Raw genomic sequence first — 115,343 nt, 5'->3', positions numbered from 1 at the left:
TAGAGCATCAGACTCTAAAAAACGATCTTTGTATGGTGTAATAGTCATAAAAGCGCCGTGTTGAACTTCTTTATAGTCATCGGAACTCGTAACTCCAACAAAAAATTGATCGGCCCATTTTACGTTTGTAAAACCAATTTGTGCCATGCCACCTGTAGATCTGTAGGCATCATTAAATCGTCTTGCAGTAATTGGAGTTTGTGCACCACCTAAACCAGTAACAACAACGCTTCGTCCTGAAACTTTATAATCATTATCAGAATAATTATGAAACACTGACGCCTTAACCGTAAAGCCAGATTTTTCGAATCTATATAATCCGTTTACATTGGTTTGAAAAGTATTAAACGATCCATAAGAAGCTGAAGCGTTTAAGTAATTTTTAGTTGAATTATGAAGTACTATATTAATGGCTCCACCCAAAGCATCGTCTGCTAAATGCCCAGGAACAACACCTTTGTAAACCTCTATGTTTTTTATCATTGAAGCCGGAATGCTGTTTAAACTATAAGAAGAACCATACATAGTGATTGGAACACCATCAATAAAAATTCTAACCGAACTACCCGATAAGCCGTTTAAGCTATATTCTACGTTAGAACCTAAACCACCATTTTGACGAATTTTTACACCAGCCGTAGTGTTTAGTAAATCGTTTGTTTGAATATTTCTAATACTGGCTTCTTTTGTTTTAATAACATTTACAGCAAAGCCTTTATCTTCAATCTGTCTTTTTAAGGTTTTACCCGCAATTTGTATTTCTTTTAAATCTTGATACGAGGAAAAAGTTAATGTAACATCAAGGTTTTTTTCTGAAGTATTTATAGTAATATCAATAGTTTTAACTTCGGCATTTAAAGAATGCAACTGGAGTGTATAATTTCCGTAAGGAATATTTTCAAAGTAAAAATCACCATTAATATCAGAGTTTGCTTCCTTTTGAAAACTAGAACTTTTTAAAATAATATAGGCTCCTAAAACAGGCTCTTTGGTATCAAATTTAACGTTACCATATAAATCTCCGTTTTGACTAAAAGCCAAAATGCTTAAGAAAAACAATGAGAAAGTTGAAAATATTTTTACTGATGGCATGAGTAATTTTTTTACAAAATTACTCTTATTTGTATTCAGTCCAAATAAAGATAACGGATTTGATGATAATTTAAGGTAAAGGCAGATTTGCTTTTTATTTGCAAAAAAAATCGATACTCTCATTAAGAATATTTAAGTTTTTTGTGTTTATTTTTAATTATTCTAAATAGTGAGGTGTCCTGAATTTATACAATTAGATGAGTGGATAAGCAAAAAAATGGATAGAAGTTGTTGAATAAAGTTAAGTTTTAGTGATTTTTAATAAATATCTTAAACTTTTAAAATCCAAATTTTAGCTGTGCGCTAACACTTTTTGGTTCTGGTGCTTTTTTAGTATCCGTATTTAAATTGGAAAGAGAAATGCCTAGTAATCTCACCGAGTTACTCATTTTTTCTTGATAAAGTAAATCTTTTGCTGTTTCTAGAATAATGTCTTTATCACTTATGTAGTAGGGTAGTGTTTTGCTGCGCGTTTGTAAACTAAAGTCGCTGTACTTTATTTTTAAAGTCACTGTTTTTCCTGCAACTTTGCTTTTTAATAAGCGTTTGGTAACTTCTTCAGAAATCTGTTCTAGTTTCTCCATCATAAAAACTTCCGAAGATAAATTTTCACTAAAAGTACGTTCTGCAGCTAAACTTTTTCTAATCCGGTTTGGTTTCACTTCACTAGTATGTATACCACGAACTACGTTGTAATAATAGCTACCCGATTTCCCAAAGTGTTCATCTAGAAACTCTATCGATTTCTGTTTTAAATCCATGCCTGTAAAAATGCCTTTTTGATACATTTTCTCCGCAGTAACCTTACCTACACCATAAAACTTCCTAATATCTAGCGTTTCTAAAAACGGAATAACCTCTTCTGGATTTACTGTTTTTTGTCCGTTAGGTTTATTGTAATCGCTGGCAATTTTTGCTATAAATTTATTAATGGAAATTCCTGCGGAAGCTGTTAAACCTACTTCATTAAAAATGCGTGCTCTTATTTCTTCGGCAATCATAGAGGCACTTGGGTTTCCTTTTTTGTTTTGCGTAACATCGAGGTAAGCTTCATCTAAAGAAAGTGGTTCTACCAAATCGGTATAATCTAGAAATATTTTTCTAATCTTTTTAGATATAGAGGTATAGCGTTCAAAATCGGTTTTTACAAAAATTAATTCCGGACAAAGTTTAACGGCCAGATTTCCAGACATGGCACTTTTTACACCAAACTTTCTAGCTTCGTAACTGGCGGCACTAATTACGCCACGCCTTCCGCTTCCGCCAACAGCAATGGCTTTACCAATTAAATCAGGATTATCCAATTGCGCAACAGACGCATAAAAGGCGTCCATATCCACATGAATAATTTTTCTTATTGGTAAATCGGTTAACATAGCGTAAATTTATCAATTCATATTTAAGGGCAATTCCTAAACTTAATATTTTTAAAATATTTTCGCTTTCGCGGAATTTTATATGATAGAAATAGAACGTAAATTTTTAGTAAAATCTGAAGCTTTTAAAAAAGAAGCTTTTAAGCAAACTCGAATTAGCCAAGGGTTTTTAAATACCGATAAAGCACGTACGGTTAGAGTGAGGTTAAAAGGGAAGCAAGGCTTTATAACGATTAAAGGCGCAAGTTCTAAAAGCGGCCTATCTCGTTTTGAATGGGAAAAGGAGATTCCAAAGCAAGAAGCCGAAGCTTTATTGGAGCTATGCGAGCCTTCCATTATTGATAAAACTCGTTATGAAATAAAACAAGGACAGCATATTTATGAAGTCGATGAGTTTTATGGATATAATTCTGGATTAATTGTTGCCGAAATAGAACTAAATACCGAAACCGAAACGTATATAAAACCGGACTGGTTAGGTAACGAAGTTACTGGAGATGTGAAATATTACAATTCGCAGTTAAGTAAACACCCTTTTAAATCTTGGATTAAATAACTTAATATTTATTTGTTATGAAAAAATTAATACTACCGTTTTTATGTGTTTTATTGTTAGTATCGTGTAAAAATGAGACAAAGCAAGGAGATTCTAACAGTGAAGATCCAGGGAAAACTGTTACAGATACTATTATAGTTGAAGTACCAGCAGAGCCTGTTAAAAAAACATTGAAAGAAATAAAAGAAGAATTAACGGCTAAGGGGTTTAAAACCTATGTACATGTTAATGAAACAACACAGGATACTGTATTAATGCAGCAATATTTTATGGCCTTTTTAAAAAAGAGCGCTATTAAAATGCAAAACGAAGAAGAGAGTGAGCGTTTACAAAAATTACATTTAGAGCATTTATCAAAAATGTACGAGTTAGGTTATGCAGATATTTCGGGACCGTTTGGTGACGATGGAGATATTAGTGGTATAACCATATATAATGTGCCAACTTTAAAAATGGCCGATAGTTTAGCTAAAGCCGACCCTATGGTTGAGGCGGAACGTTTAGAAATAGAAATACATCCATGGTGGGCAGCAAAAGGCGTTGGTTTAAGATAATACTTAAGGTATTAAGTACGGGCATATTTATAGTAAACCTAATATGTGTTCTTGCTTTATTAGTACTCCATTTTTTAGTAAAAGATGCATCGTTTAAATTCGCCTACTGGTTTTATTTATTTCCTTTACCCATTATAATTACTATAGTTTTGGTGTTTTCTGTTTTTCTTGGAAAGCGTAGAAAATACAATCTTATTCTTGCTGGTGTTTTATTATTTGTATGGTTTTTTAGAAGTTTTAGTATCAGTTTTACAGAAGAAGTAAAAGATACCGATGTTGAAGTTGTATTTTGGAATGCCTCTAGAGACGATGGGTTTGAGTCGGCTTTTAAAGAGAACGAATCTATTCCGGATATTATGGTTTTAAGTGAGCCTAAAAAACGCAGTTTCGATAGGATTAAAGCAAAATATCCTCAATATTACTTTTATAAATCGAATGGCGAAATTGAAATTTTTTCAAAAACACCGCTTCATATTGAAGAGGAGCAGCGTTCTAAATATAGCTCTACAATAGTGAAGTTTAGCTCTGCTGGTATTCAATTTTATGCTGTAGATATGCAAGGTAGTTTTGATGTACCTAAAGCTTGGGAATTTAAATTTGCGAACGATATTATTAAAAACACCAACAATACCGTTGTATTAGGTGATTTTAATGCGCCTTACGAGTCTGTGTTTTTAGATCGTTTAGAGCAAAATTACAATCACTTCTTTTCAAAAAAAGGTAATGGTTTTAGAGAAACTTGGCCATGGAATTTTCCGTTGTTGTCTATAGACCATATTTGGGTGTCTAAAGATTTAACTATGGTAAATTCGGAAAAAATAGCCACAAGAGATTCCGATCATAGTATGATTAAAACTGTGATTAGAAAATAAGGTGTTTCAAATTAAAACTTAAAGATTTCCTTTAGCAGATTCTACTGTTTTCTTAGAGTTTCCAATAAAAATAGCATCGCCATTTATTATTACAGGTCTGCTTAAAAATGTATAATGCTCTAAAATGTACTGCTTGTAATCACGCTCTGTTAAGTCTTGGTTTTTTAAATCCATTTCTTTGTAAAGTTTGGCGCGTTTGCTAAAAAGGGCTTCGTAACTGCCCGAAAGAGCTTGCATTTCTTCTATTTGAGCTACAGTTATAGGTTCTGTTTTAATATCTTGAAGTATATAATCGGCAGGAATATTAAGCTCTTTTAAAATTCTAATACAAGTGCTACACGTTTTTAAATAATATACTTTTTTCATGACTTTTTGTTTGAAGCAAAATAACGTTAATTTTCAGTTTTAAACCAATTCATTTTAGAATTTATTAAAGAATATGCTTTAATTTTTTAGACTATTTTTGGTTTTAGAAGTATATTTATGCAAAAATTAAAAACATGCAATTTACATTCGACGTTTTAGCCAATATTCGTGCTATGGCACAAAAACATATTGAAAATAATACTTTAGAGGATTTAAATAAAATTCCAGAAGGATTCAATAATAATATTATTTGGAATATAGCTCATATGGTGGTTACTACACAGGTTTTGGCTTATAAGCTTTCTGGCTTACCAATGGTTGTTAGTGACGAGATGATTGGTAAATACAAAAAAGATAGCAAACCAGAAGGTGATGTTACTCAAGCTGAAGTTGATGAAATTAATGATTTATTAATTTCTACTATGAAGCAATTGGAGGCAGATTATAAAGCAGGTGTTTTTAAAAATTATACCGAATATACGGTGTCTACCACAGGAAATACATTAAGAAGTATTGATGATGTTTTACCATTTGATTTAGTTCACGAAGGGATGCACTATGGTTATATTCTTGCCTTATCGCGCGCTGTTAAAGGCTAAGTAATTCGCAATTTTATTAAAAGGAATTTCAAATTCTATAATACCTGTTGAATATGGGGCAATTTCGTATGCGTTATAAAGTAGAACAATGCCTTCGTCGTTATAACCTATATTTTCGGGTAATTTAAAGGCGTCTAATTCTGGTTCAAAAATGTCTTTATCTTTTGTGGCTTCTTTAAAATAAGGTAAGGCTATTTGTTTAAAAACTTCAGTATCATTTATTAAGTTTTTATTCGGAATTGTTTTTCCGGTAGTTGCATCAAAGTTTAAGAAAGAAACTTTAAGCATGCCATGTGCACCACCTGTATTCATATACGATGTTAGTGCCAAGCTTATAATTTCGGGAGAAGAGAACATAATTTCGCCATCAATTTGAGCTTCCCATGGTTGAGAAATTTCAGAAAAATCGGTTTGGAAAGTTTCAAATTCCTTATTAAAGTTATTAATACTTTCTTCTATAGATTTAGCATTAATTGCATTAGGTTCTCCAAGATGTAAATTGGCTATCACCTCTTTTTCTATTTCAGAATTAATAACACTAGAAACTGTTTTGTTACCAACCGCTTTAGGTATGTTAACTTCAACAACGCTATTGTTTTCGGTCGTGATATTTATATCTTCAAAAGTGGTGTTTACATCATCTTTACAACTAAAAAATAGAGTGAAACAACAAATTGTAAGTAGCGTGTTTATTTTAAGCATGGATTGTATTATTTAGCAACATTAAAGATAATTATTGCATTTGAATACACCATATTAAAAGCTATTAATATTTATAAAAACATAATGGTAAATGTTTTGTAATATGAGTGAAGCTTATGTTGAGGATTTAAATTGAAAAAGGCTTATATCTCTGTGAAATATAAGCCTTTTTAATATTTTATAAATTGAGTTTTATTAATCTAAGTAATAAATATAGCCAACGTTAAACCACATAAGCCAATCGTTATTTTTATTATAGTCTAATTGGTGATTAAGCCCATCAACCCAATCACTAAAGTAAAATTGGCCTCTAAAATCAATCATTAAATCTGAAACGCGATCTAATTTGTAACGCATACCAACACTCATTACAGTAGAAAAAGTACTCCCTGGTGTTGCATCTACAGATCCTGGGTCCCAAAGAGAGTAAAAATTACTAGCATCGGTTACATCTCCAACTGCTGTTGGATTTGGATTAGCGTAAGTTGTAGTCACGCTTGGTGTAAAGGCTGTGTAGTGAATTCCTAAACTAACAAAAGGTGCTACTCTTGGACTAAAAGATTGAAAATCGCGAATGCTTAGTGGGTAAAATTCAAGTTGTGTACCGATGTCAAAATTTTCGGCAACACCTTTGTGTCCTCTAAGTCTGTTTGTATCATCAGAGTTTTTATTGACATCAACCCATCTGCCAACATGTTCTAGATTACTTTTGTTGTATGATATTTCGTTTCTTAATTTAAAATGATCGTTAAAGTAAGATTCTGTGGTGTAGCAATTACAGTCGGCTCGGTATGCAAAATTTAAATAGTGCACAATACCGATTCCAAAACCTGAATTTTCAAAATTTGTACTAGAGTTATCTCTTTGGCCATAATCTGCTCGAAATTGAACAGGGCCCGCTATAACGCCAATTTCATGTGAAAATCCCAATTGGGAAAATGCTGTTTGATAGGTAGCAAACAAGCAAATAAAACAAGCTAAACGCTTTAAGTTAAGCATAATTAAGATACTGTTTTTGAGGCATTAATAAAAGCAAATATAGAAAATCTGATGGAACTAGCAAATGTTTGTAGTATGTGGACTAGCGTAATTGAATATTCTATTGCGAATTTTTAAAAAATTAAGCTATATTTTTAAAGATAACGTATATTTGTACTCTATAATTGTATATTATATAATTTTTAATACATTTTATAATAAATGAAAAATAACATTAAAGCGTTTTTAGACCTGGTAAAAGAACGAAATGGTGATGAGCCTGAGTTTTTACAAGCAGTAGAAGAAGTTGCGGAAACTGTAATTCCGTACATTGTTAAACACGATATATATTACGGAAAGAATATTTTATTAAGGATGGTTGAGCCTGAGCGTGTTATCACGTTTAGAGTGTGCTGGGTAGATGATGATGGTGAGATTCAAGTAAACCGTGGATATAGAATTCAGATGAATTCTGCTATCGGACCTTATAAAGGAGGGTTACGTTTTCATCCAACAGTAAATATGAGTATTTTAAAGTTTTTAGCTTTCGAGCAAGTCTTTAAAAATAGTTTAACCACATTACCAATGGGTGGTGGAAAAGGTGGAAGTGATTTTGATCCAAAAGGAAAAAGTGATAATGAAATTATGCGTTTCTGTCATGCTTTTATGGGTGAATTGTTTAGACATATTGGCCCAAATACCGATGTTCCTGCAGGAGATATTGGTGTTGGATCAAGAGAAATTGGCTTTTTATTCGGGATGTACAAAAAACTTAGAAATGAGTTTACTGGTGTATTAACTGGAAAAGGAATGTCTTGGGGTGGATCTTTAATTAGACCGGAAGCAACAGGATATGGCAATGTTTATTTTGCACAGAAAATGCTTGAAACTAAAAATGATAGTTTTGATGGTAAAGCCGTTGTAATATCAGGTTCTGGTAATGTAGCACAATATGCAGCAGAAAAAGTTTTACAATTAGGCGGAAAAGTACTTACGCTTTCTGATTCTTCTGGATATATTTATGATGAAGAAGGTATCGATGAAGAAAAACTAGCTTTCGTTATGAATTTGAAAAACGTTAAGCGTGGTAGAATTAGCGAGTATTTAGAAAGCTACCCGAATGCAACTTTTGTAAAAGGAAAAACACCTTGGGGTGTTAAATGTGATATAGCATTACCATGTGCAACACAGAATGAATTAAATGAAGATGATGCAAATACTCTAGTTAAAAATGGTTGTATTTGTGTTAGTGAAGGTGCTAATATGCCATCAACTAAAGAAGCTATAACTGTATTTCACAAAGCAAAAATATTATTTGCACCAGGAAAAGCATCTAATGCTGGAGGTGTAGCAACTTCAGGTTTAGAGATGACGCAAAATTCATTGCGTTTTAAATGGACTCGAGAAGAAGTGGATACCAAGTTAAAGGATATTATGTCTGATATTCATAAATCTTGTTTAGAGTTTGGCGAAGATGAAGATGGTTATGTAGATTACGTTCGTGGCGCAAACATTGCTGGCTTTGTAAAAGTGGCCGATGCTATGTTAGCACAAGGTGTAGTTTAAAATATAAAAGCATAATTATTAATATAGAGCCTTCTGTTTTGCAGAAGGCTTTTTTATTTATTAATATGAAAGAATCACGGCTATAATATATTTTTTTGAAGCTTAATTCGTTAGTTATAAATATATTTGAATCGAAATGAGTTCTAAATTGTTTTTTATAGATCAATTTTAAAGTAAATATGGGTTTTAAGTAAGTTGCTTAGCTCTTTATGATACAGGTTAATGATGTTTAAGAAAGTTATAATTTTTTTAATTTATATGTTGCCTCTTGTGCAGTTTGCACAAGATTTCTCCAATCTCTGGGAGGGTTACTTTTCATACAATCAGGTAAACGAGGTTGTCACCGGAAGAAACAAAGTCTATGCAGCTTCAGAAAATGCTATCTTTAGTTTTGACAGTCAAACCAAAACTTTAGAAGAAATTACCACAATACAAGGTTTGTCTGGTGAAACCATTTCAACTATATACTATAGTGAAGTTTACGAGCTATTGGTTGTTGGTTATGAAAATGGATTAATTGAAATTGTTTTCGATGAAGATGATGATATATTAACTGTTGTAGATATTGTGAATAAATCAACAATTCTAGATGGTGATAAAAAAATTAATCATATTAACGCCAATGAAAATAATGTATATCTATCTACGGGTTATGGTATATCTGTATTCGATTTAGAGCGTTTGGAGTTTGGTGACACTTATTTTATTGGTGATGGAGGGATTCAAATAGAAGTAAGTCAAACAACTATTTTTGGTGATTATATTTATGCGGCATGTCTTGATGGTGGTGGACTTAAAAAAGCACCTATTGCAAGTCCTAATTTAATCGATTATAAAAACTGGGAGCAAGTAAGTAATGGAGATTTTTTGTCTGTGCAAACAAACGAAAGCAAATTATATACAATAAATACAGGTAAAAGACTATACGAGATTAATAACGATGTATTAACCAGTTTATTGGTGTTTGCCGATACGCCGCTTAAAACAACTAGTTTAAATGAGAAGTTAATAGTAACCACAAAAAACGATGTTTTTGTTTACGATGTAGATTTTAATTTACTCGCAAAAGCATCGGATAATGCAGATTTTAATACAAACTTTAATGCGGCAACCATAGATGCTGATAATATCTATATTGGTACAGATAACTTTGGTGTGTTATCGACTTCAATTTTAAATCCTTTAAATTATGAAGAAATTCACCCAGACGGACCATTGTTAAATACCCCATTTTCAATTCAGGCAGATGTAAATGGTGTTTGGGTTACCTATGGTGATTATACATTAGATTACAACCCTTACCCTTTAAATGCACGTGGAGTTAGTCATTTAACTAAGGGATTTTGGATAAACACAGATTATAGTGATTTATTTGGAGCAAGATCTTTAAATGCAATATCAGTAAATCCGTCTAATATAAATCAAGCTTTTGTTAGTTCTTTTTTTAGTGGTTTATTGGAATTTAATAATAATGAACCGACAGTTTTATATAATCAAAATAATAGCGGACTAGAGTCTTTGGTTATTCCTACTAACCCAAGTTATGTAGATATAAGAGTTGGAGAGTCAATATTTGATAATACAGGTTTGTTGTGGACTATTACAAGTAGAGTCGAAAAGCCATTAAAATCTTATAATCCTACAAATAATCAATGGGTTTCTTATAGTTTTGAATCTTTAATTGAAGATGCTTTAAACGATAATTTAGGGTTTGATAAGTTGGTTATAGATAGAAATAATACAAAATGGATAGCTAGTTATTCTAAAGGTGTAATTGGTTTTAATGAGAATAATGGAAGTCCATTGTTAAAGAATATAGATGAAGTAGATGGTAACCTACCTGTTAATTCGGTAAGAGCTTTGGCGGCAGATGACAGAAATCAATTATGGATTGGTACAGATAAAGGTTTAAGGGTTTTGTATAATACATCTGGTTTTTTTACAGATGATAATTCTACTGCAGAAGAGATTATAATTCTTGAAGATGGTATAGCTCGGGAACTTCTCTCAGAACAGTATATTACAGATATAAAGGTCGATGGCGCAAATAATAAATGGATTGGTACCATTGATGCTGGTGTGTTTTACTTATCATCCGATGGTCAAGAAACTATTTATCATTTCACAACCGATAATTCACCGTTACCCTCAAATGCTATAAGTGAAATATCTATAGAAGAAACAAATAGTATTATTTATTTAGCAACCGATAGAGGTTTAGTGTCTTTTAAATCTGGAGGTTCGGGTTCGTCAGAAGATTTAGAAACCGTTTATGCTTATCCAAATCCGGTGCGACCAAATTTTGATATCGTCGAAAAAAAGGTAAAAATTAAAAACATTTCCGATAACGTAAATATCAAAATCACTGATATTGAAGGAAACTTGGTAGCCGAGGCGCAATCGCGAATTAATTTAAGATATAATAATTACAACCTTGAAATAGATGGAGGGACTGTATTTTGGAACGGAAGAAATATGGCGAATAATGTTGTGTCTTCTGGTGTGTATTTAATTATGATTTCCGATTTAGATACCTTCGAAACTAAGGTTGTAAAATTAATGGTAGTTAGGTAATGTTAGTTAAAACCAATGCCATTGTGCTCTCTAAGCTAAAATATAGAGACAACGATTTAATAGTTAAATGTTATACCGAAGAACTTGGTGTGGTTAGTTTTTTACTTCGCGGTGTTTTAAAAAGCAAAAAAGGAGGGGCTAAAATCGCATACTTTCAATTATTATCTCAGTTACATATTACAGTAAATTATAAAGATAGTCGTTCGTTACAAAGCTTAAGCGAGGTGCGTTTAAATCATTTGTATAGTAGTTTGCATACCAATGTTTTAAAAAGTGCTATCGTGATGTTTTTATCCGAGGTTTTAAGCAGTGCTTTGCGCGAAGAGGAGCAAAACGAAACGCTTTTTAGGTATTTAGAAACAGCACTATTATGGTTAGATGAGCAAAGTGACTATGCTAATTTCCATTTGTTATTTCTACTCAATCTCACAAAGTACCTTGGTTTTTATCCTGATAGTTTGGATAGAGAGTTAGATCATTTTAATTTAATTGAAGGTAAATTTCAAGTAAGACAAGATATTCGAAATACCATTGCAGGTGAAGATTTAAATCTCCTTAAAAAACTATTAGAAACAACCTTTAACGACTTGCAAAATGTGAAAATTAACGGAAGGCAAAGGCAATCGTTTTTAAATATGATTTTGCTATATTTTGAACTACATTTGGGGAGTTTTAAAACACCAAAATCCTTAAAAATTTTTAATCAAGTTTTTAGTTAAGCATGAAGTCTTTTTACATTATATTTTTCGTTCTATTTACCTGTGTAAGCTTTGCTCAAAACGTAAAAGTGCTTAACAAAACTACGCAAGAACCAATTTTTGGTGTCGCTATATATAATGTTGATAAATCGAAATCTGAGATTACAAACTTTAGAGGCGAAGCTTCCTTAAGTGAGTTTGATGAAGGTGAAGTCATTTATTTTAAACACTTATCGCATGTTTTAAAACAAACCACTAAGTTTATCATTGGTTCTAGAAACAAAATATATCTAGAATCTAACACTGAAGGCCTTCAGGAAATTGTAATATCAGCTTCAAAATTTCAGCAAAACAAAAGAGATATTCCTCAAAAAATAGTAAGTCTAAACAGTAAAAATATACAGTTTACTAATCCGCAAACAAGTGCCGATTTATTAGAAACTACAGGCCAAGTTTATGTGCAAAAAAGTCAAATGGGTGGTGGTAGTCCAATGATACGTGGATTTTCAACCAATAGGTTGCTTATCACGGTAGATGGTGTGCGCATGAATAATGCCATTTTTAGAGGAGGAAACCTTCAAAATGTAATAGCTATCGACCCATTTTCAATTCAAAATACCGAGGTAACACTTGGTGCAGGTTCGGTAATTTATGGTAGTGATGCCATAGGTGGTGTTATGAGTTTCTATACGCAAAAACCGCAATTGTCTTATACAGATTCACTTTTAGTAAAATCGAATGTTGTAGCGAGGTATGCTTCTGCAAGTAACGAAAAAACAGGGCATTTCGATTTGAATTTAGGTTACAAAAATTGGGGTTTTGTTACTAGTGCGAGTTATACTGATTTTGGAGATTTAAAAATGGGAAAAAATGGACCTGATGATTATTTAAGACCCGAATATGTTGTTACAACTTCAGAAGGAGATATTGTTCAAGGAAATAGCGATCCTTTGGTTCAAAAATATTCTGGTTACAATCAGCTTAATTTAATGCAAAAAGTGAGGTATGAGCCTTTAGAAAATTTAAGTTTCGATTTAGGTTTGTTTTACACCACATCATCAAATATTCCAAGATACGATCGTTTAATCAGATATCGTAGTGGTACGCTGCGTTCTGCAGAATGGAATTATGGTCCACAAAACTGGTTTATGTCTAATTTACAGGTTACTAAATTAAGCAGTAATTCGAATTTGTATGATAAAATTAAAGCAACCATAGCTTATCAGAATTTTGAAGAAAGCAGAATGGATCGTGATTTTCAATCGTCTATCAGGAGTATTCGAGAAGAAGCTGTAGATGCTTACTCCTTTAATTTAGATTTAGAAAAAACTTTAGATTCCAAAACACAATTTTTTTATGGTTTTGAGTACGTTTATAATAAAGTAACTTCTAGTGGAGAGGATGAGAATATTGATATTAATACATTAGAACCAACTGTTTCGCGTTATCCAAATGGAGCAACATGGCAATCTACTGCTGTGTATTCTAGTATAAAATATAAGCCGAATACTAAATTTGTATTTCAGTCAGGTTTACGTTTTAACCATGTGGTTTCTAAGGCCGATTTCACCGAAAATAATGTCTATTTAAATTTACCTTTTACGGTTTCTAATAATGAAGCAGGTGCACTTACCGGAACCGCTGGAGTGAGTTGGACTCCAAACAAGATGATGCAATGGAAATTAAATGCATCGTCTGCTTTTAGAGCTCCAAATATTGATGATATTGGTAAGGTTTTCGATTCTGAACCAGGATCTGTTGTAGTGCCTAATGATAATTTAAAGCCTGAATATGCTTATGGTGGTGAAGTGGGACTGAAGTTGAATTTTAACGAAAGCCTTATTTTAGATTTAAACACGTATTACACGTATCTGGATAACGCCTTAGTGCGTCGCGATTATAGTTTAAATGGTGAAACTGAAATTATGTACGATGGTGAGTTAAGTAACGTACAAGCTATTCAAAATGCATCTAAAGCTTGGATTTACGGGTTTGAAGTTGGGTTGAAGTATAAACTATCTAAACAACTCGAGCTTACTTCGCAATACAACATTATAGGTGGTACAGAAGAAGATGAAGGCATTGAAGTTCCAATTAGGCATGTTGCACCATATTTTGGAAACACACACATTACATGGGCTAAAAACAAGTTGAAAGTTGATGCTTTTGCAAATTATAATAACGAATTATCTTTTAATCAATTAGCGCCTTCGGAAATTGAAAAAGATTATATCTATGCTTTAGATGCAGATGGCAATCCGTACTCGCCAGCTTGGTATACGCTTAATTTAAGAACGCAATATCAATGGCGTAAATCAACATCAATTTCGGCAAGTATAGAAAACATAACTAACCAGCGTTACAAAACCTATTCGTCTGGAATTGCAGCCGCTGGAATAAATGTTATTTTAGCATTAAAGTATAGCTTGTAATTTCGGTGTAAACCTAATTATCTTTTTATAGCTTTTTTAGTGATTATTACTCCTGTAGATAATTCCGCTTTAGCGAGATAAATACCTGTTTTTATATTTGGAATATTAAATGTTTCCGAACTATTTCCGCCTTTAAATTGATATACTTTTCTACCAAACAAGTCGTAAATAGCAATCGATTTTAAAGTAGCACTCGTTCCTGTTTTAAAGGTAACACGGTCGCTGTCATGTTGAATAATTTGGAAAGCACTTTCGTTATTAATAATATCATCAACTGTTAGCGTGTTTTCTTCTTTGAACACTACTTCAAAACGATTTGTAAATGCTCCTGTTTCTGAAGTAAAGTTGTAATCGCCATCCGATAGGTTATGAGTAATGTTTAGTAAATTATCTTTTAAATAAACCGTGTTATTGTTTAGAAAATCACCTTGTAGTTTATCAATAGATAAGGTGTATGGTATTTCATTATTAATATAATTAGTAAAGCCGAGATTTATAACCTCTTCTTCATTAATACTTTCAACAGCTTTACCTTGTATGGCAAACTTTTTATTAGAGTTACCGATAGTAGAATATAAAGCTGCACCCGAATTGGTTGGGTATTTGGTAGCATCAAAAGTTAATCCATCATCTTCATTAGTTGCTCCATTTACATAGGCTATTAAAATTTGATTATATACTCCAACTTCTGATGTTAAGTTAATCCATAGCTTATCTGCAATATTTGTGTTTTTAGATGATGTTCCTTTGAAAAACACACTATTAGCTGCTACATCGGTTACGCGCATTGAGTTGTTGAATGTGATAACGCCTTCCGATATATCTCCAGTAGTAGAAATGGGTATCGCCCCATCTGAAAAAGCTACAAAGAAACCTTGCCCCGAAGAAATTGCTCTGTTTGAATTAGATAATGTAGCAGCAGTTGTGCCATCGCCACCTGTAGTTTCGCCAGATGCATTTATAATAGAGTAATCATCATTAGAAAAGTTTAATGGTTCGTTGCCATTGGTGGTAGCCGAAGGTAGTGTGTTTTGAGACCATAAAAATATAGCGCCATTTATGTATCCTGATCCGGCAACACTAGTAGAAATATTACTGTTGGCTGCTAAAAACAAATCGGCATCAATCGCTGATGGGTATGGATTTCCAATAAAGTTCCAGTTAATATCGTTGTTTTCCGAGTCGTTTCTGTAAATAGGCACAGATATTACACCATTGTTAAAGGCACCTTCAAAGCTATAACTAAATTGATATGGAGCACTACCAGGACCAGTAAAACCAACAGGATCGTGCATAGATGCATAACCAATACCTGCTTCCATAATCGTCGTGCCGCTTACATTAGCCCAATCGTCACCATTATCATCAATATTATCTTGCCCGGCAATAGTTGCATTGTTATTGTTAGTTTCTGCAGTAGAATCTAGAAAGTTTTCCGCATTAAATAAATAGCGTCTGTTTGATTTCGCGTCTGTTAGGCCGCCGTCTATATCTTCTCCTACTACAGGAGAACTCCAATACGTGTATTCGTACCAGTTGTTTGTTGGGGCCGTTACTTTTTCAACTTCAATGGTGCCATTGTAGGTAATAGTTCCTAAATCGTCATTTTGTACAAATGCGCCTTGAGATGCTACATAAATGTTTGCATTTGCTTCTACAGTTAGGTCGTTTTCTACTTCAACAAAAGTATTGTTTGTAATGGTTAGATCGAAGTTTGAGCTAACGGTTAAACTACAAGCTTGAATGTTTCCATTACTACTAGTATCGTAGTTGGCATCAAGAATCGCTTCTGTTGTTAAATTGGGTGTACCTGTACTCCATGTTGATCCGTTCCAGATTGAAGTTGATACACAAGGAGAAGCAAGAATTACAGAACCATTTATAATAATACCTTTGTCAGTAGGAACAGTAAGTTCTTCTATGTCAAACGTTCCACCCTGAGTATCAGAATTGTAAGCGTAAATTCTAAAAGTTATGGTGTTTGTAATTCCCGAAAAACTAGATAAATCTATGTTATTATTTTCACCAGATGGAGAAACCGATGCATCTGTAAATATAGTTGTAAAGCCTGAGCCTGTATTTATTTGTATTTCTGCTCGCTTTGGACCTTCTCCACTTCGATCATAACGGATATCCATTGTTGTTAAATCTATTTGATATCCGGAGTTAGCGGTTAAAGTCCATTCAAGATAATCTGTAGGATCAAGAGTAGTAGTGCTAGTCCATCTTCTTGAGTTGTATGTTACTCCTCCGTTTTGAAGTAGCCCTGGACCTCTACAAATCCCTGTTGTGGTAATATTTGAGTCTTCATAAATGGAGCCGCTGCACCCAGCACTGTTTAGTCGGCTAAAAGAAGCTATTTCTTGCCCAAATCCAAAATCAAAGGCTAAAAGCATTAATATTAAAAGGAATAATTTTTTCAAAATTCTTAGGGATTAAAAGGTTCTCTTAATTGCTTTTTAGGCAATTAGATTGAACTAAAATAAAGAATTATTAGTTAATAAGGTTTTTTATCTAGATGTAACAGCTGTTTTTTAGGTTGATTTGCAAATAGCTATCAATGAGTGATTTGTTGTTTTTGATAAAAATAAAATTTAGTTGCTTGTTTTCCTTAAGGCTAGAAAGTTTAAAGCTGGGTGGCGCGATTATTAAAACTGTTCTAAAAAGCACGTTTATTTAATCTAATTGTTATTTTTGTTACCTATGCAACGTTCCACAAAATCTTATACTTTAGAAGAAGCTACCAGAAAAATGGAGCATTATTGCGCATACCAAGAACGTAGTCATTACGAGGTTAGGCAAAAGCTAATTAGCATGAATATGATTCCTGAAGTTATCGATGTGGTTGCCGTACACCTTATAGAACACAACTTCCTTAACGAAGAACGATTTGCAATGGCTTTTGCACGCGGAAAGTTCCGTATTAAGCGTTGGGGTAGAGTGCGCATATCTATGGAACTCAAGAAAAAGCATATTAGTAAAGTAAATATAAATAGAGCACTTTTAGAAATTGAAAACGAGGATTACATTGAGACTTTCAATGAGTTAGCCGAAAAAAAAGTAGAAACTCTAAAAGAGAGCGACGTTTACAAAAAGCGTAAAAAGTTTGTCGATTATTTTCTATATCGTGGTTGGGAGTCTCATTTGGTTTACGAGAAAGCACACGAAATCATTAAATAAAAGCATAAAAAAAAGCTGATAGAAATTATTTCTATCAGCTTTTTTTATAAAAGTTATCCTTAAAAAAGTAAGGGTACACTATATATTATAAGTTGAAAACAGCACCTAAGTTAACTGTAAATTGATTGTGTAAAGTTTCAGAAGCTGTTAACGTTCCAGATTTATATTTAGCGAAAGGCGCATTAAATTCTGTATAAACACCAAAGCCATCAGAGAAAAAATAACGAGCACCTAAGTGACCACCAAAGTTTTTAAGTCCAAGACTTAAACCAGGATAAACATCAAAGTTTTCATCAACATTAATAACATTACCAAGGTTAGCATTAAAACGAGCTCTTAAGTCAAAACGTGTATCAAAAGCATCATCCAAAATAACATCGTTAACGCTTAAAAGGTATGAAGTAGAAAAACCAACTGAAATGTTTTCGCCAACACCAAAATCGTAACTTAAATTAAGTCCAGTGCCATTATCTTGTAAGTTAGCACCAACTTGGAATTTATTATCACCTTTACCTTCAAATGCTTGCGAATGTGCAAACGATACGCTAAGTACAACTAATACTAATAAAATTAAATTTTTATTCATGATTTGAGTTTTATTTAAGTCGGCAAAGATATTACAACTTTTTTAAAATCAAAGGTTTAATTTACAAATGCTTGTTTGTGCGTAGTATGGCCTGTTCATTTTTCCAATCAATCCATTTTTGCCCTTTAATTCTACGCATTAAATTATCGTAATTACGCATAATAAATACATTGTAAATCGCTTTGCCAAAGTGTTTTGGGTTTCTAGCAATAGCACGCAAACTCATAGAAAAACCAGGGGTTATGTAGCGCATATAATGCCAATAACCTTCGGGCATATAGAGTACTTCGCCATGGTTAAGTTCCGTTTTGTAACCATTTGCTTTTTTTAACGCAGGCCATTTTTCAAAATCCGGATTATTAAAGTCTATATCCTCGCGAGTAATTAAAGCGTGAGGCACTTTGTATAAAAACTTATTCTGCTTTTGGTCAAACAAAATACACTGCTTTTTACCCTCAAAATGAAAGTGAAAAATGTTAGCCAAATCAATATCATAGTGCATAAACGTATGCGAGTTCTCACCGCCAAAAAACAACATCGGTATACCTTTCATTAAACGTAAACCAAAATCAGGAAACGTAAAATCTTTCTGTAAAACAGGAATCTCCTTTAAGGCATTCCACAAGAATATCCTGAATTTAGTGGGCTCGCGCTTCAATAAATCAATGTAATCGGCAAGTTTCATTTTGGCATGTGGCTCATTAAAACCATCTTTAAAATCCACAGGCCTATCATCGTAAAGTGGCACGGTAATATTGCCACCCACTTGCTTCATGTACTCCAAACTCCATTTAGAATACGCAGGCCAGTCATCGATAAAATGCTCGATAACCACAGGCTTTTGCGGTGTAAAATAGTGTTTTATAAAATCCGATTTCGTAATATGTTTTACGCGCGGAATATCCTGTAAGTTCAACGTCAAAGCTTGTTTGTATTCGGGGTCAAAGTTAACAAAACGTTACCAATTTAAAAATACTAATTTGGGCGTTACCCGAAAAGGGTCGCGCTTTCACTACTCGCTCCTCCTAAGGTCGGGAGCTCAAACAGGCCGTTCAATCGCTAACGCAAAAGAAAACCCGTCTTGTTTTTCTAGAAAGAGACGGGTTTTAAAAATATTAAATAACAACAAACGTTGTATGGTTGAGGTTAAAATTAAAGTGTGCCTCTTTTAGCTTGTTCACGCTCAATAGATTCAAAAAGTGCTTTAAAATTACCAGCACCAAAGCCTTTAGCTCCCATACGTTGTATAATTTCAAAAAATAAGGTCGGTCTATCTTCCACGGGTTTTGTGAAAATTTGAAGCAAATACCCTTCTTCGTCAGCATCAATCATAATGCCTAGTTTTTTTAGACCTTCAATATCTTCACGAAGTTCGTGGCTGTAAGCCTCTAATCTACCTGGTACGGCTCTATAATATTCCTCTGGCGGAATCGATAAAAATTCCACACCATTAGCTTTTAGTTGGCTTACTGTTTTTATAATATCATCTGTAGCAACGGCAATGTGCTGCACGCCTGCACCTTCATAAAAATCTAGATATTCCTCAATTTGCGAGCGTTTTTTACCTTCCGCAGGTTCGTTTATCGGGAATTTTATACGGCCGTTACCGTTACTCATTACCTTACTCATTAAGGCCGAATATTCGGTATGAATTTGCTTATCATCAAACGATAAAAAGTTTACAAAGCCCATAACATCTTCGTAAAATTTAACCCAAGTATCCATTTGGTTCCAGCCTACATTGCCCACCATGTGGTCTATGTATTTAAGTCCGGCAGGTTTTGGGTTGTAGTCAGAATTCCATGCCTTAAATCCTGGTAAAAAAGTACCGTTATAGTTTTTGCGTTCTACAAACATGTGTACCGTTTCGCCGTAAGTATAAATACCGGCTCTAACAACTTCGCCATGTTCGTCGGTTTCAACGGTTGGCTCCATATACGATTTTGCTCCTCGATTGGTAGTTTCTTGGTAAGCTTTTCGGGCATCTTCTACCCAAAGAGCAACTACTTTTACGCCATCGCCATGTTTAACAATGTGTTCGTTTATTGGCGATTTACTGTTTAAAGGTGTGGTTAGAACCAGTTTGATTTTATCTTGGGTAAGCACGTAGCTTACGGAATCTGTAGATCCGGTTTCTAAACCTTTATAAGCATGCGATTGAAAACCGAATGCTGTTTTATAAAAATGAGCTGATTGTTTCGCGTTACCAACGTAGAATTCTACATAATCGGTACCAAGAAGTGGTAAGAAATCTTGTGCGCCTTCAAATATTTTTTCTAATCCGTAGTTTACTGATTCTATATCTTTACTCATGATATCTTATTTATTAGTTGTGGATTTGTGTTTTATTCACCGCTATCGGTGGGTTCTATGAGTTCTTCAACCTCTATGCTGTCTATAGTAGTTTCAGATTCGTAGTATTCGGTATCACTAAAAATAGTATCCGATTCATATTCGTAAATCTCCTCTGTCTCGAAGTTGTCAAAGTTTTTAAATTCATCAAAAACACCTGTAGACCACATGGTGCCGTAGAATATAAGTGCACCTATAAACATAAGCACTATAATACCGTTAAAAACAATGGCAATTATGTTTAGCACGCGTGCCGTTGAGACGTTACTTCTAGTTTGTGGTGTATAGACATCTGGATTGTTGCCAAATTCTTTTAAACTTCTATTGGCGCTCATTAAACCAATAATGGCTATTATTAATGGGATAATGGCAAAAATGCCATAACAACAACAGCCTGCAAAACCTAATACTAAGGCTACAATACCTAATACTAATGAACTTGGATCGGCTGGTAGTTTACTGTAATTCATAATAATTTACCCATAATTAAACTTCTTGTTTAGAAGGTGCTCAAACAGGGGATTTGAGTGTTTTTAGGTTAAGCCTTTTTATTGGCGGTTAGGTTAGCTCTGATTGCAGCGGCATCCTTTTTACAAAGCGTTATAATGTTCTAAACTTTGTGTTTTACTAAATTTTTAATGAAAGTAATAAAACTTAAATAATAGACAAGTGGCTTTGTTAAAAGATATAGCGGAAAGCAGGATTAGCTTCTTATTATTTTATTCTAACCAGGATTTATAATAGTTCTCGTCGGCAATTTTCATGGCTTCTTCGGTTAGCATGAGTGGTTTAAAGGTGTCTACCATTACAGCGAGTTCGTTGGTTTTGGTTTTGCCAATACTACGCTCGGTGGCTCCTGGGTGCGGACCGTGTGGAATACCTGCAGGATGCAGAGAAATATGACCTTGATCGATATCGTTACGACTCATAAAATCGCCGTCTACGTAATATAAAACTTCATCGGAATCGATGTTGCTATGGTTGTATGGCGCCGGAATAGATTGCGGATGGTAGTCGTAAATTCGCGGCACAAAACTGCATATTACAAAGGCATCGGTTTCAAAAGTTTGGTGCACCGGTGGCGGTTGGTGTATGCGGCCTGTTATGGGTTCGAAATCGTGTATGGAAAAGGCGTACGGATAATTGTAGCCGTCGTAGCCCACAACATCAAAAGGATGAGAGGCGTAAACCATTTCTATAATATCGTCTTGTTTTTTTACTTTTATTAAAAAATCTCCATTTTCGTTATGGGTTTCTAATTCTACCGGACGGCGAATATCACGTTCACAAAATGGAGCGTGTTCCAAAAGTTGCCCAAACCAATTGCGGTAACGTTTTGGTGTGTAAATTGGGCGACGCGATTCTACTATAAAAAGCCTGTTGTCTTCGGTGTCGAAATCTATTTTATAAATAATACCGCGCGGAATTAAAAGATAATCACCGTATTTAAAATCCAGGTTTCCTAAGTGTGTGCGCAGTTTTCCGGTGCCTTTGTGCACAAAAATAAGCTCGTCGGCATCGGTGTTTTTATAAAAATAGTTTTCTGTAGATTGTTTTGGTGCTGCTAGAATAATAGCGCAATCGCTATTTATTAAAACGGTTTTACGACTTTCTAGATAATCGTTTTCTGGTTTTACTTGAAAGCCTTTTAATCTATAAGATTTTATGTTGTTTTTTAATGCAATTTTTGGAGCAACACTGTATTGGTTTTTTATTACTTTTACTTGTGTTGGTCGTTGTTCGTGGTAGCTATTGGTTGCCATACCATCGAAACCAATGGTGCCAAAAAGTTGTTCGGCGTACAAACTGCCGTCTGGTTTTCTAAATTGTGTGTGTCGTTTAGGAGGAATGTTTCCTAGTTTATGATAAATAGGCATACTTTTTAGAATTATAAGTTAATAATTAAACGTTTTAAAGCGTGTGGCTTTAAACTTTAAAAAAAGTGATTTAAATATACAATAATGCCTGCTTATTCAGGATTTCTCTTGATAAGAAAATTAAGGTGCTGAAGTAAATTTGCCCAAAACAGTGTCATATTACCACAAATATCGTAAAATTTTAAATTATAACTCGTAAAATAGAATTTATTTTGAATAAATCGTAATCGTTGGTTTAGAACCAAAAACCTAAATTAAAGAACCAGATGCTTTGGCCTAACTCGGGCGCATAACTGTATTTTACTTGTAGCGGACCTATAAGGGTTTCCATGGCGTAACCTAAGCCGTAACCGCGATTGTCTGGAAGTGAGAACCATTCGCCAGAGTCGAAAATATCGTCGTCTATGTTGGCCCAGTTGCCTTCTAGCGTAATGTGATGTTTTTTGAAAATTTCATAATCGGCAATAAAAGATGCCTTTACGTAGCTATTCCCCGTAAGGGAAATAAAATCGTGACCAATAAATGGTATGAAGTTGTTTATTAGGTTATTACCGTATCCTCCAAGTGCGAAATCTAAGGTTTTGGTCGATTTGTTACCGGTTTTAAAACCACCACTTGTTTTTATATTGAATGCTAAATTGTGTGATGCGCTAAAGGCATAGCCTAAATCTGCTTTAGCAATAGAGAAGTTATCGAAATCTTTATTGAAGTTAGAGGCAAATAAGTAGGTGTGTAAATCGCCATTAAAATACACGCCTTTTTTAGGGAAATATTTGTTATCGTAGGTGTCTAATTTAAGGTTTCCGAAAACACTTAGATAATCTGTTTTTTCGAATACATATTCTTCGTCTGGACTATCTGTTAAAAAAGTTTCTGAGCTTAACTCTAAACGCTTGTGTTCTGCTCCTATACTGAATGCAAAATCTTTTCTGAACAATGTTTGTAGATAAAATTGATTGGTTTGATCATCCAATTCTGTTGCTATTTTGTTTAATCCGGTGGCGTCTATTTCACTGTCTTCCAATAATAAACTTGCGCTTACGTTTTTATTAAATGTATTGAAACTAGAACGGAAACCAACACTCCAGTAAAAACCTTTGTCTATTAAATAATCGAAATTATAACGCACATTATCGCCTAGAATAAAATCGAAAGAAGCGATATCATTTTTAAATAGTAATCGTTTTTTAGTGATGTTTACTAGAATGGCGCTTTTGTATAAATCATCAAAATGGATACCAAGTTTTAAAAACGTTGTGTTTTTAGTTTCGGTTAAATGCGTTTCTAAATCGTAAGTTTCAGAAGCTCCTGTATGTTTTAATTTATATTGAAAGGAATCGAAGTTATTGGTTGCTACTAAATTGTTCACTCCTTCTATAAAATCTGTGTAGCTTATTTTTCCGCTTTGCTTTAATTTTAACTTTCCTAAAACATAGGCGCGTGTGTAGCTTTTATTGCCTTTTATTGATAGGTTGTTTATGGTAATACTATCTGGTACTCTTTCTTTAAGTTTTTGTTCTTTTTTTCTTAGAGGTAAGTTTTTAAAGTCTTCTAGGTTTGCTAATGTGGCTATTTTTCCACTTTCAATAATTTCTCGACCTTCATTAAAAGATACCACGTTGTATTCTTTAATATTTGGTTTTATGTAAATATCGGTAAGCTTGGCTTTTAATTTCATGTCGTTTACCGTTCTGAAATTATTTATTTGAAGCAAAACATCGGGAGCCGAGGTGAGTTCGTCGCGTTTTAAAAGATCGTCTTGTACATCTACACCAATAATTTTATCCATGCCTTTAGCACGTAATTCTCCAATAGGGTAGTTGTTAATTACACCACCATCTACAAGTACATCGCCATTAATTATAACCGGCTGGTAAAGTGATGGAAGCGCGCTACTCGCCATAATAGATTGTGTTAAATCGCCCGATTCTAAAACCACTTGGTTACCCGTTTCTACGTTTGTGCCAATACAAAAAAACGGAATAGGTAATTTGCTGAAATCGCTAGTTTCGTTTATAGATAGCGTTAAGGTTGAAAATAAATTATAAGTGTTTTGACCACGAGAAAGTGCAGATGGTAATTTAATTTTAAAATCGTCGAAGGGTAATTTCACCGCATATCTTTCGGCATTATCACGTTCGTAAAAGGCCTTAGAAGCTCTTGGCAAATTATCGTTTATAAGTTTATCAAAATCTACTTGATGAAAAATAGAATCTAGTTGATTACCCGAATATCCCGAGGCATAAAGTCCGCCAATTACGGCGCCCATACTTGTGCCTGCAATATAATCTATCTTAATACCTAAACTGTCTATAACTTTTAAAACACCAATGTGGGCAAGCCCTTTTGCTCCACCACCACTTAATACCAAGCCTACTTTTGGAGTATTTTTTTCTGTTTTGTTTTGCGCTTTCGCGGAAAGGCCAACGAACAGAATTAGGAGTAATATGGTGGTTTTTTTTATCAATGTTTTTTATTTTAACGGGTGTATGTTTAATAATAATATTTTACTGATAATTGGTATTCTATTTAAGTCTCCTTTTCGTGATAAAAGGTGTAAATTTTTGAGGCTCTCGATACGCCAACAACATCTTCTAGTTCGTCTAGTTTAGCATTTGCTACACGTTTTGCCGATTTAAAATGTTTCAATAATTCTACAATGGTTTTATCGCCAATACCCGGAATGGTTTCAAGCTCGGTATTTAAAGCTGATTTACTACGTTTATTACGGTGATGCTCAATACCAAAACGGTGGGCTTCATTTCGTAATTGCTGAATTATCTTTAGAGTTTCACTTTTTTTATCTAAATATAAGGGAATTGGATCGTCTGGATAGAATAATTCTTCTAAACGTTTTGCGATTCCTATAATAGCAATAGTATTTCGTAAGCCTAATGCGTCTAAACTTTTTAATGCTGAAGATAGTTGTCCTTTTCCACCATCTATTATTATTAGTTGTGGTAAAGGTTGTTCTTCTTCAACTAAACGTTTGTAACGACGGTATACAACCTCTTCCATAGAAGCAAAATCGTCTGGACCAACTACGGTTTTTATATTAAAGTGGCGATAGTCTTTTTTACTGGGTTTGCCATTTTTAAATACAACGCAAGCCGCTACAGGGTTTGTGCCTTGGATATTCGAGTTATCGAAACATTCAATGTGGCGAGGTTCTTCAGAAAGACGTAAATCGGCTTTCATTTGTGCCATAACTCTGTTGGCATGCCTATCTGGATCTACTATTTTTATTTGTTTAAAACGTTCCATTCGGAAATACTTAGCATTCCGAAGTGATAGATCTAAAATATGTTTTTTATCGCCCAATTGTGGTACTGTAACTTTTAAGTTTTCGCCTATATTAACTTTAAAGGGAACGTAAATTTCTTTAGAATTAGAATCGAAACGTTGTCTGATTTCTGTAATCGCGAGTTCTAGTAATTCTTGGTCGGTTTCGTCTAGCTTCTTTTTAATTTCTAAAGTATGCGAACGAATTATGGAGCCGTAGGATAATTGTAAAAAATTGATGTAACCATAGCCTTCGTCGCTCATGATAGAGAATACATCTACATTACTAATTTTTGGATTTACAATGGTAGATTTAGCTTGGTAATTTTCTAAAACCTGAATTTTCTCCTTCATTTTATGGGCTTCTTCAAACTGCATGTTGTCTGCTAAATCGCGCATTTGCTGTTTAAATTGCTGTAAGGAGTCTTTAAAATTTCCTTTTAAAATTTCTTTTATTGCTACTATGTTTTTGTTGTATTCTGCTTCGGTTTCGCGGTTTTCACAAGGGCCTTTGCAGTTGCCTAAATGGTATTCTAAGCAGACTTTATATTTGCCTGAATTTACTTTTTCTTGAGATAAGTTAAAGTTACAGGTACGTAAACTGTACAAGCCTTTTATTAAATCTAAAAGCGTATAAACGGTTTTACCACTGGTGTATGGTCCAAAATAATCGCTACCGTCTTTAAAAACACGTCGTGTAGAAAACACGCGTGGGAAACGTTCGTTTTTTATGCAAATCCATGGGTACGATTTATCATCTTTTAATAAAACATTGTATCGCGGCTTGTACTTTTTTATCAGGTTGTTTTCCAGTAGAAGTGCATCGGTTTCGGTATCGACCACAATGTGCTTTATGTTGGCTATTTTTTTTACCAACACGCGAGTTTTACCGTTGTCGTGGGTTTTAGTGAAATAGGAGGTGACCCTTTTTTTAAGGTTTTTGGCTTTACCAACGTAAATTATGGTATCATCTTTATCAAAATATTGATAAACACCAGGTTGATTTGGCAGGGTCTTTAATTGTATGTCTAAATCAGGGGTATCCATTGTTTCAAAGGTAATTATTTTATTGATGTTTTTTAGATAGTAATCTCACGAATTTATACGAATAGATGTTATAACTTATGCTTGTTAATTTATAGGTAGAAATTATTTTTTAAAAATGTTTTTTGAATTGACTAATTGTATATTTTCGCCACTTTTAAAAACGCTTCTAGTTTGCTAGGATGTGTTTTGTTTATTGACGAAAATTGATGTTTGCAGATGGGCTTGCGTTAGGGATTGCAGCATTGTTGGAGCTCTTTTTGTGTGGTTGCACCTATGCAACACAAAAAAGCGACTGCGGAAAGCCCGACCCTTCTGGTAACGCCCAAAGAAATAATTGAAAAATGAGTAAAAAGATTTTAGGTAGAACCGATGTTTTAGATTTTCCTGTATTAGGTTTGTTTAATATTGATGTAAAAATGGATACAGGTGCTTATACATCGGCAATACATTGTACGGAAATAATTGAAGAAAATAATGTGCTAAAATGTGGTTTTAGTAGTGATGTACATCAAAATTTTGGTGATACAGAAATTGTGTTTACCGAATTTTCACGAACCAATGTGAAAAGTAGTAACGGTTTTAAGGAAAATAGATATAAAGTAAAATCTGATGTGGTAATCTTTGGTAAAACATACAAGATTAACTTAACTTTAAGCACGAGAAGCGATATGAAATATCCGGTGTTGATTGGAAGACAATTTTTAAAACAAAAATTTTTGATCGATGTGGATTTGGAACAAGTTTCTTTTAAAATGAAAAAACAATAACAATGAACATAGTAATTTTATCGCGTAATGCGGAACTGTATTCGACTGATCGCTTGGTGGAAGAAGGGAAAAAAAGAGGTCATAAAATCGAGGTTATAGACCCGTTGAAGTGTGACCTTATTATTGAAAAGGAAAACCCAACGATTTTTTATAAAGATCGATATTTAGACTATGTTGATGCTATTATACCTAGAATTGGAACTTCGGTTACCTTTTTTGGTTGTGCTGTAGTGCGCCAGTTTGAAATGATGGGGGTTTTTACCACAGTAACATCGGATGCGATTATTCGTTCTCGTGATAAACTGCGTAGTTTTCAGCGTTTGTCTAAAGCAGGAATTGGTATGCCTAAAACGGTGTTTACTAATTATTCTCGCGATGTAGAACGTGTTATTGAGCATGTTGGTGGTACACCGGTTATTATTAAACTTTTAGAAGGTACTCAAGGTTTAGGAGTGGTTTTAGCTGAAACTAAAAATGCTGCAGAATCTGTTTTAGAGGCTTTTAATGGTTTACAGGCTCGTGCATTGGTGCAAGAATATATATCGGAAGCTAAAGGTGCAGATTTACGTGCCTTGGTTGTAGATGGCCAAGTGGTTGGTGCTATGAAACGCCAAGGAAAAGAGGGGGAGTTTAGATCTAATTTACACCGTGGCGGATCGGCCGAAATTGTAAAACTTAATCATGATGAGTTAAAGGTGGCTATGAATGCCGCTACAGCTTTAAAGCTGCCTGTTTGCGGTGTAGATATGTTACAGTCGGAACGTGGCCCGTTATTGTTAGAGGTGAATTCTACACCTGGTTTAGAGGGTATTGAAGCTGCTACAGGACGAAATATTGCAAAGAATATTATTGTTTATATTGAAAAAAACACGAAATAAATGCCAGAATTACGCAACAACATTTTAACTATTTTAGGAGAAGATATAGGTCCGGGAGAGAGTAGAGAGGTTAATTTTGATGTGGCTAATTTACATACCTCAACACCAGTAAATGTACCGGTTATAATTTCGCGTGCTAAAAAGCCTGGTCCAATTGTGCTTTTTACAGCAGGAATTCATGGAGATGAAGTTAATGGTGTTGAAATTGTTAGACAACTTATTGCTAAAGGTATTAATAAACCTAAAATAGGAACCATAATTTGTATTCCGGTTATTAATGTTTTTGGGTTTATAAACTTAAAACGAGAATTTCCTGATGGTCGCGATTTAAACCGAGTATTCCCTGGTAGTCCAACAGGTTCGTTGGCGGCTCGCGTTGCTTTTAAGTTGGTAAACGAAATTTTACCACATGTAGATATTATTTTAGATTTTCATACGGGTGGGTCTGGTCGTTTTAATGCACCGCAACTGCGTTATACAAAGGAAGATGTTGAACTTAATAATTTAGCGAAAGCTTTTGGAGCACCTTTTGTTTTGTATTCTAAAAACTTATCGAAATCGTTTAGAACAACTTGCTATAAATTAGGGAAGCCTCTTTTGCTTTTTGAAGGTGGAAAATCTAACCATATTGATGATGCTGTAACCAACTCTGGAGTAAATGGATCTAAACGTGTATTGAAATATTTAGGTATGCTTGGGGTTAATTTTAAAAGTGCAACACCTAGAAAAAGCACCATTTTTATAGATGATAGTAAATGGCAACGTGCTAAATATTCGGGCATGTTTAAACCTGAGGTTGCCATAGGTTCTTATGTTGATAGGCGTGATGTATTGGGTAATATTACAGATCCTTATGGCAAGTTTGAATATGTTGTGAAAGCACCAAATTCTGGATATATTATTAATGTAAACGAATCGCCTATTGTATATCAGGGGGATGCCTTGTTTCACATCTCTACAACCTTGAAACATTAAGTTTTGATAATATGATTTTAGAATGACTAAAAACGAATTACGAAAAACATATAAAAAACTTAGAAGCGAATTATCTGTAAATCAAATAGACGATTTTAGCTTGGCTATTGCTAATCAGCTTTTAAAATTGCCAGTTTGGAATGCTTCTTTTTATCATGTTTTTCTAGCTATTGAAGAACATAAGGAGGTAAACACCGATTATATTCTGAATATTTTATCGGGAAAGGATAAAAATATTTTAATTTCTAAAAGCGATTTTAAAACTGGTGGTATGCAGCATTTTTTATTAACCGATAATATGGTTATTAAAAAAAACAACTATAATATTCCTGAACCTATTGATGGTATCGAGATTTTAGATGATAAGGTTGAAGTAGTGTTTATTCCGCTCTTAGCCTTTGATACACTTGGTAACCGTGTTGGTTATGGTAAAGGTTTTTACGATCGGTTTTTAGTCAAATGTAAACCTGAAACTATTAAAATAGGCTTGTCTTTTTTTGAAGCTTCCGCCGAAATTACCGATGTTTTTGAAAGTGATGTGCGCCTAGATTATTGCGTAACGCCAGAGCGTGTTTATGAGTTTTCGTAAAGCATTATAAACTTAATCTTTACTGAACGCTTTCTTATTAAATACAATTAACATTAGAAAACCTGTGCTTATAGCCATATCGGCTACATTGAATACAGGTTCGAAGAAGTTAAAGCGTTGTCCGCCATATAAAGGTAGCCATTGCGGTAAATTTATTTGAAATAAAGGAAAATAAAGCATGTCTACTACTTTGCCATGTAATAAGCTATCATATCCTCCTGCTTCCGGTAAAAAGCTTGCTACTTGGTTCATGCTATCTTCAAATAAAACACCATAAAATACTGAATCTATAATATTACCTAAAGCACCGGAAAATATTAAAGCAATAGCTGTAATTAATATTTTAGAACTTTGCTTTTTAGTTGCATCAACAAGCCAATAACCAATACCAAAAATAGCAAAAACTCTAAATAGGGTTAAAGCGATTTTTGCAGATCTATCGTCTATAAAGGAAACAAAATCACTAATTTTTGTACCCCAAGCCATGCCATCATTTTCTATAAAATATATTTTGAACCAACTAAATACCTCAACATTTTCATGAAGTGCGAAATTGGTTTTAATGTATATTTTACTAATCTGGTCGATTAATAATAAGATAACAATAAGTAGAATAGATTTTTTTAAAGACATATTAAAAACTAAAAACGCCTCATAAAAGTATGAGACGTTTCAAATATAAAATTTTAATTGCGATTATTGCATGTTTTTAGCCTCGATACTTAATGTAGCGTGTGGCACAAGCTCTAAACGTTTTTTGTTTATCAGTTTTCCTGTAACTCTGCAAATACCGTAAGTTTTGTTTTCAATACGGATTAAAGCATTTTTTAAATCGCGTATAAATTTTTCTTGACGGATAGCTAATTGTGAGTTAGATTCCTTACTCATTACAGCACTACCTTCATCAAAGGCTTTAAATTGAGGCGATGTATCTTCAGTTCCATTGCTATGGTCGTTCATATACGCACTTTGTATAAGTGCTAAGTCGTGTTGTGCTTTTTTTATTTTTTCGGCTATTAGCACTTTAAACTCTGCTAAATCAGCATCCGAATATCTTACAGTATTTTCTGCCATAGTTTTAGTTTTTTTGGATAGACAATTTGGTATTTACTTCATCAAAAGCAATTTCTATACCATCTTCTAATTTATCAATAATTTTTAATTCGTTAGTTAGTGTTTCAGACTTAATATACGCAAGATTTGCTTCCACAGCCTTTACGATATTTTCGTCTTTTTGAAAAGTAACATCTATACGGTCGGTTACTTCAAAACCTGAATCTTTTCGTAAATTTTGTATACGATTGATTAACTCTCTCGCAATACCTTCTTTACGTAATTCTTCAGTAATGGTTACATCTAAAGCTACCGTTAAGGCACCGTCGTTTGCAACTAGCCACCCTTCGATATCTTGAGATGTTATTTCAACATCTGTGCGTTCTAAGGTAATATTTTTTCCGTTTACTTCGACTTCCAAAATACCATTTTGCTCAATGTTTTTTATGTCGCTAGCAGTGAAGTTATTAACTATTTGTGCAATGGCTTTCATGTCTTTTCCAAAACGAGGGCCAAGTACTTTAAAGTTTGGTTTTATTTGTTTTACCAAAATATCCGAAGCATCTTCAAGAACTTCAACCTCTTTTACATTAACCTCAGATTTTATAAGGTCTGCAACGGCTAGTATTTCATTTTTTTGAGATTCACTATCAATAGGAATCATTATTTTTTGTAATGGTTGTCTTACTTTTATTTTTTCTTTTGCACGTAATGAAAGTACTAATGATGAAATAATTTGAGCGCTTTCCATCTTGTTCTCTAGAGACTTATCAACAAAATTCTCATCGAATACCGGGAAGTTTGATAGGTGTACACTCTCAAAAGATTCTTTTTTAGTAACTGAATTTAAATCTAAATACAATTTATCCATAAAGAACGGTGCAATTGGTGCTCCTAGTTTCGCGATAGTTTCCATGCAGGTGTAAAGTGTTTGGTATGCCGAAATTTTATCTTGTTGGTAATCACCTTTCCAGTAGCGTCTTCTACTTAAACGTACAAACCAGTTACTTACGTAATCTTGAGTAAAATCTGAAATTGCCCTAGCTGCTTTTGTTGGTTCGTAATCGGCATAAAAAGCATCTACTTTCTGAATTAAAGTGTGTAATTCTGAAAGAATCCACCTGTCTATTTCCGGACGTTCGTTTAAAGGAATATCGGCTTCGCTGTAGTTAAAGTTATCAAGATTAGCATAAAGTTGAAAGAATGAATAGGTGTTGTAAAGTGTTCCGAAGAATTTACGTTTTACTTCTTCTATACCTTCTAAATCGAATTTTAAATTATCCCAAGGGTTTGCATTAGCAATCATGTACCAACGTGTAGCATCGGCACCATATGTTCCTAAAGTTTCAAAAGGATCTACGGCGTTACCTAGGCGTTTAGACATTTTTTGTCCGTTTTTGTCTAGTACCAACCCGTTAGAAACTACATTTTTGTATGCCACAGAATCGAAAACCATAGTTCCGATGGCGTGAAGGGTATAAAACCATCCACGTGTTTGATCCACACCTTCTGCAATAAAATCTGCTGGAAACGATTTGTTTTCGTCAATTTTATCTTTGTTTTCAAAAGGGTAGTGCCATTGTGCATATGGCATAGAACCAGAATCGAACCAAACATCGATTAAATCGCTTTCGCGTTTCATTGGTTGGCCGTTTGCTGAAACTAAAGTAATTTCGTCAACTATATTTTTATGTAAATCTATTTTCGCGTAGTTTTCTTCGGAATTGTTTCCAACTTCAAACTCTTCAAAAATATCTTTTGCTAGTACGCCTGCCGCAACTGCTTTTTGCATTTCTGCTTTAAGCTCTTCAACAGAACCTATACAGATTTCTTCTTTACCATCTTCTGTTCTCCAGATTGGTAACGGAATTCCCCAGTAGCGAGAACGCGATAAATTCCAGTCGTTTGCATTTGCTAACCAGTTTCCAAAACGGCCTGTTCCGGTTGCTTTTGGTTTCCAATTAATGCCTGTGTTTAACTCGTGCATGCGCCCTTTAATATCGGTTACTTTGATAAACCAAGAATCTAATGGGTAATATAGAATTGGTTTATCGGTACGCCAACAATGTGGGTAACTGTGCTTATATTTTTCAACCTTAAAGGCCTTGTTTTCTTCTTTTAATTTAATAGCTAATTCAACGTCTATTGAGCGTTCTGGTGCTTCACCATCTGCATAATATTCGTTCTTAACATACTTGCCGCCAAACTCTTTCATTTCTGGCCTAAAACGACCTTGTAAATCTACAAGTGGTACTAAGTTGTCGTTTTCATCTTTTACCAACATTGGCGGGATTTCAGGTGCGGCTTGCTTTGCAACCAAGGCATCGTCTGCACCAAAAGTAGGTGCTGTATGTACTATTCCTGTACCGTCTTCTGTGGTTACAAAATCTCCAGCAATAACTCTAAAAGCATTTTCTGGGTTATCGTTTGGTAAAGCATATGGTAATAATTGTTCGTATTTAATACCAACAAGATCTTTTCCTTTAAACTCTTTTACAACGAAGTATGGTATTTTTTTGTCGCCATCTTTATATTCTAAAAGTGCTGGTTTTTCTTCAACTCTTTTAAATTTTCCGTCAAATTGTTTGTTAACTAAAGCTTTTGCCAAAATAACATTCATAGGTTTGAATGTATATTGGTTATACGTTTCAACTAAAACGTAATCTATTTTTGGACCAACTGTTAACGCTGTATTAGACGGTAAAGTCCAAGGTGTTGTAGTCCATGCTGTAAAATGGATATCACCTTCGTTTTGTAAAAAATCTGGCAATGTACTTTCTACGGCTTTAAACTGAGCGACAATAGTTGTGTCTGTTACATCTTGGTAAGCGCCCGGTTGGTTAACCTCGTGCGAGCTTAAACCTGTGCCTGCTTTAGGCGAATAAGGCTGAATAGTGTAGCCTTTGTACATTAAATTTTTGGTATATATTTCTTTTAATAGCCACCAAACTGTTTCCATGTATTTTGGTTCGTAGGTTACGTATGGATCGTCCATATCTACCCAATACCCCATTTTTTGAGTGAGGTCGTTCCAAACATCTGTATAGCGCATTACTGCTTTTCTACAGGCTGCATTATAATCTTCTACAGAAATAGTTTTACCAATATCTTCTTTGGTAATTCCTAATTCTTTTTCTACACCTAATTCAATAGGTAAACCATGTGTGTCCCAACCAGCTTTACGCTTAACTTGGTAACCTTTCATGGTTTTATATCGTGGAAAAATATCTTTAATAGCACGTGCTAAAACATGGTGTACACCAGGTAATCCGTTTGCTGAAGGTGGACCTTCAAAAAACACAAAAGGTTTTTTGCCTTCTCTTGTGGTTACACTTTTTTCAAATATGTTATTTTCTTGCCAATAGTTTAAGATCTGGTCTGCAACATTTGGTAAGTCAAGTCCTTTGTATTCAGGAAATTTAGCGCTCATGTATCATCAATTCTAGTAAGGTTGCGAATTTAAGGAATAATACTTAAAACATTAATTTTTTGAAATAAAAAAAGACCACTAGAGTTGTGGTCTTTTTAAAAATTGTGTATGTGTTTAATTTTTAGTTGATTACTATCTTTTTAGTAAGCACTTCATTTATGTCTGTTCTTAAACATACAATATAGGTTCCGGTTGCTAAATTATTAAATTGGATACCGTTGCTTAATTCTGAAGATGACAGGTTTTGTTGTTCTAAAACGGTTTGTCCTCTCATGTTTATCAATGCTAATTTATTAACGTCGCTATTTAATTTTTTTGCATAAAATGTATTTACCTTGTTTTGGAAATACATAAAGTTTTCGGTAGCTGTAACTTCTTCGTTGCTTAGGGTTTGTACTTCATTTTGAAATACAATTTCGAACCTTTTATTAAAGATACCTTGTGTAGACGTGAAGTTGTAGGCAGCATCTTGTTTTAAATCGAAATAGGTTCCTAATAAATTATCGCGTAAATAAACGTTTTGGTTTTCATCTAAATTAACTTCTTCAGTGATTTTAATTTCGAAAGCATTATCTCCAGACGATCTAAAATTTAATGATACAACCTTATCATCGGTAATTTCACCGTAGGCTTGTAAATTCATATTTTTACCATCCAAATCAAGGTTTAAATCATTGTTGTTTGTGTCGTCAGATTCAGCATCGTAACCATAATCATAAGCATCTGAAGTTTGTTCGCTAAAGCCTAATAAAAGTTCGCGTTTGGCTTGAGGACCTGTTATAGAGTTGAATTCTAATCTGATTTTTTGAATGCTATTTTCTTCGGAAGGGGTTTCGTTTGTTGTGTAATTTTTTCCTTGAACACCTTTAAAGAATACAGAGCCACTAGCCTCTGTTCCGTCTGCATCAGCTTCTTTAATAAAAATACGCTGGCTATTATTAAACTCCACTTGGCCGGTTGATGTGATTTCTGTGATAAATCCCTGTCCAACAGGTAAGTATCTTGTTGGTAAAAGTGTGCCAGCTTCTCCTCCTGTAGTTTCATCAGCAAGACCTACAAACTGGCGCGCTCTAGTTGATCCTAATTTGTTTACTTGTGCGTAACCGCCATTGTAATCTGCTAGGTTATGGGAAGATCCACTCCATTGCTGCCAAATTTGCAAAGTGCCATCTATTAATCCTACATTGTCATCAATAAATTTATGAATATCAATTGCCGATGGGTAAGGATTTCCAAGAAGATATTCTGTCTTGGATACCGTTGCTACGGACCCTTCTCCTCCTTTATCAATAACATCAATTAAAATAGTTCCATTATTGGGTTTTCCTTCAAAGGTATATTCTTGCTTATCTTCTGGTGTACCTGTTCCTTTTTGGGTATATCCTACACCGGGTTGTATAGGGGTTGATAGTGATAGTTTTCTCCAATCCCAATAAGTTAATGCGTTTGTGAAAGTGTAAAGCCAGAAGGTGCTAATGCTTCCTGATCCGCTGTAACTTGATGTAAATCTTCCTTCTAATCCAGGATTAAATTTAATCATGTCTAGATTAAAGGTTGAATTATTACTGTTATTTTCTGAGGCGTTATTATTGGTTAAAGGGGTGATGCTTGTAGCTCCTACAGGAGAAGACCAATAGTTGTACCAGTATACATTTGATGTACCTTCTTGTCTCCTTAATATTCTACCGTTTTCTGATGTTACTAAGTCACTAATTTCGGTTTGTATTAATTGGGAATCATTCATTAAATCTAATGCTCCATTTAATTCTAGGTACCAATTGTTTTTTACAAGATTATCGCCATTTATAGTTAACGTTTTGTCTGTGTCAATTATTAACCCAAGATTTTCAGTTGAAAGGTTTCCTTCAATATTGTGTTCAATTTTTATAATACTCCACGGGCTATTTCCGTTGGTGTCTGTTATATCCCAAACATCACCATGTAGCCAGTTTGTTTCGTTGGTCCAATCTCCATCACTATTTGTAACAAAAGGCATTGGAGCTGTTTGCTCGAGTATTGTTGAAATGTTATGTAATGTTAAATCGTGACCGCTTGCTGAGTAATCTGTTACAGTATTTGTAGCGTAATAGATATCCGTCATAGGGTAATATCCTTGTAAAGTAGACCAAGGTACTTTTGATAAATTAGGGTCTTCAATATTTTTTGGTATAACACTACCGCGTATAACACCGGTGTTTTCTTCTATTTCTTGGTAAACCATTTGTTGTACTTGTACATCGCTTAATGCGGTATTGAATACACGCACCTCATCTATGTCTCCGTTAAAATGTTTCGAAGGACTAGTGTTGGTCGGGTATCTACCTATTGTAAAGTTTCTTGTAGAGTAGATATGTGGAGTACCATTATAATTTTTAGTTATTAATTCTGAATTTAATTTTGAATTTGTTGTTGTGCCTACTAATTCGCCGTTTAGATACAGTTTGATGGATTCATTACTTGAGTCAAACACTCCGGCCACATGATACCATAGGTTATTTTCTAGTTTAACACCTGAAGATGGATCTGGTTGTACTTGAATATTATTTGGATAGTTTGATGATGCCGTGACCTCGCCTTGCATAGTTACCGAAAAGGCAGGTGTGCGACCGTTAGTTACAAAAATTCGCATATTTTCTTGCCCAGCAATACTGTAAGAATCAGGTAAATTACCGTCATTATCATGATCAATTTTTATCCAACCCATTATTGTAGCATTGTCCCAATCAGTTATAAATGGTGTGCCATCTAAATAATCATCAGCTCCATCAAAATCTATAGAAGCCTTGCTTACAAAATTGTAAATGTAAATATCAGCAGAAGGACTATCGGGAGTGATGTTATCATCTGTTTGGTCTTGATAATTAAATGCTGTATTTGTGAGAGCTGTAGCCATGGTATTTATGTCATCGGCCATTACTTCTAACTCAATAGTTTCTTTGTCTCCGCTATTTAAAGTACCTATTGTCCAAGTGTTACCACTCCAAGTTCCTACAGAAGTGTTAGAGCTTATTAAAGTTAACCCGTTAGGGATGTTATCTTCAACTTTTAAGTTTGTAACAGGGTTTAAACCAGAGTTTTCTACTTCAATTGTAAATATTGCTGTTTCACCTTCAATAACTTGGTCTTTATCAACCGTTTTGGTTAGCACAATATCTGGGTTGCAATAGTATGCGGAAAGTGGTTGAGAATCATAAGTACATCCGCCTTTTACAACTCTTACATAATAATCTGCAGATGTTGTTGGTGAATAGGTTGCGTGTGTTGCTCCTGCTATTAAGACTCCATCTTCAAACCATTGGTAGGAATCGAATGTTTCATCTATAACTTCTACTATAGCTCCTGGCAAACAGCCTCCACCTGCAACTTGTAAAGTTACTTCGGGAACAGTATCAAATCCAGAAAAATATCCAGCAATACCACGCGCGCCATTGTATCCTAAGTATCCAACAGCAATAGGACCAGAAGATTGAACAGAAATATCTCCTGTAAGCCCTGAAATATAAAATGTTTTCCAGTCTGAAGAACCTGCTACAGCTTTTGCTGCAGGAAGCGCGACTTCAGTGGCACCATCTTTAACTTTAATGTTTGAGTCGTCTGTAGAGGTAGAGGCTATGATGAAAACTCCGCCATTAGCAGTGACTCCTGATATATCCTTAATATTAGGAATAAAATCCATGGTGTCTGGTAATAGGCAGCTTACTGGTGCTACGAAATTAAGACTTACGGTATGTATGCCGGTATCTCCTGAAATAACTTGATAAGCATAGGTGTCTTTAGAAGTGGTGATTAACATGTTATCTCCAACTGAATTTCCTGAAAAATATGAACTAGGTATTTCTGCGTACTCTCCTTCATCTATATTTGCAAAAGGTGTTGTATTACCGTTAACATAGACGTTTGTATTTGCTTGAGTTCCTATGATGATTACAAACTCATTCGAGCTGCCTCCGCGACCTCTTACAAAAACATAATCTTTACCTAACTTATCTTCTGGAACGGGCTGGTCGGCTCCGGCATCTCTACTAGCGCTAGAAGGGTTTACTCCGAAATTTAACATACCATTACTAATAGCAATATCTTTGTCTGAATTTATTGAAGCGCCTATCCAGCCATCTACGTTTGCCGATGCAGCATCTTTGGCAGCTTCCAAAACATAAGACTGTCCTTTTTGCAAGGTGATATTAATTGTATTGGCCGTAAGTCCGTCTAAATCGTTTTGAAGTCTAAACTCGCAATTAGGATTGTAACCTGAGATAGTAATATTGGTATCGTCTTCTGAAGCCATAATACCTAAAGTTGCACTCATTGTATTATGGTTAGCCTCAATGGGTGCGCCTCCCCATTTAAATTTTTGTCCCAAAGCAGCCCTTCCTTTTGTTGTTATTGAAGCTGCTTGTGATCCTGATCTACCTCTGTAGTTTACATAAAAATTATCGCCCGAAGGAGCCTCAAACCTTAAGCCTGCGGTGCTTAAAACAACGCCAGTATTATTGTTGCTTACCAAGGTAATGTTGTTGTCTCCATTACTTAAACTATAAGTTACAGGGGTTGCTTTAGATAAAGAAAAACTGGTTAGGGGTGTTGTACTTGTGCCTTGATAAACATTTACAGTAAAAGTATTTACGGTAGGTGTTGATAGATAAATGGTTTGTTGCTGTATAGCTTGGTTGTTAGCATCTTGTTTTAATGGAGGTAGGAAATGCAAGTCGCTTAACTGGGCATTTGCCATATTGAAAAAAATAAAACAAAAAAACAGAATGAATTTAAACTTGAAATTATTGAGGCGCATTGTTTAATTAATTTGAGAGATTATATTTTAGGGAGAAAAGCGTATTAAAGCTAATTTGTATAAATGTTGTGAATTATTGGATAATGAAAAATAAGTATTTCTATTCCTGAATTTTTACATTGGTGCCGTATGGATTTCTTGTGCTTAAGTTTAGCGAGGCTAAATTAAGTGCATGTAATAACTTTAAGAATGTATAAAATGTATGTGTTAAGCAAAGTGCTATAACAGGGTATAGGTTGGCGTAATTTATACTCATAGATTAAAATTTTAATTAGTTTGGGACTATTAAATTTTTGTCTATAACTATTTTTTTTGATTAATGGATATATTAAAATGTATTTACGAGGGAAGTAAACGTGCACCAATTTAAATTTTATTTCGGTGTTTAAAACTGAAATGAGATTTAAATTGGTGGTAATATTAATGTTTTTTTATCGTTAAAACAACTAAAAAACTCGTTTAAAGACATCTTTTTTATAATTAATGCTTAAAAAACCGTTAAAATACATCGCTGTGATATGTTTTTTTTTATTTTCTAAACGAATTTTAGTAAGTCGAATTGTGCTGAGGGAACAAAATTCAATTATTTCACGTAATTTGTTATACAAAACTATACAAATCATTGTCAGATTATAAAGAGAATCGTTCGGGTAGTGAGCTAGTGTCGTTCAATTGCAGTTTTCTGTAGATTAGTGGTTTTTAGGTTAAGCTTGATACTAGATCTTCAATTTTAGAAATTAATTGAATTTTAATGTTAGTATCTCTCAAAGAGATTTTATTGTATTTAGACACAAAAATTGTTGAGAAGCCAAGTTTTTCGGCTTCAAGTATGCGTTGCTCTACACGTTGCACAGGGCGGATTTCTCCTGATAACCCAACCTCTGCAGCAAAACAATAATTTGCAGGGAGAGCTTCATCTTCATTTGAAGATAAAATAGCCGCAACAACAGCTAAATCTATAGCTGGATCATCAACATTTATGCCTCCCGTAATATTTAAAAAGACATCTTTTGCACCTAATCTAAATCCTGCGCGTTTTTCTAAAACGGCTAATAACATGTTAAGACGTTTAGCGTTAAAGCCTGTGGCGCTACGTTGTGGTGTGCCATATACAGCTGTGCTTACTAAGGCTTGAACTTCTATCATTAAAGGTCGCATGCCTTCTAGTGTTGCCGCAATGGCGTTACCCGAAAGTTCTTCGTCTTTTTTTGAAATTAAAATTTCGCTAGGGTTAGAGACTTCTCTTAATCCTGAACCTAACATTTCGTAAATACCAAGTTCGTGAGTTGAACCAAAACGGTTTTTTTGTGCGCGTAAAATTCTAAATACATGGTTACGGTCGCCTTCAAATTGGAGCACGGTATCCACCATATGCTCTAGTATTTTTGGTCCTGCAATGTTTCCGTCTTTAGTAATGTGCCCAATTAAAATAACTGGTGTGTTGGTTTCTTTTGCGAATTTGATAAGCTCGGTTGTGCATTCTTTTACTTGAGAGATGCTCCCGCTTGATGATTCTATATAATCGGAATGTAGTGTTTGTATTGAGTCTATAATAACGATGTCTGGTTCTAAGGCTTCAATTTGCTTAAAAATATTTTGCGTTTTTGTTTCTGTTAGAATGTAACAGCTCTCGTTGTTTGGGTTAATGCGTTCCGCACGCATTTTTATTTGTTTTTGACTTTCTTCACCAGAAACATATAGTGTTCTGTATGGTAGTTTTAATGATATTTGAAGTAGTAGTGTACTTTTGCCAATACCAGGTTCTCCTCCTAAAAGTGTTAAAGAGCCAGGGACAATGCCGCCTCCTAAAACGCGATTAAATTCAGCATCTGAAGTGTCTAAGCGAGCTTCTTTCGATGAGTCAATTTCTTTTAATCGTAGAGGTTTAGAAACTCGTTTGGCACTATTGCTTGGGGTTTTCCAATCGCTTTTTTCTGGTTTCTGTATCACCTCTTCAACTATAGTGTTCCAATTTTTACAAGCATTACATTGCCCTTGCCATTTGGCATATTGCGTGCCACAGTTTTGGCAAAAAAAAGTGGTTTTTACTTTGGCCATTTTTTCAAATTTGGAATTTAGTATTGTGTTTAGATTTTAGTAACCGAAATCCTCTTTAATTAAGTTGGCTTTTTCTAGCATTTCATCTTTAGTAACACCTGCAATTTCTTTTAAGGTGTAAGCCGATTGATAGGTTCGCATTGCTTTTTTAGGTTCGCCTGTTTCTTCGTAAAAACGTGCCATGTAATATGTGCCTAAAAGCGTTTCAGGATATGCTTTTCGGGCTAATTTTCCTAGGTCTTCATAATATTCGTAAAGCTCATTTTTTTCAATAGCGGCAGAGATAGCTTTAAAGTCATTAATCAGAATTTTTTTATCAATTCCGAATAGTTGATTAATACTTTCATATTTTTCTTGAAGATATAAAACAGGTGAAATTTGCAATTCGAGTATGGTTTCTTTGTATTCTTTTTTTGATATGGGCTGGAAAACATGAAACATCTTTTCAATTGCATTTGGAATAGCATGTGTTGGTACAGAATAATGAGATGGTCCTTCAAAACTATCAAAATTATATACTAGGTTTTTATTATCTAGTGCGGCAATATCGGTATTTAAAGTATTGGTCATTTTTTTTATGGAAGATCCATCGTTGTCTGTGTTGGCTAAATAGTAGAAAATTTTAGATTCTGCTTTAGATAAACCTTCTGGAATATAATCTAACATAACTGGGGCTAATTCTGGACTCACCGCTATGTAGCCCTGAAATAATGGTTGAGGTTTTAGTAAGTAGTAGTTTATTAAGTTTGCTGTTAGTCCATGGCCAACGGCTACTCTAAAGTTTACTGTTCTAAAGGTTTTTTCTATATACGGAACAAGTTCTTGACCTATAAATTCAAAAAAAGCAGCGCCAGTTTCAACGGGTAGCGAGTTTTGTTCAGAGTATAAACAATCATCATATCTTGTATCCATTTGGTTTACGCCAACTACAATAGATTCTGGCATATCTTCCCAATATGAATAATAATCTACATTTCCGGCAACGGCTTCAAATAAATAGTCGCCATCTAAAACTATAAAAATAGGATAGCTTTTATCGTTGTTAGAGTCGTAGCCACGGGGTAATTGAATTTTTATTTGCCGTGTTTCTCCTAGTTTAGAAGATTCGAAAGTTTCATATTTTACTTGAGCTTCAATGTTTACAAAAGTAAGGCTAAACAGGAAAACGAAAAGGATGAGTTTCTTCATTTTAAAAAACGATTTGAGATTTAATTATGGCAAGGTATGAAATAAGAGATTACAATTCAAAAAAGAAAAGTGTTGGGCTTTGAGAAACGAAATCTTAATTTGCTGGTTGTTTCGTTTCTTCGGTTTTCTTCCTGTTATAAATTGGTAAATAAATTAGAGAAATACCTCCGAAAATAATAACCATTAATGTTTGAGATGCCCACATAATCCAGCCAAAAGCGATACTTGGTTCTTCTGCGATACCGAAAATTGAAAAGGCCGCAAAAATAGCCAAAGGGTAGGAGCCGATACCACCGTTGGTTGCGGCAATGCTAAAACTAGCTGATATAAACCCTATTAAAATAGCTCCAGCAGAAATGCCATGTAATTCTGTTATGGAAAACGAAGTGACGTAGAACATGAGTAGGTACATGCCCCAAATGAAAAGGGTGTGAAAAATAAACGCCCATTTTTTCTTCATTTTAAAAATACTTAAGGCGCCTTCAATAAGTCCGTTGGCGAAATTTCTAATTTTTAAAGCAAGTTTGGATTTACTTCGTTTTATTAATCTTAGAAATAATAAACCAAGAAAAACACATAGAGCTAGGGCAATTCCGATTTTTACAGGATTAAACTTTTCAGCTAAAAAACTATATATAAAATCGAATTGTAGAAAAAGCGTAATCGCAATAATGCCTAGCATAACGAGCATATCTGCAATACGCTCGGCAACAATGGTTCCGAAACCTTTTTCGAACGGGACACCCTCATAGTTTGTTAATATAGAGGCTCTGGCAACTTCGCCTGCGCGAGGTATGGTGTAGTTTATTAAGTAGGTTGCAAAAACCGCCATAACGCTATTGCCGAATTTTATTTTATAGCCCATAGGTTCTAACATAAAAATCCAGCGGTAAGAGCGTGATAAATGACTTAAAAGTCCTAAAAAAACACCTAGAATAATATAGGTGTAATCGGCATTTTGGGCGTATTCAACAATTTTGCTAATCGATACTTTCGATAGTGAATACCAGACCAAAAAAACTCCCAGTAATAATGGGAGTGTAATTTTAAGTATATTTTTTGCTTGTTTATTCAAACGGCTTATTTAAGTAAGTTGGTCGCTTCATCAGGAAAAACTAACGACGGTTTAAAAACTTTAGCTTCTTCTATATCCATAAAAGCATAAGTTATTAAAATAAGTACATCGCCAGGAGCAACTAAACGTGCTGCTGCACCGTTAAGGGTGATCTCACCACTGTTTCTTGGTCCGGGAATGGCATAGGTTTCTAGCCTAGCTCCGTTATTGTTGTTTACAATTTGAACCTTTTCACCTTGAATAATATTAGCGGCTTCCATTAAATCTTCATCAATAGTGATACTACCAATATAATTTAAGTCGGCACCCGTTACTTTTACTCTGTGTATTTTAGATTTTACTACTTGAATTTGCATGCGACAAAGATAATTAATTTAGTGCGATATTATCAATAAGTCTAATATCGTCTGCATATACTGCTATAAATGCTCTATATGCTTTGTTGTTTGATTTTCGTTTTAAAGGTTTTAAGGTTTCAACCTCAGAAATTATGAAATATTCTAATTCTAATAAATCATGATTTTTAAATTGTTTCTCAACCCATTCCTTTACTTCATTAGCACTTTTTGTGCCAAATTTTATTTTGGCAGTTTTTAGTGTTTCATATATGAAGGGGGCAGCGATGCTAAATTCTGGTTTTAACCTTGTGTTTCTTGAACTCATTGCTAAGCCGTTAGCTTCGCGATGAATTTTGCAACCTACTATTTCTAAAGGCATATGATGTTTTTCAACTAATTTTTTAATAATTTGAAGTTGTTGAAAATCTTTCTCACCAAAATATGCTTTGTGTGGTTTAACTATCTCGAAAAGGCGTTTTACAATGGTGCCTACACCATCGAAATGACCATCTCTAAACTTGCCTTCCATTTCATGTTCTAAACCATCGAAATCGAAGGTTTCTGAAACGGTATTACCTTCATAAACATCATCTACAGTAGGGGCGTAGACCATAATTTTGGTTGCGCTTACTGTTTTTAATAATGCGATGTCGTTTTCTAAAGTTCTCGGGTATTTATCGAGATCGTCAGGGTTATCAAACTGAGTTGGATTAACAAAAATGCTAACCGCAACTAGATCGTTTTCTTCTAAAGCCTTTATTACTAATTGTAAATGTCCTTCGTGTAAAGCACCCATGGTAGGTACTAATCCTAAAGTTAGTTTTTTAGCTTTTGCGGCATCGATTGCAGCCGTAATTTGTTGTTTTTCCGAGTAAACTTCCACCTTTTATTTAAAATTTAACGCTTGCAAACTTAAGATTTTACGAGCAATCTGCATAAAATTTTGTACTTTTGCGTGTTTTTTAGCGAGAATTTGCAACAAACTAAGGGTTTTTGCTACTATTTTTTGTTAAAAAATAAGTTAAAAGTCATCAAAAATAAACATATGAAAGATAAGAGGGTATTATACGTATCATCTGAAGTAGTTCCTTATTTACCGGAAACAGAGATTTCGTCAATGTCGTTCGAAGCGCCAAGATTAGTAAATCAACAAGGAGGGCAAATAAGAATCTTCATGCCTCGATACGGGAATATTAATGAAAGAAGACATCAGTTACACGAAGTTATCAGGTTATCAGGTATCAATTTAGTGATTAACGATTTAGATATGCCGTTAATTATTAAAGTGGCTTCTATTCCAAAAGAACGTATTCAGGTTTATTTTATTGATAATGATGAGTATTTTAAAAGGAAGGCAACCTTAACAGATGAAGCTGGAAAGTTATTCTCTGATAATGATGAACGTGCTATTTTCTTTGCAAAAGGTGTTATAGAAACCGTTAAAAAACTTAACTGGTCTCCAGATATTATACATGTACATGGTTGGTTAGCTTCTTTACTACCAGTTTATTTAAAAGAATATTACAAAGACGAGCCTTTATTTAACCAAAGTAAAATTGTGACTTCGATATACAATCAAAGTTTTAACAATACGTTAAATAAAGATATGATTAATAAAGTTAAATTTGACAATATTAATGAAGATGCTATAAAGGTGCTCGAAGAACCAACGTACAACAACTTAATGAAAGTTGCTATTGATTACTCCGATGCGCTAATAGTAGGGTCTGAAGATATCACAGAAGAAGTAGATGCTTATATAAAAGCATCTAATAAACCTATTTTAGAGTATAAAAGCAAAGATGAATTTGGTGAAGCTTATACAAACTTCTTTAATAACGAAGTTTTAGGCTAGCCTTCTCAAAATTCATTTAAAACAACTTATGAAAAAGACATTTAAAGCCCTTAAATTATCTGCAGCATTTCTATTTGTATTAACCGGTTTTGTTGGTTGCGATAAAGAATTTACGGAATTAGAAAGTGCAGTTTTAGGAAAAGATAATGCTAACTTTAGCACAGATTCTTACGAAATTCCTATTGTAGCTTATAATAAAACAACAGAATCTGTACAGGTCAATGGTTTAGCATCTTATTTGTTAGGTGTGTTTAACGATCCAGTTTATGGACAAACTACTGCTAGTATTGTTACACAGGTAACACCGTCTAGTTATGATCCAGATTTTGGAGATAATCCGGAGATAACATCAGTTGTGCTTACAATTCCTTACTTCAGTCGTGTTATTGATTTTGATGAGGAAGGTAATGCGGAATATACTATTCAAGATTCTCTATACGGTGACTATACAGGCGCTATAAAGCCTTTTAAATTATCTATTTACAAAAACGAATATTTTTTAAGAGACTTTGATCCGTTTGCAGATGCTGATGATACAGCGCAAAAGTATTATTCATATTCAGATGGAAGCTCTGATAATATGGCTTATAATGGAACTTCTGTTATTAATTTCGATAACTTAAAGGAGCAGTTGGTTTTTGAACAAGAAAGTGTAACCCCTAGTAGTGCTGCTATTGTAACGGTTACAGATGCGGGAACTGATGATGAGGTAACAACTAGAAGCGCACCTGCTTTTACCGCAGAATTAGATGCTGCTTTTTGGAAATCGCTTATCATAGATAAAGAGGGTGGAGCTGAATTAAGTAATGCCAATAATTTTGCTAACTATTTTAGAGGTTTATTTTTTAAAGCTGAAGCAATTGGTGATGACGGAAGTATGGTTTTACTCGATATGGCATCTACAGATGCTAATATAGTTATTAACTATAGTTACGATTCTGCCACTGCCGGGGAAACAGTTGAGGGTACATACACGTTATCTTTTACAGGAAACACATTAAATACTTTTGTAAATAAAATTACAGAAGTTGCACTAGCAGACGGAGATGAAACTAATGGAGATCAATCTTTGTATTTAAAAGGTTCTGGTAATTCTATGGCTGTGGTTGATTTGTTTGAAAATGATGAAGCTAAAAAGGATTTCTTAGATAGTTTTAGAATACCTAGTGGAGATGATGATTACGAAAAAGATGAAGATGGTAATTATATTTTAAGTAGGTTAGTTAACGATGCGCAACTTGTTATCTCTGAAGATGAGGTAATGCAAGCGCTTCCAGACGATTCTAATGGTAATAATTATAGTCATTTCAATAGGGTTTATGCTTACGACATCAATAATATTATGTCTACTTACGACTATCAAATTGATCCAGTGGAATCCAGTACGGATCCATTTAATTCTAAGATAATTAGTTTAGGTCAACGTGTTGTCGATGAAAATGGTGTTTATAAATATAAAATTCGTTTAACCGAACATTTAAATAATATCTTGGTCAACGATTCAACAAATACAAAAATTGGTTTAGTTTTATCTACCAATGTGAATTATACAAATATTTCTGCAATTGCGGATAGTGATGATGAGGATGTTACGGGGTTACCAGCAGCATCGGTTATTACGCCAAGAGGAACAGTATTGTATGGTTCAAATGCAAATGTTGATGATGAGAAAAGAATGAAATTTAAAGTGTTTTACACAGAACCAAATAATTAAAAACATCAACTTATGTGCGGAATTGTAGGTTATATTGGGTATAGAGAAGCGTATCCAATAGTAATTGAAGGCTTAAAACGATTAGAATATAGAGGGTACGATAGTGCTGGAATTGCTCTTTTTGATGGTAAAGACCTAAAAGTATCTAAAACAAAAGGTAAAGTAGCTGATTTAGAAGAACGCGCCACTGCAGAAATAACTAAAACAGGTAGTGTTGGTATAGGGCATACACGTTGGGCAACACATGGTGTGCCAAACGATGTTAACTCTCACCCTCACCTTTCAAACTCTGGAGAATTAGTAATAATCCATAACGGAATTATTGAAAACTACGATTCACTTAAGCAAGAATTAATTACAAGAGGATATACATTTCAATCAGATACAGATACAGAAGTTCTTATTAATTTAATTGAAGATGTAAAAAAGAAGGAAAAAGTAAAGTTAGGAAAAGCAGTTCAAATTGCATTAAACCAAGTTATTGGAGCCTATGCTATTGCTGTTTTCGATAAAAATAAGCCAGAAGAAGTTGTTGTGGCTCGTTTAGGAAGTCCGTTAGCTATCGGTATTGGTGAAAATGAAGATGAATTCTTTATCGCTAGTGATGCTTCTCCTTTTTTAGAGTATACTAAAAACGCTGTTTATTTAGAAGATGAAGAAATGGCAGTTATTAGATTCCATAAAGGAATTAAAGTAAGAAAAATAAAAGATGATTCTATTGTTGACACATACGTTCAAGAGCTTCAATTAAATTTAGAGCAAATTGAAAAGGGTGGATACGATCATTTCATGCTTAAAGAAATTCACGAACAACCAAAAGCAATTACCGATACTTACAGAGGTAGATTGTTACGTAACGAAGCTATTATTAAAATGGCTGGTGTTGAAGATAACATGAAAAGGTTTTTAAATGCCAATCGTATTATCATTGTTGCTTGCGGAACGTCTTGGCATGCTGGATTAGTTGCAGAATATATTTTTGAAGATTTAGCTAGAATACCTGTAGAGGTTGAATACGCTTCAGAATTTAGATATAGAAATCCTATAATTACAGAAAACGATATTGTTATCGCTATTTCACAATCTGGTGAAACTGCAGATACTTTAGCTGCTATTAAATTAGCAAAATCTAAAGGAGCATTTGTTTTTGGAGTTTGTAATGTAGTTGGTTCATCTATCGCTAGAGAGTCTGATGCAGGAGCTTATACGCATGCTGGTCCAGAAATTGGAGTAGCATCTACAAAAGCTTTTACAACTCAAATTACAGTTTTAACGCTTATGGCTTTAAGACTTGCAAGAGCAAAAGGCACCATCAGTAGTTCAGATTTCCGTCAGCACTTATTAGAATTAGAAATGATTCCTAATAAAGTTGAAGAGGCGTTAAAGTCTGATGCACATATTAAAATGATTGCCGATATTTATAAAGATGTTAGAAATATTCTTTATTTAGGTAGAGGCTTTAATTTCCCTGTAGCTTTAGAAGGTGCGCTAAAATTAAAGGAGATTTCATATATTCATGCTGAAGGATATCCTGCTGCAGAAATGAAGCACGGACCTATTGCTTTAATTGATGAGAATATGCCAATTGTAGTTATTGCAACTAAAAAAGGCCACTACGAAAAAGTAGTAAGTAATATTCAAGAAATTAAATCTAGAAAAGGTAAAATTATTGGTATAGTTACCGAAGGCGATGTGCAAGTTAAAGAGTTAGCCGATCATGTTATTGAAGTTCCAGAAACTTTAGAGTCGCTTACTCCTTTGTTAACAACTATTCCACTTCAATTATTATCTTATCATATTGCTGTGTTGTTAGACAAAAATGTCGACCAACCACGTAACTTAGCAAAATCTGTTACGGTAGAGTAATATTTTATATAAAAATTAAAATTAAATCAGCCTGATTTCAAAACTTGAAATCAGGCTGATTTACATTTATAGCACTCTTTTTTTATCAAAATCACAATTTTAACCATGATTTTTTATCAATAAGTGCTATGCGCGCATAATTTTTTTGCTTTTTTATGTGTAAATAATACTTAATATACATATATTGCTATTCTAAATCTAAATTCGTTCATATAAATGAAAGCAATTCTCCTATTTTTTATGTTGTTTTTTTGCGGAATAACTTTTTCCCAAACAACTATTACTGGTACTGTTGTCGATGACAATAGCCAACCCATTCCTGGAGCCAATATTATTGTAGTTGGCACCTCTACAGGAAACGTTACAGATTTTGATGGTAACTTTTCTTTAACCTACAATCAAAATCCACCCTTCTCAGTTCAAGCCAGTAGTGTAGGCTTTGAAACGGTTACAGTAGAAATAACCAAAAGGAATCAAAAAGTAGATTTTATTTTAAAAGAAGGAACTTCTTTAGATGAAGTTGTGATTTCTGCTTCAAGAACTCCAGAAAGAATATTTGAATCTCCTGTTACAGTAGAGCGCTTTGGATTAAAAGAAATTAAAAACACTGCATCTGCCGATTTTTACGACGGTTTAGAGAACTTAAAAGGTGTAGATGTTAATACCAATAGTTTAACTTTTAAGTCGGTAAATACAAGAGGTTTTGCAACATTTGCTAATAATAGATTCATGCAATTGGTTGATGGTATGGATAATTCAACACCTGCATTAAATTTCCCTATCGGAAACTTGGTAGGTATGACAGAAACAGATGTTTTAAGTGTGGAATTACTTCCTGGAGCATCTTCTGCATTATACGGAGCAAATGCCTTTAATGGTATTTTATTTATGCGAAGTAAAAATCCTTTCGATCACCAAGGTATTAGTGCGTCTGTAAAAAGAGGTCTTACGTCACAAGAAGCTTCTGGAGATAATGAGTATACAGATGTTAGTATTCGTGCAGCTTATAAATTCAGTAATAAATTTGCAGCTAAAGTAAATTTCGGTTACTTAAAAGGAACCGATTGGGCTGCAGTTAATGAAGACGATAAAACGAATATAGGTGGAACAAGAGCAAATATAGATTACGATGGTGTTAATGTTTATGGAGATGAAGTTTCTACGAATTTAAAAAACGTAATAGAAAGTGAAACTTTTTTAGCACAGTTACCAAATCCAGCTTTAGTAAATTTAGTGCCACTTGTTGATGTAAGTAGAACAGGTTACGATGAAAGAGATTTAACGAATTACGATGCTAGTAGTATTAAATCTGATTGGGGGCTATACTACCGTCCATGGGAAAATGATTTTGAAATATCTTATGTTGGTAAGGTTGGAACAGGTTCAACAATTTACCAAGGCACAAACAGATATAACATTAATAACTTTTTTCAAGAACAACATAAAATTGAAATTAGAAACGATAACTTCTTTGTTAGAGGCTACGTAGTATCAGATAAAGCTGGAGATTCTTATGATATGGTTTTTACAGGTATTAATATTAATAGTGCTTGGAAAGATAATAATACATGGTTTGGTGAGTATACGGGAGCCTTTATTTCTGCAACCCTTGGTGGTGCAGATGAAACTCAAGCACACGCTGCAGCAAGAAATGTTGCTGATACAGGAAGATTTCTTCCAGGGTCTGATGAGTTCGTTGCTGCATTTAACAGAAGTATAGCAGATCCGGATTTAACTACGGGTTCTAAATTTCAAGATGCTTCTAAATATTATCATGCGGATGCTAATTATAATTTTAGTCATCTTATCGATTTTGCCGATATTCAAGTTGGTGGTTCTTTTAGAGAATATAGTTTAAATTCTTCAGGTACTATTTATACAGATATTGATGGTCCTATTACATATTCTGAATATGGAATTTATACTCAAATTCAGAAAAACCTTGAGCTTAACGATGAAATGGAATTAAAATTAACGGGGTCTGCTCGTTATGATAAGTCTGAGTTTTTTGATGGTTTTGTGTCTCCAAGAATTTCTGCAGCACTTACACTTAATCAAAACCATAATGTTAGAGCTTCTGTGCAAACAGGATTTAGAAACCCTACAACTCAAGATTTATTTATCGGCCTAAATGCGGGTAGAGCAATTTTAGTAGGTTCTGCTCCTAGTAATTTAGATAGATGGACTAGAAATTACGATTTATCACCCGGAGGTGCTGCTATTGTGCAATCGCCTAGCGTTACTCAAACAGGAGCTGCGGCTTATAATAATTCATATACTGCAAGTTCTGCTTTAGAACTAGCTGCTACAGGAAACCCTGCGGTATTAGAAATTGCAAACCCAGATTTAGTAAAACCAGAACAAGTAACATCTGGAGAAGTTGGGTATAGAGGTAAGTTTAATAAAATTACTGTAGATGTTAGTGCTTATTACAATAGCTATAAAGATTTTATATCTCAAGAAGTTGTGGTTGCTCCTTTTTATGGAACAGTTGGTGATGGTGGTGCATCTGTAGCTGCTTTGGCAAATGGAGATAGCCAAGCATATAGTACATATACAAACTCTGAAGCTAATGTAAACTCGTACGGTACATCTGTTGGAGTATCTACTAAAGTATTTGGTGATTTCGATTTAAGCGGAAGTTATACTTATGCTAAATTAGATTTTGATAGCGAAGCATATCCAGATTTTGCAACAAACTTTAATACGCCAGAACATAAATTTAAAGCGTCTTTTGGTAATACGGATTTATTTGAAAACTTCGGATTTAACATAGCTTATAGATTTAGTGACGATTATTATTGGGAAGCAACTTTTGCAAATGGTGTTGTTCCAGAATTCCATGTTGTAGATGCGCAAATTAACTTAAAGGTTCCATCTATGAAATCTATTTTTAAGGCAGGTGCAACTAATCTTTTAGGAGATGAATATTTCACAGCAGTGGGTACAGGTCATATTGGATCAATGTATTATGTTTCATGGACAATTAATAATTTATAAGATGAAAAACACAAAATATATATTAGTATTATCAGCTTTAATTGGTTTTACAAGTTGTAACGAAATTGAAGACGTTAATAGAGATGAAGCCGCTGAGGTTTTGCCAGAACTAACTTCTGGCTCGGCAGATTTTACAACATACGTGTCTCTTGGGGCATCTTTTACGGCAGGATATACAGATGGCGCGCTTTTTATGGCGGGGCAAAATAATTCTTTTCCAAATATATTGGCAAATCAATTTGCTGGTGTAGGCGGTGGAGATTTTACACAACCATTAACCAATGATAATTTTGGTGGCTTGGCAGCAGGAGGTACAAGAATAGCAGAACCAAGACTTGTTTTTGGCGGTTCTACTCCAATGCCTTTAGAGTCTGTGGTTGGCCCAGTAACGGTGTCTACAGATATTGTTTTAAACAACCCAACCGGGCCTTTTCGTAATTTAGGTGTTCCAGGAGCAAAAAGTTTTCATTTATTATCAGATTCTTACGGTAGTCTTGCAGGAGTAGGTTCTTATGCTAATCCTTACTTTGTAAGAATGGCATCAAGTCCAAGCGCAACTATGTTAGGAGACGCTATGGCGCAAAGTCCTACGTTTTTTACTTTATCAGAAATGGGAGCGAATGATGTTTTAAGTTTTGCGGTTTCTGGTGGAAGTGGTGTAGATCAAAAAGAGAATTTAGATCCTTCTACATACGGAAGTAATGATATTACAGACCCTAATGTTTTTGCTAGTGTTTTTAGTAATTTAGTTACAACACTAACAAGTGGTGGTGCTAAAGGTGTGGTTACAAATGTACCATATATTACAGATTTACCACATTTTACAACAGTGCCTTATAATCCAATTCCATTAGATGCTGGTACTGCTAGTTTTTTAAACAGTGTGGCTGCGTATGGCACATATAATGGTGGTTTACAACAAGCTTACGCTGCATTGCAGGGTTCTGGTTTGTTTACAGCTGAAGAAGTTGCAAAAAGAACTATAAAATTTGTTGAAGGACAAAACGCAGTTGTTATCATAGATGAGGATTTAACCGATTTAGGGGCGATTAATTCTGCTTTCGCTGAAATTCCAAAGTATAGACAAGCTACTGCAGATGATTTACTTGTACTTAGTTCATCTTCTTTTATAGGAACAGAAGCTATCCCTGGAAACGCACAAAGTATAAACGGTGTTGCCGTACCATTAGCAGATCAATGGGTTTTAACACCAGAAGAACAATTAGCTATTAAAGAAGCAACAGATGCGTATAATGTAACAATTAAAGCCGTGTCAGATGCTAATGATAATATTGCTTTAGTAGATTTAAATACTATTTTATCAGAATTAGCTACAACAGGAATTCTTTATGGCGATTACACATTAAATGCTAGTTTAGTAACTGGTGGAGCTGTTAGTCTAGACGGAATTCATTTAACAGCAAGAGGGTATTCATATATGGCATACAAGTTTTTAGAAGCTATAGACACCTCTTTTGGTGCTAATTTTATTGACTCTGGTAATGTTCCAAGTCCGGGAGATTACCCAACAAATTATGCGCCTACATTACAATAAAAGCGCAATTATTAAAAATATAAAAAACGTGTTCCAATGGAATGCGTTTTTTTATTATAAAAACGACTTTCATTTTAAATTAAAACCACTATATTTGCACGCGAAAACTCAAAGTGTTTTCACTGAATTAAAACGCATAATATTAAACACATAAGTAATGTCTAAAGTTACAGGTAAAGTTGCACAAATAGTAGGTCCAGTTATCGATGTTGAATTCGGAGCAGGTGCTGAACTTCCAAAAATTTATGATTCATTAGAAATTAAAAAAGCAGATGGATCGCTTTTAGTACTAGAAGTACAATCTCACATTGGTGAAGATACTGTGCGTACTATCGCTATGGATTCTTCTGATGGATTAAGCAGAGGTACAGAGGTTACTGCTACTGGTGCACCTATACAAATGCCGGTTGGTGATGATGTTTACGGACGTTTATTCAACGTAATTGGAGATGCTATCGATGGTCTTGGAGATTTACCTAAAGCTGGAGAAGCTGGGTTACCAATTCACCGTCAAGCACCAAAATTTGAAGATTTATCAACTTCTACTGAAGTTTTATTTACAGGTATTAAAGTAATCGATTTAATTGAGCCTTATGCAAAAGGTGGTAAAATTGGTTTATTTGGTGGTGCTGGAGTAGGTAAAACAGTATTAATTCAGGAGTTGATTAACAATATAGCAAAAGGACACGGTGGTTTATCTGTATTTGCTGGAGTGGGTGAAAGAACTCGTGAAGGAAATGATTTATTACGTGAGATGTTAGAGTCAGGAATTATAAAGTATGGTGATGACTTTATGCATTCTATGGAAGAAGGTGGATGGGATTTATCTAAAGTTGATAAATCTGGAATGAAAGAATCTAAAGCGACTTTCGTATTTGGACAAATGAATGAGCCTCCTGGAGCTCGTGCTCGTGTAGCATTATCTGGTTTAACTATTGCTGAGTATTTCCGTGATGGTGCTGGTGAAGGACAAGGGAAAGATGTATTATTCTTCGTAGATAATATCTTCCGTTTTACACAAGCTGGTTCTGAGGTGTCTGCATTATTAGGTCGTATGCCTTCTGCGGTAGGTTATCAACCAACATTAGCAACAGAAATGGGTGCTATGCAAGAGCGTATTACTTCAACTAAAAGAGGTTCTATTACATCTGTACAAGCGGTATATGTACCTGCGGATGATTTGACGGATCCTGCACCGGCTACAACCTTTGCTCACTTAGATGCAACAACAGTATTATCTCGTAAAATTGCTGAGTTAGGTATTTATCCTGCGGTAGATCCATTAGATTCTACTTCAAGAATTTTAACTGCTGAAATTTTAGGTGACGATCACTATAACTGTGCACAACGTGTTAAAGAGTTATTACAACGTTACAAAGAATTACAAGATATTATTGCTATCCTTGGTATGGAGGAATTATCTGAAGAAGATAAACTAGCTGTAGGTAGAGCAAGACGTGTACAACGTTTCTTATCTCAACCTTTCCACGTAGCAGAGCAATTTACAGGTCTTAAAGGTGTTTTAGTAGATATTAAAGAAACTATTAAAGGATTTAACATGATTATGGACGGTGAATTAGATCACTTACCAGAAGCAGCGTTTAACCTTAAAGGAACTATTGAAGAAGCTATCGAAGCTGGAGATAAAATGTTAGCTGAAGCGTAAACCTAGTAAGCAGTTATAGGTCAACAGTCAGCATTACGCGACTGAATACTGAATACTGATTACTGAATACTTGAAAATTATGTATTTAGAAATTGTATCACCAGAAGCAACCTTATTTAGTGGAGAAGTAACTAGCGTTGCGGTTCCAGGAGTAAATGGCGAATTTGAAATGTTAAATAATCACGTGCCAATTATATCTATTTTAAAAGAAGGTTTTGTGAAAATTTCAGGGAACGTAGAATTAGATGAAGCGGTTCAAGATAAATTTACCAAAAACGATAAAGGAGCTACATTGTTAAAAATTAACTCTGGAACGTTAGAATTAAAAAACAATAAGTTGATTGTTTTAGCAGACTAAAACATCAATTTTATATTATATAAAAAATGCGAGGCTTTAGCTTCGCATTTTTTTATGCTTTAAATTTAAGTATAATGTGGCTTAATATTTACACCTTTTTAATCACATTAGTTACAATCCCCCAAATAAGAAACTTATTATCACTAGTAATTTTAATAATAGGGTAGTTTGGGTTTTCCGGTTTTAACCACATTTCATCTTTATCCACTTTTAAACGCTTTACAGTAAACTCACCATCTAAAAAGCAAACCGCAATTTTATTATTTGTGGGCTCTATGCTTCTATCTATTACCAATAAATCGTTATCATCTAGTCCTGCACCAATCATAGATTGCCCGCTTACACGTGCATAGAATGTGGTTTCTTTATTTTTAACTAGCTCAGTATCTAGAGAAAGATGCTGCTGGCTAAAATCCTCGGTAGGAGCAGGGTAACCTGCCGAAATACCTGTATCGAAATAAAGCGCACCTGCATTGTCTGTTTCTTCAGGATTAAAAAGCGTTAAAGGAGCAGATTGTTTTAACTGTATAGCCATAGGGTTTGGGTTTTATTTTTAATGATACGTTGGTCTTTTAAAAAATAGAGGCCCTTATCATTATTTCGGTTGGTTAATGTAATATTAAAAATCATAGTTTTCCAAGCCTTTAATCGATTTTAGTTCGACTTTAAGTTCCTGAAACATATTTACAATGCTGCTTAGTTTTAGTTCTTCTTCACTATACTCTTGTGTGTTAATACAGCACGTAAACTCCCAAATTTCCATAATATCGGCGGTTTTTACATCGTAAGGTGTGTATAGTTTATTATCAGAATGTAGCTCTAAAGAGTCTTTTTCTTCAATTTTATTATAGACTCTTTTATATACTAAACCATCGTCTTTGGTGAGTATAATATAAGTGCGTCCGTTTTTTACATCGTTTATTGTATCGATAAATTTTGCAACAATAAACGAACCGCTTTTTACTGGCAACATAGAATCTCCACTTATCGGAAATGCACGATGCGTTCCTGTTGGTAAAAAGGGGAGTTTTATTTTTTGAAGTTGCTCAATATATTCCGGATCTGCATAGCCTTGTAAATATCCTGCTGAAGCTTTGGTAGGTACAATTTCTATTAAATCTTCGTCCATGTCGTTTACCGTTACCGGAAACAGTACACGCTTGTTTCCTACTTCAATGAAAGAAGTGTTTTTAGTGCGCCTTAAATCGTTTTTAACTAAAATATCTATTGGTATATTGAAATAGGTAGAAAGCTCTATTAAACGATCTATAGGAGGTTCTGAGCGGCCTTCTTCATAAGAACCCACAATGGAGCGTGTCCAACCTAATTCGTCCGCAAAACGTTCCTGAGAAAAACTTTTCAAAGTACGTAAATGTTTAATGTTGGATTGAATGAATTTCATTACTCGTTTTAATATTTAATTTGGTTTACTACAAATGTAAGCAACAATTACTTTTAAATGTAGCTAATTTTGCAAAACTTATGTATTTAAATAGTCATTCATATTTCAGCCTGCGTTACGGGACAATAAGTCCGGAAAAACTACTTGCCATTTCTGCGGAAAATGGCTTTAAAACGATGGCGCTAACCGATATTAATAATACATCGGCTTGCTTAGATTTTGTTCGGCTATCCAAAAAATATAAAATAAAACCAGTGTTAGGTGTCGATTTTAGAAATGGCGCAGAACAAAAATTTATACTATTAGCTAGAAACAATAAAGGGTTTCATAATATTAATAACTATTTATCTACTTTTTTGCATGATGCTAGTTTAGTAATTCCAGATTGTGCTCCTCAATTAGACGATACATTTGTTATTTATCCTTATAAACAAGATAGAAGTTTTAACTTAAAAAAACATGAGTTTTTAGGTGTAAAGCCACAAGATTTAAATAAACTTAAGTTTTCTAAACAGAAAAAAGACGTCTCTAAATTAGTGGTTTTACAATCGGTTTCTTTTGAAAATAAAAAAGGATTTAACACCCACCGTTTGTTGCGTGCAATCGATAATAATACGTTGTTAAGTAAGTTGTTAAAAAGTGAGGAAGGTCTAGAAACAGATGTTATGCTTTCTGCTAATAAATTGTCCAATGTTTATAGTGAATTCCCCGAGATTATAAAAAACACTAAAGCTATTTTAAGCCGATGTTCTATAAATTTCGATTTCTCGAAAAGTACACCTAATAATCAAAAATCGTATACTAAAAGTGAAGAGTTAGATTATAAATTGCTCGAAAGACTTGCTTATAGTGGTTTGGTGTATCGTTATCAAAACCCGGATGATGTTATCTTTAATCGAATAAAAAAAGAGTTAAGTATTATTAAAGAGAAGCAGTTTGTGTCTTATTTTTTAATGAATTGGAAAATTTTAAAATACGCTAGAAGTAAAAATTATTATTATGTAGGTAGAGGTAGTGGCGCCAATAGTATTGTTGCGTATTTATTACGAATTACCGATGTTGATCCCGTAGAACTCGATTTGTACTTCGAACGTTTTATAAATCTATACCGAAAGAATCCGCCGGATTTTGACATTGATTTTTCTTGGACCGATCGGGATGATATTACACAATTTATTTTTAAAACATTTAAAAACACCGCGCTTTTAGCAGTTTATAATACGTTTAAGTTTAAAGCGTCGGTACGCGAATTGGGTAAGGTTTTCGGCTTACCAAAATCAGAAATAGATATGCTCAGCAAAGGCCGCTACAATATTGATGCCTTAGATAAACTATCAAAATTAGTGCTTATTTACAGTGAGTATATTCAGGGGTTTCCTAATTATTTGGGTATTCATGCTAGTGGAATTATTATTTCAGAAAAGCCTATTCATTGTTATACAGCAACATTTTTTCCGCCGAAAGGCTTTGCTACCACACATTTTGATATGGTAGTTGCCGAAGATATTGGGCTTTATAAATTCGATATATTGAGTCAGCGTGGTTTAGGAAAAATTAAAGACACCGTAGATATTGTAAAATATAATCATCCAGAAAAGGCATCTATCGATATTCATGATATTAAAGGTTTTAAAACAGATGAAAAGATTAAGCATATTTTGCGACACGCTCAGGCTATTGGTTGTTTTTATGTAGAATCGCCTGCTATGCGCATGTTGCTTAAAAAACTTCAGGTTGATAACTATTTAGGGTTGGTGGCTGCGAGTTCTATTATTCGCCCTGGAGTTGCTAAATCGGGTATGATGCGCGAATATATATTGCGGTATCGCGATCCGGAACGTTGTAAGCAAGCGCACCCAGTTTTACTTAGTATTATGCCCGAAACCTATGGTGTTATGGTGTATCAAGAAGATGTTATTAAAGTGGCGCATTACTTTGGAGGTTTAACTTTAGCTGAAGCTGATAAATTACGACGCGGCATGTCGGGAAAGTTTAGGTCTCGTGATGAATTTCTATCTGTGAAAAATCTTTTTTTTAATAATTGTAGGCAAAAAGGAGAGCCAGAACATTTAATTGAAGAAATTTGGAAGCAAATTGAAAGCTTTGCTGGTTATGCATTTGCAAAGGGACACTCGGCATCTTATGCGGTAGAAAGTTACCAGAGTCTGTTTTTAAAAGCCTATTTTCCTTTGGAATATATGGTGGCTACTATTAATAATTTTGGTGGTTTTTATAGCACAGAACTTTATGTGCACGAGGCTAGAATGCATGGTGGTATTATTGAGGCACCTTGTGTTAACACAAGTTTTAATGAAACTATTATTATTGGTAAACATATTTATTTAGGTTTTATGTTTTTGCATGGTTTGGAAGTAAAAACTATTAAGAAATTACTTTTAGACCGAGAGGAGCATGGTGCGTTTAAAAGTCTAGACGATTGTATTGAGCGGCTAAGTATATCTGTAGAGCAAATCGCCATTCTGATTAAAATAAATGCGTTTCGATTTACGCGGGTTAATAAGCGCGAATTACTTTGGGAAGCCCATTTAAAAACCAGCAAAACAGTAATTCAAGACCATGTTATTAATTTATTTGAAACTAAACGTATAGATTACAAAACGCCAGAATTGCCAAGTTCAGCTTTGGAAGATGCTTTTGATGCTTTAGAGCTTTTAGGCTTTACGCTTTGCAACCCGTTTAGTTTATTGGAGGAAACAGCTGTACAACCTTTAAGAGCATTGCAACTCCCAAAATTTAAAAATCGTAATATTTCTATTGAGGGTTATTTGGTAACCACAAAAAACACGGTAACATCTAGTGGCAAATACATGCATTTTGGAACGTTTTTAGATTACGATGGGAATTTTATTGACACCGTTCATTTTCCGCCAGTGGCAAGTAAATATCCTTTTAGAGGCAAAGGTATTTATACCATTACAGGTAAGGTAATAGAGGAATTCGATTGTATAACTATTGAAGTTGTTACTATGGAAAAACTTGCTGTTATTCAAGACCCACGTTATAGCGATCCGCCTCCTAAGTTTATAACAAATACTAACCGACGGATAGGTTAGTGTATAAAATAAAAAAAGGCTATTCTTTTTAAGAATAGCCTTAATATTATTAATTAATCTAAAAAATCAGCTTATTGTCCAGCTTCAGTTTTAGCATCATCAATCATTTTTTCATTCGGTAAAATTGCGATATTTACTCTTCTGTTTTTTGCACGACCTTCTGCTGTAGTATTATCATGTGTTGGTTGTGCTTCTCCAAACCAGTTGGTTGTAAAACGACTACGACTTAAACCTTTACTTAAAAAATAATCGGTAACAGCATTTGCTCTGTTTTTAGAAAGCGTCATGTTTAATTCTTCACTACCAACACTATCTGTATGACCTACAACTAACACGTTAGTATCTGGATATTCTTGAAAAACTGCAATTAACTTATTTAAAGTTTCTTGAGAAGCTTCGTTAACATTATACTTTGCTGTTTTAAAATATACACCACTATTCTCATCAAAAGTTACTACAATACCATCGTCTACACGTTCCACTTTAGCGCCAGGAATTTCGTTTTCAATTTGTTGAGCTTGTTTGTCCATTTTGTTACCAATAAGTACACCAGCGCCACCGCCAATAACACCACCAATAACAGCTCCAAGTTCTCCATTACCACCTTTACCAACGTTGTTACCAATAATGGCTCCTAAAAGTGCGCCACCTGCAGCACCAATAGCGCCACCTTTTTGTTTGTTGTTTGCATTTTGTACCGATTTACAGCTTGTTATATTTACTGTAAGTACGAGTGCTAATAGAATTAATCCGATTTTATTAAATATTGTTTTCATCTGTATGTTTTATTGTTTTGTAAAATTCATTGTAATTGTAAATGGTTTACCCTCCACGTTAAGCGTTTGTTGCCACTGCATTGTAGCTTCTGTAAGTTGGGTAAGTTGCATTCTGTAACCGTAGTTGGTTGGCGATTTTCCTTTTTCGTCTGTAGGTTTTAATAAGAAATCATACAGATCGGTAGCAGGATCAACTTCTTGAATGGTAAAAATGAAGTTACGAGCACCAATGCTACAATTAGTATCGTTAATAGTATATATTCCTGAATTATTATTCGGGATAAACTGCCAATCACTACCTTCAAAACATGCTTTTGGAGCATCATCTAAAAGAGATACATTATAGGTGCCTTTTTCACTATAAGAAATAGTACTTAGCGTCCAATTCCCTTTCATTACTTTTTTTGAAGTTCGCACTACTTTTGATGTGCCGCATGAAGCTAAAGTTAATGCTAACACTAATAAAATTGCTATTCTTTTCATTTACATGTATTAATTAGGTTTCTATTTGGGTTTAAAAATTATCACTATTTATTGCTTCTTAAAAAAAAGAAACAATTTGATGTACGCAAGTTAAGACCCCTATGTGATATAGGTAGTCACTATAAATTATTTTTTTAACGTTATCGGGAATTGAACTTGAGTAAACACCAAAAACACAGATGGTTTTCGGAACGAATATTTTTAGGTATTAAGAGTGATTATGCCACTTTTTTAAGCAAGTCGAAACAAGGGCATTTTTTACAACGCTTATTTTCTCCTTTTTTAAATTTTTTACAACAACTACTTTTTACTTTATCAGGAAGTTCTACTCCTAATTCACGTAACATTTTAATTGCCTTTTTTTTCTTTTTTTTGCCCAAAACAGAATCTGAAATTTAAGAGATATCAAATTTATCTTGGGCAAAAATAACTATTTTTATTAAATCTAAATAAGATTAAATGTTAAAATTATTGCAAACCATCTGCAGATGCGGAAGTTACAGTTAGGTTTTCTATATCGCGATCAAAAAGGTACAATCCACCTTTATCATCTCCAATAAGATTTATTTTATCTAAAATGGTGCGCGCTACAGCTTCTTCTTCTATTTGTTCAGCAACATACCACTGTAAAAAGTTGTGTGATGCATAATCTCTTTCTTCTAAACTAATATGGACTAAATCGTTTATACTTTGAGATACAAATACTTCGTGTTCAAACAATTTCTCAAACATTTCTTTAAATGAAGTAAAAGTTACGTTAGGCGCCGATAATTCTGAAATTTTTGCATGACCACCGCGCTCGTTAACAAACTTTACAAGTTTTAGCATGTGTTCACGCTCTTCATCAGATTGTGCATACATAAAGTTTGCAACCCCTTCTAAACCTTTAACTTCGGCCCAACAAGCCATTGCTAAATATATTTGAGAAGATTCTGCTTCTATTTTTATTTGATTGTTTAATGCGGTTTCTATAGCTTTTGATAACATAGGTTTTGTTTTTTATAAAGTTAGTAAATTCTGTTTAACTTATTGTTAATCCGTTAGCAACATTATCTGTGTCCGGATTTACAAATACAAGTTTTCCATCTTCACTTTCTGTCATTAAAATCATGCCTTCACTTTCTACGCCGCGTAAAGCTCTTGGTGCTAGGTTTACTAAAACCGTAACTTTTTTACCAACAACCTCTTCTGGCGTAAAGCTTTCTGCAATACCAGAAACAATAGTTCTAACATCAATACCTGTATCTACTTTTAAAACTAAAAGTTTTTTAGCTTTTGGCATTTTCTCAGCCTCTATAATAGTACCAACACGCATATCGAGTTTAGTAAAATCATCAAAGTTTATAGTATCCTTTTGTGGTTCTACTACTTTATTTGCTGCTTCGTTAGCTTTTTTACTAGCTTCTAATTTATCTAGTTGTTTTTGAATTGTTTCATCTTCTACTTTAGAAAATAATAATTCAGCTTCACCAATTTTATGACCTGCAGGAAGTAACACCTCTTTTATGGCAACTTCTTTCCAAGTGGTTTCTGTACCTAGAGCAGTATGGTTTAATATGTTTTTTAATTTAGTTGAAGTAAACGGTAAAAATGGCTCACTTAAAGTTGCTAATGCCGATGCTATTTGCAACGCCACATACATAATAGTTTTTGTGCGCTCTGTATCTACTTTAATTACTTTCCAAGGTTCAGCATCGGCTAAATATTTATTTCCTAAACGTGCTAAATTCATCATTTCTTGGCTAGCTTCTCTAAAACGGTAACGCTCTATCGAGCTGGCAATAACATCTGGATATGCTTTAACAGTGGCTAAAGTTTCTTCGTCTACTTGTTCAAATGCTGAAGGGGTAGGTACAATACCTTCGTAATATTTGTTAGTTAAAACAACAACACGGTTTATAAAGTTTCCGAAAATGGCAACTAACTCGTTGTTATTTCTTGCCTGAAAATCTTTCCAAGTAAAATCATTATCCTTAGTTTCTGGAGCATTTGCCGTTAATACGTAACGTAAAACATCTTGTTGCCCAGGGAAATCTTCTAAATATTCTGGCAACCAAACAGCCCAGTTTTTAGAGGTTGATAATTTGTTGCCTTCTAAGTTTAAAAACTCGTTTGCGGGTACATTTTCTGGTAAAATATAAGAGCCTTCAGCTTTTAACATCGCTGGGAAAATAATGCAGTGAAATACAATATTATCTTTTCCTATAAAGTGTACTAATTTTGTGTCTTTATCTTTCCAGTATGGTTCCCAATCTTTTCCTTCGCGAGCAGCCCATTCTTTGGTAGACGAAATATAACCAATTGGTGCATCAAACCAAACGTAAAGTACTTTACCTTCTCCACCTTCGGCAGGTACAGGAATTCCCCAATCTAAATCACGGGTTACAGCTCTTGGACGTAAACCATCGTCTATCCAAGATTTACATTGTCCGTAAACATTAGGTTTCCAGTCTTTTTTATGACCTTCAAGAATCCATTCTCTTAAAAAATCTTCATGTTTATCTAGTGGTAAATACCAGTGTTTTGTTTGTTTTAACGTTGGCACATTACCAGTTATAGCCGATTTAGGATTAATTAAATCGGTAGCATTGTGGCTTGTTCCACAGTTTTCACATTGGTCGCCATAACTTTCTTCATTACCACATTTTGGACATGTTCCAATCACGAATCTATCTGCTAAAAATTGATTTGCAGCGGCATCGTATAATTGTTCCGATGTTTCCTCAATAAATTCACCTTTTGCATCTAAAGTTTTGAAAAACTCCGAAGCTGTTTCATGATGAATTGGAGCAGATGTACGTGAGTAATTATCATAAGTAATTCCAAAATCTACAAACGATTTTTTAATAATGGCATGATATTTATCAACAATATCTTGTGGTGTTACACCTTCGTTTTTAGCTTTAATTGTAATGGGAACACCATGTTCATCACTTCCGCCAATAAATGCAACATCGTTTCCGGTTAATCGTAAATAGCGTACATAAATATCTGCAGGCACATAAACACCAGCTAAATGGCCGATGTGTATTGGACCGTTGGTGTATGGTAAAGCGGTTGTAATGGTATATCGTTTTGGTGTGTTCATCAATTTAAAATTATATTATGAGTGTGTTTTTGAGGTTTAGCTGTACTACAATCAACTGTTTGTGTTGAAAAATACATCTATTTTACTCGTAAACATAAGTGTTTTTCAAGCCGTAAAAGTAATCAATTTAAGCCCTATTTAGAAAAAAAATGTACATTTACATTATGACACGAATTACATTTATTACAATTTTATTTTGTTCCTTTTTTTTCTTCGGAAAAACAACACTATTGGCACAAGAAACAACATTAAAAAACTCTACTAAATTGATACAACCTCCATATTTAAAAGCAGGCGATACGGTTGCTATTGTTGCACCATCTGGTGTTATAAAAAACGGATTTAAAGAAATAGAAGCTGCTAAAGCTTTACTTAAAAGTTGGGGCTTGCATACTATTGTTGGCGAGCATGTATTTAGTCAAGCCGATCATTTTGCTGGTACCGATGATGAGCGTTGTGCCGATTTTCAAAGCGCTTTAGATAACCCAACCGTTAGTGCTATTTGGTGTGCTAGAGGTGGTTATGGTACGGTTAGAATTTTGGATAAGCTAGATTATACTAAATTTAAGCAACATCCAAAATGGTTAATAGGCTATAGTGATATTACGGCGTTGCACAATCAATTTAACAATGAAGGCATAGAAAGTATACACGGTATTATGTGTGTTAGCTTGCCTAATGATTTGAGTACTATAGAGAAACCTATAGCGACTTTTAAGGCAGCTATTTTTGGGAAGCCATTAAGTTATACGCTCGAAAGTTCAGCTTATAACCGAGCAGGTTCTGTTTCGGCACCTTTAGTTGGTGGTAATTTAACTTTATTACATACCATGTTAGGTTCTAAAACAAGTATTGATACCAATGGGAAAATTCTTTTTATAGAAGAAGTAGGTGAGTACAAATACCATATAGATCGCATGTTACAAAGTTTAAAACGTGCAGGATATTTTGATAACTGTAAAGGTGTTATTATTGGCGGTATTAGCCGAGTTAGAAAAAATACCACACCTTGGGGAACTTCTATAGAGCAATTGTTTATAGATGCCCTTTCAGATTATAATTTTCCAATAGCTTTTAATGTGCCTGCAGGACATGAAAAAGATAATCGTGCTTTAATTTTAGGGCGAACAATTGATTTGAACGTTTCTAAGGAAAAATCTACTATAGTTTTTAAGTAAAATCACTCTAGTTTATCAAGGTTTTTTATTGCGAATAATAGTGCCCGTTTTTCGTTTTTAGTTACATGATTTAGTTTGACGTTAATAAAGTACAGTTAACTAATATTTTGTTGTAATTGTGTGATACATTGTAGTTTTGCAGACATAATTTTTATGTTTAACCAACAAATTTCTCTCAATGAAAAAATTACAATTATTAAGCGTAGCAGCAATGCTTTTATTTTCTGTTAATATTAATGCAGATACAGTAAAAACAAATTTAAACCTTTTTAATCCTGATGTGCGTAAGTGCTTAATTGAAGCATCTGAAAGTGAAGGATGGAAACTAGAAGCTGTTTATACAGATGAACAAGATAAATTAGTTATGGTTTTTGGAAAAGGAACTGAAACTAAAACTTATATCGATAAATAATACTTATTGATATTATTAAAATTAAAAAGCCAACTATTTAATAGTTGGCTTTTTTTTATGGGTTTAAACCCCAAATTGATTTAAGTGATGGTCTAAGTGTTTGTAAAACATGGTATTCCATTCTTTATTATTTAGGTTGCCAAAGGAATGCGATGCTTTATTTTCGAAATGATTTGCGCCTAACTGTTGCGTTCTGTTAATAAAATCAACGAGTCTGCTTTTTTCTAAATCAAAGTTTTTGGTATCGGTAATTACAAATTCTGGAGCGGTACGACTATTCTTTTTATAAGGTTTGTCGCCTACAACTATAGGTTTTACAATGGTTTTTAGCATCCAACGTTTAAAAGCGTTTGGTTTTGGGTGCTTATTGTCATAAACCATTTCGTAAGTTACGTTGCAATGCGCTAACATTTGGTCTACGCTCATTTTGCCCCAAAGCGGTTGGGCTTGATTGTCTAAGTTTTTAATTCTTTCAACAACAGCTTGTGTGTCTTTGGAATTGAACATGTTTTTCATAAGAAAGAAGGATTAATGTAGTGTTGTGCACTAAATTTATTACTTAAAGTTCTTATTACCAATTATTTTTGAGGTGAAAAATGCTTTTTTTAAAGTAGCGCTTAATCTGCTTAATTAAAATCTGCGTTCCTTTTGTATTTGCTCGTAAGCAGCTTGTACTTGTCTAAATTTTTCTTCGGCACCTTGTTGGTGTTCTTTTCCTAGATGAATAACTTTATCTGGATGATATTTTTTAGCCATAGTACGGTAGGCTTTTTTAATTTCGTCTACACTAGCACTTTTAGTGATTTCCAAAACCTTATAAGCGTTGTCACTACTATCGTAAAACATGGCTTTTATACTTTCGTAATCTCGAGAGCTTATGCCTAAATAGCCAGCTATGGTATAAATTTGTTTTACCTCGTCTTCAGTTACAACACCATCGGCTTTGGCTATACCAAAAAGAAAGTGCATAAGTTGTAAACGGGATGGGTGATCCATCATTTGTTTAATTTGCAAACAAACTTGGCGTGTAGAAATATTGTTTTGTTTGTTTATGTTTTTAAAAAGGGCAAAAGCAGTATTTGCACGCTCCTTGCCGTACATATTTACAAATTGTTGACGTACGTAATCTAGTTCGCGTTGGTCTTGTTTACCATCGGCTTTTATAACAATAGAAGCTAGAATAAGTAAGCTTACCTCAAAATCTCCCGATTGTGTTTGTGGGCGTTGTTGTGTGCGTGTGCTATATGTGGTTCTTTGGCCTTGTTGAGGTTGTCCTTGGTTTAAAAAAGGACTTCCTTTTCCGTCGGACATGGCGTCTATAACGCTACCTAATGCTAAGCCTATTATGGCACCTATTGGTCCGCCAAACGACCAACCTAAAGAGGCGCCTATCCATTTTGTAAAACTCATGTACTGTTTGTTTTTTATGGTTCAAATATACTATTGTTAGTTGAATTTTTATGGGTTTTGTTACAACATTGGCGAATTTGTGATGCTTTTAACTTATGATTTATTTTGGCGGATATGTGCGTTAAGGATAGTAGCGGCATCCTTTTTTGTGATTTGCCTATGGTTTAATTTTAGCTCGAACTTTACTTGTGAGCTTAGGTTTAATATGAAGTATGAAACTTGGTTTGAACAAAAAAGATATAGCGGATAGCCTGACCCGTAGGGAAACGCCCAAAGAATTACACGTAAATTTGTCAGGTTTTGGTGGTTATGAACGACTTAAACATGACAGTTGTCTTAAATCGCATGATTTTTGACTAACTTTGTAACAGAGATTAATTATAAAACATAAAAATTTAAAAGATATGTATCCAGCAGAATTAGTAAAACCTATGCGTGAGGATTTAACCAACGTTGGTTTTGAAGAATTACACACTGCCGAGGCGGTTGAGGCGGCTATTGCAAAACCGGGAACTACACTTGTAGTTGTAAATTCGGTTTGTGGTTGTGCAGCAGCTAATGCGCGTCCAGGTGCGAGAATGAGTTTGCAAAACGCAAAACGTCCAGACCATATTACTACGGTTTTTGCAGGTGTTGATAAGGAGGCTGTTGATGCGGCTCGTGGATTTATGGTTCCGTTTCCTCCAAGTTCACCTTGTATGGCTTTGTTTAAAGATGGCGAATTAGTACACATGTTAGAGCGTCACCACATTGAAGGTCGTCCAGCAGAATTAATTGCTGAAAACCTTGTTGATGCTTACAATGCAAATTGCTAGTCGAGTTTATAAAAACTTGATTTAATTTATATAAAAACCACGATTTATCGTGGTTTTTTGCATTTTTACGCAACCATTTCTTGTGTTCTGCATCTATAAAATAAAAACTGTTTTATGCGGAAATCTATTTTACTGCCAAGCTTATTTTTGTTTAGTATGCTGTTTATGGCTTTTCAGTGTGAGGAAGATGATTATGGCGATATAGAGATTGATCGATTAGAACTCGCTCAGTTAAAGATTGAAATTGATGAAATTATTTATGCATCTGTTTGTGATGGTACTCACAGTTGCGAGTTTATGGCTTATGGTAGTAAAGCCTGTGGCGGACCGCAAGGGTACTTGGTTTATTCTACTTCTATTAACTTAGAAAACTTAAAGACTTTGGTAGAAAACTATAATCGGGTTGAAGCTGAATTTAATACAAAATGGAATATTTTATCAGATTGTTCTGTGCCAAATCCACCAAGCGACATAATTTGCGAAAATAACAAGTGTGTGCCTGTTTTTTAAGACTAAGTTTTTACTTATTTTTGAGGCATGGTAAAACTGATATCTTATCCGCTAACTATTATATATGCCTTTGCGTTTTTATTAACCATTGTTATATTTCACCCTATTCAAGCATTTTGCTATAGGGTTTTTGGGTATCAAGCGCTTAAAAAAAGTGTGGATGCCTTGCAGTTTTTTTTAATGCGCTGCTTAAATATTTTGGGTACACGTTTTACTTTTGATAACCCACACGATATTCCTACCGATCAACCCATAATTATTGTTTCTAATCACCAAAGTATGTACGATATATCACCACTTATGTGGTATATGCGTAAACATCATCCTAAATTTATTAGTAAAATTGAATTAGGAAAAGGCATACCAAGTGTATCTTACAACTTGCGACACGGTGGCTCTTGTTTAATAGATCGTAAAAATCCAAGACAATCTTTACCGGCTATTATGAAGTTTGGTGAGTATATAGAAGAAACTAAACGTGCCGCGGTAATTTTTCCGGAAGGCACGCGTAGTGTAGATGGTAAACCAAAGCCTTTTCAAACAAAAGGATTGGAAATTTTACTTAAAAAAATACCATCTGCATTAGTTGTCCCTATTACCATAAATAACTCTTGGAAAACATTGCGTTATGGCAAATTCCCAATGGGTTTGGGCACTCACATAAAATTTACCGTGCATAAGCCTATAAAAGTTAGTACCTTTGCTAATAGACAAGATTTGATAAATAGTGTGGAAACCACTATTGTAGAACATATAAAAAATTAAAAACACATTCCGATGGCGTTAAAAAACAAACGAATTGAAGTAATGAACTTTTTGGAGAAGGATATTGATGCCTTGGTTCAGAAATATTTAATTCCGATTGAAAAAATATGGCAACCTACCGACTTTTTACCAAATACAGAAGGTAATGATGAAGAATTTTTTGAAGAGGTAAAAGAAATTAGAGAGTTAGCCAAAGAGTTGCCTTACGATTTCTGGGTGGTTTTAGTTGGTGATATGATTACTGAAGAAGCACTGCCAACTTACGAGTCTTGGTTAATGGATGTAGAAGGCGTAGACCAAGTTAATGGTAAAAATGGTTGGTCTAAATGGGTAAGCCAATGGACAGGTGAAGAAAACCGCCATGGTGATGTGCTTAACAAATATCTTTATCTTTCTGGTCGTGTAAATATGCGCGAAATAGAAGTAACTACGCAGCATTTAATTGCTGATGGGTTTGATATTGGAACTGATAGAGATCCTTATAAAAACTTTGTTTACACAAGTTTCCAAGAGTTAGCAACTTACGTATCTCACAACCGTGTGGCTAAAATTGCAAAAGATTTTGGTAACAAGCGTTTAGCTAAAATGTGTAAGATTATTGCTGGTGATGAAATGAGACACCACCATGCGTACTCGGAGTTTGTAGAGCGTATTTTTGAAGTGGATCCAAACCAAATGATGATGGCTTTCCATTACATGATGAAACAAAAAATTACCATGCCTGCTCACTTTTTACGTGAAACTGGCGGTAAAATTGGTTCGGCATTCGAAGAGTTTTCTAATACAGCACAACGTATTGGGGTTTATACTTCTATGGATTATATTGATATTTTAGAGAAATTAACCAAGCGTTGGGAGATTGATAAAATAACCAACCTGAATGATGAAGCTGAAAAAGCTAGAGATTACCTCATGAAACTTCCGTCTAGAATGACGCGTGTTGCCGAGCGTATGAAAGTTCCAGAAAACTCTTTTGAGTTTAAATGGGTGCAACCGGCTATTATTAAATAGTTTATTTAGGTTAAATATTTAGACCGAATAAAAACTAATAAAATTCTATGAACCTCTAAAAAATGAATTCCGTTTTTTAGGGGTTTTTTATATCTATGACATTATTTAACCAGGATAAAGATTATATAAAGCGTGTAAACTTAGCGCTATCTTTTATTGATGCACATTTAGACTCCAATGTGTTATCCTTAGAAAGCGTTTCGGAAATAGCTTTGTTTTCTCCCTTTCATTTTCATCGTATTTTTAAAAGTATTATTGGCGAAACTTTAAATAGTTATATTGGTAGAAAACGTCTAGAGCGTGCTGCTGCTATGTTAATTCATAAAAAAGAATTTACCATTACAGAAATTGCTTTGCATGTTGGTTTTAGTACAAACTCTGCTTTTACGCGAGCTTTTAAGAAATTTTACAACCTTAGTCCTTCTGAATTTAAAAATCAACATCCGTATAAATTTAGCAAGATTGGTATAGTTGAAAGCAAGATTGGACAAGAGAATTTTATGCTCGAAAGCTATTTTTGCAATATTAATAATCATTTAAATTGGATTGAAATGAATGCAAACATTGAAGTAAAACAAATACCCGAATTACATTTTGCAAGCCTAACGCATATTGGCGTTGAAAATATTGATAAAGCTTTTGAAAGGATTATAAAATGGGCTATTTCTAAGGGGTTAATGCAAAATTCTGAAACGAGATTAGCTAGAGTTTTTCATGATAGTTTTAAAATTACAGATGCTAATAAAGTACGTATGAGTATTTCGGTGTTAACAAAAGAACCCGTTTTAGTTGAAGGCGATATTCATAATTTATCTACCAAAGCAGGGAAGTATATTGTTGGCCGATTTGAAATCACTCCTCAAGATTTTGAAAAATCGTGGAGCGGTCTCTTTATTTGGATGCACGATAATGGCTATGCAAAAGCAGATAGTACGCCTTTTGAAATATATCAAAACGATATGCGAGAACATCCAGAAGGTAAAGCTATTGTAGATTTTTATATTCCGGTAATGTAGGTTGTTAAAATATATAAAAACTAAATTCTTTTAAAAAGGAATATTATTTACTTGATAATCTTTCTATTTTTATACCATGACAAATCAAGAAAACATCATAAATAAAACAATTGTTTTTGTAAAAGAAAAACTTGAAGGAGCCGAGGGAGGCCACGATTGGTTTCATATAGAACGAGTTTATAAAAATGCGCTTTTAATTTCGAAAACGGAAAAAGTAAATGGGTTTGTTGTTGCTCTTGGTGCTTTGCTTCATGACATTGCAGATAGTAAATTTCATAATGGAGATGAAACTGTGGGGCCAAAAGTAGCTCGTGATTTTCTATCGAGGTTAAATGTTGATAACGAAACAATTCAGCATGTGGTTAATATTATCGAAAACATATCGTTTAAAGGCGGAAATATAGAGCAGAAGTTTACTTCTCCAGAATTAAATGTGGTGCAAGATGCCGATCGTTTAGATGCTATTGGAGCTATTGGTATTGCACGTTGCTTTAATTATGGTGGTTTTAAAAATAGAGCACTTTACGATCCGGAAATAAAACCAGATCTAAATATGAGTAAGGAAGCATATAAAAAATCGACTGCTCCAACAATAAATCATTTCTACGAAAAGTTATTGCTTTTAAAAGATAGAATGAATACAGAAACAGGAGAATTGGTTGCTGGAGAAAGACATGAGTTTATGCTTCAGTTTTTAAATCAGTTTGATAAAGAATGGGAAGGTGTTTTGTAAGTTAACTTGCTAATATTGCTTTTTATACTTTAATCTGTATGACTTTTAATGTTTGTAGGGTGTAATGTGTTCTCTTATGAAAAGTTATTTATATTTTATAATACTTGTCTTGTGTTTTAATCCAAAGGCATACTCTCAAACTGAATCTGTATTAAAGGATTTCGTAAATCCTTCTACGTTTTCGGATTTAACTCTAACTTCTCCTAACGGTGGTGAGTTTTGGCAAGTAGGAAAAATACCGAGTATTTCTTGGGAAAGCAATAATTTGAGTAACGATGTTACTTTAGAATATTCAATTGATGATGGAAGTACATGGACTAATATAGCAACTGTGTCAAATGTAACTAGTAGTTACGCCTGGAGCGTACCTAACGATGTGTCTAAAGCTGGTTTAGTGCGTGTTACATCGGGAACTTTAACAGATGCTAGTGATAGTGTCTTCGAAATTTCAGATGATGATTCAACCTGTAATATTGTTGTTATCGGATCTTCTACTGCGGAAGGGTTAGGAGCGTCTACAATAGAAAACTCGTGGGTGTATAAATATAATGAGGCTTTGTTTCAAAAGAATACAATGCTAAATGTTGTTAATTTGGGTTTAGGAGGGCTTACAACTTACGATTTGTTACCAACTGAATCTTCTACAGTATTACCTCCTGGAGTAACTATTAAAACAGATAGAAATATTACAAAGGCATTATCATATAATCCTATTGCAATTATTCTGAATTTACCATCTAATGATACTTATAATGGGTATTCAACTTCGACACAGCTAACTAATTTTGCAGAGATTAATTCCGAAGCAACAAATAGTTCTGTTCCTATTTGGATAACTACAACGCAACCTAGATACTTTTCTGAACTGGCGGATGTTCAAACTCAAATAGATGTTCGAGATGCTATTCTAAACACTTACACGGATAAGGCTCTTGATTTCTGGACGGATATCGCAGAAAACGATGGGACTATTTTATCTAATTTAAATAGTGGGGATGGCACGCATGTTAACGATGTTGGACATGGTATTTTATTAGATAAAGTAATGGTTGAAAATATTGAAGATTTAACGTCTGTAGGTGACCCATTAAACGATGATAGGGCCATTGGGGAAAACGTGTCTACTAAATTGCATCATAATCTACGTTAATAGAAGTGATAATTATTCATTCTTAATAATAAAAGATTTGCCTATTTTTCTACTGAATAATATGCTTAATTTCCTTTCGGTATTGTGAAGCACTCTTTCCGGTAATTTCATTAAACTGCTTATTAAAATGCGAGAAGTTATTAAATCCGCACTCAAAACAAACATCAGCAATACTCATTTGGCTTTCGTTTAAAAGCTTAGTAGCGTGTACAACTCTATATTCATTTACTAGCTGGGTAAATGTTTTTCCTGTAGTTTTTTTAAAGTAACGACAAAAAGCAGGAACCGTCATGCTTACTTCATTTGCAATATCATCTAAAGCGATATGCTCATTAAAATTGGCATTGATATACTTATATATAGTATTAATCTTATTACTGTCCTGCGGATTGGTTTCTAAGGCAATTCCGTCGGCATTTAACAAGGTATAATCATCTGTCTTAGATAAGTGGTTTAAAATTTCTAAAAACTTAATCATGCGCTTTAAACCGTCATGCTCTAAAAGTTTTTCAATTTTAAGTCCAATTTTCTTTTTAGTATCTATTTGAAAACGGATACCTTTTTTAGCACGTTCAAATAAAGCAACAATATTTGCCATTTCGGGCACTGTTAAAAAATCGTCACCTAAAAAATTAGAAGCAAACTGCACTGTAGTTTCAGTTCCGTTGGCTGTAAGTCTATCGGTAAACCCATTGTGTGGTAAATTAGCACCAATTAATATAAGTTGACTATTATTAAAGTAAGATAGGTGATTACCAATATGTGTTTTTCCTTGTCCCTTGTTTACATACACAAGTTCTAATTCAGGGTGAAAGTGCCAAAAAGCATTGTTTTTATCAGCTTTTTCACCGTGTTGCCTAACTAATATAGAGCTCCCGAAACTTGGGCTAATTTTTTCTAAGGTAGGTTTTTTAATAATCATAGGGGAATATTTGCTGCAAAATTACGACATATTATGCATACATTGTATATTTAATTACCTTTAATATGTGTTAAATTAACTTAACCCACTGTTAACACAGTATTAACAGATAATTTAGCACACAAATAGGTCAAAATTGATGTTTTCTTAAGCGTATTACCCATGTATCTTTGTACCGTTAGTTAGAATGAACGCCCAAATCATGAAAAACGCTATTACCATATCGAAAAAAATTATCTTATCAGCTGTGTTTTGCACAACGCTTTTAAGTAATGCTAGTGCAAGTAATAATATGCTTGTAGATAAGGATTTAGTTAAAACGGCGCTAACTATTAATAATGTAAAAGCTGGAAATTTATTATCTATTAAAGATGTAAACGGCATAACATTATATAAAGAGTTCATTGAAGAGTCTGGAGTTTACAGAAAAGGATTTGACTTAACGGCTTTATCAAACGGAAATTATATTTTTGAAGTTGATAAAGATCTTGAAGTAGAAATGATTCCTTTTACAGTTAGTAATAATAAGGTTGTTTTTAATAGAGACGCTGAGGTTACTATTTATAAACCATTTGTTAGACAAGAAAATGATGCTATTTATATCTCTCAGTTTTTGCCAGATTTTTCAAAAGCAAAAATTGAAATATATGCGAATTATAACGGAGAGTTAGAATTGCTACATGCAGATAAAATAGAAAACTCTCAGTTAATTCAAAAAGCATACAGACTTGAAAAAGGAAGTTACAAAATAATAATAAACTCTAATAATAGAGAGTATACAAAATTCATTAATTAGTTTAATGTCTTATTTAGTTTAGTTTAGTTGGTAAAGTGGGCTGTGGTGGCCCACTTTTTTTTGCTTTAAATTTAAACTACTAGATCTCAAGTTGTCTTCTTATTAAAACCAGAGAATCTATATTTTGCAAAAATTATCTTCAATATATTTTTTAAGACCTAAATGGTCTTTTTTTATTTTCAGCATATTTTGAATTTAAATAGTTTCTCTTAATAAGTGATTAATTTCATAATACTTGTATATACTGTTTTGTGCTTTTTTACCCTCAATGTATGCTATTTTAATTAACATTTTGTTGATGTAATAATAACGGTTAAAATAGCACAGAAAGTCATCAAAATCAATGCTTTGCGTTTGGTTGGTCTGTTGTATTTTTGACCTGTTGAACGTTACTAAAACCAATATTATGAAAAACGTAATTAAACATTCCAAAAAAATCCTATTAGCGGTTGCTATGTTAACTGTATTAGTAGGTAATGCAAAAGAAAAATCTTCAGCCTTAAAGAAAGGACTTATAAAAACTGCCTTAACACTTAACAATGTAAAGGAAGGTAATTTGTTATCAATCAAAGATCAGAACGGTATCACTTTATATAAGGAGTTAATTGTAGAATCTGGAACTTACAAAAAAGGATTCGATTTAACAGCTTTGCCAAATGGTGATTATTTCTTTGAAGTAGATAAAGATGTTGAAATTAAAACAATACCTTTTACTGTAAAAGCTAACACAGTGGTATTTAAAAAGAGTGAAGAAGTTACTGTTTTTAAACCATTTGTAAGAGAAAAAGATGGAGTTGTATTTATCTCTAAACTTTCTCCAAATTACGGAGCTTTAAAGGTGAATATTTATGCTAACTATAAAGGTGAGTATCAATTGCTTCAATCTGATAAGTACGAAAATTTACAAACTATTGAAAAAGCTTATAAACTTGAAAAAGGTAGCTACAAAATAGTTATGAGCTCGGATAATAACGAGTATATAAAATTCATTAATAATTAGTTTAATGTCTTATTTAGTTTAGTTTAGTTGACAAAGTGGGCCGTGGTAGCCCACTTTTTTTTGCTCTAAATTTAACTGGATTATAGTTAGGGTGTTCTAGGTTTTGTTTATTTCCTGTTTAGTTTTCTTTTTTATGAGGTGTGTTTTAGTTTTTAAAAATTCAGCCTCTTTTACTTCTCAATAATTATTTGTTTTAAGCATAATTAGGTTAAGGTTTTATAATTTTTAAAAGAGGCATATATGCGTGTTTAACCTCGATATGTAGTATTTTAATTCATGTTAATTTAATACAGTTATATTGGTTAAAATAACATATAATGTAGTCAAAATCAATGCTTTGTGTTTGGTTGGTCTGTTGTATTTTTGACATGTTGAACGTTGTTAAAACCAATATTATGAAAAACGTAATTAAACATTCCAAAAAAATCCTACTAGCAGTAGCTATGTTAACTGTATTAGTAGGTAATGCAAAAGAAAAATCTTCAGCCTTAAAGAAAGGACTTATAAAAACAGCTTTAACAATTTACAATGTTAAGGAAGGTAATTTGTTATCGATCAAAGATCAGGACGGTGTTACTTTATATAAGGAATTTATTGTAGAGTCTGGAACTTACAGAAAAGGGTTTGATTTAACAGCTTTGCCAGATGGCGATTATGTATTTCAAGTTGATAAAGAAATAGAAGTTAAAACTATTCCTTTTACAGTAAAGTCTAATAAAGTTGTCTTTAAAAAAGACGAAGAAGTTACTGTTTTTAAGCCTTTTGTTACAGAAAAAGATGGTTATGTGTTAATTTCTAAACTTGCTCCAGATTATGCAAGTTTAAAAGTGAGCATCTATGGTAACTACAATGGAACTTATGAGTTGCTTCAATCGGATAAGTTTGAAAACTTACAAACTATCGAAAAAGCTTATAAACTTGAAAAAGGAAGTTATAAAATTGTGATTAACTCAGATAATAATGAGTATACAAGTTACATTAACAATTAGTTAATGTCTTAATTTAGTTTAGTTGATAAAGTGGGCCGTGGTAGCCCACTTTTTTTTGCTTAAAACTTAACGAGTTAATTATAAAAGCTCGCCGGCTTTATATAGTCGGTTTTTTTTGCCTAATAGTTTTATTAAATATCTGCCAATTATATTGTGGTTCACTTTGGTACATGGTTTTATTAAAACACAATGGCTCCATAGTGTAAACCATTTAATTTACATGTATTTGCAATACTCCAATATTAGGTGTTTATATGGGGTTTTAACCTCGATATATGGTATATTAATTTAACATTATCTTGATGTAATAATAACGGTTAAAATAGTATATAAATACGTCAAAATCAATGTTTTGGGTTGGCTCGTTTGGTTGTATTTTTGACATGTTGAACGTTAAAAACACCAAATCATGAAAAACGTAATTAAACACCTTAGAAAAGGAATCTTAATGGTAACAATTTTTGCTACTACATTAAGTTTCGCGAATGAAGTTTCAGTTTTTACAATTAAAAATGAAGCCGACAAAACCTCACTAACTTTAACAGATGTTAAAAAGGGGAATCTTTTATCTATTAAGGATGAAAATGGCATTGTATTATATAAAGAATTCATACAGAGATCTGGAAGCTATACAAAAGGTTTCGATTTGACGGAATTGCCAAATGGAGCATATTTATTTGAAGTAGATAAAGATGTGGAAATTAGCACAATACCGTTTACAGTTGAAGCTGACAGCGTGACTTTTGATGAAGCTGGCGAAAAAGTAATTTACAAGCCTGTAACAAGAGTTGTAGGAGATTTACTTTATTTAACTAAGCTTTCTTTAGATGGAGCTCCTTTAGAAATTGATATCTATTTTGAATCTGATGAAGTGAATGGAAGCTCTGAATCTGTTTATTCAGAAAAAATTGAGAACTCTAAAATCATTGAAAGAGTTTACAAATTAGAGGATATTAAAGATGGTAAATTCGAAATAGTTTGTCATTCAGAAGGTAGAATCTTCACGAAAACAATTAATTAAGTTCTAACTCAACTTGATAAGGGTGAGCCGTAAGGTTCACCTTTTTTTTTGGAAAAAATCTAATAGATTAAGTTGTTGATGAGTGTAATAAAAAAAGGACAGCTCTTTTGGTAAAAGCTATCCTTAATATTTTTAGTTGAAAATTATTTCGAGAAGAATTATTCCCCCGGAAATTCAGCAGTGCGTTTCTGTAAAAAAGCAGTAGTTCCTTCTTTAAAATCTGCTGTTCCAAAACTTTTTCCGAATTGTTTAATTTCAGTTTTGTAACCATTTTTACCTTCTTCTAAACCTGCGTTTACCGCTTTAATAGCTTTTGCGATGGCTACAGATGAGTTTCTCATCATTTTATTTGCCATTTTTTCGGCTAACGGCATAAGTTCGGCTTGTGCTACTACATGGTTTACTAAGCCGTAATTTTTTGCAGTTTCAGCATCAATCATTCCGGCAGTCATTATCATTTCTAAAGCTCGACCTTTCCCTACAAGTTGGGGTAAACGTTGTGTGCCTCCATAACCAGGTATAACGCCAAGAGATACTTCTGGTAATCCCATTTTTGCATTATCGCTAGCAAGCCTAATATGGCAAGCCATGGCTAACTCTAGTCCGCCTCCTAAAGCAAAACCATTAACGGCTGCAATAACTGGAGTGCCTAAATTTTCTACATAATCAAATAGTATTTTTTGACCTTTAGCAGCTAGTTTGCCCCCTTTTTCTTCAGAGAAATTAGCAAACTCGCTAATGTCTGCACCTGCAACAAATGCTTTTTCTCCGCTACCAGTTAAAATAATTACTTTGGTGTTTTTATCTTTATCGGCTGCTTTAAAAGCCTCATGTAATTCTTGTATGGTATCTTTATTAAGCGCGTTTAGTTTTGTTGGGCGATTAATTGTGATTTGAGTTATACCGTTGTTGGTTTCGGTTAATATGTTTTCGAAATTCATAATATTTTTATGGTTTTTAAACTCTTGCTAATTTACGTTTTTTAAGAAAGATTATTTCTAAAGTTTTTGGAGTGTTCTGCTTTTTGTGGAAAAACAACTTTGAAAACAGCGCCTCTGTCTTGTTCAGATTCAAAAGAGATTGTGCCATTGTAGGTTTCTACAATGTTTTTAACCATGGCTAAACCAAGTCCCATGCCGCTTGTTTTTGTAGTGAATTTTGGCTCGAATAGTTTCTTTTTGTTTTCCTCTAAAACACCAGATCCGTTGTCGGATACGGTTAAAATAACATTATTGTTATTGGTGGCAACGTGTACGTTTATTTTTGGATCGTCTTTAATTGGCATAGCCTGTATAGCATTTTTAACCAAATTGGTAATTACACGAATAAGTTGCGTTCTGTCGAAAATGGCAATAATTTCTTCTTTTTCGGTTGTAAAATAAATGTAATGCTCATTAAAAATATCTAAAGCGAGTTTTACAATTTCTACGACGTTTAAAGTTTCATTTTGTTGTGCTGGCATTTTTGCAAAATTTGAAAATGCCGAGGCAATAGAACTCATGGTATCTATTTGCTGAATAAGAGTTTTACTGTATTCATCTAATTTAGAGTGGATGTTTTCATCTTCTGGGTTAAACTTGCGCTGAAAACTTTGCACAGTTAATCGCATTGGGGTTAATGGATTTTTAATTTCATGTGCTACTTGTTTCGCCATTTCTCGCCAAGCTTGTTCACGCTCACTTTTTGCTAACTGCACGGCACTTTCTTCTAGCTCATCAATCATGCTGTTGTAAGAGTTTACTAGAGTTGAAATTTCTTCGCTGGTGTCGCTTATTTCAATACGTTTATTCTGTTTTTCTAAACGTGTGGTATTTATTTTATCACTAATTTTTTTAAGAGATTTAGTAATGTATTTCGATAATAGAAAAGCAATGCCAACGGCCATAAGTAATACGAATAGGTAAGCGTAGATAATTCTAGATAAGAACTCATCGAGTTCTTTAGCTAGAAAATCATCATTTTCTAAATACGGAATATTTAAAATGGCAATAGGTTTCGATTTATTGTCGGTTACGTAAGTAAAAGAGGATTGAAAGGTTTGTCCATTTTCTATATGTTTATCTACATATCGATGGTCTGGCGTGTTGGATATGGCGTTTAAAACTTCGGCGCTTAAACATTTTTCTACGGCCGATTTTTGCAAACCAGCACTAGATGCTATGAGTAATCCACCATCTAAATCGTAAAGAATTATTTGTAGTTTGTGTATGTCTGCAATGTTATAAATTTCTTCTTTAAATATTATTGGGATGTTTTCTGTTTTTACTTCCCAGGTGTTTTGCCTACCGTTTAGTACGCGTTTTATGTGTGTTTTTGTGTTGAGCTCTTTTCGCTCTAAACGCTCGGTATGGTAATCTTTAGTTTCTTCTTTGTATTGGTAAATAGCGATGCCTGTAATAAGTACAGAGGCTAGTAAAACCAAGAGAATCATGGAGAGGAATATGCGGGTACGAAGTGATGGTTTTTTTATTTTCATTAATGCATTTGTAGTGGTCTAAATATAACAATAATCGCACCAAAGGATGCACGAGGTAACTTAAAAGTTGTTTTTGTAACGGAATTTGACGGTTGCGTGCGTTAGGGATTGTAGCGTTGTTGGAGCTTTTTTTGTGTTGTTGCACCTATTGCAACACAAAAAAGAGACTGCGGAAAGCCCGACCCTTTTCGGGGAACGCCCAAAGATTTATTAGATTTTGTGAATATGTGAAATTTGTAGGCTTATGTAACAAATTATTGTTAAGAGCTTCTAATATATAAGGGCGGTAATTATTATTTTTCTATTTTTGGAATAGTAATTGTAATTTATTGCTTGTTACAATAATTGTACATTTAATAAGTTACATGATATGATCTACATAGAGATGAAAAAAATACTACTTATATTATCGTTGGTTTTTGTTGCGCAAACTGGGTTTTCGCAAACTGAATCGGCTTTTGAAGATGGCGAATGGTTTAAGTTTAGGATGAGTTATAGCAATTGGTTAAAGGCTGGTAATGCCACGTTGGCGGTGCATGACGAGGTTTTAAACGGGAAACCTGTTTACCATGTTGTTGGTAAAGGTTGGACGACTGGCATGATTAAGTGGTTCTTTAAGGTGAAGGATAGGTATGAAACTTATTTTGATAAAGAGACTATTTTGCCATACAAGTTTATACGTAATATTGATGAAGGTGGGCATACTAAGGATTTAGAGATAGATTTTGATCAGAAAAACCACAAGGCGCACATTAACGATAAAAAGCATAATAAAAAAATAGTGGTTGATACTAAGCCGAATATTCAGGATATGGTGTCTACGTTTTACTATTTGCGTAATCACTTAGATACCGAAAATTTAAAAGTGGGTAGCGAGGTAAAGATTGATATGTTTTTTGATGAAGAAAATTATGGTTTTAAATTACAGTATTTAGGTGAAGAAACTATTGAGACCGATTTTGGAGATGTTGAAGCGTTAAAATTTAGGCCTTATGTTATGGCAGGTCGCGTTTTTAAAGAGGAAGAAAGTTTAACCCTATGGGTTTCGAAAGATAAAAATAAATTACCTTTGCGTATAAAGGCAGATTTGGCTGTGGGTTCGCTTAGAGCAGATTTAGACGCTTTTAGAGGGCTTAAACACCCTTTTAATGTTGTTGTTAAAAACTAATAAATTTTGAACTCTAAAATTACGGATCAAATTAAAGCTAAGTTTGATGCTATTGACCAAGATGTTGATGCGCATTTAGAAGGCTTGTTGCATAGTAAACCCATTAATTATTGGGATTATATACAAACCGATGCTTTATTAAATTTGCAAGTACAGCGTACTGTGTTTCCGGACGAGTTGGTTTTTATTATGTACCACCAAGTAAACGAGTTGTTGTTTAAAATGGTGCTTTCTGAAATGGATCAAATTGCCAAAAATGATACCATTGATACCGAAACATTTACCACTAAAATAATGCGTATTAGTCGTTATTTTGATGTGTTAACGTCTTCCTTTAGTATCATGAAAGATGGTATGGATGTGGAGCAATACAATAAGTTTAGAACTACGTTAACGCCTGCTAGTGGTTTTCAGAGTGCGCAATACCGTAAAATAGAATTTGCATCTACAGAGTTAATCAACTTAATTGATAAACGTTTTAGAGATACGTTTGATAAAAACTCATCTTACGAAAACGCTTTTGAACACCTGTATTGGCAAGCTGCTGGTAAGGATTACAAAACCGGGAAAAAAACGTACACATTATCTGATTTTGAAGGTCGATATAAGGACGAGTTTATTAGATTTACAAAATTCTATCAGCATAATAACTTGTGGAGCAAGTTTAAAGGATTGCCTAAAGCATCGCAAGAAAATAAAGATTTAATAAATGCCATGAGGCATTACGATTATACGGTGAATATTAAATGGGTTATGGCACATTATAATACCGCAAATCACTATTTAAATATTAACGGAAAAACTGCCGAGGCAACCGGAGGAAGTGAATGGGTGAAATACATGCACCCTAAATATCAAAAAAGAATATTTTTTCCAGATTTATGGACAGAGAAAGAGATACAAGAGTGGGGAACAAATATATAATTCTATTAGCATGCGCTGTGTTTTTTGCAAGCTGTAAAGACGATGCGAAGCAAAGTGATTTAGAGGAGCAGGATTTAGCTGTAATAGAAATGCCTGAAGAAAACTTTGAATTCGGGTTTAATCTAGACGATTTTATTGTGAAGCGCGATACTATTAAAAGTGGTGATACTTTTGGTAAAATTCTAGATCGTAACCATGTAACTTACCCAGAGATTTACAATATAGTAGAAAAAGCTAAAGATAGTTTTAATGTTAGAAGCTTGCGCCCGGGTAAACCTTACACGCTTTTGTGTGCTAAAGACTCTTTAGAAACACCAAAATGTTTTGTTTACCAACCAAATGTAGAAGAGTATATTGTGGTTAATTTTCAAGATTCTATTCATGCATATACAAGTAGAAAACCTATAAAGTATGTTGAAAAAACAGCAACAGGTATTATTACTAATAATATTTCACAAACTTTAGAAGAACAAGGGTTAAGCCAGCGTTTAGCTTATAAAATGGCCGATGAAATTTATGCATGGACCATAGATTTTAGGCGTTTGCAAAAAGGCGATCGCTTTAAGGTTATTTATACCGATAAATATATCGATGATACTATTTATGCTGGTGTGCAAGATGTAAAAGCAGCATACTTTGAACATAATAGCGAGCCTTTTTATGCTTTTGAGTTTGTTTCAGACACTGTAAATGGTATTAAAGATTATTTTAATGATGAAGCAAAAAATTTACGTCGTGCCTTTTTAAAAGCACCTGTTCAATTTAGTAGAATTTCATCGCGATATAATTTAAAACGCCGTATTGCGGTTTATGGTTTTAAATTGCGTCCGCATAAGGGGACTGATTTTGCTGCACCAATTGGCACACCTATTATGGCTACAGCAAATGGTACGGTAACGAAATCTGAAAAACGCGGAGGTAATGGTAATTATGTGAAAATACGCCATAATGCTACATACGAAACGCAATACCTACACATGAAAAGTCGTAATGTAAAACCGGGGCAATTTGTAAAACAAGGTGATGTTATTGGTTGGGTTGGTATGACGGGGAATACAGGTGGGCCACACGTCTGCTATCGTTTTTGGAAAAATGGTAAGCAGGTCGATCCGTTTAAGCAAAAACTGCCTGAAGCAAAAGGAATTTCCGATTCACTTAAAATAGAGTATCTAGAATTTATTTCACCTATAAAAAAGAAATTGGACGCTATTGATTTCTTAGAAGATGTTTTTGAAGATGATAAACTAGATCAACCAACTATAAAACAAAACACTAACGCAATATCATTTAACAATTAATAATCCTATGGCATTACCAAACATAAACCCCACAACAACTAAATCTTGGAAGAAATTACAAGCTCATTTTGAAGCAGTAAAAGATGTTCATATGAAAGATTTATTTGCTGAAGATAAAACTAGAGCAAATAAGTTCACTATTAAATGGGACGATTTTTATGTAGATTTCTCTAAAAATAGAATTACTGAAGAAACGTTAAAGTATTTATTAGAATTAGCTGATGATGTTAAGCTGAAAGATGCCATTAAGAGTCAGTTCTCTGGTGAAATAATAAACGAAACAGAAGGTAGAGCAGTCTTGCACACAGCGTTAAGAGCACCTAAAGATGCCGATTTTAAAGTTGATGGTGTTAATGTAATGCCAGAAATATATCAAGTAAAGCAAAAAATTGAAGGTTTTACAAATGAAGTTGTAAGCGGACAAAGAAAAGGTTACACCGGAAAAGCATTCACCGATGTTGTAAATATTGGTATTGGAGGTTCGGATCTTGGGCCAGCTATGGTGGTAGATTCTCTTCAGTATTATAAAAATCATTTAACAACTCATTTTGTGAGTAACGTAGATGGTGATCATGTCAATGAGGTTATTAAAAAATTAGATCCAGAAACAACTTTATTTGTAATTGTTTCTAAAACATTTACAACACAAGAAACATTATCTAACGCCAATACTTTAAAAGATTGGTTTTTAAAATCTGCAAATAGTGATGCTATTGCAAAACATTTTGTTGCCGTATCTACCAATATTGAAAAAGTACAAGGTTTTGGTATAGATGCTAATAATATTTTCCCAATGTGGGATTGGGTTGGAGGTCGTTTCTCTCTTTGGAGTGCCGTTGGATTAACTGTTAGTTTAGCTGTGGGTTATGATAATTTTGATAGCTTATTAAAAGGAGCTAACAAAATGGACGAGCATTTTAAAAATGAAGATTTCGAATCTAACATTCCTGTTGTTCTAGCATTATTAACTATATGGTACAATAATTTCTTTGAGGCAGAAAGTGAAGCCGTTATTCCATATTCTCAATATTTAAACCAGTTTGCTACCTATTTACAACAAGGTATTATGGAAAGCAACGGGAAAAGTGTAGATAGAAACGGAAATGCTATAGACTACCAAACAGGTACTATTATTTGGGGTGAACCTGGAACCAACTCGCAACACGCCTTTTTTCAATTAATACATCAAGGTACTAAATTAATACCGGCAGATTTTATTGGTTTTACTAAGTCGTTACATGGTAATAAAGATCATCAAGATAAATTAATGTCTAACTTTTTAGCGCAAACGGAGGCGTTGCTAAATGGTAAAACAGAAGCAGAGGTTGTTGCAGAAGGAACAAACGAAGCCATAACACCGTTTAAAGTGTTTAAAGGAAATAAGCCAACGAACACTATTTTTATAAATAAATTGTCGCCAGAAAGTTTAGGGAAACTTATTGCAATGTACGAACATAAAATATTTGTACAAGGAATTATTTGGAACATTTTTAGTTACGATCAATTTGGGGTAGAGTTAGGGAAACAGCTAGCATCTAAAATTTTACAAGAATTTAACGGAAGCGTTACAAATGAACATGACTCTTCAACTCAAAATTTATTGAATTATTATAACCAATCTGAGTAAAACGATAGAATATTCTTATAGAAAACGTAAAAAGGCCTTAGTATTTTAAATACTAAGGCCTTGTTTTTTGTTAAAGTTGTTAAATTTCTTAACATTTACTTAATATTGGCCCGCAATTTATACGTATTTTTGCACCGACTAATTTCAAATAATTAATACATAATTAAAATTATGAAAAAAACAACAAATTATTTATTACTAACTGTGGCACTGTTGTTCAGTACAGTTATTATGGCACAAAGTACTATTACTGGTACTGTCTTGGAACAAGGTATCAACATGCCTCTTCCTGGTGCTAATGTTGTCGAGAAAGGTACGACCAACGGAGTTGTAACAGACTTTGATGGAAATTTCACTCTTAAAACAAAATCGAGTTCAGGTGAAATTATAATTACTTACGTAGGTTACACCTCTAAAACAATTTCTTTTTCTGGAGATTCATCTTTAAAAAATGTAACGTTAGAGCCTAGTCAAGTAGGTTTAGAAACAGTTCAAATTATTGCATCTGTGGCGGTTGATAGAAAAACGCCTGTTGCTGTATCTACAGTAAAAGCAGCAGATATTGAACTTAAATTAGGAACACAAGAGTTTCCTGAAATTTTAAAATCTACACCAGGTATTTACACTACTAAAACAGGTGGTGGATATGGTGATGCTAAAACAAGAATTAGAGGTTTTCAATCTGAAAACGTTGCTGTTATGATTAATGGTATTCCTGTTAACGATATGGAAAACGGAGCTGTTTACTGGTCTAACTGGGCTGGTTTAGGTGATGTTACTTCAACTATGCAAGTGCAAAGAGGTTTAGGTGCTTCTAAAGTAGCTGTACCTTCTATTGGAGGAACAATTAATGTAATCACAAAAACAACAGATGTTGAAGAAGGTGGTAGTGTATTTACGTCTATCGCTAACGATGGTTACGAAAAATATGGTCTTACATACTCTACAGGTGTAAATGATAAAGGTTTTGCTGCAACAGTTTCTGCTGCTCAAACTAGTGGTAATGGTTATGTAGATGGAACAGAATTTACTGGTGTTTCATACTTTGTTAACTTATCTAAAGAAATAAACGATTTTCATAAACTTTCGTTTACAGCTTTTGGTTCAAAGCAACGTCATGGTCAAAGACAAAACAGACAATTAATTTCTACTTTTGAAAACAGTGAAAGAGGTAGAAAATTTAATGCAGATTGGGGTTATAAAGATGGTCAAGTTTTACACCAAGAAGATAACTTTTACAACAAACCACAAATGTCTGTAAATCATTACTGGACATTAAGTGATAAAACGTCTATCTCAACTGTTGCTTATGCCTCTTTTGGTACTGGCGGTGGTGGTGGAACCGCTGGAGATAATAAATTTACTTTCGATAGTACAGGATATAGTGAATATAGAAATGGTCTTTACGGAACCATTGATTTCGATAAAATTGTTGACGAAAATATTGCAAATGGAGCGAACGGTTCTACAACTGCTTTAAGAGCTTCTAGAAACGACCATAACTGGTACGGAGTGTTATCAACTTTAAAAACAGATTTAACTGATGATATAGTTTTATTAACAGGTCTTGATTACAGAAACTACAAAGGAATACACTTTTCTGAAGTAACAGATTTATTAGGTGGTCAATATTTACAAGAAGATGATGATGTTGTAAATAACCCAAATCAAATACTTAAAGTTGGAGATAAAAGAAGTTACTATAATGATGGCTTAGTAGGTTGGTTAGGTGCTTTTGGACAAATAGAATATGATGTAAACGAAAACTTTAATACGTTTTTATCTGCGGCATTATCTAACACCTCTTACAAGAGAGTTGATTATTTTGGTTATTTAGATACAGATCCATTACAATCAACAGATCGTTATAATTTCTTAGGTTTTAGTACAAAAGGTGGTGCTAACTATCGATTAGATAACAACCATAATGTATTTATGAATATTGGTTATTTTGAAAAAGCTGCTGATTTTGATGCTGTTTTTCAAGAATTTGATAATGAGCATATCAATGAGAATGCTGAAAATCAAAAAATATTTAGTTTTGAATTAGGATATGGTTTCAGAAGTGAAAAACTTACTGCTAACGTAAACGTTTATAGAACAACTTGGAAAGATAGAACGGAAACAGCTTCTTTTCAACAGCCAGATGGTACAAATGCATTTGCTAATATTTTAGGCGTAAACGCAATTCATCAAGGTGTTGAGTTCGATTTTATTTATAAAGCTACCGATAAATTAAATGTTACAGGTATGATGTCTTTAGGAGATTGGAGATGGGATAACAATGTAACAGATGTTCAAATTCTTGATGAAGATCAAAACTTAATAGAAACTGTAGATCTTTTCATAGAAGATTTACATGTTGGTGATGCTGCTCAAACAACATTAGCGTTAGGTTTAAACTACAAGTTAACACCAGATACAAGAGTTGTTCTAGATTATAATTATTTTGGAAACCTTTATGCAGATTTCGACCCTAGTGAAAGAGGAGAACCAGGTGATGATGCTTGGAAATTACCAGATTACGGATTGTTTGATGCTGTTGTAAGTCATGGTTTCAAATTTGGTCCTTTCGATGCTACTTTAACAGGTCGTATTAACAATGTGTTCGATACAGAATACGTAACAGATGCTTTAGATGGTACTGCTGATACAGCACTAGTGTATTTCGGTACAGGTAGAACATTTAGTATTGGAGCAAAACTTAAATTTTAAAAAATATTCAAAATGAAAAAAATAATATATTATTTATTAGTTCTAGGAGTAGTCTTTACAGGATGTAATCCTTTAGAAGATATTACTGATGATATTCAAGAGCGCGATATAGAAGGTGTTGATTTTATTAAAGGTGTAGAGCAATATACTTTTACTGATGAGGATTATGAAATCTATGAAGGTGAATTAGATTCTATAGCTTATTTTTTAAATCAAGATCTTGCCGATTTAGTTATTCCAGATTTCTTAGCAAATAAGTACCCAGTTTGGGGAGAGGGATCTTTAGTAAATGTTGGATATAATCTTTATAGCCCTACGTTACTTGAAACAATGAGTACTACCGAAACTTTAGCTGGTTTATCTGGTATCGAGGGATATTTAAGTTCAAATTATGAAACGGCTTTAAATGGAACATTTGTAGAGTTAACATATAATGCTGAGGTTTTAGCTTATGAATTATCTAGTGCTGATTTTGAAACTATTGGAGCTGCTTTAGCTGATAAATACCCGAACCCTGCAGATAATGCTGCAAGTTATGGGAATTTTGGTAGATGGGATTCTAGTAGTTCTTATTGGTCTGATGATATGATATTAGAAGCAATGGATGCGCTTTTAGCAGGTAAATATGCTGCTGGTCAAGTGGTTTCTGTTTCTTTCGCAACTTATGGACCTTCAAGTTCTGAATCTGTTACGTTACAATATAACGGAAGTAAATTTATAAACTTAAACGTTGAAGTAACTGCTGCAACTGGAACAGAGTATACGCTTTCAAGTACAGATATTGATGATATTGCTGCAGCATTGGCCGTAACATATTCTGGTCCTGCTGAAAATTTAGGTACTTTTTATAGTTTTGATGTGAGGTCTACAAGTGATAATTACTGGAGTCAAGAAATGATTTTAGAAGGTTTAAATCTTGTTTTACCAGCAACAACAGAAGGAGGTCTTTATGTTGTAACTTATGCTATTTATAACGGCTCTGCTACAACTCAAGTTTTGACTCTTAAATACGAATCTGGAGAATATGTTGTAAACCCAGCAACTATTACCGAAGTTACAACTATAGTAGCGAAAAATAATGGAGATTGGGAATTCCCTTATGTTTTCTCTAGTGCAGATTATGATTTGTTAGGTGAATCTTATGGTAACTTTGATTCAGGATCTATCTACAAATTAGAGATTTTCTTAGAGTCTTTATATCCTTATGCTCAGGCTGGAGATGTTTCTACTGTTCAATATAGGTATTATAGTAGTGGTGCAACAACTACTAAATATGGATCTAGTGTTTTTGATGGTGATAAATGGGCTTTACCTCAAGATATAATTGAAACTTCATTCCAATATGGTTTTGAAGATGGTCAGTGGGTTCCAGATAACACAATTAATTACTCATTACTAGCTGCAGACATTACTTTAATTTCTACTGCACTAATAGAAGATTATCCTGAGCCAGCAGATAACTTAGGATTCTTTAAAAGTTTTGATAGAAGAGATACTAGTGATACCTACTGGGATGATGAGACACTATTAGAGGCTCTTAATGTTTTATTAAACGCAAGAGATTCTGGAGCAGAAGAAGGACAAAAATATGCTGTATCTTATGTAGCATATACAGGTGCTACGGTAACAGAAACTCAGTATGTAGTTAAAACTGACGGAGTTTGGGTATACCAATAATAACAATACTTTAATTAAATAATAAGAAAAAACCTCTCACTTTATGTCAGAGGTTTTTTTTGCTAAACTTTTTTATTATGAAATATTTATATCTATTTTTATTTGTAATGTTTTTTGCTTGTAGCGGAAGTGATGATAGTGCGGCTATAGAGCCACCTGTTGCAACTAATGATGCTGCAAGTACACCAGAAAACACACAAGTAATAATAAATGTGTTAAGTAATGATGTACTTACAAATAGTGCAGAACTTACCGATTTCGATGCCGTCTCTGCAGAAAATGGAGTTATTACGGAAATCTTAAATAAACTTATTTATACACCTGCTGATAACTTTAGTGGCACAGATACGTTCACTTATACTATTTGTAATAGCTTAAGTACGCCAATTTGTGCAACAGGTACGGTTACGGTTACAGTTACGGATAATGGCACTGCACTGGCTGTAGACGATGCTTTAGAAGTTTTAGAGAGTACAACTACTGTACTTGATGAGTTATTAGATAATGATACTATAGTAGACGGTGCGGAATATGAGTCTATAGACACAACTTTAACTAATGGAACTGTTGTTTTAAATGATGATGGTACAATCGGTTATACTGCTATGAATGGATTTGTTGGAGAAGACACATTTACATATACCATATGTGATAATGATGTAAACCCAGAGTGTTCTACAGCTACTGTTACTATTACTGTTTTAGACGAAGGAACCCCAGAAGCAAGTGACGATACTTACTCTGTGGTTTTAGATTCTTCTTTAAATATCTTTAATGTTCTATCTAATGATGATATTATTGATGGAGCATTAATAACGGATACTGATGATTCGTTGACACAAGGTGCTATTACTTTAAATTCAGATGGAACAATACGCTATACACCTCAATCTGGTTTTGAAGGCACCGATACGTTTACCTATACTATTTGTGATAATGATGTACCAACAGCGGAATGTTCTACAGCAACTGTTACAGTAACGGTTTTAAAATCTATAGATTTTAATATAGCTTCTAGTTTAGGTGATTATTACGATGGTGTTATTTTTACAGAAGATGCCGATTTAATGTTCGATCAAATTTCTGCACATACGCAAGATATGCACACGGTAATATTAAGTTATACGCAACGACATGATTATTTATATAATGCCGATGCCGATTTATCAAATCAAGATAATGTGATTTTAATGTATACAGGTGAAAGTAGATATTGGGAGGAGTATACTTCTGGAAATAATCCATATGCAACACAAACTTATAACACAGAACATATTTTTCCACAGTCTAGGTTAAGTTCAGACATAGCTGTTTCAGATTTACACCATTTAAGATCTGCCGATGCAACTGTTAACAGTGATAGAAGTAACTATCCATATATCGATGGAAGCGGAACTAATAAATTAATTGGAGAAGCTTGGTATCCTGGTGATGACTGGCGTGGTGATGTTGCCCGAATGGTAATGTATTTAAACATTCGCTACGGAGAGGATTTTGATAAAGTTGGTGGTTTAGAGCTTTTTAAAGCATGGAACGTTGCCGATCCAGTATCAGCCTTTGAAGAACAACGTAACAACGTAATTTATGCCGCACAAGGCAATAGAAACCCTTTTATTGATAATCCATACATAGCCACTTTAATTTGGGGCGGTACGACTGCAGAAAATAAATGGGAATAAGAATTATTCTAATTTAGAAAAACTTTTAAACCGCTTCAATCGAAGCGGTTTTTTTGTGAATTATAATTACTATTTTTGCATCTATAATTAAAACAAAACATTCATGTACAACATTGTATTATCACTCCATTCCTATTGGGCATATTTAGTGCTTATTGTATTATTAATAGCTGCTGTAAGTGCTGTTATAAAAACAATAGGAGATAAAGAATATGAAAACAACGATTTTAGAAGATCATTATTCACATTAATAGTATCTCATATTCAATTATTAATTGGTCTTGTGTTGTACTTTGTATCACCAAAATTTTTGTTATGGGGCGAGTTAGGCGGAAAAGTAATGAGTAACTCTATGGCGAGATTATACCTTGTTGAGCACCCGTTTATTAATATTATCGCAGTGGCTTTAATTACAATTGGTTATTCAAAACATAAAAAGAAATTAACTTCAAAAGGGAAGTTAAAAACAATAGCAATCTTTTATAGTATTGCGTTATTATTGTTTTTATCAAGAATTCCTTGGAGTACTTGGATGTAGATTAAAAGTATATCCAAAATAAAATATAGTCAGACCTTTCAAGTTATTTAATTTGAAAGGTCTTTTTTTTTTTTTTTTTGAATTTGTGAAATCACTTGAGTCGAGCTAAGTAATAGAAGTCTATTTTCTCATAACTTGATTTTCATTCTTCATCAACTTCCTTAATCAAATAAACATAAACCGGGAAGTGATCGCTAAAGCCGTTATTAAAGCCATGATATCCAAAGCTTCTTAACGGGTAACCTTTATAAGCGCCAAGTTTAGTAATAATGTAATTTTTGTTATAAATACCAGCTTTATAAAATTGAAATGAAGTGTAATCTTTCTCTAAAAATGGTTTGGTTACCATAATTTGATCGAATAAACTCCAAGAATCTCTATAAGCTGTTGTGCCCATACCATCTTTAAAGAAATTTATATATGGATTGTAAATACCTTTTAATCCCAATTTTTTCGTTGGCTTAGCTTTTAAAACTTTTTTAACGCTAGCATTGTTTGGGTTATCATTTAAATCGCCCATAATAAGCACTTTTGCATACGGATCTATAGTTTGTAAAGAATCTAATAAACGTTTATTTAATTTAGCTGCAGCCACACGTTTTGGTCTACTTTTAGCTTCACCACCACGTCGGGATGGCCAATGATTTACAATAAGGTGGATGGTTTCTCCTCCCAGATTCCCACTAACCAATAATTGTTCTCGGGTATAAACGCGTTTACTCGTTTCTGGATCGTAAATTTTCAACTCATGAGAACTCGTGCTTATCGGCGTAAATGCATTCTTCTTGTAAAGTAGTGCAACATCAATTCCGCGTACGTCTGTAGAGTTATAATGCACAATACCATAATCTATATCAACTAATAGCGAATCGTTTACTAAATCTTCTAAAACGGCTTTATTTTCAACTTCACAAACACCAATAATACTTGGTGCGGTATTTGTAACACCTTTTCCAATATCGGCAAGAACTCGTGCCATATTCCTTATTTTTTTCTTATAAACAAGACCTCTGTTAGTTTTTAATTCCATCATTGGGCTGTATTCATCTAATTTGTTCGGGTCGTTTATGGTATCAAATAAATTCTCTAGATTATAGAAAGCAACTGTGTGGATTTTAAATTTTTTATCCTGAGCATTTGTATTTAAAAAAGCTAATAAAAGCAATGATGTAAGCGCGAATTTTAAACAATTTTCACTTTTAAATAAGAATGAAACTACATGGGTTTTGTAGCTAAATTGAAATGTAACTGCTTGAAATTCTTTTAAGTATTTAACTGTCAATTGATTGTTTTTTATTGTAATTGAAGTAATAAAGATAAGCATGAATAAAATAACCCTTATTTTTTTATTCGGAATTTTTTCAATTAGCCTCCATTCTCAACAAACTTTAGTGAAGGGTAGCGTGCTAGATGCACTTACTTTTGAGTCTTTAGAAAACGTATCGGTAACTATCGAAAATAGCAATTTATCGATGGAGACAAATATACTTGGTGAGTTTTTATTCGATAAAAAGTTACCGCTAGGAGAGCAAATGTTGAGAGTTTCAAAAGTTGGATATATATCAAAGCGTTTCCCGATTATAATAAATGAAAATGAAACTGTTGATATTGCTGGTATTACCTTAGATTTAGATACTACGGCTACTAGCAATTTGTTTACAATCACATTATCTGATGATGAATTAAACGATGATTCTAGTGGTGCGGATAATATTTCAGGTCTGTTGGCTTCATCTCTCGATGTTTTTCAGCGTACAGCAGCATTCGAATTTAGTCCATCCTTTTTCCGTCTTCGCGGATTAGATTCTAAAAATAGTACCCTTTTAATTAATGGTATAGAAATGAACAAAACCTATAACGGTAGGCCACAATGGAGTAATTGGGGAGGTGTTAATGATGTGTTACGTAATCAAGAATTATCTACAGGTTTAGCACCCTCAAACTATAGTTTTGGTGGCGTTTTGGGTACAAATAATATAAATATTCGGGCGTCGCAAACTAGAGCAGGTGGGCGCATTACCTATTCATCGTCTAACCGAAGTTATAGCAATCGCCTTATGGCAACGTATGCTTCAGGTTTATTAAAAAACAATTGGGCATATACAGTAACGTTAGGTCGCCGATGGGGAAATGAAGGATATCAAGAAGCGACGAGTTATAATTCAAATTCCTTTTTTACTTCCGTGGAAAAAATAATTAACAAAGCCCATAGTTTAAGCTTTTCTGCGATATACACACCAAATCGACGAGGTAAATCGTCACCAAACACACAAGAGGTTTTCGATTTAAAAGGCATTAAATACAACGAATATTGGGGTTGGCAAGATGGCGAAAAACGAAATTCTAGAATAAAAGAAGTTAGCGAACCAATTGTGATGCTTAATCATTACTGGAATTTAAATAGTAAAACGAAGTTAAATACCAACATAGGCTATCAATTTGGTAAAATGGGAAATAGCCGATTAGATTATAACGGAAAAGATTTAATAGATGGTTTTCCTCAAGGAGGTGGAGCAAACCCGAGTGCAAGCTATTATCAAAAATTACCAAGTTATTTTGAACGGAACTTTCCCGATCAATTAGGTTTTGCATATCAGGCCTTACAAACGTTTCAAGATGGTGGTCAAATTGATTGGAATGCCATGTATAGCACAAATATTGTTAATGCCAAAAATGGAGGTAATGCAACTTATGCCTTGTATGAAGATCGTGTAGATGATAAACAACTTACTGTAAACTCTATTTTAAATAAAGAAATAAACGACCATGTTAACTTCAATGCGGGTATTAATTTTAAAAGTTTAATCTCCGAAAATTTTGCTCAAGTTTTAGATCTTTTAGGTGCCGAAACTTATTTGGATATCGACGGTTTTGCAACAAATATTAACGAAGCTCAAAACGATTTATTAAACCCTAACCGCATAGTTGGAGTGGGCGATAAGTTTAAATATGACTATAATATTTTTGCAAACGAAATTGGAGGATATGCGCAAACACAATTTTCTTATAATAAAACGGATTTCTATGTAGCGGCTAGTTTGAAAAATACACAATATCAGCGTGAAGGTATTTATCAAAATGGTGGATTTCCAGAGAACTCATTTGGTAAAGGCGATAAGTTAAGTTTTATGGGCTTTGGTGCAAAATCCGGGTTTACTTATAAGCTATCTGGTAAGCATGTGTTTAATATTAACGGTGGTTATATTTCTAGAGAGCCAACATTGCAAAACACGTTTTCAAATTCTAGAGAAAACCATAATGTTGTACCAGATATTACAGAAGAAAAAATAACGTCTGCAGATGCAAGTTATGTATTCCGGTCGTCTGTGGTTAAAGCTAAACTTACAGGTTATTACACAAAGGTTACTGATGCTAATGAAATTTCATTCTTTTTTGCCGATGGTATTGGTGGCGATAATTTGGCTTTTGTACAAGAAATTCTTCAAGGTATTGAAAAGCAACATATAGGTGCTGAGTTTGGTGTTGAAGCCCAAGTAACACCAACTATAAAATTAAAAGGTGCTGCTGCTATCGGGCAGTTTACGTATAACAATAATCCTAATTTATTTTTGTCTACAGAGCCGGACGACGAGGCTTTAGCTGCGGGTTTTATAGATGGGTTTAAAGATTTTGGACAATCGAAATTAAAAGATTATAAACTCGCTGCCGGACCACAAAATGCTTATTCAGTAGGTTTTGAATATAGCGACCCCGATTATTGGTGGTTTGGAGCTACTGCAAACTTTTTTGCAAATACCTATATAGATGTGAGTCCGTTAACGCGTTCTTCAAATTTTTCAACCGATTTTGATGGCAATGTTTTTAATGATTACGATGAGGTTTTGGCGAGAGAGCTTCTAAAACAAGAACGTTTTGATGATTATATGGTGGTGAATTTAATTGGTGGAAAATCGTGGAAGGTTGGTGAGTATTACATCGGTTTTTTTGCTAGCATTAATAATTTATTAGATCAAGTTTATAAATCTGGTGGATTTGAGCAAGGAAGAAATGCAAACTTTAGAGAACTTAGAGATGATAAAGCTTTAGATACTCCTGTTTTTGGATCGAAATATTGGTATGGTCGTGGTACCACTTACTTTTTGAATTTGAATGTGAGATTTTAAATAAAAAACTGCTAGGTTAAAAAAGATAGTGTAGTACCATGCTGAGCTTTTTACGGCAACAAATAATATAAAAATATTAATCATGAAAAATTTTAAAATACTAATTGTCATTTTTCTGATGCAAACACTTATAATATCTTGTGTGAAAGATGATGATTATAGCGTTCCCGATATATCAATTATAGAACCCGATATTCCTCAAGATAAAATAACCACTTTTAAAACCATCAGGTCACTTTACGATCAGGCTATAAATAGTGGGAATTCGACGGCTAGAATTGATGAAGATTTAGAATTATATATTGAAGGTTACGTGGTGTCTTCCGATAAATCGGGAAACTTTTTTGAAGAGTTAATTATTCAGAATAAAATAGATGACTCTAGCCCAGATAGTGATCCTAGAATGGGATTTCAAGTCGCTATCAATGTGTCTAGTTTGTCGAATACTTATCAATTTGGACAAAAAGTATATCTAAAAATGGCAGGATTAACTATTGGAGAAAGTAGTGGAGTCATTTCCATAGGAAAAGGTGATGGAGCGCGTGTGGAACAAATTCAACCTTCAGAATATAAAAATATTATTATCAGAAGTAACGAAGTGGTGGATATTCAGCCTAAAGTTGCACATATTACAGATTTAACAAGTTGGGATCACAATACACTAGTTCAGTTAGAAAACATGCAATTAAATCGTTTTGAGTTGGGAGCCACATTTGCTAGCGAATCTATAGATGAGTATGATGGTATTAGAACTTTAGTAAGTTGTGAAACCGGTGTTTCTATACGTATGCAAACTAGTACATTTTCCGATTTTAAATCGTTACTTATTCCGCAAGGACAAGGTAGCGTTACAGGAATTTTTGCTAGAGATTTTGGAGACGATTTTAATGTGCTTGTTTTAAATAGTTCGGCAGGTATGAGTTTTACTTCTGAAACCCGTTGCGACCCCATAGAACTAGGTTGTGGTATTGCCGAAACATTGGGATCAGGTAATTTGTTTTATGAAGATTTTGAACCACAACGAAATAATAGACCTATAGAGATTGAAGGTTGGACTAATTATATTGAGGCAGGTACAGAAGCGTGGGAAGGTTATTCTTCTACCTCGTCAAATGCATCTTTAGGGCGTTCGGCACGGTTTCAATGTTCTAGTTCTGGAGACGATTCTAATATAGGTTGGTTAATTACACCGGCTATTAATTTAGACGAGCAGGATGGTGAAACACTTCGTTTTAAAACGTCTAATAGTTTAGCAAATAGTAGCTTTTTAGAAATTTTGTATTCTTTAGATTGGGATGGTGATGAAGCTAATATTACTACTGCCACTTGGGGTACAATATCTGATGCGTATGTGGTGAAAGATACTGACTCGTTTGTGCCGTGGTTTAATTCGGGTGCTGTAGATTTATCTTGCGAAAGTGGAACCATGTATATCGCTTTTAAGTTTACAGGAAGCGGCCAAGATACCTTTGATGGTATTTATGAGTTAGATGAAATTAGTGTGGATTTTGTGGAATAATAATTTGTTATTTAGACGTAACAAGTTTTAAATAAAAAGTCTAATTTCGCCGCATGGGCACATTCGATATTCTATTTTATCATTTTTTTAATCACTTCAAACTAAAGAAAAATAAGAAGGCTAATAGCATTGCTACTTTTTATGTTTCTTTTTTACAATGTAGTTTACTATTGCTTTTAGGTGTGTTTTTTGCTAAGTTTTTTAGAAAAATGCACATGGATACCATGTCGGCAGATAAAGCATGGACTTTATTTGTTTTGGTAGTAATATTTATCTTCTTTAAAAACTGGATGTATTATGGCGGACGAAAACGTAAAGTGCTAAATGCCAAAATGATTAAAAATAAAAAACTAACCTATAATATCTACATGCTATGGCTTTTACCTGTAGTTATTTTAGCATTAACATTGGTTTTATTACAAGCTGTATAAAGGCTACTATTATTTTTTGAAAATAGCGTATACCGGAAAATGGTCGCTATAGCCGCCTTTGTAGCGTTTGCCAGCATAGGTTCTGTATGGAGCGCCTTTGTATCTACCTTCAAATATTTTTAGAAAATCTTCATCAAAAATATTAGACAGGCTATACTCGTATAAATTCTCGGAGGTTTTAAAAAAGTTGGTTGAAATTAAAATTTGATCGAATAAATTCCATTGCCTATTATGTTTGGTGGTACCGCGATTAAAAGAGCGTAGCGTTTCCATAGGGTTAAACAAGCTGTAATTATCAACCAAACGTTTAATACTGTTATTGTGCGGATCATCATTAAAATCGCCAATTGTAATAATTTTAGCTTCGGGATCTTCTAAGGTTATACTAGAAATAATTTCACCTACTTTATCAGATGAAGCTATGCGTTTGTGTTCCGTTTCTTTTTCACCTTCACGTCTAGACGACCAATGGTTTACAATAACATGTATTTTCTCGCCATCTAAAATACCCGAAACCAATAGCACATCGCGCGTATAATCAGGTAGACCTTTGTCATTTTTTAATTCCACTAGAAATGGCTCTGAGTGTAAAACTTCAAAAACATCTTTATCATAAATTAAAGCCACATCAATACCACGCTCGTCCGGAGAATCATAATGAACATAGCCGTAATTGTAAGGTTCTAAATGTTTGGATGCAATTAAATCTTTTATCACTTTAGCATTTTCAACCTCTGCAAGACCTATAATAGCAGGTTGTTTACCTGTTTCTCGTCTGCCTATATTAGAAATAACGTAACCTAATTTTCTGAGTTTATTATCGTATCGTTTTGGAGTCCATTTTTTAATGGATTTAGGAGTAAAATCATTATCGTACTTTAGTTTATCATTAAAAGTATCAAATAAGTTTTCTGTATTGTAAAAGGCAACAGTTTGTAAATCGTTACGAACAGGAATATCATCAAAAGGTTCTATCATATCCCAAAAATATACTAAAATTATTTAACCTAGATTTTGACTTTCAAAATTTGGCAACATAGTATAAGTTTAGCTGATAAGTTGTTTGTTTATTCCTTTATAATATTTTTAGTGTAAGTGCCGTTGCTACTCACTACTTTTAAAATATAGATGCCTTGAGATAAGTTTTTAAGATCTATTTTGTTTTTACCAGTGGTACTTTGTAAAACTTCTTGACCAACTAAAGTGTAAACCGTAGTTTTTAAAATTGTGGCTTTATTTTTTAATTTAAAATTTAAAATAGAAGTCGTCGGGTTTGGGTATACAGATAAATTTTCTGTGCTAAACTTTTTATTACTTAACGTTGCATTATTTCTAAAAAAAACTAATGTATTTGAATTGAAATTGTGTGTTATTTCAACTGTTTTATCATTAGTATTAATAGATGTAATTTCTAAGTCTATCCAATTTCCATCTTGATAAGTTTGCGCAGATAGTTGTGCGGGATCTAGAATACCATTTTTAAAATCTAGATTGTTGTAAGTTAAATTTATGGTGCTTTGGTGACTAGATTCATTTAGTGTTACTAATTTATAATAGGTTTTAGCATAGCTATTGTTTGGCAGACTTTCTATTTTGGTTTTAAAAGCAATGGCTGTAGTGTCGAGCAATTCTATTTTTAAAGTCTCGTTTGGTGCTAAATTTGTTGATTTTAAACTGACATTATAAGAGGTGTTATTGTAGCTAATATCTTCTTCAGAATTAAGTTTTTCTATGTTAGCACCTTTACCACTTTGGTTTGGTGTAAAATATTTTGCTCTTATTTCAACATTATAACTGTAAACTTTATCGAAATCTGAGAAAACAAAACCGTTGTTAAATCGGTTAAGGTTGGTTACATACCCTGAGATTTCGTTATTATCAAAAACATGTTCTTGTGTGAATTGCAAGGTAGAGAAATCGAAAGATAAAATAGCTGCATTTACGCCGGAAGAAGAATGATATCCTCCGATAAGATATACTTTTCCTTCCTCTTGAGAAATATCCAAATTATTATTTAAAGCAAGTGAAAAATCATCACCATTTGTACTTTTTGGAAATTCATATCTTATTGTTTTTAAAGGATGTCCGTTTATTTCATACATATAATATGTACTTGAATAATCTGAGTTAAGTTCGCTAGCTATATAGTAGAATTTATTGTTATATGTAAAATAAGCATCAGTATCTTTAGTGTAATTTACTAAATTATAATAAGTGCCATCAGGGTTTACTATATTTAAAGTATCATTATTTTCATCTATATAAATAACAGAACCATTTAATTCTTTAATTGGTTTAGACATTGCAAAGCCTTCAGAAGTGTTTTTAGCCATATACCCTCGAGTACCATCATAATTTTCTTTGTTTTCATTTAAAATAAAAAGTGGAATTTGAGTTTGATTAGCCCCAAATATTATGTCGCCATTGGTATAACAAAGTTCTCGTCCTTCATCTATAAAGTCATCAGGATCATCACTAACACCCCAAGTTCTGTATAATCCTTGAAAATAAATATAAGAGTCTTCTAATAATATGTCACTTGGACTAACATCGGTCTTAGAGTTTCCATTAACATATAATTTCGTAATTCTATAGTTGCTAAGACTATCAAATTTATATAGGTCTGATCTGTTTTGTGTAGTGTTACCAATAAAATAATAAGTGCCTTTCCAGTAAAATATATTTGTTATTAGAGTTAAACTATTAAAATCATCTACGGAGTTTCCTATACCTGTATTACCATCAAATTCATAACTGTTTTCTAAAATACCATCGCCATTAAATATATTTATAAAAAAATTATAACCACCAGCATATCTATTACCACTTAATGTGTATGGTGGGTAATATTCCCTTCTTTGTTTAATAATTTTATTATTGCTTGTTCGGGTTATACTTTCGGCCGAAGTAGAGGATGTTACTAGTGTAGCACTAGTTCTACCATCATTTATTCTGTAGGCTTTGTCTTCACTTTGCGAGTTAAATAAACGACTACTAAACAAAAAAATATCGTTATCTATTGCGTAATTTTCTTTGTCTAAGCCTTCAAAACTGTATGTGTTATTTTCTAAGCCTTGGATTTGGTTTGTAGTTTCGTTAGAGCCATTGCTTATATAGGCACCAATTTTATAGGGGCTTCCAGACTCCGTCATAGTAAATAATATGTCGTTATTCAATGTTGTGACACCTGTTACTCCTCTTCTATAAATATTATTTTCTGTTTGTTTTATTAATCTAAGTTGTGCATGGGTGTAGAAGCTTAAAAGCGTACACAATAAAAGTAGTTTTGTTTTCATAAGTATTGTTTTTATAGCTAACACAAAGATTTATTTTTAAATAAAGAGGTTGTAACATTTTTGTGTAGATTGTAATAAAAACTGTATAAATGGTGTTTTTAAGTTTTTTAACCAGTTATGTTTACTTTTCAGCAGGTTATATTAGTTTTTAAACGATTCATACATAGTGGGTTGTAAAATGTTTAATTAACTTTAACTTTGAGAAAACTTCTAAAATGATAAAAGCCATTATTGTAGATGATGAATCTAATGCTATTGAAGGATTGTTATGGGAACTCTCTAAGTTTAGCGACAAAGTACAAGTTGTAACAACCTTTACAGACCCTGAACTTGCCTTAGAATATTTAAAGGAAGCGCAAATAGATTGTGTGTTTCTCGATATTGAAATGCCAATTATGGATGGTTTTACATTTTTAGAAAAAGTACCTAATAGAAGTTTTTCGGTAGTAATTACAACAGCCTATAATGAATATGCTCTAAAAGCTTTGAAAAAAGAAGCGATAGATTATTTATTAAAACCAATTGACTCCGACGATTTAAAAGTAGCTATACATAAGATTGAAAAGCAAGTTACAGAACTTTACAGTCTGGAGAGTTTTGAAATCATGCTATTAAAATTTAATAACCGCCAGAGTAGAAAAAAAATAACCATTAGTACTGATGGAAAGTTAGTTTTTTTAGAGCCAGATGATATTTTTTATGTAGAATCTGATGGGAATTATTGTACCATATATTGCAAAAACCAAAAGAAATTAGTTGTTACTAAAAAACTTAAGTCTTTTTGCGAGATCTTACCCGACGAACAATTTTTTAGAATTCATAACTCCTATATCGTTAACTTAAATAAAGTTAAAGAGTTTATAAAGGTTGATGGATACATTGTTTTAGAAAATAACGCTAAAATACCAGTGTCTAGACAACGAAAAACAGATCTTTTAAGGAAACTATAGCGATAGATGTCTACTTTTTTTCTAAATTTTAATACTTGGGTTCAAGGCGTTTTATTTATTTTAATAGTCTACCATACAAGTGCCTTTTTTATAACAAAAGATAAAAGTCTTGGGGTTTATGCGGCTTATTTGTTTTTGGTTTTTTTGTACCTAATACCTAAAACTAATAATGAGAGTTCTATGCTTTTGGCTAATTATTATAGCTCGTTTTTTAGAAGAGCCAACTGGATTATTCAGGTGTATTATTGGCTCTTGTACGCTTGGTTTAGCTTACTCTTTTTATCTATAAGTAAAAAGAGCAAAATACTAAGTTCTATTATAAAATGGTATATAAAAAGTGCTTTTGTAATATCTACAATGGTTTATGTAATCGATTTATTTGCTTTTGATAATTACTATTTTGTTTGGTATTTTATAACTGTTTTTATGCCTGTGTCCTTATTGATTGTTTTTGTTTTTCTTAAAACTATTAGTAAATTTAAAGATGTATTAAACACCTATTTTGTTGTTGGTGTGGTCTTTTTTGTTGGGTTTTCCTTGTTGGCGATAATATTCTCTTATTTTCCTAGGTTTTTCTTTAAGGGTTTTAGCCCGATAGATGTTTTTATATTTGGTGTGCTAATAGAGGCTATTGCGTTATCGGTAGGTTTGGGATATAAGTTCTTTCTATTTAGAGAAGAATCTTTTAAATTAGAACAATTGAAAAATGCTTTTGAGAATGAAATAAACGAGTTAAAGCTAGCTAGTTTACATAGCCAAATGAATCCGCATTTTATTTTTAATGCCTTAAATTCCATTAAGCTTTACATTATAAATAACGATAGAGATAGAGCTGCTCATTATTTAACTAGGTTTTCCAAACTTATTCGGAAAATTTTAGAAGCTTCAAACAAAAATGAGGTTACTTTAAAAGAAGAGTTGGAGACAATAGATTTATATTTAAATATAGAAAATATTCGTTTTAAAAATCAAATAGAAGTATTGGTTTCTGTAGATAATACTATTAATTTAGAGCAAGTGAAATTACCTCCTTTAATTTTACAACCCTTTTTAGAAAATGCTATATGGCATGGTTTGTCGTCTAAAAAAAATGATAAAAAAATAACAATAGATATTTCAAAATACAATACACATTTTGTTTCAATTAAGATTGAAGATAATGGCATTGGTAGAAAAGCTTCAGCTAAAATTAAGGCAGAAAAATCAATCAAAAGAAAGTCTGTTGGTATACAATTAACAAAAGAGCGATTAGATCGTTTTGTAAAATACAAAAAGCACAATTATACTTTATCGTATCGAGATGTTGTTTCTGTAAATAATGAAGCGGCTGGAACAGTAGTTTTTTTAGCACTTCCATTGGTCTAGATATCTTTAAAATGAACACTTAAAAAAGTATTGAAAATTAAAAAATAGGCTTAAAAATATTAAAAATAAAATCAACGCAATTGTGTAACTTTGTATTATGATAGAAGAGAAAGATATTTCTTTAGAACGCGCAGTGTTAATAGGCGTGATTACTAAAGAACAAGACGAAGAAAAATCTAAAGAATATTTAGATGAGTTAGAGTTTTTAACCTATACCGCAGGTGGGTATGCCATAAAGCGTTTTACGCAAAAAATGGATATGCCTAATCCTAAAACTTTTATTGGTACAGGTAAAATAGAAGATGTACGCGTATTTATTGAAGAAAACGATATAACCACAGCTATTTTTGATGACGAATTATCGTCGGCACAAGAGCGAAATATTAGTAAAATCTTAAATGTAAAAGTTTTAGATAGAACGAATTTAATACTCGATATTTTTGCACAACGTGCACAAACGAGTTATGCTCGTACGCAAGTAGAATTGGCACAATGCCAATATTTACTACCGCGTTTACGTGGTATGTGGACTCACCTTGAGCGCCAAAAAGGTGGTATTGGTATGCGCGGACCTGGTGAAACAGAAATAGAAACGGATAGACGTATTGTTCGCGACAAAATAGCATTGCTTAAAGACCGTATTAAAATTATAGATAAGCAAATGGCTGTGCAACGTGGTAACCGTGGTAAAATGGTTCGTGTTGCGCTTGTGGGGTACACCAACGTTGGTAAGTCTACTTTAATGAACGTGATTAGTAAAAGTGATGTTTTTGCTGAAAACAAACTTTTTGCAACCCTAGATACTACGGTGCGTAAAGTGGTTATTCAGAATTTACCATTTCTTTTATCTGATACCGTTGGGTTTATTAGAAAATTACCGACACAACTGGTCGATAGTTTTAAAAGTACACTAGATGAGGTTCGTGAAGCTGATTTACTGTTGCATGTTGTAGATATTTCTCATCCAAATTTTGAGGAACATATTGCTTCTGTAGAGAAAATTTTAGGTGAAATTAAAAGTGGCGATAAACCAACTATTATGGTTTTCAATAAAATTGATGCTTATAGTGCAGAACATTTAGACGATGATGATTTAGAAACAGAACGTGGTGCAAGACACTATAGTTTAGATGAGTGGAAGAGTACTTGGATGAGTAAAGTTGGTAACAATGCACTTTTTATCTCTGCACTCAACAAAAAGAACTTAGAAGATTTTAAAAAGCGCGTTTACGATGAGGTTCGTGAAATCCATGTAACTCGTTTTCCATACAATCAATTTTTGTATCCGGACTACGATTATGAAGATATGGAATAGAGAAAACCACATATGGCATTACTTAAAAGTTTATTTAGAAATAAATGGGTGAAACTGGCTCTTGTTGGTTTCATTTCCGTTTTAGTATTTTTTATAGGCCTCTACATCAGTATTTATTTAGGGGCTTTTGGTAAAGTGCCAACATCTGCAGAATTAAGTTTTATTAAGCAGGAAGAAGCTACTCAGGTTTTAGATCAAGAAGGGAAACTTATCGGTAAATATTATGTTTACGATAGGCAACCGTTGCATTTTGAAGATTTACCAAAACATCTTATTGATGCCTTAGTTAATACCGAAGATGTTCGTTTTTTTGAACACGACGGTATTGATAACGTGAGTTTAATGCGGGTTTTTGTGAAAAGCATTTTACTTCAAGATAAATCTGCTGGAGGCGGAAGTACCATAACCTTGCAGTTAGCAAAAAATCTATACGGAAGAAACAATTATCGCTTTTTTAGTATGGTTATTAATAAGTTTCGAGAATCTATTATAGCGAAACGTATTGAGACCATTTACTCTAAACATGAGATTCTTACCATGTATTTTAATACAGTGCCTTTTCCTGATAATACTTATGGTATTGAAAGTGCCGCACGTAAATTTTTTAATAAACCAGCGTTTGAGCTTTCTATAGATGAAGCTGCTGCTTTGGTAGGTTCTTTAAAAGCTAATAATTATTACAATCCAAGATTACATCCAGAACGAAGTGTAGATAGACGTAATGTTGTACTTAACCAAATGTTTAAATACGGAAATATGCCGCAGGATACTGCTGCGTTTTATGCTGATAAACCTTTGGGGTTAGATTATAAATCGTTTAACCATGATGTGGGTATTGCGCCTTATTTTAGAGCGCAGGTTAAAAAGGAATTAGCGGTTATTTTAGATAGTATAAAAAAGCCTAATGGAGAGTCTTACGATTTATATCGGGACGGACTTATAGTGCACACCACTTTGGATGTGGGTATGCAAAAAATGGCAGAAGAAGCTATGAAAGAGCATCTTATAGCGTTGCAAAGTAGTTTTGAGCGTTCTTACGGAAATGTAGCGCCATGGCAAAAGAATAAGCAATTAATAGATGCTGCTTTAAAAAAAACACCACAATATAAACTGTATAAAGAAGCTGGTTTAACTGAAGCTCAAATTAGAGACTCACTCTCTATTAAGCAGGATACTGAATTGTTTCAATGGGAAGGAGATACTATTAAAAAAGCAAGTGTTATCGATAGTTTACAGCATTATTTAAAATTTTTAAATACAGGTATGTTAAGTGTTGAGCCAAAAACAGGAGCGATAAGAAGTTATATTGGAGGTATTGATTATCGTTATTTTAAATACGATCATGTGTCGCAAAGTGAGCGCCAAGTAGGTTCTACGTTTAAGCCTTTTGTTTACACAGCCGCTATTGAGAATGGTATGAAACCTTGTACTTATTTTTCTTTAGCTGAGGTTACTTATAGTAATTTTAATAATTGGACGCCTTCAAATTCTGGAGGTGAAAACGAAGATCCACATCTTAATTATAATCTAGAGATGGCTTTAAGTAATTCTGTTAATACTATTGCTGTAAAGGTTTTAAATGAAGTTGGAATTCCGAAGGTATTAGAGCAAGCAAAACGAATAGGTATTAAAAAAGAGTTGCCCAATTTACCTTCTATAGCGCTTGGTGTTGCGGAAATTAACTTAAAGGAACTTACGGGAGCTTATGCTAGTTATGTAAACGATAGCAAACCAGTAACGCCTTACGCTATTACTAAAGTTACAGATAGAAACGGTAGAATTATAGCAGAGTTTAAGCCAGAAGAAGCTGAGCCTGCTTTTAAAGATTACACAAGGCAGGTTATGTTAGAAATAATGCAATCTACTGTTAATAAGGGTACAGCATCTAGATTAAGATCAACGTATAGTTTAAATAATGATATTGCCGGAAAAACAGGAACTACGCAAGATAATAAAGATGGTTGGTTTGTTGGTATTACGCCCAAATTAGTAACTGTAACTTGGGTTGGAAACGATAATCAAGCGATTGGTTTTAGAACAACAGGACTAGGGCAAGGCGCAAATTCCGCACTTCCTATATTTGCTAGGTTTTATTCTAAATTGAATAAAGACTCTAAATACGACGGTATAACAAAAAGTCGTTTTGAAACACCTACCGATGAGGTGGTTTCTGATCTTGATTGTAATGAAGAAAAACGAGATGGGTTCTTAAAAAGAATTTTCAGTAGTAAAAAGAAACAACGGAAATTTAAGGGGAATAAAAAATAGTTGAAACAAAAAAAACGCACATCAATCGATGTGCGTTTTTCGTTTCTTCCGTTAAGGAAAAAGTTATTAGAATTTATAACTTAAACCAACAGTATAGTAAGATTGTAATTTGTTATCTACAGAATCAAAAGTTTCAGTAGTGTTACCTAACGTTTCGATAGAATAGTTAAGCGCTTCTTGTTTGTTGCTTCTTAAACCAAAATCGAAACCAACACCAATCATTTTCCATAGTGTGTAGCTAAAAGAGTTTGTCCAGGTAATGTTAGATAGGTCTCCAGATTTATAACTTTGGAAAGTAGATAAATTAGTTTTAAAGTTTATTGCACCAATTTGTCTTGTATAATCTGCAACTATTTTAGCGCCTAAAGACGATTCGAAAACTGAGTCACCATCAGCAAATACAAAGTTGTAGTTTAATGGGTGGATCACCACGATTAAGTTTTGAATAGGTGTCCATGTAGCACCAACACCAAGGTCTAAATATCCAGGGTCATTAAAGTTATCTAATATAGTTGTTCTATACTCTGCTAAACCAGAAATAGCTAATGTTTTAGTAACATTTCTACCGTATAAAGAAGAGATGTTGAAAACATCCGTTGTTGGGTTAAAGCTGTCATCATCAGTAGGGTTATCTTTGTCGTCTAATTTCACCCAGTTTAAATTTGTGTTTAACGAGTTTCTCCAGAAAAAATCATCTTCAATTAAGTTCGCATAAGCATTTAAAGTAAAACCTATAGTTCCCGAAGAGTTGTTTGGTGTACCTTGAGAATACCAGTTGCTAAAGTTAGATAAGTTACCACCAATAGTACCAAAAGCACCTTTTCTCCAACCTGGAAGTGCATCAATTTGAGCTTGTAAAGCATTTGCTTCACCTTGAGCAGCATCTGCAATAGCTTGTTTTTCTGCTTTTTGTGCGTGTAATTCTTCTTTAGTTTGTGCATTTACCGAAAACAGTCCGATAGATAGTGCAAGTAATAATAACGTTTTTTTCATTTTTTAGTTTGTTTTAATTTTCGTGCAAATATAAGTTAAATTTAAACTGTGTTTATAAGGAGGCTATACAAAATGCATCCGTTAATTAGACGCAGTTTTTGTATGGAAGTCACAATAAATTTGGGAATTATTTCTTTTTATAAAGCGGTACCGAAGAGCAAGCTTCGCCGTACATAATAGATTTTGCAAAAGGTTGCAACTTATTGGCCAACATAATATAAGCATTTTGTGGCACTGGTTTTTTAGAACAGCCTTTTATAATAATGGGTTTGTCTTTAAACTCGCTAACATCTAGAGCGTTAATAACATCTTGATAGATAGCTGTTTCTAGATTGTCTAAGTTACCAATAATAATTTTTTTAGCAAAAGGCTCTAAGTGAATACTTAAAAGCATGTAGGCCCAGCCTGGTACAATTGCATCTGTACTGCATGTTAAGGCTATATATGCACCTTGGTATTGTTCCCAATTAAATTCTAATGCGTGAGCTCTAAAATCTTTTTCACGCAAAACAAAGCCTTCAAAAAGCCAATCTTTGATATCAAAAAGAACACGGTTGCCCTGAGGATAATAATCTTCAAGATTAACCGTGATTAATTTACTATTCGCAACGCGATTAATTATTTCGTCTGCCATAATTATTTAGAAAATGTAGTAGAAACTTAATACTAATTTTAAAGCATTCCAAGCTCTAATTTTGCTTCTTCGCTCATTAAATCTTGTGTCCATGGTGGATCGAAAGTAATTTCAACTTCGGCACCCTTTACTTCGTTTAAAGATTTTACTTTTTCTTCAACCTCTAAAGGCAATGTTTCTGCTACTGGGCAGTTTGGAGTTGTTAGAGTCATTAATATTTTTACGTCGTAATCTTCATTTACAAATACATCGTAAATTAAACCAAGTTCGTAAATGTCAACAGGTATTTCTGGATCGTAAATAGTTTTTAGGACGTTAACTATTTTTTCGCCTAATTCGGCTGTATCTATGGTTGTTTCGCTCATTTTTTAATTGTTTTTATTTCCGTGAAAACGAAAATCTTATTATTTTATTTGCGTTTGGTAAGCTATAGCATACAATTTTAATTGCTTTATCATGCTTACTAAACCATTTGCTCTGGTTGGAGACAAATGTTCTTTTAATCCAATTTTATCAATAAAATCGGTGTTGGCATCAATAATATCTTTTGGGTGCTGATCGTTAAAAACACGAATTAAAATAGCAATAATACCTTTAGTAATAATAGCGTCACTATCTGCGGTAAATTCTATTTTATCGTCGTTTAATTCGGCATGTACCCAAACTTTACTTTGGCAACCTTTAATAATGTTGCTTTCAGTTTTATATTGATCGTTAATTATAGGTAAATCTTTCCCTAAATCAATCATGTATTGGTAACGTTCTTCCCAGTCTTCAAACATTGAGAATTCGTCAATTATTTCGTTTTGAATAGCTTCAATAGTCACAATAACAAATTTTTATACAAAAATACAATAATAGAAGTTGCTTTTCAATGTTTTCCTAAAAGATAGGTTGCTCTTTCTGTGTTGATTTTTTTTCTTCGGAAGAAGAACAACGTGGTCTAGAGTGGTGCAAAGGGCTTTCAGGTTTTTATCACTGAAAAGAAAACTTAAGTTGAATTATTTTTTTGCTTTTAATAAAATAGCGTCATCTACTTTTAAGTTCAATGTATCATTTTCAAATGAAAACGTATTAACTTTAGAAAGCATCTGTAGCATTTCAGTTTCAATTTTATTAGCATCTCCAGCGCACATTTTTCTAGTAGATCCCATTTGGCCAAATTGTAAAACACCATCTGTTACGGTAAAGCTACCAAAGAAATTATTACATCCTGAAAAACCCGATATCTTTTTAGTTTCGGCATCAAAAGTGATGGTTAGGTTTTCTGGCAATTCCGAGTTTTGATCTAGCGATATAATATGAAATTCACCTGATAGCTTTTCCGCATTCGGTTTGTTTCCGCATGATGTTATAACGAGCATCGCGAAAAGTAAAGTACTTAATATTTTCATGTTTTATTTTTTATAATTTGGTTTCAAAAATGAAGCCAAACTAATTTAAGACAGCATCATTTTTGCTTTTTTTACACCTTCAACTAAAACATCAATTTCTTCTTTTGTATTATAAAAAGCAAACGATGCACGAATGGTTCCTGGAATACAGTAAAAATCCATAATCGGTTGTGCGCAGTGGTGCCCGGTTCTTACAGCAATACCTAATTTATCTAGAATAGTACCTACATCATACGGGTGAATACCTTCTAAATTAAAAGAGATTACCGATGTTTTATGTTTAGCGGTACCGTAAAATTTTAAACCTTCTATTGTCGATAATTGTTCGGTGGCATAGGCTAGTAATTCGTTTTCGTAACTTGCAATATTATCGAAACCAATGTTGTTCATGTAATCTAAAGCAGCTCCAAAGGCAATACCTCCGCAAATGTTAGGTGTTCCTGCTTCAAATTTATGTGGTAAGTCGGCATAAGTTGTTTTTTCAAATGTAACTTCTGCAATCATTTCACCACCACCTTGATAAGGAGGTAGTTTTTTTAGCCATTCTTCTTTACCGTAAAGCATACCAACACCTGTTGGGCCACAAACTTTGTGAGCAGATGCTACATAAAAATCGACATCTAAAGCTTGCACGTCGGGTTTTATATGTGGGCAAGATTGAGCGCCATCTATTAAAACAGCCGCTCCAACAGCGTGTGCTTTTTTGATAATATATTCAATAGGGTTAATAGTACCTAATGCATTTGAGATGTGGTTTACAAAAACTAGTTTTGTTTTATCTGAAAGTAAATTATCATAAGTTTCCATAATAAGTTCACCTTCCAAATTCATCGGGATTACTTTTAAAACGGCACCTGTACGTTCACAAAGCATTTGCCATGGCACAATATTACTGTGGTGCTCTAAGGCAGAAACAATAATTTCATCTTCTTTTTTAAGAAGTGCAGAAAAGCCATTTGCCACTAAGTTTATACTATGGGTTGTACCCGAAGTGAAAATGATTTCATGGGCGTGCTTCGCATTAAAATGCGTTTGTATAGTTTGGCGCGCTATTTCGTATTTATCTGTCGCTTCTTGACTTAATGTATGCACACCTCTATGTATGTTTGCGTTGTAGTTGCTATAATAATCTACAATAACATCTATAACGGGTTGTGGCGTTTGTGATGTTGCTGCATTATCAAAATACACCAAGGGTTTATTGTTTACTTGTCGAGATAGAATAGGGAAGTCGGCTCTTATTTTGGATACGTCAAGCATGTTTTTTTTCGTTTGAATACAAAAGGTCTTTATTGTGCCTTCTGTAAAGGGTTTATTATTTTTTTTCTTGAAATCGAACGTTATAGCTTAGCTACGAGTTTGATTTAAACAAAAAAGTAACATTACAAAAGACGAGCTTTCCTAATATTACTTTTAAATTATAAGGGTTAAAATGTAGACTATAAATCGAATCCGATGTTTACACCCAATTTGTTTGCAATAATTTTAGTAATACGTTGTTTCATTTCAGGTATTTTAACCGAACTTAAAACGTTGTTGCTAAAGGCATACATTAAAAGTGCTTTAGCTTCTTTCTCTGGTATACCACGAGATTGCATGTAGAACATAGCGCTTTCGTCTAATTGCCCAATAGTACAACCGTGAGAACATTTTACATCGTCTGCAAATATTTCTAATTGTGGTTTGCTGTTTATCGTTGCCTTATCGCTTACTAATATGTTATTGTTAGATTGAAAAGCGTTTGTTTTTTGCGCTTCTTTATCTACAATAATTTTACCATTAAAAACACCTGTTGAGCTGTCTCCAAAAATACCTTTGTAATCTTGATGGCTTTCACAGTTTGGTTCTATATGGTGAACTAAAGTGTTGTGGTCTACGTGTTGTTTTTCTCCAATAATAGTAACGCCTTTCAATATAGAATCAATACGCTCTCCGTTTTGATAAAAGTTAAGGTTGTTACGTATTAACTTACCTCCAAAAGAAAATGTATGTACAGACGCTACACTTTCTCTTTTTTGTTTGATAAATGTATTATCAATAAGTGATGCGTTAGAATTATCATTCTGAATTTTATAATAATCCACAATCGCACGCTTGTTAGCAAATATTTCGGTAACACTATTTGTAAGTACAGGGTTGTCGGTTAAACTTTGGTGACGCTCAATAATTTGAACGTGACTGTTCTCGTCCACAACGATTAAATTACGTGGTTGAGATAAAGTTGCCGCTTCACTTCCTGTAGAGAAATGTATAATTTGAATTGGTTTTGAAACCAATTTATTCTTTGGAATATGGATATAAGCGCCTTCTTGCGAAAATGCTGTATTTAAAGATGGTAAACTATCTTTAGTAGCCGCTTTGTTAAAGTAATTTTCTATAACTAAACGATATTTTGGCTTAGTTAAAGCTGCAGACATTAAACAAACATCTATACCATCGTGAGTAGTTTCAGATAGGTAAGACGAATATTTTCCATCTATAAAGATAACTTTATAAGAGTCTATATCGTGAATAAAGTATTTTTTTACGTCTTTATAATCGATTGTGTTTTCGTGTTTAGGGAAAACACTATAGTCTTCTTTTAAAATTCTATTTAAAGAGGTGTATTTCCAAGCTTCTTCCTTTTTAGAAGGAAAACCTTTTTCTTCAAACGTTTTTATAGCTTCGTTTCTAATATCATGTATTTGAGTGTCAAGATCTACGTTGTTCTCAAATGCTAAAAAAGATGATACTAATTTTTCTTTTAAATCCATTGTTTTCAGTTTTCAGTGGCAGTCTCAGTTTTTCAGAAAAAGAAAATCTAAGAGTTAAACTGTTTACTATATTTTATAATCTTGAGTAATCAGTTTTGAGTAGGCAACTGCATACGGTTACTGAATACTGAGACTGTTTTTAAGCGTTCACTTCTTCTTTAATCCAATCGTATCCTTTTTCTTCAAGCTCGTGAGCAAGTTCTTTTCCACCCGATTTTACAATTTTACCATTGTATAAAACGTGTACAAAATCTGGAACGATGTAATCTAAAAGACGTTGGTAGTGTGTAATTACAACTACGGCATTGTCTTTACTTTTAAGTTTGTTAACACCATTTGCAACAATACGTAATGCATCGATATCTAAACCAGAATCGGTTTCATCTAATATTGCTAATTTTGGCTCTAACATTGCCATTTGAAAAATCTCGTTACGTTTTTTCTCACCACCAGAAAAACCTTCGTTTAACGAGCGTGATAAAAATTTACGATCCATTTCTAATAAATCGGCTTTTTCACGAATAAGTTTGAGCATGTCTTTTGCAGGCATATCTCCTAAACCTTTTGCTTTACGCGATTCGTTAATAGCTGTTTTTATAAAGTTAGTTACCGATACTCCAGGGATTTCTACTGGGTATTGAAACGATAAAAACACACCTTTATGTGCGCGCTCTTCGGCTGCTAATTCTTCAATATCTTCACCTTCAAAAATGATGTTACCATCTGTAACTTCATATTCTTCTTTTCCAGCGATAACTGAAGCTAGTGTACTTTTACCTGAACCATTTGGGCCCATAATAGCGTGAACTTCTCCTGCTTTCACTTCTAGGTTAATACCTTTTAGAATGCCTTTATCTTCTACGCTTGCGTGTAAATTATTTATTTTTAACATACTTTATATTTTAAATCCTGTTTGATAAGAGTGTTCTTTTCAAATTAGAATTCGGTGTTTAATTTTATTATTTAACTGCCTAATTTTACAAGGCCTTCGTTTTCGTTATGTGCTGGTTTTACGCTAATAATCTTAACGACTTCAACTTTGTTTTCCCAAAGAATTTTTTTGTCTTGTTCTTGCGTTACTTTTCCTCTTATTTCAACAGTAACCATATCGGTTTTGTTTTTTTTAAAGGCTTCAGCTTGCTTATTTAGTTCTTCTAGTTTGTCGGTAATAAATACACCGTAAATTTCTGTGCTTGTTTGTAAAACAGCTGCACCATCATAATAAACAAATTCACCTTTTAATAGTGTTAAATCATCATCTTGATATATGGTTTCAGTCGATTTGCTGTCGTTTTTACAACTCACAAATAGTGAAATACAAAGAACTAAAATGCCTAATTTTTTCATTTATATCGATTTATAGATGTTATCCTACAGAACCTTCTAAACTAATTTCTAATAATTTTTGAGCTTCAACAGCAAACTCCATTGGTAGCTTGTTTAATACTTCTTTACTAAAACCGTTTACAATTAATGCAATTGCTTTTTCGGTATCGATACCACGTTGGTTACAGTAAAAAATTTGGTCTTCACCAATTTTACTTGTTGTAGCTTCGTGTTCTACTTTGGCTGTTTTGTTTTTAGCTTCAATATATGGGAAGGTGTGTGCTCCACATTCATTACCCATTAGTAAACTATCACATTGCGAAAAGTTACGTGCATTATCAGCTCTAGAGCCAATTTGTACTAAACCACGGTAACTGTTTTGCGATTTACCTGCAGATATTCCTTTGGAAATAATGGTAGATTTTGTGTTTTTACCAATATGAATCATCTTCGTACCTGTATCGGCTTGTTGATAATTA

At 33.6% G+C, this 115,343-nt stretch carries 96 protein-coding genes (2 of these 96 running past the window's edge); 49 read left to right on the top strand and 47 right to left on the bottom strand.

The window, feature by feature from the left end:
- On the bottom strand, positions 1-1,092 hold the beginning of the coding sequence (locus BM246_RS09695; protein WP_074937486.1) for a TonB-dependent receptor. The gene continues 1,335 nt to the left of window position 1, outside the view; only the first 1,092 of its 2,427 coding nucleotides appear in the window; its start codon is at positions 1,090-1,092; its stop codon lies beyond the left edge, outside the window.
- Between the two features lie 278 nt (positions 1,093-1,370).
- The gene (gene dinB, locus BM246_RS09690) at positions 1,371-2,468 is read right to left on the bottom strand and encodes a DNA polymerase IV (RefSeq protein WP_042499502.1); all 1,098 of its coding nucleotides are present in this window, start codon (positions 2,466-2,468) and stop codon (positions 1,371-1,373) included.
- Between the two features lie 82 nt (positions 2,469-2,550).
- On the opposite strand from dinB, the gene BM246_RS09685 reads away from it, so the two are divergent.
- The 3 genes from BM246_RS09685 to BM246_RS09675 are packed head-to-tail and all read left to right on the top strand — an operon-like array spanning position 2,551 to position 4,450.
- Positions 2,551-3,024, top strand: a complete 474-nt coding sequence (locus tag BM246_RS09685; protein ID WP_074937484.1) for a CYTH domain-containing protein — start codon at positions 2,551-2,553, stop codon at positions 3,022-3,024.
- A 17-nt stretch (positions 3,025-3,041) separates the two neighbouring features.
- Positions 3,042-3,578 (top strand): YciI family protein, encoded by a 537-nt coding sequence (locus BM246_RS09680; RefSeq protein ID WP_042499506.1) that lies wholly within the window; start codon positions 3,042-3,044, stop codon positions 3,576-3,578.
- Positions 3,545-4,450 (top strand): endonuclease/exonuclease/phosphatase family protein, encoded by a 906-nt coding sequence (locus BM246_RS09675; RefSeq protein WP_083415753.1) that lies wholly within the window; start codon positions 3,545-3,547, stop codon positions 4,448-4,450. The genes BM246_RS09680 and BM246_RS09675 overlap by 34 nt, the downstream gene beginning before the upstream one ends.
- 18 nt (positions 4,451-4,468) lie before the next feature.
- On the opposite strand, the gene BM246_RS09670 is transcribed toward BM246_RS09675, so the two are convergent.
- Positions 4,469-4,816 (bottom strand): arsenate reductase family protein, encoded by a 348-nt coding sequence (locus BM246_RS09670; RefSeq protein ID WP_042504029.1) that lies wholly within the window; start codon positions 4,814-4,816, stop codon positions 4,469-4,471.
- Positions 4,817-4,950: 134 nt separating this feature from the next.
- Here BM246_RS09670 and BM246_RS09665 point away from each other — a divergent pair, with 134 nt between their 5' ends.
- Entirely contained in the window at positions 4,951-5,415 is a 465-nt protein-coding gene (locus BM246_RS09665) for a DinB family protein (protein WP_074937479.1), read from the top strand.
- Here the strand turns inward: BM246_RS09665 and BM246_RS09660 are convergent.
- Positions 5,392-6,117, bottom strand: a complete 726-nt coding sequence (locus BM246_RS09660) for a DUF3298 and DUF4163 domain-containing protein (RefSeq protein WP_074937477.1) — start codon at positions 6,115-6,117, stop codon at positions 5,392-5,394. The genes BM246_RS09665 and BM246_RS09660 overlap by 24 nt on opposite strands.
- A gap of 195 nt (positions 6,118-6,312) precedes the next feature.
- The gene (locus BM246_RS09655) at positions 6,313-7,116 is read right to left on the bottom strand and encodes a THC0290_0291 family protein (protein WP_042499515.1); all 804 of its coding nucleotides are present in this window, start codon (positions 7,114-7,116) and stop codon (positions 6,313-6,315) included.
- Between the two features lie 201 nt (positions 7,117-7,317).
- Between BM246_RS09655 and gdhA the strand changes: the two genes are divergently transcribed.
- The 4 genes from gdhA (at position 7,318) to BM246_RS09635 (ending at position 14,365) form a co-directional block, all read left to right on the top strand.
- Positions 7,318-8,661, top strand: coding sequence for an NADP-specific glutamate dehydrogenase (gene gdhA / locus BM246_RS09650; RefSeq protein WP_074937475.1), 1,344 nt, complete (start codon positions 7,318-7,320; stop codon positions 8,659-8,661).
- Positions 8,662-8,883: 222 nt separating this feature from the next.
- Positions 8,884-11,235 (top strand): type IX secretion system anionic LPS delivery protein PorZ, encoded by a 2,352-nt coding sequence (gene porZ / locus BM246_RS09645; protein WP_231961837.1) that lies wholly within the window; start codon positions 8,884-8,886, stop codon positions 11,233-11,235.
- Positions 11,235-11,954, top strand: coding sequence for a DNA repair protein RecO (recO, locus tag BM246_RS09640; RefSeq protein WP_042504020.1), 720 nt, complete (start codon positions 11,235-11,237; stop codon positions 11,952-11,954). Before porZ ends, recO begins: the two co-directional genes overlap by 1 nt.
- A gap of 2 nt (positions 11,955-11,956) precedes the next feature.
- A complete protein-coding gene (locus BM246_RS09635) occupies positions 11,957-14,365 on the top strand; it encodes a TonB-dependent receptor plug domain-containing protein (protein WP_074937472.1) in 2,409 nt (802 codons plus the stop codon).
- 17 nt (positions 14,366-14,382) lie between these two features.
- On the opposite strand, the gene BM246_RS09630 is transcribed toward BM246_RS09635, so the two are convergent.
- Positions 14,383-16,788, bottom strand: a complete 2,406-nt coding sequence (locus BM246_RS09630) for a T9SS type A sorting domain-containing protein (protein ID WP_139221872.1) — start codon at positions 16,786-16,788, stop codon at positions 14,383-14,385.
- Positions 16,789-17,068: 280 nt separating this feature from the next.
- On the opposite strand from BM246_RS09630, the gene BM246_RS09625 reads away from it, so the two are divergent.
- Positions 17,069-17,545: a regulatory protein RecX gene (locus tag BM246_RS09625; RefSeq protein WP_042504014.1), complete on the top strand. Its 477-nt coding sequence runs from the start codon at positions 17,069-17,071 to the stop codon at positions 17,543-17,545.
- Between the two features lie 85 nt (positions 17,546-17,630).
- Here BM246_RS09625 and BM246_RS09620 read toward each other — a convergent pair whose 3' ends face one another.
- The 7 genes from BM246_RS09620 to uvrC all read right to left on the bottom strand — a co-directional run bounded on the left by BM246_RS09620 (position 17,631) and on the right by uvrC (position 26,689).
- The gene (locus BM246_RS09620; protein ID WP_042499523.1) at positions 17,631-18,131 is read right to left on the bottom strand and encodes a DUF6646 family protein; all 501 of its coding nucleotides are present in this window, start codon (positions 18,129-18,131) and stop codon (positions 17,631-17,633) included.
- Between the two features lie 61 nt (positions 18,132-18,192).
- On the bottom strand, positions 18,193-19,053 hold the full coding sequence (locus BM246_RS09615; RefSeq protein WP_074937468.1) for a cupin-like domain-containing protein: 861 nt from the start codon (positions 19,051-19,053) through the stop codon (positions 18,193-18,195).
- A gap of 230 nt (positions 19,054-19,283) precedes the next feature.
- Entirely contained in the window at positions 19,284-20,444 is a 1,161-nt protein-coding gene (gene hppD / locus BM246_RS09610; protein WP_074937466.1) for a 4-hydroxyphenylpyruvate dioxygenase, read from the bottom strand.
- 32 nt (positions 20,445-20,476) lie between these two features.
- Complete coding sequence (locus BM246_RS09605; protein WP_074937464.1) at positions 20,477-20,953, bottom strand: CCC motif membrane protein; 477 nt, start codon at positions 20,951-20,953, stop codon at positions 20,477-20,479.
- A gap of 249 nt (positions 20,954-21,202) precedes the next feature.
- Positions 21,203-22,360 carry a homogentisate 1,2-dioxygenase gene (locus tag BM246_RS09600; RefSeq protein ID WP_074937461.1) on the bottom strand — a complete coding sequence of 386 codons (1,158 nt, stop codon included), beginning with the start codon at positions 22,358-22,360 and terminating at the stop codon, positions 21,203-21,205.
- Between the two features lie 235 nt (positions 22,361-22,595).
- Positions 22,596-24,827: a patatin-like phospholipase family protein gene (locus BM246_RS09595; RefSeq protein ID WP_317042978.1), complete on the bottom strand. Its 2,232-nt coding sequence runs from the start codon at positions 24,825-24,827 to the stop codon at positions 22,596-22,598.
- A 62-nt stretch (positions 24,828-24,889) separates the two neighbouring features.
- Positions 24,890-26,689, bottom strand: a complete 1,800-nt coding sequence (uvrC, locus tag BM246_RS09590; RefSeq protein ID WP_074937458.1) for an excinuclease ABC subunit UvrC — start codon at positions 26,687-26,689, stop codon at positions 24,890-24,892.
- A gap of 341 nt (positions 26,690-27,030) precedes the next feature.
- On the opposite strand from uvrC, the gene BM246_RS09585 reads away from it, so the two are divergent.
- The 4 genes from BM246_RS09585 to BM246_RS09570 are packed head-to-tail and all read left to right on the top strand — an operon-like array spanning position 27,031 to position 29,898.
- Complete coding sequence (locus BM246_RS09585) at positions 27,031-27,456, top strand: ATP-dependent zinc protease family protein (protein ID WP_074937456.1); 426 nt, start codon at positions 27,031-27,033, stop codon at positions 27,454-27,456.
- 2 nt (positions 27,457-27,458) lie between these two features.
- Positions 27,459-28,334, top strand: a complete 876-nt coding sequence (gene rimK / locus BM246_RS09580; RefSeq protein WP_042504010.1) for a 30S ribosomal protein S6--L-glutamate ligase — start codon at positions 27,459-27,461, stop codon at positions 28,332-28,334.
- Positions 28,335-29,309: a succinylglutamate desuccinylase/aspartoacylase family protein gene (locus BM246_RS09575; RefSeq protein WP_074937455.1), complete on the top strand. Its 975-nt coding sequence runs from the start codon at positions 28,335-28,337 to the stop codon at positions 29,307-29,309.
- Positions 29,310-29,331: 22 nt separating this feature from the next.
- Positions 29,332-29,898, top strand: coding sequence for a 5-formyltetrahydrofolate cyclo-ligase (locus tag BM246_RS09570; protein ID WP_074937453.1), 567 nt, complete (start codon positions 29,332-29,334; stop codon positions 29,896-29,898).
- Between the two features lie 12 nt (positions 29,899-29,910).
- Here BM246_RS09570 and BM246_RS09565 read toward each other — a convergent pair whose 3' ends face one another.
- The 10 genes from BM246_RS09565 to panC all read right to left on the bottom strand — a co-directional run bounded on the left by BM246_RS09565 (position 29,911) and on the right by panC (position 44,712).
- Positions 29,911-30,531: a lipoprotein signal peptidase gene (locus BM246_RS09565; RefSeq protein WP_074937451.1), complete on the bottom strand. Its 621-nt coding sequence runs from the start codon at positions 30,529-30,531 to the stop codon at positions 29,911-29,913.
- A gap of 63 nt (positions 30,532-30,594) precedes the next feature.
- Positions 30,595-30,972 (bottom strand): TraR/DksA family transcriptional regulator, encoded by a 378-nt coding sequence (locus tag BM246_RS09560; protein WP_042499536.1) that lies wholly within the window; start codon positions 30,970-30,972, stop codon positions 30,595-30,597.
- Positions 30,973-30,976: 4 nt separating this feature from the next.
- Positions 30,977-34,381, bottom strand: coding sequence for an isoleucine--tRNA ligase (ileS, locus tag BM246_RS09555; protein WP_074937449.1), 3,405 nt, complete (start codon positions 34,379-34,381; stop codon positions 30,977-30,979).
- Between the two features lie 121 nt (positions 34,382-34,502).
- Complete coding sequence (locus BM246_RS09550; protein WP_074937447.1) at positions 34,503-39,110, bottom strand: LamG-like jellyroll fold domain-containing protein; 4,608 nt, start codon at positions 39,108-39,110, stop codon at positions 34,503-34,505.
- A gap of 160 nt (positions 39,111-39,270) precedes the next feature.
- Positions 39,271-39,426, bottom strand: coding sequence for a hypothetical protein (locus BM246_RS19985; protein WP_159140059.1), 156 nt, complete (start codon positions 39,424-39,426; stop codon positions 39,271-39,273).
- Between the two features lie 443 nt (positions 39,427-39,869).
- Positions 39,870-41,228 (bottom strand): DNA repair protein RadA, encoded by a 1,359-nt coding sequence (gene radA, locus BM246_RS09545; protein ID WP_074937446.1) that lies wholly within the window; start codon positions 41,226-41,228, stop codon positions 39,870-39,872.
- Positions 41,229-41,264: 36 nt separating this feature from the next.
- Entirely contained in the window at positions 41,265-42,416 is a 1,152-nt protein-coding gene (locus BM246_RS09540) for an alpha/beta hydrolase (protein WP_074937444.1), read from the bottom strand.
- Positions 42,417-42,510: 94 nt separating this feature from the next.
- Positions 42,511-43,491, bottom strand: coding sequence for a lysylphosphatidylglycerol synthase transmembrane domain-containing protein (locus tag BM246_RS09535; protein ID WP_074937442.1), 981 nt, complete (start codon positions 43,489-43,491; stop codon positions 42,511-42,513).
- A gap of 5 nt (positions 43,492-43,496) precedes the next feature.
- Positions 43,497-43,847, bottom strand: coding sequence for an aspartate 1-decarboxylase (gene panD, locus BM246_RS09530; protein WP_042499542.1), 351 nt, complete (start codon positions 43,845-43,847; stop codon positions 43,497-43,499).
- 13 nt (positions 43,848-43,860) lie between these two features.
- A complete protein-coding gene (panC, locus tag BM246_RS09525) occupies positions 43,861-44,712 on the bottom strand; it encodes a pantoate--beta-alanine ligase (RefSeq protein WP_042499544.1) in 852 nt (283 codons plus the stop codon).
- Positions 44,713-44,874: 162 nt separating this feature from the next.
- On the opposite strand from panC, the gene BM246_RS09520 reads away from it, so the two are divergent.
- The 7 genes from BM246_RS09520 (at position 44,875) to BM246_RS09490 (ending at position 55,843) form a co-directional block, all read left to right on the top strand.
- A complete protein-coding gene (locus BM246_RS09520) occupies positions 44,875-45,684 on the top strand; it encodes a glycogen/starch synthase (protein WP_042499589.1) in 810 nt (269 codons plus the stop codon).
- A gap of 28 nt (positions 45,685-45,712) precedes the next feature.
- Positions 45,713-47,398: a BamH family beta-barrel-assembly machinery protein gene (locus BM246_RS09515; RefSeq protein WP_074937440.1), complete on the top strand. Its 1,686-nt coding sequence runs from the start codon at positions 45,713-45,715 to the stop codon at positions 47,396-47,398.
- 12 nt (positions 47,399-47,410) lie between these two features.
- Entirely contained in the window at positions 47,411-49,264 is a 1,854-nt protein-coding gene (glmS, locus tag BM246_RS09510; RefSeq protein WP_042503992.1) for a glutamine--fructose-6-phosphate transaminase (isomerizing), read from the top strand.
- Positions 49,265-49,480: 216 nt separating this feature from the next.
- Complete coding sequence (locus BM246_RS09505; RefSeq protein ID WP_074937437.1) at positions 49,481-52,264, top strand: TonB-dependent receptor; 2,784 nt, start codon at positions 49,481-49,483, stop codon at positions 52,262-52,264.
- A gap of 1 nt (position 52,265) precedes the next feature.
- Positions 52,266-53,819, top strand: a complete 1,554-nt coding sequence (locus tag BM246_RS09500) for a G-D-S-L family lipolytic protein (protein ID WP_074937434.1) — start codon at positions 52,266-52,268, stop codon at positions 53,817-53,819.
- A 157-nt stretch (positions 53,820-53,976) separates the two neighbouring features.
- Entirely contained in the window at positions 53,977-55,485 is a 1,509-nt protein-coding gene (gene atpD / locus BM246_RS09495; protein ID WP_042503986.1) for a F0F1 ATP synthase subunit beta, read from the top strand.
- Positions 55,486-55,564: 79 nt separating this feature from the next.
- Entirely contained in the window at positions 55,565-55,843 is a 279-nt protein-coding gene (locus tag BM246_RS09490; RefSeq protein ID WP_042499551.1) for a F0F1 ATP synthase subunit delta/epsilon, read from the top strand.
- A gap of 88 nt (positions 55,844-55,931) precedes the next feature.
- Here BM246_RS09490 and BM246_RS09485 read toward each other — a convergent pair whose 3' ends face one another.
- Together BM246_RS09485 and BM246_RS09480 are read right to left on the bottom strand one after the other, a co-directional pair.
- Positions 55,932-56,378, bottom strand: coding sequence for a LexA family protein (locus BM246_RS09485; protein ID WP_074937431.1), 447 nt, complete (start codon positions 56,376-56,378; stop codon positions 55,932-55,934).
- Between the two features lie 84 nt (positions 56,379-56,462).
- Positions 56,463-57,245, bottom strand: a complete 783-nt coding sequence (locus BM246_RS09480) for an XRE family transcriptional regulator (RefSeq protein WP_074937429.1) — start codon at positions 57,243-57,245, stop codon at positions 56,463-56,465.
- Between the two features lie 80 nt (positions 57,246-57,325).
- Here BM246_RS09480 and BM246_RS09475 point away from each other — a divergent pair, with 80 nt between their 5' ends.
- Positions 57,326-60,319, top strand: coding sequence for a DNA polymerase III subunit alpha (locus BM246_RS09475; protein WP_074937427.1), 2,994 nt, complete (start codon positions 57,326-57,328; stop codon positions 60,317-60,319).
- Positions 60,320-60,390: 71 nt separating this feature from the next.
- Here BM246_RS09475 and BM246_RS09470 read toward each other — a convergent pair whose 3' ends face one another.
- The 4 genes from BM246_RS09470 to metG all read right to left on the bottom strand — a co-directional run bounded on the left by BM246_RS09470 (position 60,391) and on the right by metG (position 64,666).
- Entirely contained in the window at positions 60,391-61,095 is a 705-nt protein-coding gene (locus BM246_RS09470; protein WP_042499555.1) for a YiaD family glycine zipper/OmpA-like lipoprotein, read from the bottom strand.
- Positions 61,096-61,104: 9 nt separating this feature from the next.
- The gene (locus BM246_RS09465) at positions 61,105-61,578 is read right to left on the bottom strand and encodes a lipocalin family protein (protein ID WP_042499557.1); all 474 of its coding nucleotides are present in this window, start codon (positions 61,576-61,578) and stop codon (positions 61,105-61,107) included.
- A gap of 468 nt (positions 61,579-62,046) precedes the next feature.
- Positions 62,047-62,565: a ferritin gene (locus BM246_RS09460; RefSeq protein ID WP_042503978.1), complete on the bottom strand. Its 519-nt coding sequence runs from the start codon at positions 62,563-62,565 to the stop codon at positions 62,047-62,049.
- A 34-nt stretch (positions 62,566-62,599) separates the two neighbouring features.
- Positions 62,600-64,666 (bottom strand): methionine--tRNA ligase, encoded by a 2,067-nt coding sequence (gene metG, locus BM246_RS09455; RefSeq protein WP_074937425.1) that lies wholly within the window; start codon positions 64,664-64,666, stop codon positions 62,600-62,602.
- A 149-nt stretch (positions 64,667-64,815) separates the two neighbouring features.
- On the opposite strand from metG, the gene BM246_RS09450 reads away from it, so the two are divergent.
- On the top strand, positions 64,816-65,844 hold the full coding sequence (locus BM246_RS09450) for a S66 peptidase family protein (protein ID WP_231961836.1): 1,029 nt from the start codon (positions 64,816-64,818) through the stop codon (positions 65,842-65,844).
- 178 nt (positions 65,845-66,022) lie between these two features.
- The gene (locus BM246_RS09445; protein WP_042499561.1) at positions 66,023-66,256 is read left to right on the top strand and encodes a hypothetical protein; all 234 of its coding nucleotides are present in this window, start codon (positions 66,023-66,025) and stop codon (positions 66,254-66,256) included.
- A 63-nt stretch (positions 66,257-66,319) separates the two neighbouring features.
- Here BM246_RS09445 and BM246_RS09440 read toward each other — a convergent pair whose 3' ends face one another.
- Together BM246_RS09440 and BM246_RS09435 are read right to left on the bottom strand one after the other, a co-directional pair.
- A complete protein-coding gene (locus tag BM246_RS09440) occupies positions 66,320-66,772 on the bottom strand; it encodes a DUF1569 domain-containing protein (protein WP_042503976.1) in 453 nt (150 codons plus the stop codon).
- Between the two features lie 114 nt (positions 66,773-66,886).
- Positions 66,887-67,666 (bottom strand): TerB family tellurite resistance protein, encoded by a 780-nt coding sequence (locus tag BM246_RS09435; protein WP_042499565.1) that lies wholly within the window; start codon positions 67,664-67,666, stop codon positions 66,887-66,889.
- Positions 67,667-68,070: 404 nt separating this feature from the next.
- On the opposite strand from BM246_RS09435, the gene BM246_RS09430 reads away from it, so the two are divergent.
- From BM246_RS09430 to BM246_RS09400, 7 genes are all read left to right on the top strand, one after another.
- Positions 68,071-68,481 carry a BrxA/BrxB family bacilliredoxin gene (locus BM246_RS09430; RefSeq protein ID WP_042503973.1) on the top strand — a complete coding sequence of 137 codons (411 nt, stop codon included), beginning with the start codon at positions 68,071-68,073 and terminating at the stop codon, positions 68,479-68,481.
- 114 nt (positions 68,482-68,595) lie between these two features.
- Positions 68,596-68,991, top strand: a complete 396-nt coding sequence (locus BM246_RS09425) for a hypothetical protein (protein WP_074937423.1) — start codon at positions 68,596-68,598, stop codon at positions 68,989-68,991.
- A 27-nt stretch (positions 68,992-69,018) separates the two neighbouring features.
- Positions 69,019-69,756, top strand: coding sequence for a lysophospholipid acyltransferase family protein (locus BM246_RS09420; RefSeq protein WP_042503971.1), 738 nt, complete (start codon positions 69,019-69,021; stop codon positions 69,754-69,756).
- Between the two features lie 12 nt (positions 69,757-69,768).
- Positions 69,769-70,767 (top strand): acyl-ACP desaturase, encoded by a 999-nt coding sequence (locus BM246_RS09415; RefSeq protein ID WP_042499571.1) that lies wholly within the window; start codon positions 69,769-69,771, stop codon positions 70,765-70,767.
- A gap of 95 nt (positions 70,768-70,862) precedes the next feature.
- Positions 70,863-71,783, top strand: coding sequence for an AraC family transcriptional regulator (locus BM246_RS09410; protein ID WP_074937421.1), 921 nt, complete (start codon positions 70,863-70,865; stop codon positions 71,781-71,783).
- A gap of 76 nt (positions 71,784-71,859) precedes the next feature.
- Positions 71,860-72,516 carry an HD domain-containing protein gene (locus tag BM246_RS09405; protein WP_074937419.1) on the top strand — a complete coding sequence of 219 codons (657 nt, stop codon included), beginning with the start codon at positions 71,860-71,862 and terminating at the stop codon, positions 72,514-72,516.
- 76 nt (positions 72,517-72,592) lie between these two features.
- Complete coding sequence (locus tag BM246_RS09400; protein WP_042503968.1) at positions 72,593-73,666, top strand: SGNH/GDSL hydrolase family protein; 1,074 nt, start codon at positions 72,593-72,595, stop codon at positions 73,664-73,666.
- A 49-nt stretch (positions 73,667-73,715) separates the two neighbouring features.
- On the opposite strand, the gene BM246_RS09395 is transcribed toward BM246_RS09400, so the two are convergent.
- Complete coding sequence (locus tag BM246_RS09395) at positions 73,716-74,588, bottom strand: AraC family transcriptional regulator (protein ID WP_042497782.1); 873 nt, start codon at positions 74,586-74,588, stop codon at positions 73,716-73,718.
- 202 nt (positions 74,589-74,790) lie between these two features.
- On the opposite strand from BM246_RS09395, the gene BM246_RS09390 reads away from it, so the two are divergent.
- From BM246_RS09390 to BM246_RS09375, 4 genes are all read left to right on the top strand, one after another.
- Complete coding sequence (locus BM246_RS09390) at positions 74,791-75,384, top strand: hypothetical protein (protein ID WP_042497781.1); 594 nt, start codon at positions 74,791-74,793, stop codon at positions 75,382-75,384.
- 406 nt (positions 75,385-75,790) lie between these two features.
- The gene (locus tag BM246_RS09385) at positions 75,791-76,384 is read left to right on the top strand and encodes a hypothetical protein (protein WP_042497778.1); all 594 of its coding nucleotides are present in this window, start codon (positions 75,791-75,793) and stop codon (positions 76,382-76,384) included.
- A gap of 395 nt (positions 76,385-76,779) precedes the next feature.
- The gene (locus BM246_RS09380; RefSeq protein ID WP_133967862.1) at positions 76,780-77,373 is read left to right on the top strand and encodes a hypothetical protein; all 594 of its coding nucleotides are present in this window, start codon (positions 76,780-76,782) and stop codon (positions 77,371-77,373) included.
- 409 nt (positions 77,374-77,782) lie between these two features.
- Positions 77,783-78,394, top strand: coding sequence for a hypothetical protein (locus tag BM246_RS09375; RefSeq protein ID WP_052415282.1), 612 nt, complete (start codon positions 77,783-77,785; stop codon positions 78,392-78,394).
- Between the two features lie 158 nt (positions 78,395-78,552).
- Here BM246_RS09375 and BM246_RS09370 read toward each other — a convergent pair whose 3' ends face one another.
- Both BM246_RS09370 and BM246_RS09365 read right to left on the bottom strand, forming a co-directional pair.
- Complete coding sequence (locus BM246_RS09370) at positions 78,553-79,335, bottom strand: enoyl-CoA hydratase/isomerase family protein (RefSeq protein ID WP_074937413.1); 783 nt, start codon at positions 79,333-79,335, stop codon at positions 78,553-78,555.
- Between the two features lie 41 nt (positions 79,336-79,376).
- The gene (locus tag BM246_RS09365; protein WP_042503964.1) at positions 79,377-80,870 is read right to left on the bottom strand and encodes a sensor histidine kinase; all 1,494 of its coding nucleotides are present in this window, start codon (positions 80,868-80,870) and stop codon (positions 79,377-79,379) included.
- Between the two features lie 385 nt (positions 80,871-81,255).
- On the opposite strand from BM246_RS09365, the gene BM246_RS09360 reads away from it, so the two are divergent.
- The 8 genes from BM246_RS09360 to BM246_RS09325 all read left to right on the top strand — a co-directional run bounded on the left by BM246_RS09360 (position 81,256) and on the right by BM246_RS09325 (position 92,496).
- A complete protein-coding gene (locus BM246_RS09360; RefSeq protein ID WP_042503962.1) occupies positions 81,256-82,038 on the top strand; it encodes a DUF3108 domain-containing protein in 783 nt (260 codons plus the stop codon).
- Between the two features lie 6 nt (positions 82,039-82,044).
- On the top strand, positions 82,045-82,962 hold the full coding sequence (locus BM246_RS09355; RefSeq protein WP_074937410.1) for a tryptophan 2,3-dioxygenase family protein: 918 nt from the start codon (positions 82,045-82,047) through the stop codon (positions 82,960-82,962).
- Positions 82,920-84,260 (top strand): peptidoglycan DD-metalloendopeptidase family protein, encoded by a 1,341-nt coding sequence (locus BM246_RS09350; protein WP_042497765.1) that lies wholly within the window; start codon positions 82,920-82,922, stop codon positions 84,258-84,260. The genes BM246_RS09355 and BM246_RS09350 overlap by 43 nt, the downstream gene beginning before the upstream one ends.
- Before the next feature lie 7 nt (positions 84,261-84,267).
- Complete coding sequence (gene pgi, locus BM246_RS09345; protein WP_074937407.1) at positions 84,268-85,887, top strand: glucose-6-phosphate isomerase; 1,620 nt, start codon at positions 84,268-84,270, stop codon at positions 85,885-85,887.
- 171 nt (positions 85,888-86,058) lie between these two features.
- Positions 86,059-88,602 carry a TonB-dependent receptor gene (locus tag BM246_RS09340; RefSeq protein ID WP_074937403.1) on the top strand — a complete coding sequence of 848 codons (2,544 nt, stop codon included), beginning with the start codon at positions 86,059-86,061 and terminating at the stop codon, positions 88,600-88,602.
- 12 nt (positions 88,603-88,614) lie between these two features.
- A complete protein-coding gene (locus BM246_RS09335) occupies positions 88,615-90,279 on the top strand; it encodes a hypothetical protein (RefSeq protein WP_074937400.1) in 1,665 nt (554 codons plus the stop codon).
- Positions 90,280-90,356: 77 nt separating this feature from the next.
- Positions 90,357-91,958: an Ig-like domain-containing protein gene (locus BM246_RS09330; protein ID WP_074937397.1), complete on the top strand. Its 1,602-nt coding sequence runs from the start codon at positions 90,357-90,359 to the stop codon at positions 91,956-91,958.
- 103 nt (positions 91,959-92,061) lie between these two features.
- On the top strand, positions 92,062-92,496 hold the full coding sequence (locus BM246_RS09325) for a hypothetical protein (RefSeq protein WP_042497757.1): 435 nt from the start codon (positions 92,062-92,064) through the stop codon (positions 92,494-92,496).
- Positions 92,497-92,638: 142 nt separating this feature from the next.
- Here the strand turns inward: BM246_RS09325 and BM246_RS09320 are convergent, their stop codons facing one another.
- Positions 92,639-93,778 carry an endonuclease/exonuclease/phosphatase family protein gene (locus BM246_RS09320; RefSeq protein ID WP_317042977.1) on the bottom strand — a complete coding sequence of 380 codons (1,140 nt, stop codon included), beginning with the start codon at positions 93,776-93,778 and terminating at the stop codon, positions 92,639-92,641.
- A gap of 40 nt (positions 93,779-93,818) precedes the next feature.
- Between BM246_RS09320 and BM246_RS09315 the strand changes: the two genes are divergently transcribed.
- The 3 genes from BM246_RS09315 (at position 93,819) to BM246_RS09305 (ending at position 98,570) form a co-directional block, all read left to right on the top strand.
- Positions 93,819-96,620 carry a TonB-dependent receptor gene (locus BM246_RS09315; protein ID WP_074937560.1) on the top strand — a complete coding sequence of 934 codons (2,802 nt, stop codon included), beginning with the start codon at positions 93,819-93,821 and terminating at the stop codon, positions 96,618-96,620.
- A gap of 82 nt (positions 96,621-96,702) precedes the next feature.
- Positions 96,703-98,139, top strand: coding sequence for a DUF5689 domain-containing protein (locus BM246_RS09310; protein ID WP_074937394.1), 1,437 nt, complete (start codon positions 96,703-96,705; stop codon positions 98,137-98,139).
- A 53-nt stretch (positions 98,140-98,192) separates the two neighbouring features.
- Complete coding sequence (locus tag BM246_RS09305) at positions 98,193-98,570, top strand: hypothetical protein (RefSeq protein WP_042497751.1); 378 nt, start codon at positions 98,193-98,195, stop codon at positions 98,568-98,570.
- A gap of 9 nt (positions 98,571-98,579) precedes the next feature.
- Here the strand turns inward: BM246_RS09305 and BM246_RS09300 are convergent, their stop codons facing one another.
- Both BM246_RS09300 and BM246_RS09295 read right to left on the bottom strand, forming a co-directional pair.
- Entirely contained in the window at positions 98,580-99,548 is a 969-nt protein-coding gene (locus BM246_RS09300) for an endonuclease/exonuclease/phosphatase family protein (RefSeq protein WP_042497749.1), read from the bottom strand.
- A gap of 89 nt (positions 99,549-99,637) precedes the next feature.
- Positions 99,638-101,866 carry a T9SS type A sorting domain-containing protein gene (locus BM246_RS09295; protein WP_074937391.1) on the bottom strand — a complete coding sequence of 743 codons (2,229 nt, stop codon included), beginning with the start codon at positions 101,864-101,866 and terminating at the stop codon, positions 99,638-99,640.
- Positions 101,867-102,081: 215 nt separating this feature from the next.
- On the opposite strand from BM246_RS09295, the gene BM246_RS09290 reads away from it, so the two are divergent.
- The 4 genes from BM246_RS09290 (at position 102,082) to BM246_RS09275 (ending at position 107,764) form a co-directional block, all read left to right on the top strand.
- Complete coding sequence (locus tag BM246_RS09290; protein ID WP_074937389.1) at positions 102,082-102,816, top strand: LytR/AlgR family response regulator transcription factor; 735 nt, start codon at positions 102,082-102,084, stop codon at positions 102,814-102,816.
- Between the two features lie 6 nt (positions 102,817-102,822).
- The gene (locus tag BM246_RS09285; RefSeq protein WP_074937387.1) at positions 102,823-104,181 is read left to right on the top strand and encodes a sensor histidine kinase; all 1,359 of its coding nucleotides are present in this window, start codon (positions 102,823-102,825) and stop codon (positions 104,179-104,181) included.
- A gap of 97 nt (positions 104,182-104,278) precedes the next feature.
- Complete coding sequence (gene hflX / locus BM246_RS09280) at positions 104,279-105,496, top strand: GTPase HflX (protein ID WP_042504644.1); 1,218 nt, start codon at positions 104,279-104,281, stop codon at positions 105,494-105,496.
- A gap of 12 nt (positions 105,497-105,508) precedes the next feature.
- The gene (locus BM246_RS09275) at positions 105,509-107,764 is read left to right on the top strand and encodes a transglycosylase domain-containing protein (RefSeq protein ID WP_074937385.1); all 2,256 of its coding nucleotides are present in this window, start codon (positions 105,509-105,511) and stop codon (positions 107,762-107,764) included.
- Between the two features lie 66 nt (positions 107,765-107,830).
- Here the strand turns inward: BM246_RS09275 and BM246_RS09270 are convergent, their stop codons facing one another.
- The 10 genes from BM246_RS09270 to sufB all read right to left on the bottom strand — a co-directional run.
- On the bottom strand, positions 107,831-108,757 hold the full coding sequence (locus BM246_RS09270; protein ID WP_074937383.1) for a DUF3078 domain-containing protein: 927 nt from the start codon (positions 108,755-108,757) through the stop codon (positions 107,831-107,833).
- Between the two features lie 127 nt (positions 108,758-108,884).
- Entirely contained in the window at positions 108,885-109,391 is a 507-nt protein-coding gene (locus BM246_RS09265; RefSeq protein ID WP_042504646.1) for a DUF2480 family protein, read from the bottom strand.
- Positions 109,392-109,429: 38 nt separating this feature from the next.
- Positions 109,430-109,756 (bottom strand): DUF59 domain-containing protein, encoded by a 327-nt coding sequence (locus BM246_RS09260; RefSeq protein ID WP_042497739.1) that lies wholly within the window; start codon positions 109,754-109,756, stop codon positions 109,430-109,432.
- A 39-nt stretch (positions 109,757-109,795) separates the two neighbouring features.
- A complete protein-coding gene (locus BM246_RS09255) occupies positions 109,796-110,218 on the bottom strand; it encodes a SufE family protein (RefSeq protein ID WP_042497737.1) in 423 nt (140 codons plus the stop codon).
- 174 nt (positions 110,219-110,392) lie between these two features.
- Entirely contained in the window at positions 110,393-110,785 is a 393-nt protein-coding gene (locus BM246_RS09250; RefSeq protein ID WP_074937381.1) for an META domain-containing protein, read from the bottom strand.
- Between the two features lie 45 nt (positions 110,786-110,830).
- The gene (locus BM246_RS09245; RefSeq protein WP_042504647.1) at positions 110,831-112,045 is read right to left on the bottom strand and encodes an aminotransferase class V-fold PLP-dependent enzyme; all 1,215 of its coding nucleotides are present in this window, start codon (positions 112,043-112,045) and stop codon (positions 110,831-110,833) included.
- Positions 112,046-112,224: 179 nt separating this feature from the next.
- Positions 112,225-113,538, bottom strand: coding sequence for a Fe-S cluster assembly protein SufD (sufD, locus tag BM246_RS09240; protein ID WP_042504648.1), 1,314 nt, complete (start codon positions 113,536-113,538; stop codon positions 112,225-112,227).
- Positions 113,539-113,677: 139 nt separating this feature from the next.
- The gene (gene sufC / locus BM246_RS09235) at positions 113,678-114,430 is read right to left on the bottom strand and encodes a Fe-S cluster assembly ATPase SufC (protein WP_042497735.1); all 753 of its coding nucleotides are present in this window, start codon (positions 114,428-114,430) and stop codon (positions 113,678-113,680) included.
- Positions 114,431-114,501: 71 nt separating this feature from the next.
- Complete coding sequence (locus BM246_RS09230; protein WP_042497731.1) at positions 114,502-114,885, bottom strand: hypothetical protein; 384 nt, start codon at positions 114,883-114,885, stop codon at positions 114,502-114,504.
- Positions 114,886-114,904: 19 nt separating this feature from the next.
- A protein-coding gene (gene sufB, locus BM246_RS09225) for a Fe-S cluster assembly protein SufB (RefSeq protein ID WP_074937380.1) crosses the window boundary here: on the bottom strand, positions 114,905-115,343 show its end. Its footprint extends 1,010 nt past the window's final position; the window shows 439 of its 1,449 coding nt (coding positions 1,011-1,449); its start codon lies off the right edge, out of view; it ends in the stop codon at positions 114,905-114,907.

The organism is Algibacter lectus, from assembly GCF_900112395.1.
Lineage (GTDB): Bacteria > Bacteroidota > Bacteroidia > Flavobacteriales > Flavobacteriaceae > Algibacter > Algibacter lectus.
The sequence above is the reverse complement of the archived record's forward strand: the minus strand, read 5'-3'. Positions and strand labels throughout refer to the sequence as shown.

Bases quoted from the DNA above. Each gene is read 5' to 3' on its own strand.
- BM246_RS09415 (WP_042499571.1), top strand. From the start codon at position 69,769: ATGGCGTTAAAAAACAAACGAATTGAAGTAATGAACTTTTTGGAGAAG.
- BM246_RS09230 (WP_042497731.1), bottom strand. From the start codon at position 114,885: ATGAAAAAATTAGGCATTTTAGTTCTTTGTATTTCACTATTTGTGAGT.
- BM246_RS09400 (WP_042503968.1), top strand. From the start codon at position 72,593: ATGAAAAGTTATTTATATTTTATAATACTTGTCTTGTGTTTTAATCCA.
- BM246_RS09390 (WP_042497781.1), top strand. From the start codon at position 74,791: ATGAAAAACGCTATTACCATATCGAAAAAAATTATCTTATCAGCTGTG.
- gdhA (WP_074937475.1), top strand. From the start codon at position 7,318: ATGAAAAATAACATTAAAGCGTTTTTAGACCTGGTAAAAGAACGAAAT.
- BM246_RS09405 (WP_074937419.1), top strand. From the start codon at position 71,860: ATGACAAATCAAGAAAACATCATAAATAAAACAATTGTTTTTGTAAAA.
- BM246_RS09380 (WP_133967862.1), top strand. From the start codon at position 76,780: ATGAAAAACGTAATTAAACATTCCAAAAAAATCCTACTAGCAGTAGCT.
- glmS (WP_042503992.1), top strand. From the start codon at position 47,411: ATGTGCGGAATTGTAGGTTATATTGGGTATAGAGAAGCGTATCCAATA.
- BM246_RS09285 (WP_074937387.1), top strand. From the start codon at position 102,823: ATGTCTACTTTTTTTCTAAATTTTAATACTTGGGTTCAAGGCGTTTTA.
- sufD (WP_042504648.1), bottom strand. From the start codon at position 113,538: ATGGATTTAAAAGAAAAATTAGTATCATCTTTTTTAGCATTTGAGAAC.
- BM246_RS09680 (WP_042499506.1), top strand. From the start codon at position 3,042: ATGAAAAAATTAATACTACCGTTTTTATGTGTTTTATTGTTAGTATCG.
- BM246_RS09445 (WP_042499561.1), top strand. From the start codon at position 66,023: ATGAAAAAATTACAATTATTAAGCGTAGCAGCAATGCTTTTATTTTCT.
- BM246_RS09655 (WP_042499515.1), bottom strand. From the start codon at position 7,116: ATGCTTAACTTAAAGCGTTTAGCTTGTTTTATTTGCTTGTTTGCTACC.
- BM246_RS09505 (WP_074937437.1), top strand. From the start codon at position 49,481: ATGAAAGCAATTCTCCTATTTTTTATGTTGTTTTTTTGCGGAATAACT.
- BM246_RS09275 (WP_074937385.1), top strand. From the start codon at position 105,509: ATGGCATTACTTAAAAGTTTATTTAGAAATAAATGGGTGAAACTGGCT.
- BM246_RS09570 (WP_074937453.1), top strand. From the start codon at position 29,332: ATGACTAAAAACGAATTACGAAAAACATATAAAAAACTTAGAAGCGAA.
- BM246_RS09605 (WP_074937464.1), bottom strand. From the start codon at position 20,953: ATGAATTACAGTAAACTACCAGCCGATCCAAGTTCATTAGTATTAGGT.
- BM246_RS09430 (WP_042503973.1), top strand. From the start codon at position 68,071: ATGTATCCAGCAGAATTAGTAAAACCTATGCGTGAGGATTTAACCAAC.
- uvrC (WP_074937458.1), bottom strand. From the start codon at position 26,689: ATGGATACCCCTGATTTAGACATACAATTAAAGACCCTGCCAAATCAA.
- BM246_RS09465 (WP_042499557.1), bottom strand. From the start codon at position 61,578: ATGAAAAGAATAGCAATTTTATTAGTGTTAGCATTAACTTTAGCTTCA.
- BM246_RS09565 (WP_074937451.1), bottom strand. From the start codon at position 30,531: ATGTCTTTAAAAAAATCTATTCTACTTATTGTTATCTTATTATTAATC.
- BM246_RS09340 (WP_074937403.1), top strand. From the start codon at position 86,059: ATGAAAAAAACAACAAATTATTTATTACTAACTGTGGCACTGTTGTTC.
- recO (WP_042504020.1), top strand. From the start codon at position 11,235: ATGTTAGTTAAAACCAATGCCATTGTGCTCTCTAAGCTAAAATATAGA.
- BM246_RS09540 (WP_074937444.1), bottom strand. From the start codon at position 42,416: ATGAAGAAACTCATCCTTTTCGTTTTCCTGTTTAGCCTTACTTTTGTA.
- BM246_RS09665 (WP_074937479.1), top strand. From the start codon at position 4,951: ATGCAATTTACATTCGACGTTTTAGCCAATATTCGTGCTATGGCACAA.
- BM246_RS09515 (WP_074937440.1), top strand. From the start codon at position 45,713: ATGAAAAAGACATTTAAAGCCCTTAAATTATCTGCAGCATTTCTATTT.
- BM246_RS09475 (WP_074937427.1), top strand. From the start codon at position 57,326: ATGTATTTAAATAGTCATTCATATTTCAGCCTGCGTTACGGGACAATA.
- BM246_RS09370 (WP_074937413.1), bottom strand. From the start codon at position 79,335: ATGAATTTCGAAAACATATTAACCGAAACCAACAACGGTATAACTCAA.
- sufC (WP_042497735.1), bottom strand. From the start codon at position 114,430: ATGTTAAAAATAAATAATTTACACGCAAGCGTAGAAGATAAAGGCATT.
- BM246_RS09480 (WP_074937429.1), bottom strand. From the start codon at position 57,245: ATGAAATTCATTCAATCCAACATTAAACATTTACGTACTTTGAAAAGT.
- BM246_RS09635 (WP_074937472.1), top strand. From the start codon at position 11,957: ATGAAGTCTTTTTACATTATATTTTTCGTTCTATTTACCTGTGTAAGC.
- BM246_RS09420 (WP_042503971.1), top strand. From the start codon at position 69,019: ATGGTAAAACTGATATCTTATCCGCTAACTATTATATATGCCTTTGCG.
- BM246_RS09435 (WP_042499565.1), bottom strand. From the start codon at position 67,666: ATGAGTTTTACAAAATGGATAGGCGCCTCTTTAGGTTGGTCGTTTGGC.
- BM246_RS09360 (WP_042503962.1), top strand. From the start codon at position 81,256: ATGAAAAAAATACTACTTATATTATCGTTGGTTTTTGTTGCGCAAACT.
- BM246_RS09305 (WP_042497751.1), top strand. From the start codon at position 98,193: ATGGGCACATTCGATATTCTATTTTATCATTTTTTTAATCACTTCAAA.
- BM246_RS09350 (WP_042497765.1), top strand. From the start codon at position 82,920: ATGGACAGAGAAAGAGATACAAGAGTGGGGAACAAATATATAATTCTA.
- BM246_RS09250 (WP_074937381.1), bottom strand. From the start codon at position 110,785: ATGAAAATATTAAGTACTTTACTTTTCGCGATGCTCGTTATAACATCA.
- BM246_RS09270 (WP_074937383.1), bottom strand. From the start codon at position 108,757: ATGAAAAAAACGTTATTATTACTTGCACTATCTATCGGACTGTTTTCG.
- BM246_RS09520 (WP_042499589.1), top strand. From the start codon at position 44,875: ATGAAAGATAAGAGGGTATTATACGTATCATCTGAAGTAGTTCCTTAT.
- BM246_RS09290 (WP_074937389.1), top strand. From the start codon at position 102,082: ATGATAAAAGCCATTATTGTAGATGATGAATCTAATGCTATTGAAGGA.
- BM246_RS09500 (WP_074937434.1), top strand. From the start codon at position 52,266: ATGAAAAACACAAAATATATATTAGTATTATCAGCTTTAATTGGTTTT.
- BM246_RS09625 (WP_042504014.1), top strand. From the start codon at position 17,069: ATGCAACGTTCCACAAAATCTTATACTTTAGAAGAAGCTACCAGAAAA.
- BM246_RS09335 (WP_074937400.1), top strand. From the start codon at position 88,615: ATGAAAAAAATAATATATTATTTATTAGTTCTAGGAGTAGTCTTTACA.
- metG (WP_074937425.1), bottom strand. From the start codon at position 64,666: ATGAACACACCAAAACGATATACCATTACAACCGCTTTACCATACACC.
- hflX (WP_042504644.1), top strand. From the start codon at position 104,279: ATGATAGAAGAGAAAGATATTTCTTTAGAACGCGCAGTGTTAATAGGC.
- BM246_RS09395 (WP_042497782.1), bottom strand. From the start codon at position 74,588: ATGATTATTAAAAAACCTACCTTAGAAAAAATTAGCCCAAGTTTCGGG.
- BM246_RS09470 (WP_042499555.1), bottom strand. From the start codon at position 61,095: ATGAAAACAATATTTAATAAAATCGGATTAATTCTATTAGCACTCGTA.
- BM246_RS09425 (WP_074937423.1), top strand. From the start codon at position 68,596: ATGCGGAAATCTATTTTACTGCCAAGCTTATTTTTGTTTAGTATGCTG.
- BM246_RS09310 (WP_074937394.1), top strand. From the start codon at position 96,703: ATGAAAAATTTTAAAATACTAATTGTCATTTTTCTGATGCAAACACTT.
- BM246_RS09550 (WP_074937447.1), bottom strand. From the start codon at position 39,110: ATGGCAAATGCCCAGTTAAGCGACTTGCATTTCCTACCTCCATTAAAA.
- BM246_RS09260 (WP_042497739.1), bottom strand. From the start codon at position 109,756: ATGAGCGAAACAACCATAGATACAGCCGAATTAGGCGAAAAAATAGTT.
- BM246_RS09585 (WP_074937456.1), top strand. From the start codon at position 27,031: ATGAGTAAAAAGATTTTAGGTAGAACCGATGTTTTAGATTTTCCTGTA.
- BM246_RS09490 (WP_042499551.1), top strand. From the start codon at position 55,565: ATGTATTTAGAAATTGTATCACCAGAAGCAACCTTATTTAGTGGAGAA.
- rimK (WP_042504010.1), top strand. From the start codon at position 27,459: ATGAACATAGTAATTTTATCGCGTAATGCGGAACTGTATTCGACTGAT.
- BM246_RS09325 (WP_042497757.1), top strand. From the start codon at position 92,062: ATGTACAACATTGTATTATCACTCCATTCCTATTGGGCATATTTAGTG.
- ileS (WP_074937449.1), bottom strand. From the start codon at position 34,381: ATGAGCGCTAAATTTCCTGAATACAAAGGACTTGACTTACCAAATGTT.
- BM246_RS09660 (WP_074937477.1), bottom strand. From the start codon at position 6,117: ATGCTTAAAATAAACACGCTACTTACAATTTGTTGTTTCACTCTATTT.
- BM246_RS09375 (WP_052415282.1), top strand. From the start codon at position 77,783: ATGAAAAACGTAATTAAACACCTTAGAAAAGGAATCTTAATGGTAACA.
- BM246_RS09675 (WP_083415753.1), top strand. From the start codon at position 3,545: ATGGTGGGCAGCAAAAGGCGTTGGTTTAAGATAATACTTAAGGTATTA.
- BM246_RS09685 (WP_074937484.1), top strand. From the start codon at position 2,551: ATGATAGAAATAGAACGTAAATTTTTAGTAAAATCTGAAGCTTTTAAA.
- BM246_RS09300 (WP_042497749.1), bottom strand. From the start codon at position 99,548: ATGATAGAACCTTTTGATGATATTCCTGTTCGTAACGATTTACAAACT.
- radA (WP_074937446.1), bottom strand. From the start codon at position 41,228: ATGGCCAAAGTAAAAACCACTTTTTTTTGCCAAAACTGTGGCACGCAA.
- BM246_RS09485 (WP_074937431.1), bottom strand. From the start codon at position 56,378: ATGGCTATACAGTTAAAACAATCTGCTCCTTTAACGCTTTTTAATCCT.
- BM246_RS09295 (WP_074937391.1), bottom strand. From the start codon at position 101,866: ATGAAAACAAAACTACTTTTATTGTGTACGCTTTTAAGCTTCTACACC.
- BM246_RS09450 (WP_231961836.1), top strand. From the start codon at position 64,816: ATGTACATTTACATTATGACACGAATTACATTTATTACAATTTTATTT.
- BM246_RS09560 (WP_042499536.1), bottom strand. From the start codon at position 30,972: ATGGCAGAAAATACTGTAAGATATTCGGATGCTGATTTAGCAGAGTTT.
- pgi (WP_074937407.1), top strand. From the start codon at position 84,268: ATGGCATTACCAAACATAAACCCCACAACAACTAAATCTTGGAAGAAA.
- porZ (WP_231961837.1), top strand. From the start codon at position 8,884: ATGATGTTTAAGAAAGTTATAATTTTTTTAATTTATATGTTGCCTCTT.
- BM246_RS09410 (WP_074937421.1), top strand. From the start codon at position 70,863: ATGACATTATTTAACCAGGATAAAGATTATATAAAGCGTGTAAACTTA.
- BM246_RS09460 (WP_042503978.1), bottom strand. From the start codon at position 62,565: ATGTTATCAAAAGCTATAGAAACCGCATTAAACAATCAAATAAAAATA.
- BM246_RS09315 (WP_074937560.1), top strand. From the start codon at position 93,819: ATGAATAAAATAACCCTTATTTTTTTATTCGGAATTTTTTCAATTAGC.
- atpD (WP_042503986.1), top strand. From the start codon at position 53,977: ATGTCTAAAGTTACAGGTAAAGTTGCACAAATAGTAGGTCCAGTTATC.
- BM246_RS09670 (WP_042504029.1), bottom strand. From the start codon at position 4,816: ATGAAAAAAGTATATTATTTAAAAACGTGTAGCACTTGTATTAGAATT.
- hppD (WP_074937466.1), bottom strand. From the start codon at position 20,444: ATGAGTAAAGATATAGAATCAGTAAACTACGGATTAGAAAAAATATTT.
- BM246_RS09245 (WP_042504647.1), bottom strand. From the start codon at position 112,045: ATGCTTGACGTATCCAAAATAAGAGCCGACTTCCCTATTCTATCTCGA.
- dinB (WP_042499502.1), bottom strand. From the start codon at position 2,468: ATGTTAACCGATTTACCAATAAGAAAAATTATTCATGTGGATATGGAC.
- BM246_RS09365 (WP_042503964.1), bottom strand. From the start codon at position 80,870: ATGAAAATAAAAAAACCATCACTTCGTACCCGCATATTCCTCTCCATG.
- BM246_RS09600 (WP_074937461.1), bottom strand. From the start codon at position 22,360: ATGCCTATTTATCATAAACTAGGAAACATTCCTCCTAAACGACACACA.
- BM246_RS09440 (WP_042503976.1), bottom strand. From the start codon at position 66,772: ATGAAAAACATGTTCAATTCCAAAGACACACAAGCTGTTGTTGAAAGA.
- BM246_RS09385 (WP_042497778.1), top strand. From the start codon at position 75,791: ATGAAAAACGTAATTAAACATTCCAAAAAAATCCTATTAGCGGTTGCT.
- panD (WP_042499542.1), bottom strand. From the start codon at position 43,847: ATGCAAATTCAAGTAGTAAAATCTAAAATACACAGAGTAAAAGTAACG.
- BM246_RS09575 (WP_074937455.1), top strand. From the start codon at position 28,335: ATGCCAGAATTACGCAACAACATTTTAACTATTTTAGGAGAAGATATA.
- BM246_RS09330 (WP_074937397.1), top strand. From the start codon at position 90,357: ATGAAATATTTATATCTATTTTTATTTGTAATGTTTTTTGCTTGTAGC.
- BM246_RS09620 (WP_042499523.1), bottom strand. From the start codon at position 18,131: ATGAATAAAAATTTAATTTTATTAGTATTAGTTGTACTTAGCGTATCG.
- BM246_RS09265 (WP_042504646.1), bottom strand. From the start codon at position 109,391: ATGGCAGACGAAATAATTAATCGCGTTGCGAATAGTAAATTAATCACG.
- BM246_RS19985 (WP_159140059.1), bottom strand. From the start codon at position 39,426: ATGAGTATAAATTACGCCAACCTATACCCTGTTATAGCACTTTGCTTA.